General features: G+C 58.4%; 103 protein-coding genes (2 of these 103 running past the window's edge). 44 read left to right on the forward strand and 59 right to left on the reverse strand.

Going from position 1 to position 115,343, the window contains the following annotated elements; all coding sequences use genetic code 11:
- Positions 1-1,385, reverse strand: partial view of an endopeptidase La gene (lon, locus tag ACNKU3_RS17090; RefSeq protein ID WP_418260763.1) — the 5' portion only. Its footprint begins 1,039 nt before the window's first position; 1,385 of the gene's 2,424 nt are visible here — the first part of the coding sequence; its start codon is at positions 1,383-1,385; the stop codon falls past the left edge of the window.
- 155 nt (positions 1,386-1,540) lie between these two features.
- Here lon and ACNKU3_RS17095 point away from each other — a divergent pair, with 155 nt between their 5' ends.
- The 4 genes from ACNKU3_RS17095 (at position 1,541) to ACNKU3_RS17110 (ending at position 6,247) form a co-directional block, all read left to right on the forward strand.
- A complete protein-coding gene (locus ACNKU3_RS17095; protein WP_418260764.1) occupies positions 1,541-2,815 on the forward strand; it encodes an aminotransferase class I/II-fold pyridoxal phosphate-dependent enzyme in 1,275 nt (424 codons plus the stop codon).
- A 111-nt stretch (positions 2,816-2,926) separates the two neighbouring features.
- The gene (locus ACNKU3_RS17100; RefSeq protein ID WP_418260765.1) at positions 2,927-4,372 is read left to right on the forward strand and encodes a HAMP domain-containing sensor histidine kinase; all 1,446 of its coding nucleotides are present in this window, start codon (positions 2,927-2,929) and stop codon (positions 4,370-4,372) included.
- 50 nt (positions 4,373-4,422) lie between these two features.
- Positions 4,423-4,896 (forward strand): hypothetical protein, encoded by a 474-nt coding sequence (locus tag ACNKU3_RS17105; protein WP_418260766.1) that lies wholly within the window; start codon positions 4,423-4,425, stop codon positions 4,894-4,896.
- A gap of 10 nt (positions 4,897-4,906) precedes the next feature.
- A complete protein-coding gene (locus tag ACNKU3_RS17110; RefSeq protein ID WP_418260767.1) occupies positions 4,907-6,247 on the forward strand; it encodes a sigma 54-interacting transcriptional regulator in 1,341 nt (446 codons plus the stop codon).
- 55 nt (positions 6,248-6,302) lie between these two features.
- Here ACNKU3_RS17110 and ACNKU3_RS17115 read toward each other — a convergent pair whose 3' ends face one another.
- Genes ACNKU3_RS17115 through ACNKU3_RS17125 form a run of 3 tightly spaced genes read right to left on the reverse strand, consistent with a single transcriptional unit; the run spans position 6,303 to position 10,820 of the window.
- Positions 6,303-7,511 (reverse strand): glycosyltransferase family 4 protein, encoded by a 1,209-nt coding sequence (locus tag ACNKU3_RS17115; protein WP_418260768.1) that lies wholly within the window; start codon positions 7,509-7,511, stop codon positions 6,303-6,305.
- A complete protein-coding gene (locus tag ACNKU3_RS17120) occupies positions 7,495-8,808 on the reverse strand; it encodes a nucleotide sugar dehydrogenase (protein WP_418260769.1) in 1,314 nt (437 codons plus the stop codon). Before ACNKU3_RS17120 ends, ACNKU3_RS17115 begins: the two co-directional genes overlap by 17 nt.
- Positions 8,809-8,813: 5 nt before the next feature.
- Complete coding sequence (locus ACNKU3_RS17125) at positions 8,814-10,820, reverse strand: alginate lyase family protein (protein WP_418260770.1); 2,007 nt, start codon at positions 10,818-10,820, stop codon at positions 8,814-8,816.
- 274 nt (positions 10,821-11,094) lie between these two features.
- Between ACNKU3_RS17125 and ACNKU3_RS17130 the strand changes: the two genes are divergently transcribed.
- Both ACNKU3_RS17130 and ACNKU3_RS17135 read left to right on the forward strand, forming a co-directional pair.
- Complete coding sequence (locus ACNKU3_RS17130) at positions 11,095-12,000, forward strand: class I SAM-dependent methyltransferase (RefSeq protein WP_418260771.1); 906 nt, start codon at positions 11,095-11,097, stop codon at positions 11,998-12,000.
- A 131-nt stretch (positions 12,001-12,131) separates the two neighbouring features.
- Complete coding sequence (locus ACNKU3_RS17135; protein WP_418260772.1) at positions 12,132-13,298, forward strand: GNAT family N-acetyltransferase; 1,167 nt, start codon at positions 12,132-12,134, stop codon at positions 13,296-13,298.
- Positions 13,299-13,357: 59 nt separating this feature from the next.
- Here ACNKU3_RS17135 and ACNKU3_RS17140 read toward each other — a convergent pair whose 3' ends face one another.
- The gene (locus ACNKU3_RS17140) at positions 13,358-14,140 is read right to left on the reverse strand and encodes a hypothetical protein (protein WP_418260773.1); all 783 of its coding nucleotides are present in this window, start codon (positions 14,138-14,140) and stop codon (positions 13,358-13,360) included.
- Between the two features lie 703 nt (positions 14,141-14,843).
- Between ACNKU3_RS17140 and ACNKU3_RS17145 the strand changes: the two genes are divergently transcribed.
- The 9 genes from ACNKU3_RS17145 to ACNKU3_RS17185 all read left to right on the forward strand — a co-directional run bounded on the left by ACNKU3_RS17145 (position 14,844) and on the right by ACNKU3_RS17185 (position 27,264).
- A complete protein-coding gene (locus tag ACNKU3_RS17145) occupies positions 14,844-16,541 on the forward strand; it encodes a heparin lyase I family protein (protein ID WP_418260774.1) in 1,698 nt (565 codons plus the stop codon).
- 395 nt (positions 16,542-16,936) lie between these two features.
- Positions 16,937-18,505 carry a heparin lyase I family protein gene (locus ACNKU3_RS17150; RefSeq protein ID WP_418260897.1) on the forward strand — a complete coding sequence of 523 codons (1,569 nt, stop codon included), beginning with the start codon at positions 16,937-16,939 and terminating at the stop codon, positions 18,503-18,505.
- A gap of 378 nt (positions 18,506-18,883) precedes the next feature.
- Positions 18,884-19,648 carry a polysaccharide lyase gene (locus tag ACNKU3_RS17155; protein WP_418260775.1) on the forward strand — a complete coding sequence of 255 codons (765 nt, stop codon included), beginning with the start codon at positions 18,884-18,886 and terminating at the stop codon, positions 19,646-19,648.
- Between the two features lie 842 nt (positions 19,649-20,490).
- A complete protein-coding gene (locus ACNKU3_RS17160; protein ID WP_418260776.1) occupies positions 20,491-21,405 on the forward strand; it encodes a sulfotransferase domain-containing protein in 915 nt (304 codons plus the stop codon).
- Between the two features lie 11 nt (positions 21,406-21,416).
- A complete protein-coding gene (locus ACNKU3_RS17165) occupies positions 21,417-22,721 on the forward strand; it encodes an O-antigen ligase family protein (RefSeq protein WP_418260777.1) in 1,305 nt (434 codons plus the stop codon).
- A gap of 71 nt (positions 22,722-22,792) precedes the next feature.
- Positions 22,793-23,854 carry a glycosyltransferase family 4 protein gene (locus ACNKU3_RS17170; RefSeq protein WP_418260778.1) on the forward strand — a complete coding sequence of 354 codons (1,062 nt, stop codon included), beginning with the start codon at positions 22,793-22,795 and terminating at the stop codon, positions 23,852-23,854.
- Between the two features lie 71 nt (positions 23,855-23,925).
- On the forward strand, positions 23,926-24,666 hold the full coding sequence (locus tag ACNKU3_RS17175) for a polysaccharide lyase (protein WP_418260779.1): 741 nt from the start codon (positions 23,926-23,928) through the stop codon (positions 24,664-24,666).
- Positions 24,667-24,775: 109 nt separating this feature from the next.
- Positions 24,776-25,753, forward strand: a complete 978-nt coding sequence (locus tag ACNKU3_RS17180) for a polysaccharide deacetylase family protein (RefSeq protein WP_418260780.1) — start codon at positions 24,776-24,778, stop codon at positions 25,751-25,753.
- On the forward strand, positions 25,750-27,264 hold the full coding sequence (locus ACNKU3_RS17185; RefSeq protein ID WP_418260781.1) for a GNAT family N-acetyltransferase: 1,515 nt from the start codon (positions 25,750-25,752) through the stop codon (positions 27,262-27,264). Before ACNKU3_RS17180 ends, ACNKU3_RS17185 begins: the two co-directional genes overlap by 4 nt.
- On the opposite strand, the gene ACNKU3_RS17190 is transcribed toward ACNKU3_RS17185, so the two are convergent.
- From ACNKU3_RS17190 to ACNKU3_RS17235, 10 genes are all read right to left on the reverse strand, one after another.
- Entirely contained in the window at positions 27,259-28,365 is a 1,107-nt protein-coding gene (locus ACNKU3_RS17190) for a glycosyltransferase family 4 protein (RefSeq protein WP_418260782.1), read from the reverse strand. The two genes, ACNKU3_RS17185 and ACNKU3_RS17190, sit on opposite strands and share 6 nt — an antisense overlap.
- Positions 28,362-29,306, reverse strand: coding sequence for a glycosyltransferase family 2 protein (locus ACNKU3_RS17195; RefSeq protein ID WP_418260783.1), 945 nt, complete (start codon positions 29,304-29,306; stop codon positions 28,362-28,364). The genes ACNKU3_RS17190 and ACNKU3_RS17195 overlap by 4 nt, the downstream gene beginning before the upstream one ends.
- A gap of 39 nt (positions 29,307-29,345) precedes the next feature.
- Complete coding sequence (locus ACNKU3_RS17200) at positions 29,346-30,275, reverse strand: sulfotransferase domain-containing protein (protein WP_418260784.1); 930 nt, start codon at positions 30,273-30,275, stop codon at positions 29,346-29,348.
- A gap of 55 nt (positions 30,276-30,330) precedes the next feature.
- Complete coding sequence (locus tag ACNKU3_RS17205) at positions 30,331-31,809, reverse strand: lipopolysaccharide biosynthesis protein (protein WP_418260785.1); 1,479 nt, start codon at positions 31,807-31,809, stop codon at positions 30,331-30,333.
- A 94-nt stretch (positions 31,810-31,903) separates the two neighbouring features.
- Entirely contained in the window at positions 31,904-32,782 is an 879-nt protein-coding gene (locus tag ACNKU3_RS17210) for a sulfotransferase family protein (protein WP_418260786.1), read from the reverse strand.
- A 102-nt stretch (positions 32,783-32,884) separates the two neighbouring features.
- Positions 32,885-33,793 (reverse strand): CheR family methyltransferase, encoded by a 909-nt coding sequence (locus ACNKU3_RS17215; RefSeq protein WP_418260787.1) that lies wholly within the window; start codon positions 33,791-33,793, stop codon positions 32,885-32,887.
- A 79-nt stretch (positions 33,794-33,872) separates the two neighbouring features.
- Positions 33,873-35,108: an ATP-grasp domain-containing protein gene (locus ACNKU3_RS17220; protein ID WP_418260788.1), complete on the reverse strand. Its 1,236-nt coding sequence runs from the start codon at positions 35,106-35,108 to the stop codon at positions 33,873-33,875.
- Positions 35,109-35,136: 28 nt separating this feature from the next.
- Positions 35,137-36,201 carry a PrpF domain-containing protein gene (locus tag ACNKU3_RS17225; RefSeq protein ID WP_418260789.1) on the reverse strand — a complete coding sequence of 355 codons (1,065 nt, stop codon included), beginning with the start codon at positions 36,199-36,201 and terminating at the stop codon, positions 35,137-35,139.
- A gap of 235 nt (positions 36,202-36,436) precedes the next feature.
- Positions 36,437-38,086 carry a glycosyltransferase family 4 protein gene (locus tag ACNKU3_RS17230; RefSeq protein ID WP_418260790.1) on the reverse strand — a complete coding sequence of 550 codons (1,650 nt, stop codon included), beginning with the start codon at positions 38,084-38,086 and terminating at the stop codon, positions 36,437-36,439.
- 163 nt (positions 38,087-38,249) lie between these two features.
- Entirely contained in the window at positions 38,250-39,038 is a 789-nt protein-coding gene (locus tag ACNKU3_RS17235; RefSeq protein WP_418260791.1) for a 2OG-Fe(II) oxygenase, read from the reverse strand.
- Positions 39,039-39,407: 369 nt separating this feature from the next.
- Here ACNKU3_RS17235 and ACNKU3_RS17240 point away from each other — a divergent pair, with 369 nt between their 5' ends.
- The gene (locus tag ACNKU3_RS17240) at positions 39,408-40,250 is read left to right on the forward strand and encodes a sulfotransferase (RefSeq protein WP_418260792.1); all 843 of its coding nucleotides are present in this window, start codon (positions 39,408-39,410) and stop codon (positions 40,248-40,250) included.
- Positions 40,251-40,266: 16 nt separating this feature from the next.
- Here the strand turns inward: ACNKU3_RS17240 and ACNKU3_RS17245 are convergent, their stop codons facing one another.
- From ACNKU3_RS17245 to ACNKU3_RS17275, 7 genes are all read right to left on the reverse strand, one after another.
- Positions 40,267-41,172 (reverse strand): ExeA family protein, encoded by a 906-nt coding sequence (locus tag ACNKU3_RS17245; protein WP_418260793.1) that lies wholly within the window; start codon positions 41,170-41,172, stop codon positions 40,267-40,269.
- A gap of 15 nt (positions 41,173-41,187) precedes the next feature.
- Positions 41,188-42,057 (reverse strand): CpsD/CapB family tyrosine-protein kinase, encoded by an 870-nt coding sequence (locus ACNKU3_RS17250; RefSeq protein WP_418260794.1) that lies wholly within the window; start codon positions 42,055-42,057, stop codon positions 41,188-41,190.
- Positions 42,058-42,098: 41 nt separating this feature from the next.
- Complete coding sequence (locus tag ACNKU3_RS17255; RefSeq protein WP_418260795.1) at positions 42,099-43,847, reverse strand: Wzz/FepE/Etk N-terminal domain-containing protein; 1,749 nt, start codon at positions 43,845-43,847, stop codon at positions 42,099-42,101.
- 18 nt (positions 43,848-43,865) lie between these two features.
- The gene (locus tag ACNKU3_RS17260) at positions 43,866-45,068 is read right to left on the reverse strand and encodes a hypothetical protein (protein ID WP_418260796.1); all 1,203 of its coding nucleotides are present in this window, start codon (positions 45,066-45,068) and stop codon (positions 43,866-43,868) included.
- Entirely contained in the window at positions 45,065-45,649 is a 585-nt protein-coding gene (locus tag ACNKU3_RS17265; protein WP_418260898.1) for a polysaccharide biosynthesis/export family protein, read from the reverse strand. Before ACNKU3_RS17265 ends, ACNKU3_RS17260 begins: the two co-directional genes overlap by 4 nt.
- A gap of 331 nt (positions 45,650-45,980) precedes the next feature.
- Positions 45,981-46,436, reverse strand: coding sequence for a hypothetical protein (locus ACNKU3_RS17270; RefSeq protein WP_418260797.1), 456 nt, complete (start codon positions 46,434-46,436; stop codon positions 45,981-45,983).
- 370 nt (positions 46,437-46,806) lie between these two features.
- A complete protein-coding gene (locus tag ACNKU3_RS17275) occupies positions 46,807-47,154 on the reverse strand; it encodes a DUF1820 family protein (protein WP_418260798.1) in 348 nt (115 codons plus the stop codon).
- Between the two features lie 192 nt (positions 47,155-47,346).
- On the opposite strand from ACNKU3_RS17275, the gene miaB reads away from it, so the two are divergent.
- The 11 genes from miaB (at position 47,347) to ACNKU3_RS17330 (ending at position 61,852) form a co-directional block, all read left to right on the forward strand.
- Positions 47,347-48,687, forward strand: coding sequence for a tRNA (N6-isopentenyl adenosine(37)-C2)-methylthiotransferase MiaB (gene miaB, locus ACNKU3_RS17280; protein ID WP_418260799.1), 1,341 nt, complete (start codon positions 47,347-47,349; stop codon positions 48,685-48,687).
- Positions 48,688-49,179: 492 nt separating this feature from the next.
- Positions 49,180-50,148: a PhoH family protein gene (locus ACNKU3_RS17285; RefSeq protein ID WP_418260899.1), complete on the forward strand. Its 969-nt coding sequence runs from the start codon at positions 49,180-49,182 to the stop codon at positions 50,146-50,148.
- Positions 50,145-50,624 carry an rRNA maturation RNase YbeY gene (ybeY, locus tag ACNKU3_RS17290; protein ID WP_418260800.1) on the forward strand — a complete coding sequence of 160 codons (480 nt, stop codon included), beginning with the start codon at positions 50,145-50,147 and terminating at the stop codon, positions 50,622-50,624. Before ACNKU3_RS17285 ends, ybeY begins: the two co-directional genes overlap by 4 nt.
- Positions 50,621-51,466, forward strand: a complete 846-nt coding sequence (locus tag ACNKU3_RS17295) for an HlyC/CorC family transporter (RefSeq protein WP_418260801.1) — start codon at positions 50,621-50,623, stop codon at positions 51,464-51,466. Before ybeY ends, ACNKU3_RS17295 begins: the two co-directional genes overlap by 4 nt.
- 9 nt (positions 51,467-51,475) lie before the next feature.
- Positions 51,476-52,993 carry an apolipoprotein N-acyltransferase gene (lnt, locus tag ACNKU3_RS17300; RefSeq protein ID WP_418260802.1) on the forward strand — a complete coding sequence of 506 codons (1,518 nt, stop codon included), beginning with the start codon at positions 51,476-51,478 and terminating at the stop codon, positions 52,991-52,993.
- A gap of 677 nt (positions 52,994-53,670) precedes the next feature.
- Positions 53,671-56,277, forward strand: coding sequence for a leucine--tRNA ligase (leuS, locus tag ACNKU3_RS17305; RefSeq protein WP_418260803.1), 2,607 nt, complete (start codon positions 53,671-53,673; stop codon positions 56,275-56,277).
- Entirely contained in the window at positions 56,264-56,812 is a 549-nt protein-coding gene (gene lptE, locus ACNKU3_RS17310; protein WP_418260804.1) for an LPS assembly lipoprotein LptE, read from the forward strand. Before leuS ends, lptE begins: the two co-directional genes overlap by 14 nt.
- Positions 56,812-57,825: a DNA polymerase III subunit delta gene (holA, locus tag ACNKU3_RS17315; RefSeq protein ID WP_418260805.1), complete on the forward strand. Its 1,014-nt coding sequence runs from the start codon at positions 56,812-56,814 to the stop codon at positions 57,823-57,825. The genes lptE and holA overlap by 1 nt, the downstream gene beginning before the upstream one ends.
- A 300-nt stretch (positions 57,826-58,125) precedes the next feature.
- Positions 58,126-58,842, forward strand: coding sequence for a translesion DNA synthesis-associated protein ImuA (imuA, locus tag ACNKU3_RS17320; protein WP_418260806.1), 717 nt, complete (start codon positions 58,126-58,128; stop codon positions 58,840-58,842).
- A gap of 380 nt (positions 58,843-59,222) precedes the next feature.
- Positions 59,223-60,566, forward strand: coding sequence for an aromatic ring-hydroxylating oxygenase subunit alpha (locus ACNKU3_RS17325; protein WP_418260807.1), 1,344 nt, complete (start codon positions 59,223-59,225; stop codon positions 60,564-60,566).
- 176 nt (positions 60,567-60,742) lie between these two features.
- Positions 60,743-61,852 (forward strand): helix-turn-helix transcriptional regulator, encoded by a 1,110-nt coding sequence (locus ACNKU3_RS17330; protein WP_418260808.1) that lies wholly within the window; start codon positions 60,743-60,745, stop codon positions 61,850-61,852.
- 6 nt (positions 61,853-61,858) lie between these two features.
- Here ACNKU3_RS17330 and ACNKU3_RS17335 read toward each other — a convergent pair whose 3' ends face one another.
- The 6 genes from ACNKU3_RS17335 to ACNKU3_RS17360 form a co-directional block, all read right to left on the reverse strand.
- The gene (locus ACNKU3_RS17335; protein ID WP_418260809.1) at positions 61,859-61,984 is read right to left on the reverse strand and encodes a hypothetical protein; all 126 of its coding nucleotides are present in this window, start codon (positions 61,982-61,984) and stop codon (positions 61,859-61,861) included.
- A 97-nt stretch (positions 61,985-62,081) separates the two neighbouring features.
- Complete coding sequence (locus tag ACNKU3_RS17340; protein ID WP_418260810.1) at positions 62,082-64,037, reverse strand: NAD(P)-binding domain-containing protein; 1,956 nt, start codon at positions 64,035-64,037, stop codon at positions 62,082-62,084.
- A gap of 278 nt (positions 64,038-64,315) precedes the next feature.
- A complete protein-coding gene (locus ACNKU3_RS17345; RefSeq protein ID WP_418260811.1) occupies positions 64,316-64,537 on the reverse strand; it encodes an SDR family NAD(P)-dependent oxidoreductase in 222 nt (73 codons plus the stop codon).
- Between the two features lie 170 nt (positions 64,538-64,707).
- Entirely contained in the window at positions 64,708-66,930 is a 2,223-nt protein-coding gene (locus ACNKU3_RS17350) for a TonB-dependent receptor (protein WP_418260812.1), read from the reverse strand.
- A 98-nt stretch (positions 66,931-67,028) separates the two neighbouring features.
- The gene (locus tag ACNKU3_RS17355) at positions 67,029-68,750 is read right to left on the reverse strand and encodes an N-acyl-D-amino-acid deacylase family protein (RefSeq protein WP_418260813.1); all 1,722 of its coding nucleotides are present in this window, start codon (positions 68,748-68,750) and stop codon (positions 67,029-67,031) included.
- A gap of 47 nt (positions 68,751-68,797) precedes the next feature.
- Complete coding sequence (locus tag ACNKU3_RS17360) at positions 68,798-69,760, reverse strand: TauD/TfdA dioxygenase family protein (protein ID WP_418260814.1); 963 nt, start codon at positions 69,758-69,760, stop codon at positions 68,798-68,800.
- Between the two features lie 327 nt (positions 69,761-70,087).
- On the opposite strand from ACNKU3_RS17360, the gene ACNKU3_RS17365 reads away from it, so the two are divergent.
- The 5 genes from ACNKU3_RS17365 (at position 70,088) to ACNKU3_RS17385 (ending at position 74,860) form a co-directional block, all read left to right on the forward strand.
- Positions 70,088-70,303 carry a DUF2788 domain-containing protein gene (locus tag ACNKU3_RS17365; protein ID WP_418260815.1) on the forward strand — a complete coding sequence of 72 codons (216 nt, stop codon included), beginning with the start codon at positions 70,088-70,090 and terminating at the stop codon, positions 70,301-70,303.
- On the forward strand, positions 70,300-70,815 hold the full coding sequence (locus ACNKU3_RS17370) for an O-acetyl-ADP-ribose deacetylase (RefSeq protein WP_418260816.1): 516 nt from the start codon (positions 70,300-70,302) through the stop codon (positions 70,813-70,815). Before ACNKU3_RS17365 ends, ACNKU3_RS17370 begins: the two co-directional genes overlap by 4 nt.
- A 159-nt stretch (positions 70,816-70,974) precedes the next feature.
- Positions 70,975-72,396, forward strand: coding sequence for a Y-family DNA polymerase (locus tag ACNKU3_RS17375; protein WP_418260817.1), 1,422 nt, complete (start codon positions 70,975-70,977; stop codon positions 72,394-72,396).
- A 209-nt stretch (positions 72,397-72,605) separates the two neighbouring features.
- Positions 72,606-73,415, forward strand: a complete 810-nt coding sequence (locus tag ACNKU3_RS17380; RefSeq protein ID WP_418260819.1) for a universal stress protein — start codon at positions 72,606-72,608, stop codon at positions 73,413-73,415.
- 131 nt (positions 73,416-73,546) lie between these two features.
- A complete protein-coding gene (locus ACNKU3_RS17385; protein ID WP_418260821.1) occupies positions 73,547-74,860 on the forward strand; it encodes a hypothetical protein in 1,314 nt (437 codons plus the stop codon).
- A gap of 31 nt (positions 74,861-74,891) precedes the next feature.
- On the opposite strand, the gene ACNKU3_RS17390 is transcribed toward ACNKU3_RS17385, so the two are convergent.
- Entirely contained in the window at positions 74,892-76,196 is a 1,305-nt protein-coding gene (locus tag ACNKU3_RS17390; protein WP_418260823.1) for a hypothetical protein, read from the reverse strand.
- A gap of 128 nt (positions 76,197-76,324) precedes the next feature.
- Between ACNKU3_RS17390 and ACNKU3_RS17395 the strand changes: the two genes are divergently transcribed.
- The 3 genes from ACNKU3_RS17395 (at position 76,325) to ACNKU3_RS17405 (ending at position 81,540) form a co-directional block, all read left to right on the forward strand.
- Complete coding sequence (locus ACNKU3_RS17395) at positions 76,325-78,460, forward strand: 3-hydroxyacyl-CoA dehydrogenase NAD-binding domain-containing protein (protein ID WP_418260824.1); 2,136 nt, start codon at positions 76,325-76,327, stop codon at positions 78,458-78,460.
- Between the two features lie 20 nt (positions 78,461-78,480).
- Complete coding sequence (locus ACNKU3_RS17400; RefSeq protein ID WP_418260825.1) at positions 78,481-79,668, forward strand: acetyl-CoA C-acyltransferase; 1,188 nt, start codon at positions 78,481-78,483, stop codon at positions 79,666-79,668.
- A gap of 81 nt (positions 79,669-79,749) precedes the next feature.
- A complete protein-coding gene (locus ACNKU3_RS17405) occupies positions 79,750-81,540 on the forward strand; it encodes an acyl-CoA dehydrogenase C-terminal domain-containing protein (protein ID WP_418260826.1) in 1,791 nt (596 codons plus the stop codon).
- Positions 81,541-81,669: 129 nt separating this feature from the next.
- On the opposite strand, the gene ACNKU3_RS17410 is transcribed toward ACNKU3_RS17405, so the two are convergent.
- The 4 genes from ACNKU3_RS17410 to ACNKU3_RS17425 form a co-directional block, all read right to left on the reverse strand.
- A complete protein-coding gene (locus tag ACNKU3_RS17410; protein ID WP_418260827.1) occupies positions 81,670-82,845 on the reverse strand; it encodes a hydroxymethylglutaryl-CoA reductase in 1,176 nt (391 codons plus the stop codon).
- A gap of 44 nt (positions 82,846-82,889) precedes the next feature.
- Complete coding sequence (locus ACNKU3_RS17415) at positions 82,890-83,348, reverse strand: acyl-CoA thioesterase (RefSeq protein WP_418260828.1); 459 nt, start codon at positions 83,346-83,348, stop codon at positions 82,890-82,892.
- A gap of 17 nt (positions 83,349-83,365) precedes the next feature.
- Entirely contained in the window at positions 83,366-84,523 is a 1,158-nt protein-coding gene (locus tag ACNKU3_RS17420; RefSeq protein WP_418260829.1) for an iron-containing alcohol dehydrogenase, read from the reverse strand.
- A gap of 126 nt (positions 84,524-84,649) precedes the next feature.
- Positions 84,650-85,708 (reverse strand): AraC family transcriptional regulator ligand-binding domain-containing protein, encoded by a 1,059-nt coding sequence (locus ACNKU3_RS17425; RefSeq protein WP_418260830.1) that lies wholly within the window; start codon positions 85,706-85,708, stop codon positions 84,650-84,652.
- A 260-nt stretch (positions 85,709-85,968) separates the two neighbouring features.
- On the opposite strand from ACNKU3_RS17425, the gene ACNKU3_RS17430 reads away from it, so the two are divergent.
- From ACNKU3_RS17430 to ACNKU3_RS17440, 3 genes are all read left to right on the forward strand, one after another.
- On the forward strand, positions 85,969-88,284 hold the full coding sequence (locus tag ACNKU3_RS17430; protein WP_418260831.1) for a TonB-dependent receptor: 2,316 nt from the start codon (positions 85,969-85,971) through the stop codon (positions 88,282-88,284).
- Positions 88,285-88,339: 55 nt separating this feature from the next.
- Positions 88,340-89,905 carry an AMP-binding protein gene (locus ACNKU3_RS17435; protein ID WP_418260832.1) on the forward strand — a complete coding sequence of 522 codons (1,566 nt, stop codon included), beginning with the start codon at positions 88,340-88,342 and terminating at the stop codon, positions 89,903-89,905.
- A gap of 97 nt (positions 89,906-90,002) precedes the next feature.
- Positions 90,003-90,761 carry an SDR family NAD(P)-dependent oxidoreductase gene (locus ACNKU3_RS17440; RefSeq protein ID WP_418260833.1) on the forward strand — a complete coding sequence of 253 codons (759 nt, stop codon included), beginning with the start codon at positions 90,003-90,005 and terminating at the stop codon, positions 90,759-90,761.
- Between the two features lie 73 nt (positions 90,762-90,834).
- Here ACNKU3_RS17440 and tmpT read toward each other — a convergent pair whose 3' ends face one another.
- The 3 genes from tmpT to ACNKU3_RS17455 form a co-directional block, all read right to left on the reverse strand.
- Positions 90,835-91,473 (reverse strand): thiopurine S-methyltransferase, encoded by a 639-nt coding sequence (tmpT, locus tag ACNKU3_RS17445; protein ID WP_418260834.1) that lies wholly within the window; start codon positions 91,471-91,473, stop codon positions 90,835-90,837.
- Between the two features lies 1 nt (position 91,474).
- The gene (locus tag ACNKU3_RS17450; protein ID WP_418260835.1) at positions 91,475-91,930 is read right to left on the reverse strand and encodes a YaiI/YqxD family protein; all 456 of its coding nucleotides are present in this window, start codon (positions 91,928-91,930) and stop codon (positions 91,475-91,477) included.
- 112 nt (positions 91,931-92,042) lie between these two features.
- Entirely contained in the window at positions 92,043-92,492 is a 450-nt protein-coding gene (locus ACNKU3_RS17455) for a protein tyrosine phosphatase family protein (RefSeq protein WP_418260836.1), read from the reverse strand.
- Positions 92,493-92,727: 235 nt separating this feature from the next.
- On the opposite strand from ACNKU3_RS17455, the gene ACNKU3_RS17460 reads away from it, so the two are divergent.
- Entirely contained in the window at positions 92,728-94,317 is a 1,590-nt protein-coding gene (locus tag ACNKU3_RS17460) for a phosphoethanolamine transferase (RefSeq protein ID WP_418260837.1), read from the forward strand.
- Between the two features lie 13 nt (positions 94,318-94,330).
- Here the strand turns inward: ACNKU3_RS17460 and ACNKU3_RS17465 are convergent, their stop codons facing one another.
- The 14 genes from ACNKU3_RS17465 to ACNKU3_RS17530 all read right to left on the reverse strand — a co-directional run bounded on the left by ACNKU3_RS17465 (position 94,331) and on the right by ACNKU3_RS17530 (position 101,230).
- Positions 94,331-94,609, reverse strand: coding sequence for a DUF167 domain-containing protein (locus ACNKU3_RS17465; RefSeq protein ID WP_418260838.1), 279 nt, complete (start codon positions 94,607-94,609; stop codon positions 94,331-94,333).
- A 59-nt stretch (positions 94,610-94,668) separates the two neighbouring features.
- Complete coding sequence (locus tag ACNKU3_RS17470) at positions 94,669-95,253, reverse strand: nicotinamide mononucleotide transporter (RefSeq protein WP_418260839.1); 585 nt, start codon at positions 95,251-95,253, stop codon at positions 94,669-94,671.
- Positions 95,254-95,403: 150 nt separating this feature from the next.
- Positions 95,404-95,637: a hypothetical protein gene (locus tag ACNKU3_RS17475; RefSeq protein ID WP_418260840.1), complete on the reverse strand. Its 234-nt coding sequence runs from the start codon at positions 95,635-95,637 to the stop codon at positions 95,404-95,406.
- Positions 95,638-95,734: 97 nt separating this feature from the next.
- Positions 95,735-95,980 carry a ribosomal protein L7/L12 gene (locus ACNKU3_RS17480; protein WP_418260841.1) on the reverse strand — a complete coding sequence of 82 codons (246 nt, stop codon included), beginning with the start codon at positions 95,978-95,980 and terminating at the stop codon, positions 95,735-95,737.
- Positions 95,981-96,098: 118 nt separating this feature from the next.
- Entirely contained in the window at positions 96,099-96,509 is a 411-nt protein-coding gene (locus tag ACNKU3_RS17485) for a GNAT family N-acetyltransferase (protein ID WP_418260842.1), read from the reverse strand.
- Between the two features lie 81 nt (positions 96,510-96,590).
- Entirely contained in the window at positions 96,591-97,202 is a 612-nt protein-coding gene (locus ACNKU3_RS17490) for a hypothetical protein (protein WP_418260843.1), read from the reverse strand.
- A gap of 2 nt (positions 97,203-97,204) precedes the next feature.
- A complete protein-coding gene (locus tag ACNKU3_RS17495; RefSeq protein ID WP_418260844.1) occupies positions 97,205-98,239 on the reverse strand; it encodes an inorganic phosphate transporter in 1,035 nt (344 codons plus the stop codon).
- A 120-nt stretch (positions 98,240-98,359) separates the two neighbouring features.
- A complete protein-coding gene (locus ACNKU3_RS17500; RefSeq protein ID WP_418260845.1) occupies positions 98,360-98,848 on the reverse strand; it encodes a DUF2938 domain-containing protein in 489 nt (162 codons plus the stop codon).
- A 98-nt stretch (positions 98,849-98,946) separates the two neighbouring features.
- The gene (locus ACNKU3_RS17505) at positions 98,947-99,336 is read right to left on the reverse strand and encodes a hypothetical protein (protein ID WP_418260846.1); all 390 of its coding nucleotides are present in this window, start codon (positions 99,334-99,336) and stop codon (positions 98,947-98,949) included.
- Between the two features lie 86 nt (positions 99,337-99,422).
- Complete coding sequence (locus tag ACNKU3_RS17510; protein WP_418260847.1) at positions 99,423-99,920, reverse strand: TspO/MBR family protein; 498 nt, start codon at positions 99,918-99,920, stop codon at positions 99,423-99,425.
- Between the two features lie 100 nt (positions 99,921-100,020).
- On the reverse strand, positions 100,021-100,224 hold the full coding sequence (locus ACNKU3_RS17515) for a cold-shock protein (protein WP_418260848.1): 204 nt from the start codon (positions 100,222-100,224) through the stop codon (positions 100,021-100,023).
- 120 nt (positions 100,225-100,344) lie between these two features.
- Positions 100,345-100,578 (reverse strand): type II toxin-antitoxin system BrnA family antitoxin, encoded by a 234-nt coding sequence (gene brnA / locus ACNKU3_RS17520; RefSeq protein WP_418260849.1) that lies wholly within the window; start codon positions 100,576-100,578, stop codon positions 100,345-100,347.
- Entirely contained in the window at positions 100,568-100,828 is a 261-nt protein-coding gene (locus tag ACNKU3_RS17525; RefSeq protein ID WP_418260850.1) for a BrnT family toxin, read from the reverse strand. The genes brnA and ACNKU3_RS17525 overlap by 11 nt, the downstream gene beginning before the upstream one ends.
- 138 nt (positions 100,829-100,966) lie before the next feature.
- Positions 100,967-101,230: a hypothetical protein gene (locus tag ACNKU3_RS17530; RefSeq protein WP_418260851.1), complete on the reverse strand. Its 264-nt coding sequence runs from the start codon at positions 101,228-101,230 to the stop codon at positions 100,967-100,969.
- Between the two features lie 427 nt (positions 101,231-101,657).
- Here ACNKU3_RS17530 and ACNKU3_RS17535 point away from each other — a divergent pair, with 427 nt between their 5' ends.
- Genes ACNKU3_RS17535 through ACNKU3_RS17545 form a run of 3 tightly spaced genes read left to right on the forward strand, consistent with a single transcriptional unit; the run spans position 101,658 to position 106,403 of the window.
- On the forward strand, positions 101,658-102,641 hold the full coding sequence (locus ACNKU3_RS17535) for an integron integrase (protein WP_418260852.1): 984 nt from the start codon (positions 101,658-101,660) through the stop codon (positions 102,639-102,641).
- Between the two features lie 60 nt (positions 102,642-102,701).
- Positions 102,702-105,824 carry an error-prone DNA polymerase gene (locus tag ACNKU3_RS17540; protein ID WP_418260853.1) on the forward strand — a complete coding sequence of 1,041 codons (3,123 nt, stop codon included), beginning with the start codon at positions 102,702-102,704 and terminating at the stop codon, positions 105,822-105,824.
- Between the two features lie 45 nt (positions 105,825-105,869).
- On the forward strand, positions 105,870-106,403 hold the full coding sequence (locus tag ACNKU3_RS17545) for a hypothetical protein (RefSeq protein ID WP_418260854.1): 534 nt from the start codon (positions 105,870-105,872) through the stop codon (positions 106,401-106,403).
- Between the two features lie 125 nt (positions 106,404-106,528).
- On the opposite strand, the gene ACNKU3_RS17550 is transcribed toward ACNKU3_RS17545, so the two are convergent.
- Together ACNKU3_RS17550 and ACNKU3_RS17555 are read right to left on the reverse strand one after the other, a co-directional pair.
- A complete protein-coding gene (locus ACNKU3_RS17550) occupies positions 106,529-107,014 on the reverse strand; it encodes an N-acetyltransferase family protein (RefSeq protein WP_418260855.1) in 486 nt (161 codons plus the stop codon).
- 4 nt (positions 107,015-107,018) lie between these two features.
- Entirely contained in the window at positions 107,019-107,399 is a 381-nt protein-coding gene (locus ACNKU3_RS17555; protein WP_418260856.1) for a TonB-dependent receptor, read from the reverse strand.
- A gap of 326 nt (positions 107,400-107,725) precedes the next feature.
- Here ACNKU3_RS17555 and ACNKU3_RS17560 point away from each other — a divergent pair, with 326 nt between their 5' ends.
- Positions 107,726-109,222 carry a glycoside hydrolase gene (locus ACNKU3_RS17560; RefSeq protein WP_418260857.1) on the forward strand — a complete coding sequence of 499 codons (1,497 nt, stop codon included), beginning with the start codon at positions 107,726-107,728 and terminating at the stop codon, positions 109,220-109,222.
- Here ACNKU3_RS17560 and ACNKU3_RS17565 read toward each other — a convergent pair.
- Complete coding sequence (locus ACNKU3_RS17565; RefSeq protein WP_418260858.1) at positions 109,180-109,545, reverse strand: VOC family protein; 366 nt, start codon at positions 109,543-109,545, stop codon at positions 109,180-109,182. The two genes, ACNKU3_RS17560 and ACNKU3_RS17565, sit on opposite strands and share 43 nt — an antisense overlap.
- A gap of 105 nt (positions 109,546-109,650) precedes the next feature.
- On the opposite strand from ACNKU3_RS17565, the gene ACNKU3_RS17570 reads away from it, so the two are divergent.
- Positions 109,651-110,226 carry a helix-turn-helix domain-containing protein gene (locus ACNKU3_RS17570; protein WP_418260859.1) on the forward strand — a complete coding sequence of 192 codons (576 nt, stop codon included), beginning with the start codon at positions 109,651-109,653 and terminating at the stop codon, positions 110,224-110,226.
- Positions 110,227-110,279: 53 nt separating this feature from the next.
- Here ACNKU3_RS17570 and ACNKU3_RS17575 read toward each other — a convergent pair whose 3' ends face one another.
- The 6 genes in view from ACNKU3_RS17575 to ACNKU3_RS17600 are tightly spaced (at most 31 nt apart) and all read right to left on the reverse strand, a layout consistent with a single transcriptional unit that may run on beyond the window.
- The gene (locus tag ACNKU3_RS17575; protein ID WP_418260860.1) at positions 110,280-111,254 is read right to left on the reverse strand and encodes an alpha/beta hydrolase family esterase; all 975 of its coding nucleotides are present in this window, start codon (positions 111,252-111,254) and stop codon (positions 110,280-110,282) included.
- 31 nt (positions 111,255-111,285) lie between these two features.
- Positions 111,286-112,182 carry a glycosyltransferase family A protein gene (locus ACNKU3_RS17580; RefSeq protein WP_418260861.1) on the reverse strand — a complete coding sequence of 299 codons (897 nt, stop codon included), beginning with the start codon at positions 112,180-112,182 and terminating at the stop codon, positions 111,286-111,288.
- 3 nt (positions 112,183-112,185) lie between these two features.
- The gene (locus ACNKU3_RS17585) at positions 112,186-113,529 is read right to left on the reverse strand and encodes an O-antigen ligase family protein (RefSeq protein WP_418260862.1); all 1,344 of its coding nucleotides are present in this window, start codon (positions 113,527-113,529) and stop codon (positions 112,186-112,188) included.
- Positions 113,519-114,226, reverse strand: coding sequence for a YrbL family protein (locus ACNKU3_RS17590; RefSeq protein WP_418260863.1), 708 nt, complete (start codon positions 114,224-114,226; stop codon positions 113,519-113,521). The genes ACNKU3_RS17585 and ACNKU3_RS17590 overlap by 11 nt, the downstream gene beginning before the upstream one ends.
- Positions 114,227-114,244: 18 nt before the next feature.
- A complete protein-coding gene (locus ACNKU3_RS17595; protein ID WP_418260864.1) occupies positions 114,245-115,294 on the reverse strand; it encodes a glycosyltransferase in 1,050 nt (349 codons plus the stop codon).
- Positions 115,291-115,343: the final stretch of a glycosyltransferase family protein gene (locus ACNKU3_RS17600; RefSeq protein WP_418260865.1), read on the reverse strand. It continues 967 nt past the right edge of the window; 53 of the gene's 1,020 nt are visible here — the last part of the coding sequence; the start codon falls outside the window, past its right edge — the gene reads right to left on this strand; its stop codon occupies positions 115,291-115,293. Before ACNKU3_RS17600 ends, ACNKU3_RS17595 begins: the two co-directional genes overlap by 4 nt.

The following is a 115,343-nucleotide window of genomic DNA, read 5'->3' on the forward strand; positions in this document are numbered from 1 at the left end:
TCGCCCTGGTAGGAGGCGCCGATCTTGTCGATCTCGTCGAGCATGATCACCGGGTTGGAGACTTCCACTTCCTTCAGGGCCTGCACGAACTTGCCCGGCAGGGCGCCGATATAGGTGCGCCGGTGCCCCTTGATCTCCGCCTCGTCGCGCATGCCGCCGAGGCTGAAGCGGTAGAACTTGCGATCCAGCGCGTGGGCCACGGAGCGGCCGACGCTGGTCTTGCCCACCCCCGGCGGGCCCACCAGCAGCAGGATGGAGCCCGAGATTTCGCCCTTGAAACTGCCCACCGCGAGGAACTCGAGGATGCGCTTCTTGACGTCCTCCAGGCCCTCGTGGTCCTCGTTGAGCACCGCGCGGGCGTGGGCCAGGTCCAGGTTGTCCTCGGAATAGACACCCCAGGGCACCGAGGTGGCCCAGTCCAGGTAATTGCGGGTGACACCGTACTCCGGGGAGCCGGTCTCCAGCACCGACAGCTTGTGCAGTTCGTCGCGAATCCGCTTCGCCACCGGGTCGGGCATGTTCAGGTTGGCGATGCGCGCCTCGAACATCTCCGCATCGGTGGTGCGGTCATCCTTGGAGATGCCCAGTTCCTTTTGAATCACCTTCATCTGCTCGCGCAGGAAGAACTCGCGCTGGTGCTCGCTGACCTTCTCGTTGACCTGGCTGGTGATCCGGCCCTGCAGCTCCGCCACCTCGCGCTCGCGGCGCAGCAGCGCCATCACCTTCTCCATCCGCGAGACCAGCGGCAGGGTCTCCAGCACCTCCTGCAGCTGCTCTCCGTTGGCGGTGGTCAGCGCCGCGGCGAAGTCCGCCAGCATGCTCGGCTGGCCCGGGTTGATACTGGACAGGTACTGTTTGAGTTCCTCGCTGTACAGCGGGTTCAGCGGCAGCAACTCCTTGATTTCCTTGATCAGTGCCATGGCATAGGCGCGCACCTCGTCGGATTCGCGGTCGCCCTGGCTGGACGGGTATTCCACCTGCACCAGGTAGGGCGGCTCCTCGCTAAGCCAGCGCACGATACGGAAGCGGCGGATACCCTGGGCGAGAAACTGCCCCTCGTGCTCCGCCGACACCTGCGGGCGGTACAGGCGCACCACCGTGCCCATGTCCGGGAAGCGGCGGCGGGTGATATCGCGGGAATCCCCCTGCGGCACGTAGCACAGGCCGAGCAGACCGTTGCCGGCCTCGGCCACCCGTTTCAGCGTCTGCGCCCAGACCCGCGGCTCCACCCCCAGCGGCTGCACCTGGCCGGGAAAAAACGGGCGGTTGGGTACCGGTAACAGGTACAGGGTATTGGGCAGTACATCCTCGGCCACCGCCGGGGTGCCGCTGTGCTCGCCGTGGGTGATGACCTCCGGCTCTAACGCGTCGTCCTGTTGGTCCATTGGCTACTCTTTACTGTGGCTGTTATCGCTATATGCGGCTGGGCACGGGCATTTCAAGCGCAATATTGCCACGCCTGCTGTCCACGCCGGCCGCGCGCTGTATACTGGCGCACCGCAAAACTACACCCAACTGTAGACCAACCGAGGACGAAAACGTGCACGTCGAACAGATGTCGGGCGAGCAACTCCAGGCCGAGTTGCAGGCCCTGGAAACCCGATACGCCGAACTGGCTGAACTCAATCTCAAGCTGGACCTGACCCGCGGCAAACCCGGCACCGAGCAGGTGAGCCTGTCCGATGCCCTCGACGGCATCCTCGGCGGCGACTACCGCGCCGCCGACGGCACCGACGCCCGCAACTACGGCGGCCTCGACGGCCTGCCCGAGGCCAAGCAGCTGTTCGCCGGCACCCTCGGCGTCCCCGCCGCGGAACTCCTGATCGGCGGCAACTCCAGCCTCACCCTGATGTACGCCGTGATCGACTTCGCCCTCGGCACCGGCCTGCGCGGCCCGGAATCCGCCTGGGGCAACGAAGACGAGGTCAAATTCCTCTGCCCGGTACCCGGCTACGACCGCCACTTCGCCATCTGCGAACACCTCGGCATCGAGATGATCCCCGTGCCCATGCTCTCCACCGGCCCGGACATGGACATCGTCGAGGAACTGGTCGCCGCCGACCCCGCCATCAAGGGCATCTGGTGCGTCCCCCGCTTCTCCAACCCCACCGGCTGTGTCTACAGCCGCGCCACAGTGGAACGCCTGGCCAGGCTCGGCAGCATCGCCGGGGACAACTTCATCGTGATGTACGACAACGCCTATGCCGTACACACCCTCGACGCGGACGCCGAGGCACTCGCCGACATCCGTGAATTCTGTATCCGCCACAACACCCAGGACTCGGTATTCCAGTTCGGCTCCACCTCCAAGATCACCTTCGCCGGCGCCGGCGTGGCCTACCTCGCCAGCAGCCCGGACAACCTGGCGGCCTTCAAGAAACACCTCGGCTTCCAGACTATCGGCCCGGACAAGGTCAACCAGTTGCGCCACGTGCGCTTCTTCAGGGACGCCGCCGGCATCGCCGCCCACATGGAAAAGCACGCCGCCCTGCTGCGCCCGCGCTTCCAGGCCGTGCTCGATACGCTGGAGAGCGAACTGGCTGGCACCGGCATGGGTGAATGGCTGTCCCCCCGCGGCGGCTACTTCATCTCCTTCAACTCGCGCCCCGGCCTGGCCAGGGAAATCATCCGCCTGGCGGCGGACATCGGCGTGGCCCTGACCCCGGCTGGCGCCACCTTCCCCTACGGCGACGACCCGGCGGACAGCAACATCCGCCTGGCGCCGAGCTACCCCTCGCTGGAGGATGTGCAGGCGACGGCGGAAGCATTCGTGGTGTGTGTGAAGCTGGCGAGCATCAGACAGAAACTCCAGTAACGCCGCTCCCCGGCGGCGTCATTCACAATGTACGCGGGGGTTTTCAGGCGAGGCCAAGCAGGTTAAACTGGAACCCCTATATTTCTCACCACATCACAGGTACGGCGGGTAATGTCTTTCTGGCAGCCCAAATCGGTCCTGCAGCTGGTCCTTTTAGGCTTTTTTGCTGCTGTCGCTCCGCTTTGTATTGCAATCTTTTTTACGGTGCACACGCTCGGCGAACTGGCGAACAATCACCGAGAGGTGACCCGTGTCACGGTTTCTGTTTCACGATTGGGTCAGGAAATTCAACGTGACGTGCTCGAACTTGAGCGTCGCGCCCGCCAGTACATGGCAATCGCGAATACCGAACTCGCAGACTTGTTCGAAAAAGAACGAGAATCATTATCAAGTGAGATCCTGGAATTACAGGCACTACAGGGAAAGCTGCCCTCGGTAAGCCCCGATCTCGAAGGGCTGGGCATACTTCTTGAACGGCTCAAATTTGACTCCGAAGCAGGCGTGAGTTCCGACCTGCTTTCGATAGAATCCGAGTCCTCCATGCAAAGAATTGACCAGACTTTTGTACTGATCAATGAGCGCAGTAACGCAATTCGTACCTGGCTACAGGCATCCGTTGACCGCTTGCTTGAGGCCAATGCCACTGCGTCCGAAGAACTTATCGAGTACCTGTTTCTGCAACTGTCAACATTGGCGGCTGCGACACTGGCGCTCTTGCTGTTTTTCTCCTACTGGATCAGCAGACCCATCAGAAGCTTGATTCAGGAAATACAGCAACTGGGAAGCGAGGGGTTGGGCCACTCGATCGAAATCACCGGGCCGGTGGAGTTGCGCGAACTGGGCAGCAAGCTGGAATGGCTGAGGCAGGAACTGCATGCCACCGAGCAGCAGAAACAAAAGTTCCTGCGCCATGTCTCACATGAGCTGAAAACCCCCCTGGCCAGCTTGCGGGAAGGAACCGATTTACTGTCCGAACAGGTAATTGGCCATCTTTCACAACGGCAGCGAGAAATTGTCGATATCGTGAAGGCCAATGGCAACGAATTGCAGCGACTCATTGAAAACCTGATTGATTTCAATCGGGTCCCCCTGCAACAACTGAGTCTGGAGGAAGTTCAGCTCGAAACCCTGATTGACGAAATTGTTCAGCAATACCGCTTGACTATCGATAACAAAGAGCTCCTACTGAATTCCACCGGATCGGCTTTCACCTGGGTGGCCGATCGCTATCGGCTGCGCACCGCCCTCGATAACCTGCTCTCCAATGCGGTGAATTACACTCCGGAAGGTGGAAGAATCGAGCTTGTGCGGGAAATCAGAAATGCTAATCTGGTTATTGAAGTAGCCAACTCAGGTGAACGTATTCCCACAGCAGACGTAGACAGAGTCTTTGAACCTTTCTTTCAAAGCGCCGCCAAGCGCACGGGCCCAATAAAAGGCTCCGGTATCGGTCTCAGTGTGGCCCGAGAGTGCATGGAAGCGTTGGGAGGCAGCCTCTCAGTGGTTTATCACAGACATTTGCCGGTGTGCTTCAGACTGATATGCCCCGCAATTTAATTGCTCATGCGATATTGCTGGCCTGCATAGCAGGATGTACAACTCCCCAAGTGGAAACCGGCCAGGAGGAAACCCCAAAGAAGGAAACCCGGGCCTGTCGCTGCAGTAAAGTAAGTAATTGGTTGCAGCAGCAACAAACAGTCTCCGCCATGTCTGTCGATGAGGCGGCTGCGGAACTTTCGCGTATCGATAAACCCGAAACCCCCTCGCAGATTTATTACTTCGGATTACTGAATCAGCAGCTCGGCACCTCCGCAGGTGCGATTCGGGCACGGTTCGCCTTTGTCTCCCTGGCGAAGCACGAGGACCTGGACCGACAACAGCGGCAACTCATTGCAATCCTCGAGCACCACAACGCCGAGCGCATTTCCTGGCTCGAATCGCAAACCGAGCTCGAGAGGCAGCGCGACACCGCAGCGGCCCAACTGGGCGAGGCGAACGAGCAAAAGGCCTTGTTGGAGCAAAAGATTGAAGCCCTGACTGAAGTCGAAACCTCGATCAGCACGCGCAAAGAGCTGGAGTGAGGGCGCAGGCATGCAGAGTCAAATTCTTCTGGTGGATGACGACCCCAATCTGCTGAAATTAATGACCATTCGCCTCGAGTCAGAGGGGTATATTGTGCACGGTGCGAGCTCCGCTGAAGAGGCACTGCAACTGCTTCGCAATGAAACCATGGACCTGATGGTCACCGACTTGAGAATGGAAGGTGTCGACGGAATGGAGCTGTTTGAACGGGCGCGCTATTTCTATCCTGGCCTGCCCGTCATCCTGATGTCTGCACATGGCACGATTCCGGAGGCAGTTACCGCGACTCAAAAAGGCGTCTTCGAATTCCTCACCAAACCGGTGGATAAACAAACTCTGCTGTCCACCATTCACGCCGCCCTGGAAAAATCCGGAATATCACAAGGCGATTTCTTTGAGTCCTGGCGGGATCATATTATTACCCGCAGCCCCCTGATAGAGCGCATCCTCAACCAGGTCAAAAAGGTTGCCGATTCCGACGTCAGCATCCTGATTACCGGCGAGAGCGGTACCGGTAAAGAATTGCTGGCAAGAGCCATTCACGACGCCGGCTCGAACCACGCCGGCCCAATGGTGGCGATCAATTGCGGCGCCTTGCCAGAACAACTGCTCGAATCAGAACTCTTCGGCCATGTGAAAGGTGCCTTTACCGGTGCGGTAAGCGAACACACCGGGCTTTTTCGTGCCGCCAACAACGGTACTCTGTTCCTGGATGAGATCGGCGATATGCCGGTAGCACTGCAGGTCAAACTCCTGCGCGCCCTCCAGGAGCGTCGAATTCGCCCGATTGGCAGCACCAGCTCAATACCCATTAACGTTCGGGTTATTTCTGCGACAAACCGCGACCTTGAGCAGGACATGCGCGAAGGGTTGTTCCGGGAAGACCTGTTTTACCGCCTGAATGTGGTAAATTTTCATTTACCTCCACTCGCCGAGCGCGTCGAGGATATCCCGCTACTGGCAAATTATTTCCTGCGCCAAACCAATGCATTTCACATGGGAAGCGTCACCAGCTTTGCCCCGTCGGCCATGGAAATCATGATTCACGCCCGCTGGCCCGGAAACGTGAGACAGCTACACAATGTAGTTCAGCGAACCGCGGCCCTTGCAACGACCCCCGTGATACCCGATAGCCTGGTCCGCGAAGCACTTACCGAAGAGGGCCATTTTCTCCCCTCCCTCAACCAGGCCAGGGAACAGTTTGAGCACGATTACCTGGTCAAGGTCTTGCGCCTCACCAAGGGTTCCGTCGCAGAAGCGGCCGAACTGTCTCGCCGCAACCGCACAGACTTCTACAAACTACTGAAAAGACACAACATCCACCCCAGCCGATTCAAGGAAGAGCATTAGATCAGGCGCAGCGCCAATTGCCAGGCTACCAACATCACGCATGGCGCTGGTATCGCTACTCGCCACTATCCGAGAACAAATCGTCGTAAGCACGCAACAATTTGGGTACCTCGAATTTCCATTCGAGCTCATTGAGGACTCGATTACGGCCGAATTCTCCCATTTGCTTGCACAATTCAGGGTTATCGAGAAGCTGGATTATCTTCTTCGCCAGATCGACTTCATCGTTCTTGGCCGCATATAGTGAGGCCTGCTGGGCCGAAAACCGTCCTTCTGTAAGGTCGAATTGTACAATAGGCTTCGCGAGTGCCATGTATTCCATGATTTTATTCATCGTGGACTTGTCGTTCATTTCATTGGCGACATCCGGATTAACACAGACATCTGCCGTATTCAGCATTTCCAGCAGCTCCTGGTCAGGTACACGCCCGGTAAACGTCACGTACTCAGCTATTCCAAGCTCGATCATGTAATAGCGAAGCTCATCCAGCTCTGTGCCGCTACCGACCAGGCCAAAATGGATGTCACGGCGCCCAAGGTCATGGATAATGTATCTCGCAGCGCGCAGCAGGTAATCGATCCCTTCCTGCTTGCCCATTACCCCCACATAGCCAACCAGGAAGCGTCTTCCCCTCTTCAGCTCCGGCACAGGATCGATGATACGCAAGCGCTGAATCTGCGGCCCGCTGCGCACTACATGCACGTGTTCCGGGTCCATACCACCTCGTTCAACGGCTATTTTTTTGTAGGACTCATTGGTCGCTATCGATACGCTGGCCAGTTTGAAGGTGAGCCGCTCACACCAGATCATCAGCTTCCAAAAGAAATCCCTTCGGCCGAACTTTGCCTCATAGAGCTCGGGATTGATGTCATGGTGGTCGAACAGGAAGCGTTTGCCAAACAGTCGGAAAAACCCACCGACAATAAAGATCAGATCAGGTGGATTACAGGCGTGAATGACGTCAAAGCCACGCGTAAACAGGACCTTGAACGACAGATAAAACTCCCAGAATAAAGCGGTACCGTATTCAAGCAAATAGCCTATTGCACCGTCGGCTTCAAACGGCAGCGAATGCCGAAAGATGTGGATGCCATCGATTACTTCGTGTTTTTTTTCGCAACCGGTGCCGGTTGGGCAAATAATGGAAACCTGGTAGCCATGCTGATGCAAGGTCGTGGCTTCCTGCCAGACTCGTCGGTCAAAGGGCGAAGGCAGGTTTTCGACGATGATCAGGACTTTCCTTTGCTTACCAGCAGATACCATCGTAACCGCTCACTTCAGGACAATTGTCGTTAATTCTCACCAGATCAATAACAACCTGATGTTCCCCTGTCATGTCCAGTACCTGCCTGAAAGCAGAGTCTCCATTCCCTACGACTATTGTCTCTCCGTGCTGCAAGGCCTCCTCCAGGCTATCTACCATGAGTTGTGAAATATGTGGAATTGCATTGAGGATGTAGTCCCGGTTTGCCCCTACCAACTTGGCCAGATTCACATTCCGATCATACAGGCGGAGGTCATAGCCTTTGCCTATCAACCGTTCAATGACTTCTACCAGTGGACTCTCGCGCAGATCATCGGTCCCCGCCTTGAAGCTGAAACCCAGTACCGAAACTTTTTTATTACCTTTCTCCATAATCATGTTCAGGCCGCGCTCGATCTGCTTCTGGTTGCTGGCGAGCACATGACCGATCAGCGGCAACTCGAGATCCAGCGAGCGTGCCTTGTGAACGATGGCACGAATATCCTTGGGAAGGCAGGACCCTCCGAACGCGAAGCCAGGCTTCAAGTAAGCTGAGGACAAATTGAGCTTGCTGTCCCGGGTGAAGATTCCCATTACAGCATGCCCGTCAATACCGGTCGACTTACAGAGGTTGCCAATCTCATTGGCGAAGCAAACCTTGACCGCATGCCAGATATTATCAGTGTATTTTACCATTTCGGCGGTCGCCAGATCGGTCCGGACCAAGGGGCCGTCTATATCCTTGTAGAGTTCGGCCAGTCGGTCACCGCTGGTGAAATCCAATTCACCAATCACCGTCTTGGGTGGATGCCGGTAATCCGCAATAGCAGTTCCTTCTCGCAGAAACTCGGGATTGATACAGACGCCGAAACCCTCACCTGCGATCATTCCGGAAGCTTCCTCGAGAAGTGGTATCACCACACCGCGCATGCTCCCCGGCAACATGGTGCTGCGTACAACGACAATATGGAAGCCCTGTTTTTCCCGAATAGCAGCGCCGATTTGCTCGCAAACGCGACGCACGTAGGTCAGGTCCAGACTCCCATTGGATTGACTGGGAGTGCCCACACAAATGAAGGAAAGATCGGACTCGCGCACTGCAGCCTCTGAATCGCTTGTAGCGGAAAGCCTTCCTGCCTGAACGCTGAGGTGCAACAAATCCGCGAGATCCTTCTCCACGATCGGAGCCTTGCCGGAATTTACCAACTCCACCTTGGACTGGTTTGGATCTACACCGATTACGACGTGCCCATCACTGCTCAGGCAGGCGGCGGACACTACCCCGACATATCCCATTCCAAAAATACTTATTTTCACGATAGTTACGCCCCCTTCCCCAGAATTCTGATGAACGTATCCAGATTCACGCTACCATTGATTTCCTGCTTCCAGCGTATCGTCGGTGCTGGTTTTTTCTCATCGAAAGCTCTTGATATCCACCCTAAAGGAGGGCTTTCGCTCCCGGTAATCAGCTCGGGAGCATCAGTAGCCGATGGCATTTCCATCACCACTGTCACTCCGGAAGGGGCCTCGATGCTGACCCGATTTACACCCGCGTCCGCATCCAGAGAAACCTTGCAGTGTTCACTACAATGCCAGTGCCACTCCAGTTTGTGGTGTCCGCGACACTCGAGAAAATCAACGACATGAATCATCCGTTCACGCTTGCGAAAACTTACTCGACGTCGATGCATCACCGGATCTGGCAACCGCAGGTAACCATCATGCTCTGCCTGCCAGACTTCTTCATTATCACCGAGATGGAATTCAAGGCATTTTGCATTCGCATGCTTCAGCCACATAAAGTTGCCAGCAGAAACGGACTGATCCACGCCGTCCACACGAACTGTATTGTGTGCCGAAGTACCCTTGAAGTAGTTCCTCCACTCTCGCTGCGTGTGGTAGGCGTATGTGCCAGGATCGACCAGAATCTCCTGCCCGGACACGGAAAGAGTGAATGCCAGAGCGTCAGCATGCCCATGTGCCGCGATTGATAAATACCCCAGGGGGCCTGCATCGGCAATCAACCTCACCTCGTCGGCAGTCTCGAACGCATCACCCAGTAGGTAGTACCCGCTCTGTGGAAACGCGCGTTGAACTGGAAGCCCTGCCGCGTCAGCTTGCAACGACCCAAATTCAGTGCTGGCGGCATCGCCCAGCAACCATCTGGTCTTGTCGTCGAAGCCACATCCTTTCGCCTTGAAGTCGCGACGACCGAAAACTACTGCGCCGGTAGCGAGCAGCGATCGGTAAACGTCCCGGGACAACGCAAAATCCACCATTACTGCATCATCCGAATCCCCGATCATGGGAATGGTGCCGGAAACACTCATCATCGAGGCTATGAATTGGAGCATGCTCTCCAATTGCTTCCAGTAGCGATCACTAAACAAAACGGAATTGGCCTTACCGACGACAGCACATAGCAGCAACATGTCTGTGACCTCATGATGGTACCAGATACCCTGCTCCCGATTTCCGCCGTCTTCCGCGTTTTGCAACACGGCTTCCGATTCAAGGCCATCTCTGGCTACCTCCCGCCAATAGGTACTTTCTCGCCAGAGAGGCCAGGTCAGCGCTCCTATGAACAAACCGGCATACTCCCCGAGCAGATGATTGTTCGCGGACGAATACCTGGAAAAGTGTCCCACTATAAAATGTTGATGCTGGTATATCGAGGCCAGCCAGCGGTCGCGAAGATTGGCATGGCTCGACAGCGAAAACATCGCAGATCGGTCACCACCGAGTAGATGCCATGCAAAAGCCCAATTCATCAAACGCAGTCCCAGTTCCAGTGAACTCGACCAATTCACTCCCTTCGGATACGGGTTTTGCGCAATCCAGGAATCGAGCAATGTTGCAGCCCCCTCCAGATACCGCTGCTCGCCAGACAAATGCCAAGCCTGCGCCAAAAAGACCAGCGCGTGATGGCGGTTCGGTTCCCAGAGGTACTTTATATCGCCAACGATCGCCTCATTGCGATAGTCCAGGGTCTTCCCGAACTCCAGCGGAGCACGGGTATCGGTTCTGGGGTCACGATGCCAATCCGGAGGAAAACCGAGAGGCGCCGATTCAAGCGCGAAAACCTTGAAGTAACCTTCCAGAACCCTGTCTGCCCGCGCCAGATACCCGGCCCTACTCTCGCCGAAATTGACCGGGAGTGGATCGACCCAGGGCAATCCGCTCGATCCGACAGGTTCAGCCGGTTCTCCACCTAACCCCAAGCCAATACGACCGAGCCAGCCTCCCGACATCTGTCGAACCCGATAAAGGATCTCGGCAGGATTCATCGCCCTCAGGCGGTTCCATTTCCACTGCAGTGAACTCAAGCTAGAGCACCCTGTAACCCGAAGTTGGAGGCATTACCCGGACAAGTTATACCAGCGGAGTGACAATTGTCATCAGCAAGGAGCGAAAAGGGGCATATACACACTGATTCATCTCGGCGCTATCGCAACGATGGCATGCGGACTGCACACCCCGGATCCACGGGGTTGACCTCACTCTGGATTCGAGAATTCACTTTCCAACGCATTTTCAGTGGAAAGTTTATGATTATTGGTTTAAAAGAAATGGTGTGCCTTTAAAAAATCGGTGCCAGAATTGCCTTCCGACAATACAGAAAACGTTCGCGAGAGATTCTCCCTTTCCGGCGAGGCCGAGATGTGGGACGGAATGTACCGGGAGGCATCCAATACATTTCAATACCATATGCTTCTACGGCGCAATAACGCGCTCAGCTACATTGCGGAACACCATCCGACGTCCGTCAGCTTGCTTGACCTGGGCTGTGGCGCAGGGGTTTTGACAGAAGAACTTCTTAAAAAGGGTTATCGGACACATGCCGTCGATATCTCGATGGACATGCTCCGTCTCGCCGAAATGCGCTGTAGCGCATTTCCCGAAGGTGAGTACCTGCTAGCGCAAGGAGAGTGCTTTCACCTTCCGTTCAGGGACGCTCAATTTGACCTCGTAGTGTGTCTCGGCATGTTCGGCTACTTCAAGGAATCAGATTTGGCATTGCAGGAAATCAATCGTGTTCTACGTCCGGGTGGAACGCTTATCCTCAGTGTAAGAAACAAATACCACGAGGTATTGACAGACCCCTTGCTCAGCGTCAAAAAAGTTATTGCAAAAATCTCGCAGGGTTTTTCCCGCGGCAAACCACGCGGCAAACCAGTAGCGGGAAGCCCCTCGCTGAAAGCTCCGGAAGACCGGCCCACCGGTGCGCACGCAAACGCGAGCGCAATATCTGGTAGCAATTTCATGATACGGATGTTTGAAAAGCCCGGGTATCTTATCGCTGGCGTCACCAGGAACGGTTATGACCTGACCCAGATGGATGGGATCGGTTATGGCTCTCTACGACTGTTTGGCAAGCCAGTGATTCCGGAAAAGGTATCGATATCGCTTAGCAGGTTTTTTGAGCGTATTTTCCGAAAAACCCGCCTTCACTACCTCACTCGCTGGATTGCGGATGTCACAACATATGTATTCATAAAGTCGTGAAACACCCATGAACTCGATTTTAGCTTTTGAATCAGAAACATGCCGACCCACTAGTACAATTTGGGGAAGGCGGAGCTGATACCGAGGGCAGTCCCATGGAATGCCCACACCAGAGGTTTTGAAATCGCTCGATGTCTGAATCGCTCTGCTCAAAATCCGACGTTGAAACCTCGGAGTTCAGGGTAGTCAACCTTTCAGAACTGACTGATCGCACCGCCCTACCAGAACAGTGGTCTGAGTTGCTCACCCGCGCGACTAACCGGAACTTCCTGCAAGATACTCCCTGGGCCGAGGCAGTCTCAAACATCCTGCTGCCCGGCAAACTGAACTATTACGCTGTTTATAATGACATGCGCATAGTGGCAATCGTGCCGCTGCAAAAGGTGAGTTCCGGGATCTGGCCATTCGAATTGCGGTATCTGCTGCTGCCAACGCATACGGACATTTACCTGAATGATATTGTCATTGACCAGGACTATATCGACAAACCGATTCTATGGGAGATCCTGAAACATATCAGGACCAACGAGGGTTTTCGTTGGGATTATTGCAGACTGCGTAAATTTTGCCGTTTTACCGCCCTGCATACCCAGTTAGCGCGTACTGGCGCAAAGCTTCGCCGGGTTGGGGATTATGCTTATGCCCCCTGTAACGACGCACAAGATTATGACTCGTATTCCACAAAAATGTTAAAAAACGTGCGTCGGCTGGCCAACAAGGCTGCCAGGGAAATTGGCCCGATCGAGGTTTCCTGTAGCGAAGATCCGGCATCACGCGAAGCCTTCTACCAGGACTTTCTGGATATCGAGTCGTCTGGCTGGAAGGGTCCCACGGGAAGTGATACCAGTGTCATGTCCTCCGCGGTGGCCTCGGCGTTTTTTCGATCACTTTACACCAGCGACCGTGCGTCGTGGCATGCCCGGGTTTTCCTGCTGAAGTTTGGTGACAAGAAGGCGGCGTCACTGTTGACGATTAAAACCGGGACAGTCTGGTTCGTCCTTAAGACCGGTTATGAAGAACAGTACCGGGATTACGGCCCGGGTAATATCCTGCTACACAAGTTCATCGCGGAAGCTGTGGATGAACCCGAAGTGGAAAAGATCAATCTGACAACCTCACCGCTATGGGCGGACAGGTGGCACTTTCAACGAGAACCGGTCTACGAGACGATCCTTTACAGCAAAAGCCTAGCCGCCTTGGTAAGCCGCATGTATTTCTCCACCAGGAATTTCGTTTCACCGGTGGTCCGTTACTGGCGCGCCCGCAACGGTGCACTGAGGCCCTGGATACAGGGGTAACGATACCCGGGTAATCCGGCGGCTGTACCGCCGAATTCAACCCGTGCGCAAAGCGAGGACTAGCTTGCCCTGCCCCGCCTGAGACCAGCCGCACCCAGAACACCCAGGAGCAGGGTGCACAGGAACCAACCCAGATTACCAAACGTTGGCACAGCTTCGGGTTCCGCCGGCGGCGCACCTGGTGCCGCAGGTGGAGCGGGCGGGGTAACCGGGAGATTGGTAATCTGGAAACCGCCGATGGCATTTGTAGCCACGGCATCCCACGGCAACGCCCCATCCGCATCCTGGAATCGCTGGACGAAGAGTCCACTGGCATCTGCGGCAGTATAGTTGACGAGATTCTGTGTGCAGGTCACGTCAGCCGCGTAAGCGGCCGAGGGGTTGGAAAACCGCACAATCATGCCGCCACCGGGGAAACTGAAATCACTTTCAGCGGTGAACTGCAATTCATAATTTCCCACCACTGCATCGCCAAAAGGATTGGCGGGCGCCTGGGTATTGCTGACTACAGTGGTGTAGGCACCTGCAGCGATATTACCCCCGTTAACCGTGGTGGGAACCATATCGACTTGCAGTGCAATTTCCACGTCGTTAGCCAACCCGGTATCGAAGGCAATGGTATCGCCGGTGGCGATATCGAACGCCGGCAGGTTCTGGTACACGAAACCATAGAAAGGTGGCCAGTTGATACCTATGCCAAAAGGAAAGCAGACGCTTACGGCTGGCGTATTGCCCTCGATGGTCGTGACGGTTTGAGCTTGTGCCGGCAATGCAACGAGTGACACAGCACACAACGCCGCATTTACCACGCTGCGTGGCGAGCGGAAAGACCTTATTTTCATACAATGCCCCTTTGGTAGTCCCTTGTATTTTTCTTCACCTGGCGACAGGTGTGCCCCCGCCTACCAGAATACCCCCGGCTTTTTTCAGCCGATCGTCACTCATTCACGTGGAACCTTCCAGAAGTCCGTTGAGTGGCGTTTTAGCAGCTCACCGGTTTCAGCGTGTATTGGCCAGTTTTTGCGCTTTCGGCCAACCCAGGGGACAAAAACACCACTGGTGAGCCACTTTCCGGCCAGCTCCAAGCCAATACTAGCATACTACCTTTTTCCCGGCGTAAGCCCATTCACTGCCAAAGATTACCGTTCTCAGCAGGCGTTTGGGGAGCCGCGATGCCTGCATCAAACCCGCCTGGAGTAACACGTTCCACGTTGCTGCCAGTCGGCTTTCCTGACCTATCCACCAACATATTCCGGCGCTGGCATGCCATCCGGTAACCAATTGAAGTACCCAAATACTTCTTTTTGCCGATGTTTTTAAAGATGAAAACGCCTTTGCGGGCCCACCATCCGTACGAATTTGTGACCCATGTCACATGGTTAGTGTGTGTTCACTGCATTTCTATACTTTTCTCAAGAAATTCTTTTTAAGAATCATAATAGCCTCATAACATGTCAATAAGGAATTTCTCAGCGGTCGGAAACAAGCGCCACTGGGACGGGGACTGGAATATTTCACGAACTCATTTCCGACGGAGATGAAATAATGAACAGGCATATTATTGAAACACTGAAAACAGGGGCTGCGCTTGCCAGAATCACTGCCGATCTCTGCACCACGAGCGTAATTTCATCAACGAGCAAGCTTCACAGCACTGGGAAATCACCTGCTTCCAGGGTAATCAGGTCGCTGGGAGCGGCGTCGTTCCTGGTCGCATCTGTGCTGCATGCACCACTCTCCAAGGCAAATCTCGATCACGAGTACGATTTCGAGTCGGGCAGTTTCGACGCGGCCTGCATCGGCAACTGCCCTACGGTATCAAACGAGTATTCACGTAGCGGCCGCTACGCGATGCAGTCGACCATTTCCAGTAGCAGTTCCAACAAAAAACTCACCATGGCCGCCATTCCCGGCAACGACAGGTTCATGGAATTCGAGCGCGACTACTGGATCGGCTTCAGTGCCTATCTGCCCCATGGCTGGGAGGTTCCCGGCAAAATGGAGGCGATTGCCACCATTCACCGCAAACCCGACCGCGGCGAAAAGGATTACGCCCTTTTCGCCCTTTACACCGGTAGCGGTGAGTGGGAAGTAGAGAACAGGGCTAACGGCATATCCACCCAGCAATGGACCCTGAACAGCGTTTACGAGGATGTCGGGCGCTGGAGCGACTTTGTCATTCATTACAAGCCCTCCTACCAGTCCTCTGGGATTCTTGAAGTGTGGAAGGATGGCGCCCTGGTAGCGAAACGCACTGGAGCCAACACCGAAAAGGATGATACCGGACCCTATCTGCGGTTGGGCCTCTATAAAGGGCGCTACAACGCACCGGCCAAATCCGTCTACCACGATGACCTTCGCATTGCCTCCGGTCCCTATGCGTCCTATGCGGACGTTGTACCCGGTGGAATATCGACCACTAGCGAAAACACATCCGGCGGCGACAGCACCTCCGGTAGCGATAGCTCCTCCTCCGGTAGTGGCAGCACCTCCATTAGCGATAGCACTTCCGGTAGTGGCAGTACCTCCAGTAGCGATAGCACTTCCGGCGGCGACAACACTTCCGGCGGCACTGGCTCCGCAGAGGAAACGCACACCTTTGAAGAAGGGCTACTCGGCGACCTCGACTGCAGCGGCAACTGCCCACAGGTCAGCACCCGCTATTCACGCAGTGGCAACTATGCGATGGAGTCGACCATCACCAATAACAGCCCCAACATCAAGCGCACCGAAGTGACAATTCGCGGTGCCAAGAAAAAAATGGAATTTGAACGCGACTACTGGATGGGCTTCAGTATTTTCCTGCCCCCGGGCTGGGAAGTGCCGAACAAAATGCAACTCGTGTACCAGATTCACCGCACCAATGACCCCGGTGAAACCGGCGGTCAGCCTCCCTTCGCCATCTATACCGGCACTGGCAACTGGCGCGTTACCAGCCAGGCAGGTAGCGACAAACAGGTCTGGGACCTGAACCCTGTCATGCAGGATGTTGGGCGCTGGGTCGACTGGGTAGTCCATTACAAGCCCAGCAAAGGCAATTCCGGGATCGTCGAGGTGTGGAAAGACGGTACCCTGGTGGCGAGCCGCCGGGGACAGACCACCGAGGACGACCTGGTAGGCCCGTACTCCAAGTGGGGCATCTACAAGGGACAGTATGACTTCGCCCCCATTACTGTCTATCACGACGACATCCGCGTTTCTTCTGGGTCTGGAGCGGGTTACCAGGACGTTGTCCCCCGCTGATAGCGCGGCTCCATAAATATCAATCCACGATCAGCAATGATCGTGGATTTTCCTTTTTAATCTAGCCAGAACGAGTCTGCCCTTGTCGACTCGCATTTTGTTGCCATCTGGAGACAAATTAACCTTCTGATTTTAAAGCTTTTTTTTTGATCGGCCGCCCATCTGTCGCAAATCACTTGATAAATTTGTATCCAAAAACTGACAAACAACCCGTCGATGACCGAAAAATAACATCAAGACATTGTTTTTATTGTTTTTTTTTCACTGTGGCACGTCAAATGCTAGTAGTTCACTAACGTGCAACCAAGCGCACCGTACCCAGGGGCTTCATACGGCCCCAATCAAGTTACACACCCAATTCTACTCAAAGAGGTTCTTCTATGCGGGTCGATTTAATGCCAGTTCATTGGCAGCGAACGCGAAAGGTAATCAAGTCCATTGGATCAGCTGTAGTACTCGCAGCAATTTCGTTTCAGGTTTCCAGTGTCAATGCGGCAGTGGATCACGAGTATGATTTCGAATCGGGAAGTTTCGACGCGAACTGTTCTGGTAACTGTCCAATCGTTGCAAACGATTACTCCCGCAGCGGCCGTTACTCCATGAAGTCGACCATCTCGAATAATAGTTCCAACACCAAGTCCACGATGGCGACTGTCCCGGGGCGCGACAAGTTCATGGAATTCGAGCGCGACTACTGGATCGGCTTCAGCGCCTATCTGCCGCGCGGGTGGGAGGTTCCCGGCAAAATGGAGGCGATTGCCACTATTCATCGCAAGCCCGACAGCGGAGAAAAGGACTACGCCCTGTTCGCCCTATACACCGGCAGCGGTGAGTGGGAAGTCGAAAGCAGGGCTAACGGCATATCCACCAAGCAGTGGACCCTGAACAGCGTCTATGAGGATGTTGGTCGCTGGAGCGACTTTGTCATCCATTACAAGCCCTCCTACCAGTCCTCTGGGATTCTTGAAGTGTGGAAGGATGGCGCCCTGGTAGCGAAACGCACTGGAGCCAACACCGAAAGGGATAATACCGGACCCTATCTGCGACTGGGTCTCTATAAAGGACGCTACGACGCACCGGCTAAAACCGTCTACCACGATGACCTTCGCATTGCCTCCGGCCCCTATGCGTCCTATGCGGACGTCGCGCCCGACGGATCATCTGGCGGTAGTGACAACACCTCCGGCAGTGGCAGTGGCAGTGGCAGCGGCTCCGGTAGCGACAGCACCTCCGGCAGTGGCAGCGGCTCCGGTAGCGACAGCACCTCCGGTAGTGGCAACACTTCGGGCGGCACTGGCTCCGCAGAGGAAACGCACACCTTTGAAGGGGGACAACTCGGCGACCTTGACTGCAGCGGCAACTGCCCACAGGTCAGCACCCGCTATTCACGCAGTGGCAACTACGCGATGGTGTCGACCATTACCAATAACAGTCCCAACACCAAACGCACCGAAGTGACAATTCGCGGTGCCAAGAAAAAAATGGAATTTGAACGCGACTACTGGATGGGCTTCAGCATTTTCCTGCCCCCGGGCTGGGAAGTGCCGAACAAAATGCAACTCGTATACCAGATTCACCGCACCAATGACCCCGGTGAAACCGGCGGTCAGCCCCCCTTCGCCATCTATACCGGCACTGGCAACTGGCGCATTACCAGCCAGGCAGGTAGCGTCAAACAGGTCTGGGATCTGAACTCTGTCATGCAGGATGTTGGGCGCTGGGTCGACTGGGTAGTCCATTACAGGCCCAGCAAAGGCAATTCCGGGATCGTCGAGGTGTGGAAAGACGGTAAGCTGGTGGCGAGCCGCCGGGGACAGACCACCGAGAACGACCAGATAGGCCCCTACTCCAAGTGGGGTATCTACAAGGGAGCGTATGACTTCGCGCCCATTACTGTCTACCACGACGATATCCGCGTTTCCTCCGGGTCTGGAGCCGGTTACCAGGACGTCGCCCCCCGCTGATAATGCAGCTCAATAAATATCAATCCACGATCATTGCTGATCGTGGATTGATATTCCGCCCAAAATGAACCAATACAACTTTCTCGTCGATCCATCCAGTTGCCATCTGGCGACACTCTAACTGCATGAATTTAAATTGATTTTTGCGGAACACTATCATTCCTGTCTGCCAGCACCGACTAGAGCAAGCAATAAGCATCCGATTTAGGCCAAAATTTCTCAGATTAAACTTATAACGATTTGTTTTATATGAATATTTTTTTATCTGGCACGAGTTTGGCTTAGGAGAGTCAGACGCCACATTCGGGCCCGGTAGTTTGATCTCGCGTGGCAACCCCGTAATCACATCATGTATTTGTCTTATACGAGGAACTACGCATGATTTTGGCATTACCATCGGCTATTTACCGTAAACTGAGCGTTCTAACCGCATCTCTCGTAATGGCAACTCTAACCCTGCAGTCAAACTCTGCCGCAGCCGCGGTGGATTATGAACACAACTTCAACTCAGGAAAGTTCTCCATGACCTGCAGCGGCAACTGTCCCAAGGTCAGCAGCCGCTATTCTCGTCGAGGAGGCTACGCCATGGAGTCCACCATCAGTAATTCGAGCAGCAATAAAAAGCGTACCGAAGCCATCCTCCCCGGTAAAATTGGCAAAATGCAGTTCGGCCGCGATTACTGGATCGGCTTCAGCATCTACCTGCCTGCCGGCTGGACAGTTCCAAACAAAATGGAAATTCTTGCACAAATCCACCGCACCCCAGACAAGGGCGAGGCCGGTGGCCAACCACCAGTCGCGATTTACTCCGGCTCGGGAGAATGGAAAGTTACCAGCCAGGAATGGGGTGGCAAGCAGGATTGGCTGTTGAATAGTGTCTACGAAGATGTCGGCCGCTGGACCGACTTTGTGATTCACTATCGCCCCTCCTACACTTCAAACGGCATTCTGGAAGTCTGGAAAGACGGCGCCCTGGTTGCAAAGCGCAGCGGAGCGAACACTGCGAAAGACGCTATCGGTCCGTACTTTAAGATGGGTATCTACAAGGGAACCTACAGCGCCCCTACCAAGACCGTTTACCACGACGAACTGCGTATTGCGTCCGGGCCCTACGCCAGTTATGCAGACGTAGCTCCTCGGTAGTAGGCACTAACTTTCACAAATGCCTGCTTTTTCTATCAGAAAGCAGGCATTCACCTCCTCAGTAATTTTTGCTGCAGTTCGCAAGCGCACGGGGCTTAGCCTACCCCGTCGACCCCTGCCCCCTGGAATTCTTCAGAATCGAATCCTCCTTTCATCGTGACATCTCTGGTCACGTAAATGATCATGATATCTTAGTCAGCACCAAGACTTTCTCTGAACGCTTTGCAGTATCCGCTTGAATGTCCGCGGCCCTCAGACAACTGGGTAGAGAACTGACGACTATTCCATTATTCCAAGCCTCTATCAGCAATTCCGAACTTCCAACTCCTACCACAGATGGATAGTGACCATTGGTTCTGCATCAAATACGCCCCAGGAGTGAAACTGATGGCTTATCCAATCCCTCCACCCTACGAGTGGGGCTCGCTTACAGTAAGTACCAGTTCTATTGTTCATAGATTTAATCCTTCAGAAATCAAGAACCTATCCTGTAAACTTCCTTAATAGAACTCCCATCAAACTTAAACTTGATGATCAATATGGTGTAACCATTCAGTATCTATATGGAATCAAACAGCAGTTCATTGCATTTGTGCCGAGAACTAACGCACATACTGAATAGGAATTTAGGGAAGCACTATACGTTCAAATCCAATCTGGGCTGCTACAGTATCAAGTTCACAAAACAATACTCTCGGTTGACAGCGGTGTGAACCGTGGTTGAGCACTGGATTCTTTCTTCTACTGAGTCATATTTTTTAACTCTCTAGAACGACAAATTCCAGGGGTTCATCGGCAGGGAAAAACTGCACTATCTTTCAAGGGCACCAAGTAAGATGAAAATGGCTTTTCACATCGGGTATCACAAGACAGCCACCAGTTGGCTCCAAAAGGCTTACTTTCCAAGCCATCCCGAAGTTGACTTGCTTTGCAACTCGAGTGCTCCATGGAATGACCCGTTTCTTCACTATCTGATTTCAACTCCAGAGCTCAAATTCGACGCTCACGAAGCCCAACGCCGACTCTATTCACAGCAAAGCTCTGATTCCAGTGACAGGAAGCGGAAGATAGGACTGGTTTCAGCTGAACGACTTTCAGGTTTCCCACTTTCTGGAGGCTTTGACAGCGTCCATATAGCACACAGAATTCACAAAGTTGCCGCAGACGCGAAGATTATTATCGTGGTCCGGGAACAGTCCGACATGATCAGTTCCGTATACAAACAAATGGTTGGTGAGGGCTTCTCGGGTACTCTTGAACAAATGCTAAATCGTCCCAGTTGGAAAACAGCGGGTTTTAATCTCGCCTTTTACGAATTCGATCTGCTGGTTCGATTGTATTTGGATCTATTTGGAAATGATCAAGTACTGGTACTATCCTATGAATCCTTTCGAGAGGCACCAGACAAGTTTGTTAGCCAATTATGTGACTTCCTGGAAATCAGTAAGCTCAGTCCGCCAGCTGAAAATAAAATCGTCAATCAGGGCATGTCGACGGCCAGCATGAGGATGATTCGGCGCCTTAACCCTATCCGTGAAACTGAGTTTAACCCCTATCCAGCGATAAAGTTGCCGCCAGGGATTTTCGAATTTATCTACAAATCTCATCGAGCCATTGATCGTCGCCAACTTCAGCTAATGAGCGATGACCTACGGTCTGAATTGCAGGATTACTATCGCAGTTCCAATATTCAATTACACCAATTGACAGGCATAAAGTTGACGGATAGAGCAACCTCTGACCCAGAAAATATCTAGGGCGAATAACAGTGAAATACTTATATCTACTGTTGATTTACGCATTTTCGAATGACCTATTTTCTTTTCTACCAGAGGATATTCTTCCCGGGGGATTCGACCTTTCCGACATTGGTATTCTTTTACTTTTAATCGGAATACTAGTTATATTTCTTAAAGAGAAGGATTTCAGCATCCTGTTCAATCCCTATACAACTCTTGTTGTTATCCTGTTCTTCCTAATCGCTATTGAAGCCGGCATCGCTTCAATCAACTATAACCAATCCATCATAAGCGGTGTGATCAGCACTCGTCGGTACTGGTACTATTTGACGTTAATCCCTTTTATTTTTTGGCTAAAGGATGTCAAAAGCGTCGAAATTTTTCTGGAACTTCTAAGCACTGTCGCCCTGGTAATTTTTATCCTGTCAATCGTTAATTATATAACGCCTGTTGTGTTTCAACATGAGTGGGCTGCGGGGCACCATAAGCGTGCTGGCGTAGTGCGCGCGTTTATTCCTGCGATGGATCTACTAACTTTTACAACTTTTTGGCAATTTGTACTTTGGCTCGAAGTTGAGGAAAAAAAGTCAAAATCCCTAATAAAAACAGGGATTTTTTATGGCGCACATGTATTCAGACAATCACGCGGTCGGCTCATAACCCTCACGGCGGTAATGCTAGGTCTCTTGATCTACAAACGTAAATTCAAGGCATTTTTTCTTGCGGCATTTCTCGCGTCCATTGGGTTTTTTGTACTTCAATACACCATGGAACAAAACATCATGGAGTACGCTTTCGCTTCAACAGTCGAAGATATATCGGAGAATACTGGCACGTGGGAAGGCCGACTGGAAAATATACAAAGTGATGTCGATCATTTTCTGAATCACATATGGATAGGCAGCGGGGCAGTTGCCCTTCGACTTTCGGAGGGGGGCGGATTTTCCTCACAGGAAATGGACAGGCTAGAGGAAATTGCAAATACAGCAGACCTGGGTTACACGAGATGGCTAAAAAGTTTTGGACTGGCAGGAGTCTTGTGGCTAGGAGCATTATTCTATTTTGCAATTAGGGACTGTATTCGTGCATCCAGTCTGGCCACAAAGCAAGCGAGAATCATCCCCCTGTTTGTATCCACTTATTTTGTCTTTGTGGCGATTTCCTCAGTTACCCTCAATCACTTTCAATTCCCGCCAAGAATTATGGTCCTGTGTCTTTGCTTCGCTGCGTTAACCCGAATCCAATGGGAAGCTATTCGAAAAGCTTCATCAAATAATAACGCGCCGCTTCACGACAATGGCGACATTGATACAAACGCAGTTAAGCCTTATTAAAGGAAAACAATTCATTCAGATATTTTTTACAATTTTTATTCCACTCATAACTACCTGCTTAGAAAAGGTCCATGATGCAAGCAATTACCATCGTAACTCTCAGCACCAATGAAACTGCGGGCATCAGGAGTGTCATTGAGAATTACCTCGTATCTGGCCTCTATGATTCATACGAGCATCACTGGATAAAAACGCACGATAATGTTTCAGCAATTGAAAAAATTCGAATATTCATAGTCTCTATATTTCAGCTGTTGGGGGTTATCAGGAAAAAACCGATTCTTCATATCCACACTTCCAGCCGTGGAAGTTTTCTCAGAAAGGCAATTCTCGCAAGGATCGGAAGCTTGTTTGGCAGCAAAACGATCCTGCATTTACACGGCTCCGAATTCAAGGAGTTTTATGAAGGATCCAACAAGCTGGCAAAGAAGGCGATTCGATATACTTTTGATCATGCCGATTGTGTCATCGTGCTCTCGGAAAGCTGGAAGGTTTTCGTTTCGTCGATATCCATTAATCCCAACATTGAAGTCGTTAACAATTTTGTCAAAGAGGTCCAATGCAGTCGCCGGGTTGGGGCGGAGGATGGAGTGAATCTACTATTTATGGGGAGACTAGGTAAACGCAAAGGTGTATACGATCTCATCGACGCGATGGAATTGGTTTCGCGTGAGGTCGACAATTGCAAAGTCTATCTTTGTGGCGACGGAGAATTGGAGGAGGTCAAAGCCAGAATTGGAGAAAAAGGGCTTCAGGAGGTTTGCCTGGTCGAGGGATGGGTAGGACCGGAAGCGAAGCCAGGATATTTCTCTTTGGCCGATGTTTTTGTCCTGCTTTCCTATAATGAGGGGCTTCCCATGTCGATTCTGGAGGCAATGTCCTCCGGTGTGGCGATACTGACGACCCCCGTGGGCGGAATCCCGGAAGTAATTCGCCCAAACCAGAACGGAATGTTGGTCGAAGCTGGCAATGTAGCGGAAATTTCCAGAAGTATCATAGAGTTAAGTCGTGACCGCGAGAATCGCACCCGGCTCGGCAGGGCGGCGCGAAGCGATTATCTTCAATCGTACTGCCCAGATGCAATTCTTCCCAAACTGCACAATATATATACTAGACTAAACAAAGGTGGATAGAGGTGTGACAGGTGGTGGTTTCTACCCGGCATTGGACTGTACTCAGACTCAGGTGCCTGATAACCGCCTCAATGTTATCGCTGTTCACATTTCACGGCAGTGATGTACGCGCGCAGCTTTACGTAAGGAACTGGGAAAGCGGATCACTCAACGACACCTGCAGTGGCAACTGCCCAAGAGTCACCTCCGAGATAGCGCGTCACGGCCAGTATTCATTAAAATCGTCGATCAATCGCTTGATCAGCCCCAATAGTTTTCGCACCGAATTAACAAAGCCAGGATTCCCCGGTAATTTTCAGTATCGCACCAATTATTGGATAGGGTTTAGTACATATCTACCCGAGGACTGGGAGGTTCCCCATAGATTTGAACTGATAGCGCAGATCCACGCCGCACCAGATCCCGGTGAACGACAACGAAGTCCGGTCCTGGGAATTTATACCGGCTCTGGTCGCTGGAAAATACAATCGCGCTGGGAAAAGGGAAGGGCCGACTGGATTTTGGATCAAAGAATAATCGACGATGTAGGTCGTTGGGTAGACTGGGTCATCCGATACCGGCCTTCATGGCAGGATGATGGAATTATGGAGGTATGGAAGGATGGAATAAAAGTCGCCAGCTATTTGGGGCCAAATACCTATGAAGACAATGTCGGCCCCTATCTGAAGATCGGTCTTTACCTGAACTGGAGGGACAGAAGCTGCTGTCAGGGCACGTCACCCTTAAAGTATATTTATCATGACGAATTGAGGATTGGAATTGGCCCCGAGTTCACGTATCAAGACGTGGCTCCTGACCGTGTAGGGCGCTAATTGGCAACCACTAACAGAAGGGCTGACGTATTTTCACTGAATCGAATGGCTATCCGGTGTGTGCGGAAATCTCCCCATATAATTATTCAACCTGGGCCGTGAAAAGTAAATGAAGAGTGCATTTCTCCAATTGACCTATACGCTGGCCTATTGCCTCGGAATTATCGGCTTGTTCTATAAATTTAATCGTCGGCCGATAGTCGTTTCTTATCACAACATCATTCCAGACGCATCGTTCGACGAACACTCGCACTTCCTGGGCGGAGACCACCGGGTTTCTGAATTTGAAAGGCACATGGAGATCATTACCGGAAAATTAGAGGTCGTTAACGAGCTAGTCCCCGGCAAAGTACTCATTACCTTCGACGACGGGTACAAAAACAACCTCACGATTGCAGAGCCAATTCTTCGTCGACATGGAATCAACGCGACATTTTTTGTTCCCGCCTGTTATTTCGAGTCTTCAGACATACTCTGGATAGACAAAATATTGATGTGGATATCTTTCGTGCCCACGGGAAGTTACCTTTTGGCGGGTAAGTTGTACAACCTGGATTCAACTAGTAGTCGACGTAATACCTGGAATGAATTGTGGAGACTACTACTGGACGATTATTCTGTGAAATCCGGGCTAATTGAAGAAATGCAAAAGCAGTGTACTTTTGAAGAAATTCCAATTGATAAAGACTATTTCGACGCGCGCTTCCAGGCACTTAGCGATGACGATATGGAAAGCCTTAAAAAGGCTGGCAACAAAATAGCCTGTCATTCGTACAACCACGACATTCTGGCCAAGTTGTCTCCCGAGGAGCTATTTGGCAATTTTGAAAAATGTCAGGCTTTTCGTTCAAACTTTAACGTCAGTTGGTATAGCTATCCTTTCGGTAGAGACAGTGAAGTCACCGATGTTGTAGTGGAAACATGCAAGAATTTCGGATATTCATACGCCTTCATGAATATTGATGGCAAAGGATCCGAGCGTTACAGAATGACTCGAGTAAATATGCCGAATTCCGGAAACAAGGCATTAATTCACGCCAAACTGAGTGGCTTCGAGGCTTTTTTAAAGGAACTCCTGCCGACGTGATTGTCCAACTCCTGGATCAGTTCAATCATAAGATAAAAGAGTACGCACAGGAATTTGGTCCGGACACTACGCCCGACTGTGACGAACTGGCTGAATTCGCCGCTGCAACCTCCGCTCGTCCGAGAATCACAGTTTTAATTGAGCAAGAAGCCTGCAAAGGTATGTTCAGTGGCGTCCTGGAACGAAACAGAATTGCCGGACTTTCCCTCTTCGTCTATGGCGCTTTAGGCCAGGGCTTCTACGATTACTCCAGGATCCATCACGCTCCAGATTATCGTAATAGATTATTAACCGAACTGAAAAAGGATGCGAAGCGTGCCGGAGCGGATTGTATCTATATGCAAGCGGCGCTATTAGATGATTCTTCAGATTTGCTATCGGGCCACTTATCGCATGTACCGACTCGTATTTTCAGGGCGGAAAAATCCGAAAACGGATTCTCGGAATTGCTCAAGAAAAAGAGTGTAAGGCGGCATGTTAACAAGGCCAGGCGAGAACTGGGATACACATGCGAACATTTCACCGCCACGAGCATTCAGGCGTCTGATATCGATAGCATGGGACGCATGCATATAGAGACTCGCAGATTTCACAACAACGACAGCGACTTCAAAAGACCCGAAACCCTCAGTCGTTACATGAGTAGTCTCGAGAACAGGGTACTTACCAGGATTTCTGTTGGTGACGAAGTGCTGGGTTATCACTACGGACTTGTGTTCGGCACAACCATGATTTGGCATACTCCTGTCATAAACATCAAATACCTCGATTACTCCCCGTTAGAAATACTCCTATTTGAGGTTCTTTCCTATTGTGATGCGGAGTCATTCGAGGTGTTCGATCTGGGCGTTGGAGATGAGCCATACAAAGCCCGCTTTTCTAACGACCTGCGCTCTGCTTACGATGTGCTGATACCAATCTCATTGAAAGGAAAACTGGCGAGTACACTCAAGTTGGCGCAACAGCGCTTTGCGCTAAGAAAACACGCAGAAGCAGGAACGCGCTGGCTGAGCAAAAGCATTCCATCCCGGCAGTATGTATCTTCTGGCACGCAAATATTTATGGTTCCAGACACTATAAGTAACAATAGTGACTCGGGAGATTTAATGCTTATTGAAGCTTTTTCCAGTCTTGTGGAATTTTACAGGTCTGTTGGGATGCCAATAGACCGTGAAGATTATTCAAGAATTCGGGAAGGCGGTCGTCTATGCGTCTTTGAAAGCTCTTCAGGCCCCAATAATCTCATATCCTATTGTTGGGCGTTCGAAGCTAATTCAATATCGGCATTGGCGCACAATGCGCAGTCAGAATTCCAGGAACAGGTTCTGCTTAGTGACTTCAACTCGATCGACGGCGTTGAGTCTTGCGAAATCGTTTCGCTCTGTGCCAAAACGACAGAACATTTTTCCACCCAGGGGAAGGCCTGTCGAATTAAGGTGACATGCACCAAACTGTCAAATCTGCTGACTGGCGCTGGGTTTTCGCGCGAAACCAAAAAAGCCACACTATGACAAGCGTGGCTCCAGCAGCTCTGTGTATATTTTTTCAAGTTTTTCTGCGTTTTTTTCAATAGAGTATTCGGAATTTAGCCGTTCATTTCCTAATCGCCCCATACTTTCAGCCTTTTCCGAATCGTCCAAAAGGCTTGCTACGCGCTTCGCCAGCAACTCTAACCCAGAGTTTTCCACTACATATCCATCAATTCCATCTCGAATGATCTCGCTGGACGCCGAATGCTCGCCCAGGGCTACGACGGGGATTGATGCTGCAAACGCTTCCAAAATAACCAGACCGAAGGCCTCCAGTCGAGACGTCATGGCCAGCAATTTCATTCGAGGCAAAATTCTCCTCGCTTCTGGCTGATAACCGAGAAATATGACAACTTGCTCAAGTCCCCGGTTTCTAACTTCGGCTTGTAAATCCTCAAGCATGGGCCCATCGCCAATCACCACAAACCTGACTTCAGGGTGAGTCTGATGAAGCAGTTCCGCCATATCGACAAAAATGTCTACGCCCTTCTCGGGGACCAACCTGCCTAAAAAGCCGACCAACGGAGCGTCAGGAAGATTTTCCCCGGGATCGTGTATTTCACCATTTAACTCACAGTCGAGAACAGCGGTTAAGGGTATACCGTTATGCACGACGTCAATCCGATCGCAAATTCGTTGACTTCGCTGCCGCATTAGGCGCCCCATGTAATCTGAAATCGCGATAAATCGGTCAATATTGCCAGCGAAAAAAGTATACAGAAGAAAGGAGGCAAACTCGCCTTTAAGAAATCGCCCACCATGTTCGGTATACGCCACTGGACACCGTTGAAAAGCTAGCGTCGCGTTAAAGATGATGTTATTTGCATGCGAATGGATAATCTGGTGGTTTCCTTGCCGAAGAAATTTCAATATCGGCGCAAAAAACTTGAAATCGGATCCGCTCTTCATGCCCATATAGCTCACCTGAACCGGCAGTGCTGACAACTGATCTGACAAGGGGCCCGGGGAACTCAAAACAAGCAATCTACAATCGTGATTCCGGCATTGCACTGCTAGCAAATCGATCAGGTAACGTTGTATTCCCCCTTGCCCGAGATCCCAGCAAACATGGAGTATCTTCATGTCGTTGTTGGCACAGATATCAGGGATTTGAAGATTGCCTGCTTTTCTAACGCGGTCTCATGGAAGCCCAAAACTTTAGGTATGAACAGTGCCGGTATCAACAAGTACCAGACAATGCGAATAATTCTTTCATACCACCAGAGAGCACGCCGACCGAACATCTCCTCCACATAAATCCGGCTACTTTTGTAGCCATACATGGCCTTTACATTGGTTACCTTCTTCGCGCTCGCGCCGCCTTCGTGGTAAATTTTAGCAGCGTCCAGTATTATGACTCGCAAGCCCCTGTCCCAGGCATTCTTGCAAAGAAGCGTATCTTCAAAGTACATGAATATTCGCCTGTCCAGAGGTTCGTCTCCATCGAACACGTTGCGCCGCACCAGCAGATAAGCCCCGCTGATCCAGTCGACTTCACAGCCCGTCTGCCCGTCCTTCAACAGCACCGACCTGCGTTGTTTCCCACGAACGCCCTTACCGGATTTTCGAATAAGATCGATCGAGTAATCCTTTATCAAGCTCAATATAGAAGGAAAACCGAAACAGGCCATGACTTCACGATTGCCAGTGGAAATCATTCTTCCCGACAGAACCCCGATACTTGGATCTGATTCCATGACATTAAACAAGGTAAGAAGCGAAGAATCGATAAACATTGCATCGCTATTGAGCAGTAACAAATATCTTCCAGAACTCACTGCAGCCGCCTGGTTCACCGCCTGAGCAAAACCCATATTTTCCTGATTCTCAATTAACTGAACCTCAGGAAAGTTTGTGGACACGAAGTCACAAGTGCCATCGGATGACGCGTTATCAACTATTATCGTTTCGAACTCGACCTGCTTGGGCAAAAATTCGTATATCGAAGAAATACACTTTCCTATCAACTCTCTGGTGTTCCAACTCACCACCAGAATGCTGATTAAACATGACGATTTATTCACGTTCTTATCCAAGCCAATCGACCGCCCATATCATTTCAATCAAATCGCAGACCTTGAATTCCAACTACTGAGATCCAGGCCGAACTCAGTTTCCAGCCGTGAATTCACATTTTCAAAGCATTGCGCCAGGTGTTTCATCACCAATTTTTCGTCGTCGTCGATAGTAGGAAGCACTCCAACATTAGCGGACCGGTATAAAGTTCCAAGAAATTTTCTGGCCTTTTCGCTTTTGATATAGGGACTCATCAATCGCTTTACTCGGTGTACTGCCTGATGTTTTACACGATACGAACGATTTTCCACGGTGAAATTGTAGTCTATGTAAAACGAAGGATCTAACCCGAGATCTGATGCCAGGGAGCACATAAATTTTTGCGGATTGATCCTAAAGTCCTCGAGCAAATATATTCCAATGTCCCGATGGTCGAAGTGTTCCCGCCATAACAAAAGGTAATTCACATATGAACTATGTGCTATTGCATTATTTAATATAAAGCGATTCGAAAACGGCACTCGTTCCTGGAGCAGCCGTTCCACAAAACTCGTGAAAGTGAGTTCTTTATCAATTATACCCAGGTTATTTTGGGCAAATCTGTAAAGCGAATAGACCCGCTCTTCAGGTCGCCTAAGTACAAAGATTATCTTTGGCTTAAGGGGCCATTGAGGGATTGATTCAAGTGGTGTTCTCTGATAGAGGTAATCCGGCGTCGCTTCCAAGCGGTACTTCCCGCTATGTTCCTCGTAACCGGAAAAAAATCGTGCGTAACCTGATACCCCCTGCTCCCCTATATTCCAATCTTTCCGAAAAAGCGGATACCCCCTATCCATAAGGAAATACGTTTCCTTGACGGAGGAAGCGTATATTTGCGGGTGATCTTTAAGATGGTTGAATATTGAAGTCGTTCCACATTTAGGCGCACCAGCCAAAATAATGTGGGGTAAAAATCCTGAACTTTTAACGACTCCCATTTATGCGATACCTTTGTCTAAATTACTGAACAGCGAAATTCAATATTCAGTCATTTCAAAAATCTGCCCCTGGAACCTTCTTCCCTTTAACCAATAATGAATCTAATTCGACCCAAACACTTTTAATTGCACGAAAACCAAATAACAAAACGAAAATAAGGTACAGAGTCGTAAAAACAGCGCCGTGAATTCCCACACTATACGGCAATTGTAGCCATGATTCCGGATAGAGCCCTTCAAGAGCTTTCACTGAAACCCAACTGCACAACATTGCCCCCAGTGGTGCAACGTAAAATACAAACAACCTTTTTACAGGGAAGTTTATAAGTCGTTTTGTGAAATACAGTAACATCACGAAAAATGCCAACTGCCCAGAAGCCCAACCTAATGTAAATGCCTGCAATCCAAAACTCACTAGCGCCAATGCCATTACCACACTAGCTGCGACCTGCACGGCACTTGAGAATAATAGGCTGCCAGGGTGGCCTTTGGCCTTAAGTAACGCGGGCAACGTAAGTACTGCTAAACGAACCAAACCACTCAGCGCTACTATTTGGCAAATCATGCCAGCCTCTTTCCATTTTTCACCAAATATCAAAATGGTGATTTCTCCGCCAAAAAACATGAACAGCCCCATCGCCGGGAAGCCAATTAGCGCTGCAATACGTGTTATGAAAAAACTACTTTCAACGAGACGATTTATATCACTCTGCATACGCGAAAATGCAGCGAATGCGACTCTACTTATAGTGACCCTTGAAATATCAATTATAACCTCAATAATACGACGTCCAATTTCATAAACGCCAAGTGATGAAATTCCGAAAAGCTGTCCTATCAAAAAGCGATCTGTGTTAGAAGCTACGAAATTGAGAAAATTTACTCCCAGAATACGTGATGAATAATGCCAGAGGTCTTGAAAAGATGATTTAGAAAATTTTAGTGCTGGAAACCAGCGTGTGACCCAGTAGAGGACAAGGAATTCAACAAATTTCGACGTTAATTGCTGACCAACAAGGCTCCAGACTCCAAAACCATTCAGTGCCATTGTTACACCCACCGCAGCACCACTAAACGTTGATAAAACGTTACGAATGGCTAGACTACGAAACTTGAGATTGCGAATCAGCAACCCTTGCTGTACACGTGAAAGCGACAAGGGAATAATACCAATAGCCAACCACCAAATAATTTGTACAATCTCCGGTTCGTTACTCCATTCGGCTGCAATTGGGGCAATTAAAACGGAGACAGCGAAGGCTATAACGCCTAGAGCTGCAGCGGTCCAGTATGCGGTGTCCTTTTCTATATCCAAAAGGTGTTTACGCTGAACAACCACATCTGTCACACCCACTTTAACGAAGAGTTCAAGAAAGGAAATATAGACTCCAGCCAGCGCAACCAGACCAAATTCTTCTTTGGAAAGCACTCTCGCCAATACGAGAAAACTGGCGAGATTAACTACCCGAGTTCCAAATGTTTCCGCTGTCGACCAAATAACACCGGAAAGAGCTTTCCGCCCCAAGGTTCCCATACATGTCACATGTGAAGTTTGATTTAACTAACTTTAGGTGGATTGACTGGCAGTAACTGAATGCCTGATCTTAATTTTTCAGGTGTTACGCCTGCTAGACCAACCACCCCTCCAGATCTTGACCAATCATGTTTTGTAGTAGAGCTATGTCCTCTGCGTAATCAGCAAGCAGCCTCTTTCGTAACTCAAGTGGCACCACAAGATCAGCGCCAGATCTCTCGTTCCAGTGGAGTATTTTCTCGCGCAACCCTAATCTTATCTTGTCATTTGGCAGCAAAATCCTGATGACTTTTTTGTACCAACCCTCGTTAAGAATCAAATGCAGGAAATGAACGTTTCTGGGAACAGCGGCTCTATGGAATTTTTCTTCCGGAACTATTATCTTTTCAGTGGGATTCAGGCCCAGAAACTTCAGGCAATGAGCCAGTTCCTCAGTCGGTCTGCTCGCAAGTTTATCTGACAGGATAAAGTGCATCTGTGACGGTTTGACAATCCGAAAGAATCGTTCTAGCTGCCTCGCGTACAGACCGCGGTCAAAATAACTGTACTGCATGCGATGCCAATCATCTCGAATAATCCTTTCGGGTTCCGCCTCCAGGGCCTCTTCAAATGAAAGGTCCTCAAAGCCACGCCTGTAAGTCATGAGATAATGTGAAAACGCTCTGTCTACCGGGTTCCGAAATAGAAAAATGAACTTGAGAGCCGAGATATCGAAATGCTTCTCAATGCGTTCGAGACCTCGTTCAAAGTACATGTACTCGGGGTCAATCTCTCCGACCAAAGGTTCACCTTGCCATCGATCAAAAAATTCCCGCTCGTAATAATCGATCCCCTTCGAGTAAATTTCATTGTTTACAAAATACTTCGTTTCTTTCTGTTCCGGTAGGTAAATCTCCGGGTGAACCCGGAGATACTCGTGCAATGACGTGGTGCCACATTTCTGAGCTCCGACTACAAAAAAATTGGGTAACAACTCGTCATCCTCAACTCTCGAAAAACCAACTTAGTGTACGACGGCTTCCATTTTCGTGAGCGTTAATTACGGCTTTTCACGTCGCCGACCAAAAGGCGAATCTCACCCTCTGAGAAAAATCGTGCTGTATCTTCGCAGCTTGTCGCTCTTAAAGAACAGATAGGGTTCTCTTCCATAGTAGTATCTCCACCAGGCTGGTGAGAGATGTAACCGCGCATGCTGATAGATTTCCTTGTGTTTGAACTCGAGTGGCTGAAGGCCAACCTCTGTCGTCAATCTTGCACGCAGGTCCGGGTTCATACCATCGATAAAAACCGCTGACCGCTCCTTTGCTGTGCTTATTACGTTATAAAACGCTGTCGTTGTCATTTCGTTGCTCATATGACAAAACACATTTTGTGCACACACAATATCGGCGAGTTCGTATTCTTCTGACAGCTTCCCGGAAATAATATCGCTGCAGGAAAAACTGACATGCTTGCTCAGACCCGGTTTAACCGTATAGCAATCACCAGTCCTATCAAATGTCTTTTCCAGAAACAGTAAGGGAATCGGCAATCCCTGCGTGATCTGCTGCAGAGAAAATCTCGCCAGCTTTGCTTCTTCAACTTTATCACTATGTAGATCTGAGCAGTTGATATGGAAGTCCAATCCAGGGAACGCGTGCACAAGAACCGAAGCCATGGTATAGGCTTCTGCCCCACTTGAACCGGCAAAAATATTGATAATCAACTTTCCAGGATTACGTCCTTGCAACAGGTATTGGACTACAGGTCCGACGAGTGCCTCAAGCTGTCCCGGCGAGCGATAAAATGAAGTATGGGTGTGATGGTTGTTTCTTTCGGCTTCAGCGGTAAGTTGCCTGTGCCTTTTTTGCCCATAAGGATAAAGCAGCAAATCATAAAGAATGTTTCGTTTAATGTACCTGGCGCTACGCCACAGCATTCCCGTAGAATCCGGGTTAATAATTGGTCCGGGATATGTGCCTCTTCCCTCATTTATCGCAGTCACGGCAGACTCACCAACTCGATATAGCCGTTCAAACACACTGTTAGCAAGTATGCTGAATCACCAATATTAAACTCCAGACTCAAGTTGGAAGGCCTCTGAACTTATTAATGGCGTACTGACTATAGTGCTGCAGAAACGGCCTCAGATCATCCATCGCAAATGTCGCATGTACCCGTTTTCCCCGGATTGAACGAAGCCATTCTATATAACCAATTTTACCCAGCTTTTTCAGCTCTCTAGCCGCAACGAAATCCTGCTTCAGACGGAGCCACACGACCCCGTCTTCCCAGTCGTTGAATTTGGGGCCGGGAATATCCAGAACGTCACAATACGCAATGTAAGGCAAATCTACCCCACAACCTGAACTGATTCCTGTTGTATTTACCGGACGGGTATTTATTTCGATGAGCTTATGTTGATCACTTTTTTTATCGTATTTAAACTCAATACCAACAATTCCGTTATAATTCGCGCGCTGCATCAGTTGGCGGGCCTGGCGTTCAACTATATCGTGGTGACATGACACAGTAGATGTGCAATACCCAAAGTCAATTGGGTGCTGGCGCAGCTTGCTTCTCACACAATATGCCATCAAATCACTATCGGCCCCACAATATCCGATAACCGTTAGTAGATTTGTATCGTCTCCGCCTATGATTTCCTGAATCATCAACTGACCATCGGCCTCGGCAATGCGGGTGTATTCCCTAACAAGCTCTTCTGGTGAATTGACGGTGAATGCCTTCTTGTTTTTCGAAACGCTACCGTACTCCTGCAATCTCCACTTTTGCGCGACAAGCGGTTTGATCGCATAGGGAAAGTTTTTCAGTTTCCCGGCAAGCGACTCTACTTCCTCCAGGGATTCCGGGCAGTACGTTTCCGGGATAGGAACACCGGCCGACTCGGCGAGTCGATATTGCTTGAGTTTGTCACGCATTCGCTTCATTGATTGACTGTCGGGATTAACCAGCCTGAAGTGCGCCGAAAGGGCCTCATAATGATCGGCAATAAACATTGAACAGTCATCAGAAGCGGGGATGAGGACTTTCTCTCCCTCGTATTTCTGAACCAGTTCAGTGAGAAAATTCAGCAGATCTTCCTCTGATGAATACTGATTCGGGCAGATTTCGACCGCTGAAACGTACTTCGAACAAAGACTGGTATCCAGCGCATTCGGGTGTAGACGGACAACCCTCACCCCCCGCCGCCCCAGTGAACGAGTGATAGCGAGTGCGATAAGGCTATGAGCTTTATCATTAGCGGTTCGCGTTGCATTGGACTCATGCGTCATCACAAAGGCTGTTGCGGTCGACATAGGGTATGCTTTCCAGTAAATCTGTTTATTATGCAGCGTATACCATGCCCTTCATGATCAAACGTGCAGTCCGCTCGATACTCGCTTTACAAACGCTAAGCCCCTGGTTGGTATCTTCCAGTTCAACAGACACCTCCAGAAGGCCTTCTGGATGTCCAATGCAGATTCGTGGGTTCATAGAATTTGCCGGGGCCAGTTGTTGAATTATCGTACCTTCGATAGCCGATGCCGTACAACAGCATATCGCCCCGGATACCGCGTAGGCGTGATGAACTCCCTGTGGATTGACAATCCTCGCCTCGATGTCGCAATTGGAAAAGCCGGAATCGCCTGGCAAATCTTTAACCAGAGCGACCTTCACCTGTCCGGTGTGGATTTCCAATCCTGGATTCAGGCGATTGATCTGATCGCAGACATGCCTCCTGACCAATTCCACATTCGATCTCAAATCCCTGTTGCCGTTCAGGCTCTCAACCGACTCACTGCCAGACAAGCCAAACTGGCTGGCCTTCAGAAACGCATAAATCGCTCCTGCATCCACAACAGAATACTCTAATTCAAGACCATTGATACTGAGCCATTCTATCGGCCTATGTGTCGGCAATATTTTTGAAGTAGCCCTGCCTCCTGATGACAAAAACGTCAATTTGACACTTGTGTTTTTTCCACCAACTCCTGCGTCAAAATCATCGTGTATGGCATGGATAATACCGCCGGAGTTCACATTGTAGATTCTAATTGCGTTTCCGATTGCTTCCGGTTTGAGCAAGTCCAGGTGGAATGCTGCCAAACCGACTCCGGAAGCGAGATTACCGCACATGATTCCATAATTGATTTCACTACAGCCCAATCTGACCTCGCCCGACAAATAGGAGACATCGCTCCCCTCCACGAGATTTCGAGCCGACAGTATTGCCACCTTGCTGGTTAAAGGGTCCCCTCCACCAAGACCATCGATCTGGCGTGAGTCCGGACTGCCGAAAATGCTGCATATCACCGAATCGCGGTCGCTCGGGTTCGAGGGCAGATCTTCGCCGCGCAGGTAAATTCCTTTAGAAGTGCCTCCACGAACAATTACACACGGAATTTTCATGATTGCGCCCTCTTGTAACACGAATAGTTGGATTACTCGTAAACGACTTCATGACGCCAAGTGTGCTCGCCCCCAAGGTCCCAGTATACCTGTACTGAAAATGTGATTCTAAAATCCTGACACTTAACGTGAACTGGTTCATCGCTAATTCCAGATTTCTGCAGTTTTGGCTCTGGTACCGATATTTTCCTGGCCCTTGGACCTACACACGCACAGGTCTAGCGCCGGGGAATATCTATCCTGACGTACTTATCTCGTGCATAAACAGGTGTAATCCATTGAGCAAAAGTGCCACTGCTGCCACAACCGTTATTCGCTCGACAGTTTTTTCACCCCGTGCCAACAGATATTCGCAAGCATAGAACAAAACAAATATTCTGAATACATACCTTATGACCGGGGTAATCTGACTCATGTCAGCTAACAGAAATGGGGCCAGGAATACACAGGACAACACAACCAGCAGGTCTTCCGTATTTGCGCCAAAATAGGTCCGGCGTGTAATTCGAATCGACAATGCCAACAGTAGTATCAGAACAACAAGGCCACCATCGATTAGCAGGTTGATATTTTTGCCTGCCACCGATTCGATCAGGCTGTAAGACAGGATTATCGTGGCCAGGTAACTGGCGAGTCGCCCCCAGCCGACAGGCCACCTCACACGTATGGGAAGCGGGAGCAAAAGAAATACACCTAACGCCAGGCTCAGGTACGCCAGGCTCCCTCCACTGAATATCGAGGTACCGGCGGCAAGAAAAAAGTATCCGGCGATAAACAGGCCGACAATTTTACCCGTGTAAGGATGGAGAAAACTCAATCGGCGAAAGAAAATGTTTCGGCGATATCCTCGATCATTGATTTCCTGCGAATCGTGTGCTCTCCATCCAGTTTTATGCCCCACGTAAAGAATTCCCAGGATGAGACTAACAAACAAGATGTAGAATCCCATGGCGATCACATCACTACTGAATCGCAGCAGGTAGGCGCTACACAATAATATCGCCTGCAAAAAGTAAATGAGTGCTACGACTTCGTAGTGATAAAAGCCCAATTTTGCAATCTGGTGATGGAAATGCTCTCTATCAGGACCTGGAAGTGGTAGCTTTTTCCTGATTCGCACCGGGACAACCTGCAAAATATCCATAACAGGGATACCCAGTATGATAAGCGGTAGCAAAGGGGTATAAGACGCCATCGCGTTCTGACTGACCGTAATTGAAAGCCAGGCAAGCGTGAAGCCGAGAAACTGGCTTCCCGCATCCCCCATAAAAATTGAAGCGGGATGTGTATTGAAACGAAGGAAACCCACCAGCGCAGCCATAACTGATATTGACACGGCTGCAACCTGTGAATTTGAAGACTGAATGGCGAGGATAAAAAGTAAAATTAGTGCCGCGAACGTAGTCCCGGCTGCCAATCCATCCATTCCATCGGAGAAATTTACGCCGTTAATCACCCCGAGCACGAAGACAAAAGTCACTACATTGCAGAACCAGGCGGGGCTATCAGGCAATAGCGGAAGATCGCCAATCACCATACCGCCACTCATTGCAACGATAACCCCGATAGCCTGGCCAAACAGTTTTTGCGCCGGACGGAGTTCGGAAAAATCATCCCACAAACCGAACCCTATTATAAGCATGCAGGAAATCAGGTAACTGCTAAGTGAAAGATCCAGCGGCAGCAAAATCAGCAAGGACAGAGACGCCCCCGCAATTATTCCCAACCCACCACTCCGAGGCACAATTACATCGTGTAGCTTACGCTCACTGCCTGCGGGGTCATCAACCAGCTTAAAGCGACCAGAATAGCGAATCAGCAAAGGCATCAGCGCTAGCGTAATCAGCAGAGAAAACAGGAAACTGTAGAGATAAAGTACTTTCATACGCTCAAACAATAGTGCAGTTTGAAGCGGGGTTACAATAGAAATAGGGACTTAGTATAAATAATACAAAATTCTAGCTTTAACTAGTATAAAAGGGTGATTGGCATAGCATTCCAGATTAATTCTTAGTGATTCAGTCCATGCTAAATCAATAGCCCTTTAACTATTTTCTTAGCAATGCCTTTAGTTTTCGCTTTACGATGCCAATCGATCCTAAATTTAGCTCTTCCCGTCCACCGGACGCGGTCAGAAATTGGGTACCATGCTTTTCTTTTCGCTGATCCCCGCGCGCGACCGTGTAGTAATACAATGCCAGGGAAAGTCTGGACCTATCTTCTGGACAGGTCAGTGGCTCTGGATGCCCATGAAAACTGGTGGGGGTTGTTGTAAAGATGGCCATGCGATTGAAAGTCGGCAAAATTTTGGTAACACAAGAATGCTTTTTCTCATCCCATAGCTCAAAGTGCCCCCCGTATTCCTCCTTCCAGTCTTTATTCAGGTAAATCAATAAGTTAATACGCCTATTGACCTGCATTAACCTGTGATGATTAAAGTCAACGTGAACACCCAACTTCCCCCCCCTTGGGATTTTATGCAGGCCTCCGCCAAATAGATAGGGGTCTGGAATCAGTCCTTGAATACCTGTTAACCGCTCCAAGAACCTGATGAATGGCTCTGAATTAAGATTATGAATAAACGCCCTTGACACTGGCTGGAGAGCAATGTCATGGCTCATTTGATATTTTTTTTCATATTTGGTTTTGAATTCGGTCCATGTTTTCTCTCCCGCCTCAAATTCTTTGATAATTTCATCCAACAACGCTGGATCGAATACATCATCAAATACGCCATGGGCAAAAGGAATCGCACTCTTATAGCCGTCAGCGAACCTCTCAGAAATTTCATTCAGTTTGTCATATGGAAGGAACTCGTTATGACTAAGGTTGAACATACTCACGCCCCTACTTCGAAGAATTTCCGAGAATTGATAAGGCCTTGTACCCGACCGTTAAAAGCGGAGAGGGCCGCTTTATACTACCACTGCTAACGCGGTAGCTCTTGACAGACAGGCGAACATAGTTTGTAGGCTACTGACTTTTCTCAAACGAGACAAGCGGAAAACGCTATCCTATTCCGGTTCAGGCCCCCATGAATTTTGTCTCCACGCCACCAGTTCTTATAACATGGGAATGATCAATTTCCGGAAGAAAAAGCGAATTCGTCAATAATCTCTCTTCAATGCAATACACTCTTGATTAGTCGTGATTGTGCCAACCATAATGATAAAGAATTCCTTTTTGACTCTTCTAATGCAAGGAAAATGAAAAAATTCATTATTCTCACAATGCCACGATCTGGTTCTACTTATATACGGTTATGGCTCAACAATCACCCTGAAGTACGCTGCCATGGGGAGGTTTTTTTGAGAACTTATCCTGCATTGGATGGATACAGGCACTTTACCGAAAGTCACAAAAAGAGGTATTTCCTAACAAAGTGCTTTGGCAATCCAGCAATGTCTCGAGTTTCTTATAATCTGCCCCTGGCCAGACTAACCCAGGAATATTTGACATCCTTATTCTCAAATCCAGAGCACAGCGCTCCCTTCACTGAATTTGGCAAAGGGCGTATTTATAATCCTCAAGTCAGCCACGATAGTGAAAAGGCAGTGGGATTTAAGTTAATGTACCAGCAACTGCTAGATTTTCGCTGCCTTTTTAAGTGGATTAATTCAGATGACATCAAAATTATATTGTTAACCCGAGATAATCTCCTGGAAATGTATATTTCCAATCTGATGATGGTGAAACGAGGAATAGCACACACATCTAGCAAGCAGTTAGTCGATAAAATCCATATATCTCCGAAAAAAGCATGTCGCGCAATGGCAAAAATGGAACACAACGCTAGCAAAATGCGGGATCAATTTGAGTCAGAAAAGGTTCTTGAGATTACCTATGAGGAGTTTTTCAAGCAACACGAGTCCTGTGCTTCACGAATATGGTCTTTTTTGGGGGTAGATGCCCAAAACGTCACCTCTCCTTCACTGAAAAAGATCAGTTCTCACAGGGTAGACGAAAAGGTCAAAAACTATAAGGAACTCGCTGATGCCCTGTCGGGCACCCCATATGAGCGATTTCTGGATGAGCCAGTCGCACAGTAAGCCAGATCAAGGGAGGCTAATTTACTACTTTCAGAAGATCTATTTTATTTTGTGTAATCACCTCTTCGCGCACCTGTTCCCGAGCAGGATCTGATTCAATCCCGGGTCTATGGATACCCCCAATCTGTTTCCACTGAACAACCTTGAGAACTATGCTCAGGTCTATGACTTTCAACCCGAGGCCAAAGGCAGCAACAAGACATCCGTCGCACAGCGTATTGATAATTCTCGGTATGCCTCCGCTGTAATAATAAATTGCCAGCGTTGCACTGACTTCAAAAATTTCCGGAGAACCACCGACGGCTTCGAGCCGATAGTAAATGTAGCTCATAGTCTCCAGTTTGTTCAGGGGACCGAGCCTGTACTCAGCAGATACCCTTTGGGCAAGTTGTGACATTGAAGGGTCGTAGAACATTTCCAGCAGCTCCGGCTGCCCGACAAGAATGACTTGCAGTAATTGCATTTTGTCAGCATTGATATTGGTGAGTAGGCGCAGGGACTCCAGGTCCAGTTTGGTCATGTTTTGCGCTTCGTCAACAATCACCAGAGTCCGCTTGCCCTTTGCGTACTCGTCTACCAGAAAGTCCTGCAATGTCCGCAGCAACATGCCCTCTTCATTACTGCTGAAAGGTATTCTGAATGCGTTAATGATCCAACTGAGCAGAGTTCCATAGGATTCGTGCGGAGTACTGATCAGTCCGACCGTCAGGGAGTCGTAGTTTGTGCGAGAAAGCAGATGCCGCAGAAGCGTTGTCTTGCCGGCACCTACCTCTCCGGTGATGACAGTGATACCGACCTGCTCAAGAAGCCCGAACTCGAGCATATTGTAGGCTTCAAGGTGCTGGCTCGAAAAATATATCGACTCCGACTCCGGTATTAGGGAGAACGGCTTTTCACTGAGCCCGAAGAAACTCGTATACATACAGCTGCCTATTCGCTAGCGAACCTTGTTGAGGATGACGCCCATCAATGGTTCGTCTTTCAGTAACTTCAGGCAGCGTTTTATTTCATCAGGTCGATTTTCGCCGTCCTCCACTACCAGAAGACAACTATCAACGCTCGGCGCAAAAACCATTGCGTCGTCATTGCGCAGTAGTGGCGGCAAATCGAATATTATGATCCGATCCGGATATCGGCCGATGATTTCCGACATGAAATTGTTCATCGCAGGAGAAGATAACAATTCGGAGGCATTTAGCTCCTGTGGTAGTCCCGGCAGTATCACCAGCCGGGGATATCCGGGATTGAACAGAATATTTTCGAGGGGCTCCCCGTTGGTGAGGTGATCGACAATACCCTTATCAATCTCCACACCCAAAGTTCGATGAATACTGGGATTGCGCAAATCTACGTCCACCAGCATCACCGTCTGGTTGACTTCCTGCGAAATACTCACTGCGAGATTGATTGCGGTAAGCGTCTTTCCCGCGCCCTCATGCGGACTGGTGATTGCGAGAGTTCTCCATCCACCGCGTTTCATCTTACTCAGTACATGGCTGCGCAGCTGCCGGTAGGACTCGACCCTGGCGTCTTCGCTCTCTGCCGCAATCACCCTGTTACGCGCCAGACGACTCTTATCCAATTTGATGGTTCTCGTCCGGGTATAGTCCACCCGCACCGACTCCCGCCGCCTGGAAGCCCTGCTATCCATAACGCCCATGCCGGGAGCCAGCGCCTTTTCTCGCTGCGGGGCAGTGCTTTCATTACCGTTCGGCGAAGAAACGCCCTGCCCCGGTGCCGGTGTATTTCCAATCGAGCCCTCACGCTGTTCTCGCGCTTTCTCGATCGCCCTCTGCAGGTAGTCCATGCGCTAGACCTCAAACGAATGTTTTGTAACGATTCTATTCGCTAATGACTGAATACAATGTCCACATATACCACAAGGGCTATGACTCCGGCCATCGCCAACATGGAGTACAGGTAGAATCGCTGGCGCCTGGAGATATCGATATCGTTATCTATATAGGGGATGGACACCAGAGGCTCCTGTCCCAGAATGGCAGTGAGCTCACTGACTCCATGTACCGCAGCGTCAGTAAATTCACGTAATGCCGCCGCTCCCACCCCTGCCCCGAGCGCAACGACAAACCCGATGAAGATAATAGCAGGCCGATTGGGCTTTATGGGCCGCATGGGATAGGCTGGTGGCTCTATCAAAGCGAACCGCTCACCTTTTTGCTCCTGCTCCAGATTCTTGGCCACCATGGCATCGCGTTGTTTGGCCTTGATTTCCCGATACTCCACCGTCGCGTTATCGTAATCCCGCAATAGAGCCTGGTATTCCATTTCAACCTGGGGCGCCTGTTTAATTAAACCCTGATAATGGTCAATCTGCGCCTTGAGGTCACTCAGCCGGGCGCTAAGCGTATTGATTTCTGAATTGGTGGTATCCAGTTGAGTCTGTAGCAAAACATAAGCCGGGTTGTCTGCTGCGACTTCCTGGCCTCCCGAATTTGACAATCTCGCCGCCCTGACGCTCTCCTCGAGTTGCGCAATCAGGCGCTTTGTGCTCTGCACTTCCTGGTGATTTTCATTGTAGCGAGTCAGCAATTCAGCGAGGTATTGCTTCTGCTCTTCAAGTTGGCGCTGCAGGTCTTGCGTATCGGTACCCACCCCCAACTGGTCCTGTAACACCTTGATTTCCCGCTCCAGCCGGATGATGTCGGGGTGGTTGTCCTGGTAGATGGAAGCCTTGTGACGGTATTCGGATTGAAGCGCCTTGAGTCGATCAGCATCGCTCATCACTACATCGCCAGTAGCGAGCACGACCGGAGCGGAACGACTGACCTGTGACATCTGTGAAGAAATTTCAATCCTCCGCTTCACCAGTTCCTGAATACGCGTTTCCAGGTCGGAACCCTCTCTCTCCATACGTTCGAGTGCCGAAAGATTGTATTGATACAATTGAGGCAGGCTGCCTTCATTTGCCGACTTGAACGCTGCCAGGCGATTTTCAAGTTCCAGGAGTTCAGCGTTGAGGCGCTCGGCTTCGGTGGCGAGGAATTCTGCGGTACTCGCTACCTGCTCGGTTCGCTCGCGACGATTCTCGCTCAAAAACAGGGTCACCAGTTCATCGGCGATCTTCTGTGCGGTTTCGGGCTGGGGATTTTCGAAAGAGAGCGTAAAGGCGATGGTGGCGTTGGTAGAACGACCACTCCGCGGATCGATCACTTCTGCACTCACAAGGTCCAACCCGACGTTGTCTCTGAATTTTTGTGCCAGCACCCTCTTGGGGAGTTTCGTAGCTGTGTCGCTCTGCGCTTCTGGGCTGTTCTTCGCGCCTGATTCATCCTGTTGATACAAATTGAACTTTTTGATGATGCGAGTAATGTTTTCGGTCGTAAGTACCCTGCGGCTTATCACCTGCACCCGCTGGTCCGCATAACTGGTAATGGTAGATTGAACGAAATCCTTGGGCACCGCCTGCTCTTCGATCAGGATAATCGCTTCCGAACGGTAAACTGGCGGTATTACCAGCGCGATTATTACTGCCAGGGAGAAAATCGATACAAGGGGGAGAAGCAGCCATATTTTTCGCCGCTTCAGCATGTTCAGGTAATCCTGCGGAGTCTTTACCAGATACGGCTTCTCGTCCATCAACCTGCAACCCTCCGGTTACCTTGACCACACTGACTTCTGGGGCCGGAAGACCAGACTGAGATAGACTGCATTGGAATCGGCGCTATCTGGATCCAGATCTCTATCCTGGTAGGAGAACTGATACCGCCCCGATACATACCACGCCTCTGTAATCCGATAATCCAGACCGAGACTCAACCTCGCAAAGTCACGGTCGTTTTTAATACGGTCATCCAGCGCGCCCCGCTGCCCTACGGTCAGCTCCGATTCAAAATTACTGCGCTCGGTTACCCGGTAGCGATAGACCAAACCCAGCAGGTTCTCCTCCACCATCGTACCATTGGAACTGGGGCTGGGTTCACTCTTGATTTGCCCGCGGAAAAAGTGACGCTCGCCACGGTAATTTACCGTAGCGCGCAAATACAAACTATCATCATCTGAATCATCGGGGGGGGCAATTGGCAGGTTGGTTGAGTAGTCAGTACTCGACGACACCCAGCCAATCAGCAAGGTTGTTGTTGTTCGCTCGGAGAGATCGGAGTCGAATCCGGCTTGTAGCCCAGCGCCATCGGTCGAAACGGTTATATCCCCATCATTTTCGTATCGGCTGGCAAACCCCTGCAAACGTAAGCGGGTTCGCTCCGTCCACTGGTTGATCCATCCCGCGTAACCCGAGACAAAGTCGAAATCCTGAAAGAAATCTGAATCGTACTGCACATCCCGATAGTCTATCCCTGCAGTAAGCCCGTTTTTCTCAGTGAAAAAATGTGACCCGGAGGCCCCAACCGTGGCCATCTCGCGTCGAACGGCTTCCAGCCCGACCACACCGGTATCGAGGAATTCACTACTGCGGGTGGAATCGCGGGTATAGCCTGCATAGCCATTGAACTCGCTACGCTCGAACTTGTACTCCATATCTCCGCGCAGAAACTGGTCGTCACTGTCATACTCTTCGACATCGTACTTGGAAAACTTTAGTTCACCCTGGAGGGACGTTTTCAGTCGCTCATCCTCCGTGGCAAACGTCGCGGGGATTGTCAGTTGTCCACCCGAGATACTGACCTCGTTGTCCGGTGTCAACCGGACGTTGTCATTGTATTCGTAACCGGCTTCTACGCCGTATTCGAGCGAGTACTGATCCGCATAAGAAATTGTACTCAGTAGCGCAGCCACCCCTGAGAGAACTACCGGAATGTGGCGACGGATGAATTTGCTAACTGCCAGGCTAAAATTTTTCATGGCACAACCACCACGTCTCTGCTGTTTAATATAATATTTGAGGCGAGGTCCTCCCCGCTTTCGACTTTACTGTACCGAAAGGGGATCGCTACCTGGTTACCGTCACGACTACGGCGCAGTATACGAATGTCGTTCTGGGCCGCAAAGGGATTCAGGCCACCCGCCAACGCCAGTGCCTGTATGACGTCGGTATCGCTGGTAATGACGTATTCGCCTGGCCTGATCACCTTTCCAATAACGTAGATCTTGTTTCCGCTGACACTGGCCAGTGAGACTACAACCCTGGGAGGGTCTTTCATGTACTTTTGCAACGCTGCGGCTATTTTATCGGCCACTTGTTCGGGTGTTGCGGCACTGGTATCGATCTCACCTGCCATGGGCAAGCTGATTTTCCCATCGGGCCGCACCAGGACCTCCTGGCTCAGGCTGTCCTCGTTCCACACATCGATGCGTAACATATCCCCAGGATTGACGGTGTACGGTGATGCGATGACACTGAGACAACAGGTCAAGAACGCAAAAAGTAGACTTGCTCGAAAGCCTATTCTATTTAACATGGCCACCCCCCCATCCAAGTACATCAAATCTTAGTACACTTACCAAGGGATTGGGCAAGATTGATTACTGCAGATAAATCACAATCAGACCACGCCTCACGTGAACCCAGATCACACAAGGTAGCGAGTTATACCACCTAGTCAGCGCCAACGCCGATACAGAAGACGGCGTAATTGCAGAAGCCAAGGACTGACATCAGCAGGCCTGGTCAGGTCGATATCTTCAGCCACCATGCCGACACGCCGCATCCACCTGTCAGTGTCGCCAACACAATCCACCTGTTTCGAGGCATCAGCAGAAAAAACTGCGGTGCCCGCACTGCCCGACCGAATCGCAAGCGCGCTCGGCACCTGACTATTCGTTACCGGATCCCGCAGACATGGAAGGCCGCCGACGCGCGACAACTCCGAAACCAAGAAGCACGGATAACGCCAGCCATATTACGTTCAGTGTAGTATCATCTTTCCTTGCCTGCACAGCACTGTCGCTGCCCCCTCCTCCAACGACACCGGAAACCGGATCTGCAACGTCCAGGTCATTAGTCTGGAGCTCGACATTGGCGATCAGCAACTGTCCGCTGGTCGGGTTTGAATCGGAATAGATACGCTGACCATCTGAGCCAATGGTACCGGAATCGAAACCGGATGCGACACTGACTGAAGAGCCAACCGAACGATCCGACTCCGCGGGATGTCCGAAAGTCGACGAATCAGGATTTTCAGCTTGTACGGGCATCAAGCCCAAAAATGAAGTCAACGTGCCAACGGCCAAGACCGCGCGTGCACCTCTGTTCCCTATGAAAAAGCTCATGGAACTCACCTTGTACCTTGCCCTTGATTACTGCACTGCCGATAAATTTTTTACTTGCAGTCAGGACGTAAACTAATCCCTCAGCTATTGGATAGGTTTAGCACAAGATGGATATCCTGCTCGGAATTGATCGCCATCTTTCCAAATTTTCACGGAACTGTGAGGCGGGTCACAGTTTTGCTCTGGCATACTCTCCTGGACAGAGAGATGATTAGCGGCTAGCCTCAAAATGGCTCATACAATTGCTGGCGTGGGCATATGGGTTCAGACTGATGACGGTGAACAGGAAGGGTCAGAGCCTATCCATGCCAATTAGACGTAGACGAGAGCGATCGGTGATAGCGGGCTGGATGACTGGATGCGGTGAGCTTTAATCCTCTCCGCCAGACTGCGGCGGACCCGCCGAAAACGGGAAGCTGGCAATATTGCTGCCGGGGGCGGCAGGCTTGAAATCCGACACTTTGACCGATCCCTCTTTCTCCACCTCGTCGATCCGGATAATCGACTGCAGCGGAATATAGGACCGCGCCACGCCACTGAACTCGTGCTTCAGCTTTTCCTCGCTCGGGTCTACCAGAATCTGCGAGCGCTCCCCGAAGACGAACTCCTCGACCTCGATAAAGCCCCACATGTCACTCTGGTAAATCTGGCGCGCGAAGACCTCGAACACCTGGCCTCCATTCTGGAAAATCACCTTGTAGACGGGTTGAGCTGGCATGGACTCCTCGTAGCGTGGTATCGCTCGCCTGCGGCGCAGGCACCACCGGATTTGGGGGGGCGGCAATAGTACCACCATCAGGGCGAAATACCAGCCTGAATGCCGCGCCGGCACTGGGCTTTAACGGCCCCAGCCGGTATAATCGCGCCCCTTTTCCCAGAGTACGCCCACAGGCGGCGAACAGCAAACCCGGTGAGCAGGAAACTTTACATCCAGACCCACGGCTGCCAGATGAACGAATACGACTCCGCTCGTATGCGCGACCTGCTGGGCGAGTCCCACGACCTGGAGACCACGGAAAACCCCGAGGAAGCCGACGTCCTGCTGCTAAACACCTGTTCCATAAGGGAAAAAGCCCAGGAGAAAGTCTTCCACCAGCTCGGCCGCTGGAAGCACCTGAAGCAGAAGAACCCCGACCTCATCATCGGCGTCGGCGGCTGCGTGGCCAGCCAGGAAGGCGAGGCCATCGGCAAGCGCGCGCCCTACGTGGACATCGTCTTCGGCCCGCAGACCCTGCACCGCCTGCCGGAAATGATCGACCAGCGCAACGCCCAAAGCGGGCCCGGCGGCACCATCGTGGTGGACATCAGCTTCCCCGAGATCGAGAAATTCGACCGCCTGCCCGAACCCAAGGTCGAGGGTCCTACAGCCTTCGTCTCCATCATGGAAGGCTGTTCCAAGTACTGCACCTTCTGCGTGGTGCCCTACACACGCGGCGAGGAAGTCTCCCGGCCGCTGGACGACGTGATCGCCGAGATCGCGCATCTGGCCGCGGGCGGGGTGCGCGAGGTCAACCTGTTGGGCCAGAACGTCAACGCCTTCCGCGGCGCGACCCACGACGGCCAGGTCGCCGATTTCGCCGAACTGCTGCACTACGTGGCGAAGATTCCCGGCATCGAGCGCATCCGCTACACCACCTCCCACCCGGTGGAGTTCTCCGACGCCCTGATCGACGCCTACGCGGACATCCCCCAGCTGGTGGACCACCTGCACCTGCCGGTGCAGAGCGGCTCGGACCGGGTACTGGCGGCGATGAAACGCAGCCACACCGCGCTGGAATACAAGTCCAAGATTCGCCGTTTGCGCAAGATCCGCCCCGATATCAGCATTTCCTCGGATTTTATCGTCGGTTTCCCCGGAGAAACCGAGGCGGACTTCGCCGCGACGATGAAGCTGATCGAGGATATCGGCTTCGACACCTCCTTCAGCTTCGTCTACAGCGCCCGCCCGGGTACCCCGGCCTCGGACCTCCCGGACGATACCCCGGAAGAGGTGAAAAAGCAGCGCCTGCAAATCCTGCAGACCCGCATTATCCAGCACGCCCAGTCCATCAGCCGGCGCATGGTGGGTACGCGGCAGCGCATCCTGGTGACCGGGGTCTCGAAAAAGGACCCGGGGCAGCTGCAGGGGCGCACCGAGAACAACCGCGTGGTCAACTTCCACTGCGACGACCTCTCACTGATCGGCGGCTTCGCCGATGTCGATATACTCGAAGCCCTGCCCAACTCCCTGCGCGGTGTGCTCGCCGCCTGACTTGATGCCGACCTGGTTTGAACAGTGCATCGGCATTGCCGGTGCTTCCGGCTTGGCTGGCGGGTTTTGTCTGCACAGTTCCTCAGGCGCGCCTGGGTGTATTCGGACCGTAGGGAGCATCCGGCTCGTGAGAGGTGTTGATGCAGGTGATTGCCACTGGAACCGTGTGGCGACATGGATGTCGCCACCCGAGCCTGCACACGGACGTGCGCTTTTTGGCGTGTTCCAGTGGCAATCACCTGCATCAGCGCCGGGTAATGTGCTCCAATATTTCCGAATCCCTACGGGAGAGCATCCCCAAAACCAGCCCCGAATCGACCAAACCAAGCGGTTGACGCAGCCAGATTCCGAGTTATCCTTTAAGCCTATACACACTGCCCGCATGGGCCCCAGACCAGATTGACTAGCGAACCTCCTTCACAGAGCCCGGCTCCCGAGCCGGTCGACACACAGCTCCTGACCCTCGAACCCAATGACCCGCGTCATCTGGCCATGCTCTGCGGCCAGCTGGACCGTCATTTGCGGCAGATCGAGGAGCGCCTGGGCGTGCGCATCCACAACCGCGGCAACGAGTTCCGGGTCAATGGGCCGGAACCCCAGGCGACGGCGGCGAAGCACCTGCTGCGCCAGCTGTACGCCGAGATCTGCCAGGGCATCGGTCTGTCGCCGGAATCCCTGCACCTGCACCTGAACCAGGCGGGCCTGGAATCCCTGGCGGAAGCCGCGGAGTCCGAGGCGGCCACCGACGCGATCCAGGTGATCCGCACCCGCCGCGCGGCGATCAAGCCGCGGGGCAAGAACCAGCTCGGTTACGTGCGCGCGATCAAGCACTGCGACATCAACTTCGGCATCGGCCCGGCGGGCACCGGCAAGACTTACCTGGCGGTGGCCTGCGCGGTGGAAGCGCTGCTGGAGGAGAAGGTGCGCCGCATCCTGCTGGTGCGCCCGGCGGTGGAAGCGGGCGAGAAGCTCGGCTTCCTGCCCGGCGACCTGGCGCAGAAGATCGACCCCTACCTGCGCCCGCTCTACGACGCCCTCTACGAGATGCTCGGTTTCGAGACGGTCAACAAGTACATCGAGCGCAGCATCATCGAGGTGGCGCCCCTCGCGTTCATGCGCGGGCGCACGCTGAACAATGCGTTCATCATCCTCGACGAGGCGCAGAACACCACCCGTGAGCAGATGAAGATGTTCCTCACCCGGATCGGCTTCGGCTCCACCGCGGTGATCACCGGCGACGCCACCCAGATCGACCTGCCGCGGGGCGCCCAGTCAGGGCTGACCCACGCCGGCAATATCCTGCGCGACGTGGACGGCATCAGTTTCACCTGGTTCGCCAACAAGGACGTGGTTCGCCACCCGCTGGTACAGCGCATCGTGGAAGCCTACGAAGTCCACGAGGACAAGGCCACGCCGCTGGACGCCCCCCGGGACGCCCCGCGCGAAAAGCGCAAGCCGTGAACCTGCAACTCGACATCCAGAAAGCCAGCACCGAGCCGACTCCCGACGAGGAGGACATACGGCGCTGGATCACCTGTGCCCTGGCCGGACGCCGCAGTGCCGACAGTGAAATCAGCCTGCGCCTCGTGGACAGCGAGGAAATGGCCGAGCTGAACGGCACCTACCGCGGCAAGCACGGGCCCACCAACGTACTCTCCTTCCCGGCGGACCTGCCCGCGGAACTCGAATTGCCGCTGCTGGGCGATATCGTGATCTGTGTGCCGGTGGTGGCCGCGGAGGCCGCCGAACAGGGCAAGCCCCTGCAGGCCCACTGGGCGCACATGGCGGTGCACGGCACGCTGCACCTGCTCGGCTACGACCACATCGACGACGACGAAGCGTGCGAGATGGAAGGCCTGGAGACGGCCATTCTCGCGGAACTCAACTTTCCCTGTCCCTACCGGGACGAGCACTGCACGGAGCAAACGGGCGCATGAGCGACGACCACTCAGGCAACGACAATGGCGAGAAGTCCTGGCTGGACAAGATCAGCCAGATTTTTTCCAGCGAGCCGCGTACCCGGAGCGACCTCGAGGGCGTGCTGGCGGTCGCCGCGGAGAACGAGGTCATCGACCCCGACGCCCGCAGCATCATGGAGGGCGCCATGCAGGTCAGCGACATGCAGGTGCGCGACATCATGATTCCCCGCGCGCAGATGGAGCTGATCAAGGCCGATTCCAGCCTCGAGGACCTGCTGCCGCAGATCATCCGCTCCGCCCACTCCCGCTACCCGGTGATCGGCGAGAGCCCCGACGACATCCTCGGCATCCTGCTGGCCAAGGACCTGCTGCCGCAGATCCTCAACAAGGACCACAGCGAGTTTCGCATCGAGGACCTGCTGCGCCCCGCGGTGGTGGTACCGGAGAGCAAGCGCCTCAACGTACTGCTGCGCGAGTTCCGCGAGAACCGCAACCACATGGCGATCGTCATCGACGAGTACGGCGGCGTCGCCGGCCTGGTCACCATCGAGGACGTGCTGGAGGAGATCGTCGGCGAAATCGAGGACGAGACCGACGTGGAGGAAGACCGCTTCATCCGCAAGATCTCGGACGACGACTTCTTCGTCAAGGCGCTGACTCCGATCGAGGATTTCAACGACTACTTCGACGCCCGCTTCAGCGACGATGAATTCGACACCATCGGCGGGCTGGTGATCCAGGCCCTCGGCCACATGCCCGCGCGCAACGAGATCGCCGTGATCGAGGACTACGAATTCAAGGTCATCAACGCCGACCAGCGCAAGATCCACAGCCTGCGCATGCGTCCGCTGCGCCAGTAAGCGCGACCTGTGTCTGTATTGCGAGACCGGCTGCTGACCTTCCTGGTCGCGCCGCTGGCCGGTGCGCTCGTCACCCTGTCGCTGGCGCCCTTCAACCTGTGGCCCGCCGGCATCGTCAGCTGCGGCCTGCTGGCCTGGCTGCTCAGCACCTGCAGCCCGCGGGTCGCGCTGCTGCGCGGCTGGTGCTATGGCTTCGGCCTGTTCGGCAGCGGGGCCTCCTGGGTCTACGTCAGCATCCACGTCTACGGCTATGCCTCGGTGCCGCTGGCGACCCTGCTCACCGCCCTGTTCTGCGCCGGCCTGGCGCTGGTTCACGCCCTGTTCGGCTGGACCTACGCCCGCTACGTGCGCCCACTGCCCGGCGGCATGCTGCTCGGGTTCCCCCTGCTCTGGGTGATTTTCGAGTGGCTGCGGGGCTGGATTTTCACCGGCTTCCCCTGGCTCTACCTGGGCTACGCCCACACCGATACCTGGATTGCCGGCTGGGCGCCGATCGGCGGCGTCTTCTTCCTCTCCTTCATCTGCGCGATCACCGGCACCATCGTCTTCCTCGCCTGGCGCAGCCGGCAACCGATGACCATCGCGACCTATGCGGTGATCGGGGTCACCCTGTGGGCGGGCGGGGCGGTACTGCGCCCCATCGAATGGGTGGTGCCGGCCAGTCCGGATCCCATGGCCGTGGCGATCGTCCAGCCCAATGTCCCCCAGGAGCACAAGTGGGACCGGCGCTATTACCGCGACATCCTGGGCCAGCTGAAACGTGCAACCATGCCCCTGCTGGGCAGCGACATCGTGGTCTGGCCGGAGGCTGCAGTACCCAACTTCTACCAGGACGCGCGCGAGTTCATCGACCCGATCGCCGGGCAGGCGGCGCTGCTGGATACCACCCTGATCACGGGCATTCCCTACCGCGACAGCGATGGCAGCTACTACAACAGCATCATTGCCCTGGGCGGCGGCGAGGGGGTCTACTTCAAGCACCACCTGGTGCCCTTCGGCGAATATGTCCCGCTGGAAGACCTGTTGCGCGGCCTGATCGCCTTCTTCGATCTGCCGATGTCCAGTTTCAGCGGCGGCCCACGCAAGCAGGAGGCGCTGCGCGCGGGCGCTTTCCGGGTGGCGCCGTCAATCTGCTACGAGATTGTCTACCCGGAGCAGGTCTCCTGGGGCGCTCGCCGTGCGGACCTGCTGGTCACAGTGAGCAACGACAGCTGGTTCGGCCACAGTATCGGCCCGCTGCAACACTTGCAGATGGCGCAGATGCGGGCGCTGGAGAACGGCCGCTACCTGATTCGCGGCACCAACAACGGGGTCTCGGCGATCATCGACCATCGCGGGCGGATTGTGGCGCAGTCGGAGCAGTTCGTTTCGACTGTGCTGACGGGCCAGGTAGAGCCGATGCTGGGCAAGACGCCCTTCGGCAGTTTCGGCACGCATCCGATTGTGCTGACCTGTTTTGTGGGCTTGCTGCTGATGTACCTGCTGTATGTGGGGCTTTGGCGGGATAACGATTCGGACTCTGACTGAGTCCGGAGTTGTGGTTTTGCGGTCCTGATCCCTCACTCTCGAAAGTATTTAATCCGGATACTGTGACTCTTATCTGGGCGAGCTCCGAACCCGGGCCGCAGAGCTGGTATTGCCCCGCCGTACCGCCAAAAAGCGCACATCCATGTGCAGGCTCGGCCTCCCGGAGCGCCGGCCGGTCCATCCATGTCCTCGGACGCCCCGGCGAGGCAATACCAGCTCTACGTCCCTCCCTTTCGCGGGAACCCGATTTAAGGCGCCCTGTACGCCCCGCCCAACCTGTTGATCCCCGGTGTACATGCCGCAGGAACCCCGGATTTACCCAATCCCTGTTCGGAACCGGGCATTCCAGCCCGCATTGGCCCAGTTTGAACCTTGTGCCGCAGGTAGAGTGTGAAGCGGAACCTGCCTGATGGAACCGTGTGGCGACAGGACGTCGCCACCCGAGCCTGCACAGGGACGTGCGCTTTTTGGCGTGTTCCAGCAGGCAGGTTCCGTTTCACGCTCGGCGGCAGAACCCACAGGCCAGAAAATCGAGCTGAGCCAAATTTCGCCGCACTGGTCAATTACTGGTAGAATCCGGCGCTTGATTTCGCCCCCTGCACCACCCTCACCGGGTCGGTGCCGGCACCCGATGGAACGTCTGACGACCCCTATCTCACGAGACGCACAACCCAAACATGGACCAGCAATACGACCCCAAGGCCCTGGAAGCCCAGGCCCAGCAACACTGGAATGACAGCGACAGCTTTGCTGTGGACGCCGATGCGTCCCGGGAAAAGTTCTACTGCCTGGCCATGTTCCCCTACCCCAGCGGCAAGCTGCACATGGGCCATGTGCGCAACTACACCATCACCGATGTGATCGCCCGCTACCAGCGCATGCTGGGCAAGAACGTGCTGCACCCGATGGGCTGGGACGCCTTCGGCCTGCCGGCGGAGAACGCCGCGATCCAGAACAGGACGGCGCCGGCGAAGTGGACCTACAGCAATATCGACTACATGAAGTCCCAGCTGAAAAGCCTGGGCTTCGGCTTTGACTGGAACCGCGAACTGGCCACCTGCCAGCCCAACTACTACAAGTGGGAGCAGTGGTTCTTCACCCGCCTCTACGAGAAGGGGTTGGTGTACAAGAAGATGGCCACGGTGAACTGGGACCCGGTGGACCAGACAGTGCTGGCCAACGAGCAGGTGGTCGATGGTCGCGGCTGGCGCTCGGGTGCGCTGGTGGAGCGCAAGGAGATTCCCCAGTGGTTCATCAAGATCACTGACTACGCCAACGAACTGCTCACCAGCCTCGACCAGTTGCCCGACTGGCCGGAGCAGGTGCGCACGATGCAGAAGAACTGGATCGGCAAGTCCCGCGGCGTGGAGATGACCTTCGACCTGGCCACGCCGGTGGACGGCCACGGCGCCTTCGACGTCTACACCACCCGGCCGGATACGCTGATGGGGGTCACCTATGTGAGCCTCGCGGCGGAGCACCCGATCAGCCTGGCGCTGGCGGCGGACAACGCCGCGCTGGCGTCATTTATCGAGGAGTGCAAGACCAACTCGGTGGCCGAGGCCGACATGGCGACCATGGAGAAAAAGGGCATGGACACCGGCCTGCGCGCGGTGCACCCGCTCACCGGCGAGGAAGTGCCGGTGTGGGTCGCCAACTACGTGCTGATGGACTACGGTTCCGGCGCGGTGATGGCGGTGCCGGCCCACGACGAGCGCGACTTCGCCTTCGCCAACAAGTACGGCCTGCGGATCCAGCAGGTGATCGCCAGCACGGACAACAAGGACGCTGCCTTCGATTCCGCCAACTGGCAGGAATGGTACGCCCGCAAGACCGACATCCAGCTGGTCAATTCCGGCGAGTTCGACAATCTCAACTTCAAGAAGGCCTTTGACGCCATCGCCAAAGCCCTGGCCGACAAGGGCAAGGGGGCGGTCAAGACCAACTTCCGCCTGCGCGACTGGGGGGTCTCCCGACAGCGTTACTGGGGCGCGCCGATACCCATGCTCAACCTGCCCGAAGGCGGCGAGATCCCGGTGCCCCTGGACAGGCTGCCGGTGCTGCTGCCGGAGGACGTGGTGATGGACGGCACCAGCAGCCCGATCAAGGCGGACCCGGAATGGCGCAAGGCGGACTGGTACGCCGCCGGCGCCGAGCACGAGACCGACACCTTCGACACCTTTATGGAGTCGAGCTGGTACTACGCCCGCTACACCTGCCCGGATTTCGCCGAGGGCATGCTGGATTCCGAGCGCGCCAACTACTGGCTGCCGGTGGACCAGTATGTGGGCGGTATCGAACACGCCATCCTGCACCTGCTCTACGCCCGCTTTTTCCACAAGCTGATGCGCGACGAGGGCCTGGTGAGCAGCGACGAGCCCTTCAAGCGCCTGCTCTGCCAGGGCATGGTGCTGGCCGACTCCTTCTACAAGCAGAACGCCGACGGCAGCAAGAGCTGGTTCAACCCGGCGGACGTACTGCTGGAGCGCGACGACAAGGGCAAGGTGGTCAGCGCCTCGCACCCCGAGGCGGGCGCGCTGGAAATGGGCGGCATGACCAAGATGTCCAAGTCCAAGAACAATGGCATCGACCCGCAGACCGCGGTCGACCAGTACGGCGCCGACACCGTGCGCCTGTTCACCATGTTCGCCGCGCCGCCGGAACAGACCCTGGAGTGGTCCGACTCCGGCGTCGAGGGCGCCAGCCGCTTCCTGCGCCGGCTGTGGAAACTGGCCGCGGGGCTGGTAGCCGCCGGGCCGGTAGCCGCGCTGGATACCGCGGCACTGGACGGCCCGCAGAAGGACGCCCGGCGCAAGATCCACGAGACCATCGCCAAGGTCAGCGACGACTACGGCCGCCGCCAGACCTTCAACACCGCCATCGCCGCGGTGATGGAGCTGAGCAACGAACTCGGCCGCCTCGACGCCAGCGAACAGGGCCGCGCGGTGCTGGCGGAAGGCCTGCGTGCGGTGGTGCTGATGCTCAACCCGATCGTGCCGCACATCTGCCACGCCCTTTGGGCGCAGCTCGGCGGCGCGGGCGATGTCCTCGACGCGCCCTGGCCCGCAGTGGATGAAAGCGCCCTGGTGCGCGACAGCCTGGAAGTGGTGGTGCAGGTTAACGGCAAGGTGCGGGCGAAGATGGACGTGCCCGCGGATGCCGACAAGGCCGCCCTGGAAGCTGCCGCCCTGGCCCAGGACAACGTCCAGCGCTTCATCGACGGCGCCACGGTCCGCAAGGTGATTGTGGTGCCGGGCAAATTGGTTAATATTGTCGCCAACTGACCTGACCGGGATTCCCATGCTGCGCCACACCGCTACCGCCACCCTGCTGTTCCTCACCCTGTTCCTGGGGGCCTGCGGCTTCCACCTGCGCGGCACCGGCGAGGGCATCACGGTCGCCGACGAGTGGCGTTCCATGTACCTCGACACCGGCAACCCCAACAGCGAGTTCAGCCGCGAGATCAGGGCGCGCTTCGCCGCCAACGGCATCGTCTGGGCGGACAAGCGCGAGGACGCCAACTACACGTTAATCCTCGGCCCCGAGCGTTTCAGCCAGAAGAACCTGTCGCTCAACGCCGAGGCCCGGGCCGCGGAGTTCGAACTGACCCTGGCCTCCACATTCTCGGTGCGCGACGACAAGGGTAAGCAGGTGATGCCCAACGCCAACGCCAGCGTGCTCAAGCAGATGGAAAACGACCCGCGCAACGTGGTGGGCAAGGCGGAGGAAATCCGTATCCTGCGCGCGGAAATGCGCACCGAGCTGGCCCAGCAGATCATGCGCCGGATCGCCTTCTTCGCGGCCAGCCAGGACGCCTGATGCGCCTCTACCCGGAAAAGCTTTCCGGACACCTGCAACAACAACTGCTGCCCGTCTACCTGATCAGCGGGGAAGAACCCCTGCTGGTCCAGGAGTGCTGCGACGCCGTGCGCGCGGCCGCCCGCGCCGCCGGCTGCACCGAACGCGAAATCATCGACACCGACACCAATGGCTTCGACTGGAACCAGTTGCCCGCGAGCGCCGCGGGCATGTCGCTGTTCGGCGACCGCAAGCTGGTGGAACTGCGCCTGCCCAGCGGCAAGCCGGGCGCCGAGGGCAGCAAGGCGCTGCTCGAATACCTCGAAGTAAGCAGCGGCAGCGAGGACATCCTGCTGGTCGTCGCCGGCAAGATCGACCGCCAGTCCACCAACAGCAAGTGGTACAAGGCGCTGGACGGCGCCGGCGCGACCATCCAGGTATGGCCGGTGAAGGCCCAGGAACTGCCCCGCTGGCTGCAACAGCGCCTGCACGCCGCCGGCCTCGAGATCGACCGGGACGCGCTGCAACTGCTCAGCGACCGGGTGGAGGGCAACCTGCTGGCCGCGGTGCAGGAGGTGGAGAAGCTGAAACTGCTGGCCGAGGACGGCCGGGTTAGCGCCAGCACTGTCACCGGGGCGGTCTCCGACAACGCCCGCTACAACATTTTCGACATGGCCGACCGCGCCCTCGCCGGCGATGCCGCCAGCAGCGTTAAGATGCTGCGCGGCCTGCGCGCCGAGGGCACCGAGGCCACCGTCGCCCTGTGGTCCCTGCTCAAGGACATCCGCACCCTGCAGCAGGCCCGCAGCGCGGTCGACAAGGGCCAGCGTCCGCAGCAGGCACTGTCCGACCTGCGGGTGTTCCAGAACCGCCTGGGCCTGATGCAGTCGGCGCTGGAGCGCCACAACCGCGGCTCCCTGATCCGCCTGCTGAGCCAGGCCGCCGCGGCGGATGGCGCCATCAAGGGCGCCGGCGGCGGCAAGCCCTGGGACCAGCTGGAAAACCTGGCGCTGGCGCTCGCCCGCCGCGGCTGAGCGATATCTGCCACCCCAGGGGCTTTTCTCCTGGGTCACGCCCCAAGCCACATCCATACAACCCCTTCAACGGCCGGGGCTGAACACTGGCTCATGTGGCTCCCGCACCGTTTCACACCCTACCTGTGGCGCAAGATTCCAACTGAACCGGCATCTTTTCCACCTGTCGCCTTATCAGGCAGGCCCCCCGGCTTTCTGCACTTTTTCGCTTGCCTTATCCATACAGCCCAACTACTGTACATACATACACTGTTCAAGCATACAGCTAACGCGGTTTTACAAAACAGACGAGGTAAGGCCATGAACGAAGCACTGCAAGAAATCATCGGTCGCCGGGACACCTGGCGCGGCATCCTGCCCGGCCATTCCGCCAACAGCGCACGCCACTGGCACGAGGACACCCTGCCCACCGGCTACAGCACCCTGAACGCCCAGCTGCAGCACGGCGGCTGGCCCCTGGACAGCACCATCGAGATGCTCAGCGACGGCTGCGGCCTCGGCGCCATGGGCCTGTTCCTGCCGGCCATGCAGAGCCTCAGCGCCGAGGGGCGCTGGCAGGTCTTTATCGCCCCGCCCTTCATCCCCTATGCCCCCCTGCTCAAGGCCCGCGGTATCGACACCGGGCAGATTCTCCTGGTCCACCCGAAGAACCGCGAGGACCTGCTCTGGGCCACCGAACAGGCCCTGCGCAGCAGCACGTCCAGCGCCGTGTTCAGCTGGCTGGGGGCGGGTGATTACAGCTACGGGGAACTGCGCAAGCTGCAACTGGCCGCCGCCGGCGGCGACAGCCTCGCCGTCCTGTTCCGCGCCAACCAGGCCGCCAGCAACAGCGCCCCCGCTGGCCTGCGCCTGCAGATGCGCGCCTACCGCCAGGTCCATATCCTGAAACAGCGCGGCGGCAACCAGCAGGTGGATGTCGACCTGCCCCCGGCGGAGGACATCCCCGAGCAGCCGCAGCTGTGGGAACTGCCCGCCGTTCCGGTCGAGAGCCCCCGGGTACAACTCTCCTTCGCCTGATTGCCCCCAGCGAACCCGGGGCTGTCACGGTACTGGCGGAATTTGCAGCCGCCGGCCCGGCACCCCCGCCAACCCCGCCCCGGCTCCCGACGCTCAACCGCGGGGCCGGCTCGCGGGCATCACGCCTGGATGGCGAAATCGCCCCGACTAACCCGCCCCCCTCCTAGTCCACGGCAATTTGCTGAAGTTTTCCGCTTAGATCATTTGATGGATGCCACCCGCAGCCATTTTTCCGAAAATGCACCGCACATCCCAATGGAACGCAGGCCGCGACCGCTGGTGTGAACACACCCACCGCGACAGCCCGGCAGCCCGGCAGCCATCAGCTGGCATGCGTCAATCTGCACATTAGTAATAACGATAGAGCGGAGCAGAGCCCGATGAATTCCAAGCAGCCATTACTGACAGACGATATCGACAAACTGGTCAAGTTGCCGGTTGACGCCTACATCTCCGAGGCCTACGCCAGGGATGAGAAGGACAGCCTGTGGAAAAAGACCTGGCAGGTCGCCTGCAGGGAGGAGGAAATCCCGCGCGTCGGCAACTACTACACCTACGAAATCCTCGACCAGTCGGTCATCGTGGTCCGCTCGGGGGAAGACGAAATCTCCGCCTACTACAACGCCTGCCAGCACCGCGGCCGGCAGCTGACCGAGGGCTGCGGGCACGCCGGGCGCTTCCATTGCAAATATCACGGCTGGCAATGGCACCTGAACGGCGAGATCGCCAGCATCTATGAGCGGGAGGACTGGGGTGACGCCCTCAGGGATGAGGATGTGCGCCTGCCACGGCTCAAGGTCGGCCGCTGGGGCGGCTTCGTCTTCATCAACTTCGACCCCGATTGCGAATCGCTGGAATCCTTCCTGGAAACAGTGCCTTTTTATCTCGACCAGTTCGAAATCGGCAAAATGCGCTACAAGTGGCGCAAGTGGACCCGCGTGGCCTGCAACTGGAAAGTGGGCATCGAGGCATTCAACGAGGGCTACCACGCCCGCACTACCCACCCCATGCTCTCGCGCTGGGGCGGCGCGGTCGTATGGAGCGGCGCCCAGGGCCGCCACAGCAACCTCGGGCACCTCGGCGGCAGCGGCGGCATCGGCACCAACATCGGCGACAGGGACAAGGTCGATCCCCGGGAGATCGCGCTGGGCGTGGCGCAGCAGATGAAGGAAGTCTGCAACGCGAACACCACCGACACGATTATCGAGGCTGCCCGACAGGCCCGCGACACCCTGCCGCCAACCGCAACGGCCCTGGAAGTCAGCGCGACAGTGATGCAGATCGCCCGCAAGATCGACCGCGAACGCGGCGTGGAATGGCCCGTCATCGACCCCGAGAAATACCTGCTGGCGGGGATCAACTGGAACATCTTCCCCAATACCATCATCCTGCCCAACGCCACGTTCTGCATGGGCTTCCGTATTCGCCCCGATGGCTACAACCCGGACAGTTGCATATTCGAGGTGTTCAACCTCGAACGCTTCCCCGCGGGCCAGGAACCGGAGGTAGACAACGTCTACCTCGAGGAACTGACCAGTGAGCACTGGGGCCTGTTGCTGTCCCAGGACTTCGGCAATATGCCTTTTGTGCAGAAGGGCCTGAAGTCCGACGGGCTGTCCTCCATCAAGCCCAACCCCTTCTGGGAGCTTTCGGTGATCAACTTCCGCAGGGCACTCGCCGAATACATGGGCTACGGCGGTCCCGAACCCCTGCATGAAGAATAGCCATGGCCGGCGCCGGCCGTCCGATCCGGCCCTCCCGGGCCGGCTGCCGGTAACTGTTTCCCTTGCACAGGCTCCGCGAAAGAGTAAAGTTTCCCCAGGAATTCACGGGGCCGTACCCGGGTGATCGCATCACTATCACCCGGAGTCGACAGGCCGGGGAGCGGGGAGACTTGCGGATGTCAGCCAGCCTTGAGCGGGTCATACTGGAGCTGTACGGGAGCCTGATCGAAACCCCGCCCTGGGAGTCCTTCCTGAAAATCCTCGAGGACTACTTCGAGTGCCGCAGCTGCGCCCTGCTGCTGCGTACGCCAAACCGCGGCGATGCGGGGCTCCTCGTCTCCGAGACCCGCGGCCTGACCGGATCATCCCTGATGATCGAGGCATTCCACGATTCCCCTTTTCTCCACCTGCCCGACCAGCAGACCTATATATTGAGCCGGATGATGCCGGCGGAGGAATTCAGGAAAAAGCACAAGCGGCACTACGAGTACAACCAGCGTCTCGGCACGATCGACATCCTGGCGCTCAACCTCACCCACCAACAATCCGGGATGTCGTTCCGCTTCCGCATCCTGCGCTCCGAAGGATCCGAGCCCTTTGGCGACCGGGAACTGGAGGCGATGGAGAAGCTGCTGCCCCACCTGAACATCGCAACGGGCATCTATGCGCGGCTGGTGCAGCAGCAACAGCAGATCTGCATCTCCGATGAAACCTCGACCCGGCTCGGGCTGGGCATGGTCGTGCTGCGCCGCGATGGCCAGGTAGTCACCCTCAACCCGGCGGCGGAATCGATCCTGAAATCCGCCAGGGACCTGTACGTGCAGGGCGGCCAGCTGCACTGCGCGCACCGGAAGGATTCGGAGAAACTGGCCGAGGGCCTGCGACTGCTGGCGGGCGATTGCGCGGCGGACGCGGAATACAGTTTCCGGATCACCGCCAGCGATGGCAACTCCAGCTGGCTGCTGACGCTGCAGCGCAACGAGATACCGCAGGAGTTCCGCGACGACCAGTCGGACACCATTTCCGTGCTGATCCGCAATTCACGCCAGAGAACCACTATCACCCCGGAACAACTGGAGCAGTTACTCGACCTGACGCCCGCCGAGGCGCTGCTCGCCGCGCGGCTTGTCCAGGGGGACAGCCTGGTCGAGGCCGCCGAGACCCTGGGGCGTTCGCGCTCGACCGTGCGCGCGCAACTGGCCGCCATTTTCGCCAAGACCGGTGTTCATAAGCAGCACCAGCTGATCAGCCATATCATGCAGGTCGGCAGCGAGCTGTGGCTCTAGGCTGCGCTAGAAGCCGATATCCAGGGTCGGCGAATTGAACCCACTGTTGACCACCTGTGAAGCGCTGGCCAGGGTGTTCGCATCCAGCCCCGCCAGGTAGCCGTCGATCAGGCGCTGGTAGTTGCTGATCATACCCTCGCCAGGCAGGCCGTCTCCGCCGCATGCGCGGTTTGTCTCATGGCTCGTCTCCCTCGCGGTAAAGTGACCGCAGCGGATACTGCCGTTGCGCTCAACCGGCCTCGCTCAGCGGAATCCGGCGGCAGTGGTATTCGGCGAGATTGATGTCCGCTGTGTACTGCCGGTAGACGGCCAGGCGCCAGGGTGAGTTCAGGATCACCCGGCCCGCCTTGTTCTTGTACCAGCTGGTCACGCCGGGATGGGACCAGACCAGGTGCCGGTGCTCCTCATCGACCTTCGCGTTGTAGGCCTCATAGGGTTCGCGCCTGACTTCCAGTTCATCCCAGTCGTTTTCCAGCATTTCGCGCAGCGCCTCACAGACGTAGCGGACCTGGCATTCACTGTGGAAGAAGGCGCTGCCGCCGTGGGCCAGGTTGGTGTTGGGACCGTACAGGACAAAAAAGTTGGGAAAGTCCGGTACGGTGATGCCCAGGTGCGCCCGCGGGTTGTCATCGCCCCAGCGCTCGCGCAGGGTAACACCGCTGCGCCCCCTGATCTCCATTGGGCCGAGCATGCGATGGGCTTCGAAGCCGGTGGCCAGCACGATCACATCCGCCTCGATCTTGCGCCCGTCGACCACGACCCCGTCCGGCTCGATGCGCTCGACCCCCGCATTGATCAACTCGACTTCCGGGCGGCAGAGCATCCGGTACCAGTTGTTGTCGCGCAGCATGCGCTTGCCGAAGGGCGGGTAGTCCGGAATGGTCTTTCCCAGCAGGTCGGTGCGCTCGCCGACCTCCGACTTCGCATAGGCGATGAGTTCCTCGCGCATGCTGGCGTTTTCGGCGTTCAGGGAATGTTGCGGATCGCTCCACGCGGGGTCGATCTTGAGGGTGTCGTAGAAGCCGTCCGAGGCGGCCCAGAAAAGCCCGAAGCGGAACCAGTCGAGGTAATAGGGAATGTTCCTGGTCGCCCAGGTCACGGCCTCGGGCACCTGTTCGTGGTACATCGGGTGCTTGATGATCCAGTGCTTCGAGCGCTGCACAATGGTCAGTGACCCCACCTCGTCGACAATCGCCGGGCCGACCTGGATGCCGGTGGCGCCCGTGCCGATCATCACCACCTTTTTGCCCTTCAGGTCGACGCTGTGATCCCAGCGCGCAGTGTGGAACATCGGGCCCTCGAAGCTTTCCAGGCCGGGGAAGCGGGGAATCGCCGGGCGGTTGAGCGCACCCACCGCACTGACGAAGGCCCTGGCCTCCAGCAGTTCCTCCGCCCCGTCCGCCTTGCGGCAGTGGACCGCCCAGCTACAGGAGTCCTCCCGGTACTCGGCACTGACAATCTCCTCGTTGAAGCGGATATGCTCGCGGAGACCGAACTCGTCTGCAATACGCTCGAGATAGGCCTGTATTTCCGCGCCCTTGCTGAAAAACTCGGGCCAGTCCGGGTTCGGCATCAGCGAGAACGAATAGAAATGGCAGGGGGTATCCACACCGATGCCCGGGTAGGAGTTTTCGTACCAGGTGCCGCCGAGATTGGCGTTTTTCTCGATGATCGTGAACGGAATCCCGGCCTGCTTCAGCCGTACACCCATGACCAGGCCGGAGAAACCGGCCCCCGCGATGACCACCTCGAACTCCTGTTTGCGCCTGGCCGGGACTTCCTTGCGCCAGCTGACGGCCCGGTAGTCCCGCCCGCCGAAACAGGTTTCCTCGAAGAAGATCGGCACGTACATGTCCGGAACCTCGGCGCCGCAGGCGGCGTTCATCATTGCCTTGAGTTCGGCGGTCGGGGGGTCCTGGTGCACCACGCCACCGCGCTCGGCGAGGCCCTCGATCGCCTCCACCAGGCCGCTTCGAATCTGCGCCTGCAACTCCTGGGGAATGTCCTGCTGGTAATCCCAGCCGCCGTGGACGTAGGGACGCACCTTGTCCAGGTAGCTTTTGTCGCCGGTCAGGTGAACGTAACTCATCAACAGGGGCACGATATGCGCCCCTGCCACGTTTTTCCTCAGAGCGACGGGGTCCGCCGCGGCCCTGCCCAGCTGTTCGTTGATGTCGTTGTTCATGGAATTGCTACTCCCTGTCGACCACTGCCTGTAAGCGCCTTATTCGAAGATCCCGCTATCATTGCGGGGATTGGCAAGTACTATGGATCACATTATAACTGACGAATAGTCATTTTTTAAATAATCGACAATAAATTGATCTAGCGCAATAAATCAAATTAATAGCCTATTATTCACCAATTAACAGAGATACCCAGGCCATACCTGAACTCATTTACTGAATAGGCGTCAGCTATATAAATACCAATCCAGCCCTACCCCTCCGCAAAAGCCACCATTCAGGCGACGCTGCTGGCCCCGCCACCACTGCCCGCGATACAGGCGGCGGTCTCCCTGGCAGATTGCCCGTCGTAGCCCACAGCCACCACACGGGCTCCCGCGGTGGCCAGGACCAGGGCGATGCTGCGCCCGATACCGGCTCCCGCCCCGGTTACCAGCGCGGTCTTTCCGCCAAGTTCCAGTGGCGAGCCTGCGGGCGGTGAAGGGACGGGCAGGGTCATGACAACTCCTGAGTGTCGGGTTGGGCTGGGGTGGCGGCGCGCTGGTGACGCCGGGCCGATGGGTGTCAGCGGCCGGACCTGCGCGTAAAACCGCGAAGAAAAAACCGGGTTTGCCGGGAAAACCGGGCAAACCCGGAAGCCTGCCAGGGCGGCAGGTCCTGGATGAAGCGTTACAGCTCGAGGTCCGCACGCAGGCCCCAGGTCACCGGGGGCCCATAGGAGACACCGCTCGCCAGGGGCGTCTCCAGCAGACTCTGCAGCACGTCCTCATCCGTCAGGTTGTTGCCCCAGAGCGCCATGCGCAGCCGGGGGAATGCCGCCGGGGTAAACGACAATTCGGCATCGACGGTGGTGTAGGAATCCTGCGCGATCGACCCGGTGAGCTCCAGGTTATAGCCGTCGTTGTAATAGGCCGCGGCGAAAAAGCCGAACTCTCCCAGCCCGGTATTCACCGAGTAGCTGGCGTTGATGAATCCGGTGTATTCCGGAGCCCTGATCAGGTCGCTGTCGCTGGCGTCAAAATCCACGGTGACGTTACCGCCGAGGGGCGACCACCGGTAGGCGGTAGCACCCGGGAACGAGTCGTAGGAGGCATCCAGGTAGGACAGGCCGGCCATGAACGTCAGGCCGGGAATTGCCTGCCACGTGGCGTTGAATTCACCCCCGGTCATGCTCGCCTCGGCGGCGTTGTCGTAGATATAGTTGGGCGCCTCGTACCGGGCCACCTGGAGGTCCTGGTACTCGTAGTAGAACAGCGCTGCCGACAGGCTGAGCGTGTCGCCCACTTCGCCCTTGTAGCCCACCTCATAGGCGGTAATCTCTTCGGGCTCCACCGGCGGCTCCTCGGCAGCGGCCACGCTGAGGTAACCGCTCTTGAACCCCTCACTGTAACTCGCGTACAGGTTGGCGTCGTCCGAAATGGCGTAGGTCAGCGTCGCCCTGGGCGTGAACTGGCTGAACGAGGCGGTGTTGTAGGGTGAGTCGACAACCACGGATGATCGGGTGTCCGGCCAGTTCGACGCCACATCCTGCTTCTCCTCGCTGTAGCGGCCGCCCACGGTAAGCTGCCAGCGCTCTGCCAGGTCATAGGTGACTTCGGCGTAGGCGGCATAGATTTCCTTCTCGATATAGCCCCAGGTGTACTGGATCGGGGTCAGCAGCGCCTCGCTCTCGCTGACCGCCGGGGCCGGCCCCGGGTTGAAGGCATAGGTGAAGGTGTTGGGGACGTATTCTTCCTTGCCCTGCATGTAAAACAGGCCGCCGCTGAATTGCCAGTTGCCGAACTGCTCGGAGACGAAGTTCAGTTCCTGCACGAAGAACTCCTGCTCCAGCTCCACCGTGACATTGGCCATGTGGAAAAAGGAGTAGTCGACGTCCACCGCCATCGCCACATCGGACTCGGTGTAGGAGGTGGTACTGCTCAGGGTGCCGAAATCCAGGTCGAATTCGGCGAGCAGGCTGCTTCCCCAGGTGCTGTTGTCGGTATCCACCTTCCGGCTGGTCGAGGTTTCATCCCAGTCCGGCTCGGGCACGTCGTATCCCGGGGGCAGCGCGGCGGCGGCCAGGTAGCCCACCGAGCGGTTGTCGTAAGCCAGCCCGCTGTAGGGACTGCTGTCCTTGCGCTCCGCGCTGTAGCCCGACAGCGTAAGCTCGATCCTGTCCGTGGGCTGGAACAGCAACTTGCCGCGAACCAGCGACGAGCGCAGCCCCTTGTCCTCACCGCCGTAGACCAGGTCGTCGCGGAAGCCATCGCGGTCATGACTGGAGACGGCGACGCTGACCGCCAGGGCGTCGGCAAGCGGCGTGGTGTAGTAGCCGTTGATATTGACGTCGTTGTAATTGCCATAGCCGGCGCTGAGCCGCCCGCCGGATTCCTCCAGGCTGGGAGAGACCGTCGTGATGATAATCGCGCCGCCGGTCGCGTTCTGGCCGTACAGGGTGCCCTGCGGGCCCTTCAGTACCTGCACCTGCTCCGCGTCCGGCAAGTCCATCATTTGCCCGGGCTGCGAGGGCATATAGACGCCGTCCAGGTACAGGGCCACGTTGGAGCTGTCGCCGGCGCTGGAACCCTGGGAGGACACCCCGCGCAGCGAGGGCTGCATGAAGCCGCCGTTATAGACCATTTCCAGTCCGGGTGTGACCCGCACCAGGTCCTGTGTCGAGGTGATACCCGAGCGCAGCAGTTCCTCGGAGGACAGCGCGGTAATCGAGATCGGCACGTCGACAAGACGCTCCTCGCGGCGCTGCGCCGTCACCAGGACGGTTTCCAGTACGCCCTGGCTGGCGGCGGGTTCCGACACCGGGGATGTGTCCTGGCCCGCCACCATGCCGCTGTAGGTGCCGGCGGCGATGCCCGTGACCAGTATCGTGTTCAGGGTAGGTTTGATGCGCATGTTATTCTCCAACTCCAGGTGATTATTATCTGTTTACAGCCTGTCCTTGCCCCGGCGCCAGCCACCGATGTGGGGTGCTGACACCGGGGCGCGGACGATTACCCACCGCCCCTCACGAGGCGCCCGGGATACCTGCCGGTATGCTTGCCATTGCGATAGGTCACTTCGCCAGACACGATGGTCGCGTCGTAGCCATCCGCCTGCTGCGCCAGTCGGCGCCCCCCGGCGGGGAGATCAAAGGCGGTACGCGGTGCGTACAGGCGCAGGCTGTTCATGTCGATGACGTTCAGGTCGGCTTTCCGGCCGATCTCGATACGCCCGCGGTCATCCAGGCCGACGGCGGCGGCCGGGTCGGCGGCCAGTTTTTTTATCGCCAGGGGCAGCGGCACGTTCTTGGCGGCATCGGCATGGTTGACCCAGTGGGTGAGGAAATAGGTCGGGTAGGCGGCGTCGCAGACCATGGAGTAATGCGCCCCCCCGTCGCCGAGCCCCAGCACCGTGTGCTCGGCGTGCAGCAGCAATTCGCCAACGCCCTCGAAACGGTCTCCGTCGCGGTTGGCTGAAGGGCGGTACAACAGCGCATGACCGTCGTCCTTCAACAGTTCGTCGTAGATCACTTCCATCGGGTCCAGGCCTGCCTGCCTGGCCCGGCTGGCGATACTGTCTTCCATCGCCGGGTGATAGTTGGGCGGATCGCCCAGCGGGAACAGCCAGTTGGTGTCCTCGACGACCGTCCTGAAATAATCGTGGGGATCGTCGGCCTGTTCGGAGAGCAGGCGCTGGCGCATCCGCGGATCGCGCATGGCGGCGACTTTTTCCGCCAAAGGAAGCTGCTCCAGTTCGCGGAAGCTGGGGTGGAAGGCGAAGGGATGCAGCGACACATCGAGCCCGACAAGAATCCCCACCGGCCGCGGGATAACCTGGCCCTGCACCGCGTTGCCATTCGCGTTCAGGGTCTTCAATCCCGCCAGCACCTCGCGCCAGGCCTCCGGCTGGTCCGCGCTCTTCAACAGGGAGAAGGTCAGCGGGCGCGCGCAGGTCTCGGCGATCCGGGTGAGGAAGGCAATCTGCTCCGGGGCGGTCTGCCGGGCGTCGCACAACAGCTCGAAAACGCCGCTACCGGCCTCCCGCAAACCTTCGGCCAGCGCCAGCACTTCGCGCTCATCCACAGTGACGGACGGCGCCAGGCGGCCGTCGCGAAAGCGGTGGGCCATGTTGCGGGTAGTCGACACGCCGATGGCGCCGGCCCGGATCGCCTCGGTGGTGAGTTCCCGCATCCGCGCCAGTTCCTGGTCGGTGGCCGGCTCACCGCGCGCGCCCGATTCGCCCATTACATAGACCCGCAGCGGGTTGTGCGGCAGTTGCGCGGCAAAGTCGATATCGGCGCGGCGCTGGTCGAGCGCATCCATGTACTCGGGAAAGGTTTCCCAGTTCCAGGGAATCCCCTCGAGCATGGTCTCCATCGGCACATCCTCGACGCCCTCCATCAGCTGCATGACCAGTTCGTGCTGGTCGGGCGCCACCGGTGCAAAGCCCACCCCGCAGTTACCCATGACGACAGTGGTGACGCCGTGACCGGAGGAGGGTTTCAGGGTGTTTTCCCAGGTAATCTGGCCGTCGTAATGGGTGTGGATGTCGACGAAGCCGGGGGTGACGATACGGTCCCGCGCGTCCAGTTCTTCCCGGCCGCGGCCAGCGACCTGCCCTATCGCCACGATCCTGCCGTCGCGCACGGCGACGTCCGCGGTAAACGGCTCGCCGCCGGAGCCGTCACAGACCAGCCCGCCGCGGACCACCAGGTCAAAATTATTATCAGTCATGTTCATTGCACACTCTGTCCCCTGCCGCTGCCCGGCAGGTAAAAGTTTTATATTTCGATTTTTTCCAGTTCCCCGGTTTCCCAGCGCAAACGCCGCCCCAACTTGTAGTCGCCGCTGATCGTGGTGCGGTACATCACGCGCTCCTCGTCGACGGGTATCCCGGTGGCGCAATGCAACACGCGCCAGTTGTCCCAGAGCACCATGTCGCCCGGTTGCCAGGCGTGGTAATAGGCATAGTCCTCGCTGGCGCAGTAACTGGCGACCTCGGTGAGCAGTGCCTCACCCTCCGGCCCCCCGAGTTCATAGATGCCCTGTGCGAAGCCGGGCGAGAAATTCAACACCTTGCGACCGCTTTCCTTCTGCACATAGACCAGCGGGTGCAGCACCAGGGGGCGCTGGTACACCCGCTTGATAATCTCGTTGAAGGATCTCGCGCCGCGGATGAACCGCACCTGCCTGAAACCGGCAAAGCGGGAGTTCGCCAGGTTGATATCCGGGGAATAGACCACGTGCAAGTCCGCGATCCGGTGGCGGAGTTCTTCCGGCAGGCGCTCGTAGGCCAGGATCTGGTCGAGGAATCCGGTTTTACCGCCGTGCTGCGAAAGCTGCTTCGGGCGCAGTACGCCGCCGCGATTGATCGCATCGGTGTAGATCAGGTCGGTGTGCCAGGGCACCCAGCCGCCGAGACACTCGCCGTCGACCTCGTAGCAGGTGCCGTTGTCGGGAAAGTACTTGATCTCCACCAGTTCCGGATGGTTTTCCACCCAGGTCTCCGGGTAGGGAAAATGCTCCAGTTCGCCGATGCACTTGCTGATTTCCAGCTGCATCTCGTGCGTGTCCTCACCGCGGAAATAGATCACCCCCGCCTGCACCAGCAGCGCGTTGACCGCCGACCGGACGGCCTGGTCTTCGAGGTGTTCGCGGTTCAGGCCGCGGACCTCGGCGCCAAAGGGCAGGTCCGGCTTGAGGGGTACCAGCTCGACACCGTCCAGTTGAGCGAGGATATTCATTGTCAGGTCTTTTCTCCGTGAGACTTCACCTGCCGTCCAGGCGGATAGCCACACCCGATGTTGTTAATTATTCCCCGGTGCTTACGGCCTTGCCGACGGACCGGGCTGTCGGAATGTGGGCGCAGTGTTGCAAATGGCCCCGCGGGTCACATCGGCCAAATGATCTACGCCGGAAAAATCCCTCGCCGCGAGTCCATGGGGGGGGCCGTGCTGCGCACATCCGCCGCCAGCAGGGGAGCGCTCCCCCCTCTCACCGCCGGGCCAGCGGCCTCTCACGAATGCTATGCTTTGCGGCACTTATGGCGGTGGCAGGTGTCGGAGGTCCATGTGAACGGCGACGAATGGCTGACTGAATACGGTGTTACCATCGGCGTGGGCGCCCTGATCCTGCTGATGGTTTACATTGTCTGGGATCTCGCCCGGCGCAGCCGCGCCGGCAAGTTCGGTACCCTGATCCTGTACATTGCCCTGGCCATGGGCGTGCTCGGGTTCGTCGTGAAGGTCGTAATTACCCTGGTCATGGAAGCGGAGGGCGTAGGATGAACAACATAAAACTGCAGATCGGCGATATCACTGGCGCGCAAGTCGACGCCATCATCAATGCCGCCAACGAGGTCATGCTCGGCGGCGGGGGCGTGGACGGCGCCATCCACCGGGCCGCGGGCCCCGAGCTGAAGGCGGCCTGCCAGGAGGTTCCCGCCATCGACGGCATCCGCTGCCCCACCGGCGAAGCGCGCATCACTCCCGCCGGGAAACTGCCGGCGAATTACGTCATCCACACGGTCGGCCCGGTCTTCAGGCAGTCCAGCCAGCCGGCCATCCTGCTCGCCGCCGCCTACCGCAACAGCCTGCGCCTGGCCCTGGAGCATGACTGCAGAACCGTAGCCGCCCCGGCGGTATCCTGCGGGGTATACGGCTATCCCGTCGACCAGGCCGCGCGCATCGCCCTCGATACCTGCGCCGCCTCCGAGTTCGCCCCGCTGGAGATCACCTTCTACCTTTTCGACCAGGGCGTGTTCGATATCTGGGACACCGCCTACCGCCAGCGCCCCTGAGCCACGGCGCCGGGCCTGGCCCGGCGCTTGATACCCCCCACCGCCCTCGCGCGCTTTCGCGGCGCTGGACAAGCCGCGCCCAATCACAAATACTGTATATATGAACAGTATAATGGCCGCAATATCCCCCGCAAACCGGGCCTCCCGGGCAGGCCCGCCGTGAGCCTGTGGCTGTGCCTGCGCTTCGAGCGACTGCCCCTGGAATGCCTGAGCCACGCGGAAGACCGCGCGGTCATCGTGCTGGAACGGCAGCGGGTGCTGCGCGCCAACGACTACGCCGCGGCCCTGGGGATTCGCGCGGGCATGGGCGTGGCCACGCTGCGCGCAATGGCGGGCGATGAGCCCTGCCAGCTGCTGGAGCGGGATCGCGAGGCCGAGGCCCGCAGCCTGCAGCGCCTGTGCTGCTGGGCCTACAGCATCACCCCCAGCCTGTTCAGCTACCGGGAGGACTGCCTGCAACTGGAGATCAGCGGCTGCCTGGCCCTGTTCCGGGGACTGTCCCCCCTGCTCGCGGAGGCGGCCAGCGGCATCGCCAGCCGCGGTTTCCAGGCCCACCGCGCCCTCGCACCCACGCCCACCGCCGCCTGGCTGCTCTCCCACGCGGACGAAAGCGTCGCCATGGACAGCGGCGCGGCGCTGCCACAACGGCTGGCGGGGCTGCCGCTGGCGCTGCTGGAGGATTTCAGCACTACCGTGGACGCCCTGCGCCGCGCGGGACTGCACAGCTTCGGCGATATCCTCGCCCTGCCGCCCGCCGCGCTGGGGCGTCGCTGCGGCGCCGAATTCCGCGACTTCCTGCAGCGGGCACTGGGCCAGAGGGAGGACCGGCGGGCCGACTACCAGCCGCCCCCGGCCTTCAGCGACGAATACTGGTTCGGCTACGAGGTGCGCGCCAACGGCGAGCTGAACCCGGCACTGCAACTACTGCTGCAGTCCCTGTGCCGCTTCCTGCGCAACACCCAGCTGCAGACCGGGGAAATCCAGTGGCAGCTGCTGGGCGTCGACCGCTCCCTGCGCGAGATCCGGGTGCGCAGCAGCTGCCGCCACAGCGACTGGGAAAACTGGTACCAGCTCACCCGCGTCCGCATCGAGCGCCTGGCCCTCAGCACCGGGGTGGAGGGCATCACCCTGAACTGCAGCGAACTGCACAGCGGCGAACTGGAGCACAGCGACCTGTTCGCCCCGCGCAAGCAACGCGAGCCGCTGGCGGGCCTGCTGGACCGCCTGCGCAACCGCCTCGGCCTGCAGGCGGTGGAAACCATCGGCTGCCGCGACGAGCACCTGCCGGAATGCGCCCTGCACGTCGGCAACGCCCGGCCCGCCGACGCCCCGGTGGACGACTGCGCCCAGCGCCCTTTCTGGCTGCTGCCCAGCCCCCAGCCCCTGGGCGAGCACCGCGAGCGCCTGCGCTGGCAGGGCAGGCTGCAACTGCTGTACGGACCGGAGCGCATCGAGGACAACTGGTGGCTGGAACCGGTCAGCCGGGATTACTACATCGCCCGGGGGGAGCAGGGCCAGTATTACTGGGTATTTCGCGATCGGCTGGCCCGCGGGTGGTTTATACATGGTATCTTTGCCTGAAGCCGGGATCGTTCAGGTGGCCACACCTGGAACAGCGTTGCGCAGCCTGAATTCAGGCAGGAATCCGAGGAGTGGATGGCTCCCAAGCCGGGATAGCCGCAACCGGCACAAACAACCCGGCAACCAACAAGAACCTCAGGTTAGAATGCGCTTTCTAACCCGATACACGAAAATAGGCCTGTGCCCGCAACCCAGGTAGCAAGACCGCAATGGAAATGAGAAAACTGCTGGTGGTCCACGACCCCAACCGGGAAGAACAACCGGCGCTGGAGATAGCCGCCAGGATCGCCGGGGATATCGGCGCCCGCATACTGCTGTTCGGCTGCATCCACAGCGAAGTCTCCGGGGCCGAATACGAGAACGAGGAAGTCAAGCGCCTGCTGCGGGAGCACAAGGCCCGCCTGGACGCCCTGCTGGAGCCGGTCGCGGCAATGGGCGTCGAGGTCAGCTCGGAAGTGGACTGGGACAAGGACTGGCACCACGCCATCGTGCGCGCCGCGGCCCGGGATTTTGCCGACATCGTGTTCAAGACCTCGCTGCGCAACCCGCGCCGGCGCGTGTTGAAGTTCACCGGGGATTCCATCCTGATCCGCGAGTGCCTGTGCCCGGTACTGCTGATCAAGCGGGCGGAGCAGCGGGAGACCTCTACCATCCTCGCCGCCATCGACATCAAGGCGAAGAACCCTAACTACCAGAAACTGAACCAGCACGTGATCGAGTTCAGCCGCCGGGTGGTCGCCACCCTGCAGGCGGACGTACACATCGTCAACGCCTTCCCGGATTTCCGCCTGGTGCCGGACCGCGCCGAGATCGTGGAGCAGACCGGGGTGCCCAGCGACCATGTGCACATCAAGCTGGGCGCGCCGGACAAGGTGATTGTCGACGTGGCGAAGAACATCGATGCCAGCCTGGTGGTGGTGGGCAACTCCCACCGCTCGGGCCTGGCGGCCCTGCTGCACGGCAACACCGCGGAGAAAATCCTCGGCAAACTGCAGTGCAATGTCCTCGCCATGCCCTAGCCAGGAGCTACAGGTAACAGCGGGACAAGAGCCACCATCCACCAAGCAGCCGTCGCGCCCCCTGCACACTGGCGGGGACTTCAATCCCCGCCGGCTGCAACGGCACAACACAACCATAAGAGCCAGACAACATGACTGAACCACAATGGGTCCCCGGGGACGAATCGGGCCTGCAGATTCCGGCCAGCGTCAGTGCATTGAGGGAAGGGGGCGCTGAGTTCCTCACCACTGCGTTTCACGCCTCCGGCGCACTGGCGGCGAGCAACCGGGTGGTCCGGGTCACCCAGGCCGAGGAGTGCTTCGGCGGCGGCACCGGCAGCAAGATGCTGCTGGCCGTAGCATACGAACACCCGCAGGAAGACCTGCCGGAACAGCTGTTCGTTAAGTTCTCGCGCAATTTCGACGACCCCAGCCGGGACCGCAGCCGCCACCTGATGGTCTCGGAAATCCAGTTCGCCGCGCTGTCGCGCACCCCGGGTTTTCCCATCCGCGTGGCGCAGTGCATGTTCGCCGATTTCTACGCGGAGACCGGCACCGGCCTGATCATTACCGAACGGGTGCCCTTCGACACCCAGGGCAACGAGCCGGCCTACGCCAAGTGCCTGGACTACACCGTGCCCGAGCCACTGGAACACTACCGGGCGATCGTCCGCGCGCTGGCCCGGCTTTCCGGCAGCTACAAGGCGGGCAGCCTGCACCCGGGCTTCTACCAGCGCTTCCCCTACGACGCGGAAACCAGCATTGCCCGGGAAAAATTCATCTACGACGCCGCGCAGACCGAGCGCCGCGCCCTGCGGGTCTGCGAGTTCATCACCCGCTACCCGCAACTGTTCCCGGACAACCTGCGCGATCCCGCCTTCCTCGCCCGCTTCCCCGCCGAGGCGCTGGCCTTCCACGCCCGCGGCGACGCCGTGCGCCGGCTGATCTTCAGCGAGATGGACCTGATCTCCCTGTGCCACTGGAATGCCAATATCGACAACGCCTGGTTCTGGCGCAACGGGGAGGGTGAGCTCGAGTGCGGTCTTCTCGACTGGGGCCACGTGGGCCAGATGAGCGTGGCGCAGACCATCTACGGCGGCTTCAGCGGCGCGGAAAATGACCTCTGGGACGACCACCTGGAGGATATCGTGGCGACCTTCGCCGACGAATACGCGCGCTGTGGCGGCCCGCAACTCGACCCGGTCCAGTTACAGGAGCACGTACTGCTGATGACCGGCTGGATGGGCATCGCCTACCTGATGGACTACCCATCGGTACTGGAAAAGCGGGTGGAGAATCTGGCCGGCGTCAGCGACTACCGGGATGCGCCGATTCGCGACAACGAGGACGCGCGAGTGCCGCTGCACATGCTCAGCATGTTCCTCAACCAGTGGCAGACCCGGGATATCGGCGGCCTCGCCGAGCGCCTGCTGGACGCCCATAGCCCCACTGCCCGCAGCGCCTGACGCGGGCATCGCCAGCGCGGGGAAAGCCCGCTCAGGTTTCCATGGACCTGGCGAACAGGACCACCAGCAGCATCAACAACGCCAGCGCCGCATAGGCGCCGGCCCGCCAGGGCTGGCGCCTGTCACCGGCCGGTTCCCAGGCCAGGCGCGCCGCCATCGCCGCCTGCAGCATGTAGTAGAACGCGAACACCCGCGAGGCCAGCGCGACCACCTCGAAGATATTGCTGACCCACATCAGCAGCACCGCGAGAACGGCGATCACCAGGTAACTGAGATGGGCCGGGACACGCTGGTGCGACTCCCGTTCCACCACCCCGCCCGCGCCGATGGTGTCGGCAATCGCCGCGCTGAACTGGCTCATCGCCGCCGCGACCACCAGCATCAGCGGCAGGACCGGGGTTATGCGCGCGGACAGGCCGATGATCGCGGTTTCCTGCGGCGGCTCCCCGGCCAGCGGTCCCATCAGCGGCATCGCCAGGGCGACAAAGGCGACATAGATCACCCCTGCCAGCACCTGCGCCAGCAGCATGGAACGCACCCGCAGGTCTGCCGCATAGCTGTTGCCGAGGTAGCGCGAGGTCTCGAAGCCCTGCACGATCAGCAACATCCCGCCCAGTTCCCGCAGGCTCAGCCACCAGTCGGTCCCCGGTTCAGGTAAAGCAGACAGGTCGTAGCCGTTGCGCACGTCGAAATGCACCATGCCGACCAGCAGCGCCGCGATGATCGACAGCTTGATGGTGACGGAATATTCCTCCAGCCGCTCCAGCCCCGAAAGGCCCCGGCGCAGGCCGTACAGGCCGATAAAAGCCAGCACCAGGGTGGCCAGCAGGTCCGCATTGAAGGGCGTGTACAGGTGGATTCCGCTGAGGACAAAACCGCTCATCAGGCGGATGTAGAAGGTGATGGACACGATGAAGGCGGCGGCCAGGGACAGGTCCGAGGTGTGCGCGAGCACCCGCATGACAGTGTCGGCGGGCGGCCTGTCGTGGCGAATGATGAAGCGCAGCGCGTCACCCAGGCACAGGGACAACAGGACGATCGCGGTGATGGCGAGCACGGAAAAAGGTCCGGCAATGCCCGCCAGCAGCGGCACCACCACCAGGAAGCCACTGCCGATGATCGACGCCAGCGGCGTCACCGTGGCGCGCCAGAAGGGCGCATCGCGCACCCCGCGCTGCAACATCAGCAGCACGATCACTGTGGCGAGCGCCACCAGTGCGCCATCGAACAGGGAAAAATCGGCTGTCGCCATCACCTCCACCAGGGTCGGGCCGCGGCGCTGAACCCAGGCCACCACCCTGTCATCATACCCGCAAACCACGGTACTCGTGCGCATTCGCGATGGTGCTTTTGGTTAATGAGGTTGGCGGGAATCGTGATTGTCCGTCCGGGCCAATCCTCTAGCATCCCACACAGCAAATCCTTTATTCGCCAACAACGATAATTAGCGCGGGAGAACACGGTATGCGGGATGTGATGCACTACTCTGTAGCGGGGGACATCGCCGTCTTCGGCATCGACAACCCTCCGGTCAATGGGCTGTCCCAGGCGGTGCGCGCGGGCCTGCAGGCCGCTTTCCAGCGGGCCCTCGAAGACACCACGGTCGACGCCATCGTCATACACTCCTGCACCGGCAGTTTTTCCGCCGGCGCCGATATCGCCGAGTTTGCCAGCGGCAACTTCAATACGCAGCCCGAACTGCCCGCCCTGCTGGAGGCGATCGAGGCAAGCCCCAAGCTGGTGATCGCCGCCATCGACGGCATGGCCCTGGGCGGCGGACTCGAACTGGCCCTGGCCTGTGATTACCGCATTGCCGCCAGCGCAGCAAAACTCGGACTGCCCGAGGTCAGCCTCGGCATCCTGCCCGGCGCCGGGGGCACCCAGCGCCTGCCGCGCCTGGCGGATCCTGCAACAGCGCTGGAAATGATTGTCTCCGGCAGGCCGGTCACCGCGCAGGCAGCCAGCGAGGCGGGCTTTGTCGACCGCCTGCATACCGCGGACACGCCACTGCTGGACGCGGCCGTCAGCTACGCCCGGGAGTTGCTGGCAGCCAACGCGCCGCGGCTCAGCTGTTCCGAGATGCTCATCGACACCGCCGCTCTCCCGGCGGATTTCTTCACCGACCGGCGCCTGGAAGCCGCCCGCAGACAGCGTGGCTTCCAGGCGCCCCAGCGCTGTATCGATGCCGTGGAGGCGGCCTGCACCCTGCCCTTCGCCGACGGCCTGGCGCGCGAGCGCGCACTGTTTGCCCAGTGCGTGACCAGCCCCCAGGCGCGGGCGCAGCAGCATGTCTTCTTCGCCGAGCGCGCCGCCGCCCGCATTCCCGGGGTCGGCGCCGATACCCCGCCGCGCGACATCGCCAGGGTCGCGGTGATCGGCGCGGGGACCATGGGCGGCGGCATCGCCATGAACTTCATCAATGCGGGAATTCCCACGGTCCTGCTGGACCTCAGCGAGGAATCCCTGCAGCGCGGCCTCGACGCCATCCGCAACAACTACGCGATCAGCGTCAGCAAGGGACGCCTGGACGCGTCCAGGGTCGAGCAGTGCCTGGGCCTGTTGCAGGCGACCACGCAATACGCGGATATCGCCGACGCCGACTTGGTGATCGAAGCGGTGTTTGAACGCTTGGACATCAAGCAGAACGTGTTCCGCACCCTGGACGAGGTGTGCAAGCCCGGCGCCATCCTCGCCAGCAATACCTCGACCCTGGACCTCGACGCCATCGCCGCCGTCACCTCGCGGCCGCAGGATGTCATCGGCCTGCACTTCTTCAGTCCGGCCAACGTCATGCGCCTGCTGGAGGTGGTGCGCGGCGCGAGGACCGCCCCGGATGTCATCGCCAGCGCCCAAAAAGTTGCCCGGCGCATCGGCAAGCTGCCAGTGGTGGTCGGTGTCTGCTTCGGTTTCGTCGGCAACCGCATGCTCGAACCCTATGGCCGGGAAGCCATGCGCATGCTGCTGGAGGGCGCCAGTCCGGCACAGATCGACCGGGTGCTGACGGACTTCGGCCTGGCCATGGGCCTGTGCAGCATGAGCGACCTCGCCGGCATCGACGTCAGCTACCTGACCCGCCAGGGCAACCGGGCCGCCATTGCCCACGACCCCGGCTACGGCTTCATCGGCGACCGCCTGTATGAAAAAGGCCACTACGGGCAGAAGACCGGCCAGGGTTTCTATCTCTACGCGGGGCGCCAGCGCAGCGAGAACCCCGAAGTAGAGGAAATTGCCGCAACCGCTGCCGCTGAACTGGGTATCGCCCGGCGCGAGATCAGCGAGGAGGAAATTCTCGAGCGCTGCCTGTTCCCCCTGGTCAACGAGGGCGCGCGCATCCTCGAGGAAGGTATCGCCTGCCGCGCCAGTGACTGCGACCTCATCTACGTCAATGGCTACGGATTTCCCGCCTGGCGTGGCGGCCCCATGCACTATGCTGATGAGACCGGCCTGGATGTGATCCTGGCGGGCATGCAGCACTACCGTGACCAGTTGGGCGAGTACGGCGCCATGTGGTTCGAACCCGCGCCGCTGCTCGAACGCCTGGTCGCCGAGGGCGGGACCTTCCGCGATTTCGACCGCGGCGCTGAAATCGACAAGCGCTAACCCAGACAAAGGATACTACCGTGAGAGAAGCAGCCATCGTTTCCACCGCGCGCACCCCCATCGGGCGCGCCTTCAGGGGATCACTCAACAACATCAAGTCGCCGACCCTGACCGCCCACGCGATCCGCCACGCGGTGCAGCGCGCCGGCGTGGAAGGCGCCGAAATAGAGGATGTGATCATCGGTGCCGTACTCACCATGGGCACGGCGGGCATGAACGTCGCCCGGCTCTCGGCGCTGGCCGCGGGCCTGCCCGACACGGTCTCCGGCCAGACCATGGACCGCCAGTGCTCCTCCGGCCTGATGGCCATCGCCACCGCCGCCAAGCAGATCATCGTCGACGGCATGGACGTGGTGGTGGCCGGGGGCCAGGACAATATCTCGGCGGTACAGCTGCCCTATTTCGACGCGGTGGCCAAAGCCGCGGACGCCAATGTCATCGCCCGGGCGGAACACGCCTACATGCCGATGCTGCAAACGGCGGAGTTCGTCGCCCGGAAATACGGCATCAGCCGCGAGGCCCAGGATGCTTATGCCCTGTCCTCCCAGCAGCGCACCGCGGCCGGCCAGCAGGCCGGCGCCTTCGACGAGGAGATCGTCCCGATCACCGCCACCCAGGCCGTTGCGGACAAGGAAAGCGGCGAGGTCAGCTTCCGTGAAGTGACCCTGTCGAAGGACGAAGGCAACCGCCCGGAGACCACCCTCGACAACCTGCAGGGCCTGAACCCGGTGATCGAGGGCGGCTGCGTTACCGCCGGCAACGCCAGCCAGCTTTCCGACGGCGCCTCAGCCTGTGTCCTGATGGAGGCGAAGCTGGCGGAGCAGCGCGGCCTGCAGCCGCTGGGTTTTTACCGCGGCATGACCGTGGTGGGCAATGCGCCGGAGGAAATGGGTATCGGGCCCATCTATGCGATCCCGAAACTGCTCAAACAACACGGGCTCGGCATCAACGACATCGGCCTGTGGGAGCTCAACGAGGCCTTCGCCTGCCAGGTGCTGTACTGCCGCGACCACCTCGGCATCGACCCGGATATCTACAACGTCAACGGCGGCAGTATCGCCATCGGCCATCCCTACGGCATGACCGGCGCCCGGCTCGCCGGCCACGCCCTGATCGAAGGCAGGCGCCGCGGCGCGCGCTACGTAGTCGTCAGCATGTGCGTTGGCGGCGGCATGGGCGCCGCCGGACTCTTCGAGGTGGCGCTCTAACAAGCCTTTCCCAGTTCCATCCGGATCACCCGCCGCCGAATGCCGGCGGCAGGTGATTAAACGGCATCACAGGAGACTTCCATGCCTGACTACAAAGCCCCCCTGCGCGACATGCGCTTCGCCATGTACGAAGTGCTCGACTTCGAGAACCACTACCAGGCACTGCCCGGGGCGGCGGATACCTCCCGCGAGTTGCTGGACGCGGTGCTCGAGGAAGCCGCCAAATTCGCCGAGCAGGTGGTCAGCCCGATCGATGCCACAGGCGACCGCGAGGGCTGCCAGTGGAACGAAGGCGCAGTCACCGCCCCCGCCGCCTTCAGGGCGGCATTCGACCAGTTCGTGGAAAGCGGCTGGCCGGCGCTCGCCCAGGACCCCGCCTGGGGCGGCCAGGGCCTGCCTGCCTCGCAGGGCGCGGCATTCTATGAAATGCTCGCCAGCGCCAGCCATGCCTGGTCGATGTACCCCAGCCTCACCTGGGGCGCGATCAAGACCATTACCGCCCACGCGCCGGAGGACCTGCAGCAACGCTACCTGCCCAAGCTCGTCAGCGGCCGCTGGTCCGGCACCATGTGCCTCACCGAGGCCCACTGCGGTTCCGACCTGGGCCTGCTGCGCACCCGGGCCAGCGACAATGGCGACGGCAGCTATAACATTAGCGGCAGCAAGATTTTCATCTCCTCCGGCGACCATGACATGGTCGACAACATCGTCCACGTGGTACTGGCCCGCCTGCCGGACGCCCCGGAAGGGGTCAAGGGCATCTCCCTGTTCCTGGTACCCAAACTGTGGGTGGACGAGGACGGCAACTGCGGTGAGCCGAACGGGGTGAGCTGTGGTTCCATCGAACACAAGATGGGCATTCACGGCAATTCCACCTGCGTGATGAATTTCGATGCCGCCCGCGGCTACCTGATCAGTGCGCCGCACAAGGGCATGAGCGCGATGTTCACGTTCATCAACGAATCCCGGCTCGGCGTGGCCCAGCAGGCCCACGGTCACATCGAGGCGTCCTTCCAGGGCGCGCTCGCCTATGCTCGCGAACGCCTGCAGATGCGCGCGCCAGTACGGGTCCTGCCGGACCAGCCCGCGGACCCGATCATCGTGCACCCGGACGTCCGGCGCATGCTGCTGACCCAGAAAGCCTTCGCCGAGGGCGGGCGACTGCTGAACTACTACTGCGCCAAACTGGTGGATATCGCCCACGGCAGCGACGATGCCGAATCGGTCCAGCGCGCGGAAACCGAACTGGCCCTGCTCACCCCCATCGCCAAGGGCTTCATTACCGAGGCGGCGATGGAAGCGACCACCCTGGGGGTGCAGGTCCTTGGCGGCCACGGCTATATCAGCGAGTGGGGCATGGAACAGCGCTACCGGGATGCGCGGATTACCGCGATCTACGAAGGGACCAACGGCATCCAGGCCCTGGACCTGCTGGGCCGCAAGATCGTCGCCAGCGGCGGCGCCATCATGCAGCCCTTCTTCGCCCATATCGATACCTTCTGCCGCGACGACCACGGCGCGGCAGTGGCGCCGCTGGTAACACGACTCGAAGCGGCACTGGCTCTGTGGCGTACCCTCACCAGCGAGGTGCAGGCGGGGGCGATGCAGGACCCCGACACCATCGGCGCCGCGTCCTTCGACTACCTGATGCTGGCGGGCTATACCACCCTGGCCTACTTCCTCGCCCGCGGCGCCGCGGTGGCCAGTGCGGCACTGGCCAGCGGCAGCAGCGAAACGGACTACTACGCAAGCCGGCTGGCTATCGCCAATTTTTACTTCCAGCGCATTCTGCCGCGCACAACGGGACTTGCCGAATCCATGCGTTCCGGCGCCGCCAACGTGATGGAGGTGCCGGCGGAATTGCTCGGCTAAAGGGACGTAATGATCCGGTAAAGCGCCCGTCACCCGGGCGCTTTTTACATTCACTCTTCTTACATTCAACCGCCGGGAAAAATGCCCGCCTCACCCCACCTCACGGCAAAGGGCGGCGGGACCGGGCGCTCACGGACGGTTGCGCCCCAGTTCGTCGTGGCTGCTGACCCATTCCTCGGATACCACCGCGGCGCCCAGTGAAATCTCGCCGCACAGCACGGTCGCCGCGATGATTTCCGCGAGTTTTTTCGCCTTGCCCTTGCCGTAGCAATCCATCACCTGCAGGCATTCCTTCTGGGTGGCCAGGCCCGTGCCGCCGCCGTAGGTGGCGACGATCAGTGAAGGCAGGGTCACCGAGTAATAGTAGTCGCCTGCGGGCGTCACTTCTGCGAAGACCAGGCTGGCGTGGGATTCCGCGACGTTGGCCTCGTCCTGGCCGGTGGCGATGAACACGGCGGCGATGCCGTTGGCCGGATGCACGCCGTTGTGCACCGCGCCGGCCATCAGGCCACCGAGTTGCGAGGTCTTGCGCGCGGCATACATCGCTTCCGGTGTAGTGCGCAGGCGCTGCTCCACCAGTTGCCGCGGCAGGGTGACCTCGGCGATCACCCGCTTGCCGCGACTGCGCAGGGTGTTGAGCTGGGAGTGCTTCTTGTCCGTATCCATGTTGCCGGACAGGAACCAGTGACTGATGGTTCCGGGGTAATGCTGGCGAATCCACTGGCAGGCCGCGTAGGTAGCCTTGCCGGTCATGTTCTGTCCCGCCGCGTCGCCGGTCGTGAAGTTGAAACGCAGGTAGCGCATGCGGCTGGCAGCGTACTGCTCGATATCGCGCAGGCGGCCGCTGCGGGTGGTCGCTTCTGCCGCGGCGCGAATCGCCTCGAAATTGGCGGTCACCCAGTCGCCAAAGTCCCGCGCGCCACGGGCGTCCTCGAACACGAATACCGGCGAACGTTGCATGGCGTCGTCGACGACCGTAGTGGTGATGCCCCCGGCTTCGCGGGTAATACCCATGCCGCGACTGTAACTGGCGATCAGGGTGCCCTCGGTCGTCGTCATCGGCACGTAAAAATCGCCCTGGGCGTGTTCGCCGTTGACCCGCAACGGTCCCGCGAACCCGAGTGGCAATTGCACCACGCCGGTAAAGTTCTCGATATTCCCGGGCAGGATAGCCGGGTCAAAGGAGTACTGCGCGGTGTGTTCCAGGCTGACGCCACAGCGCTGTTCGATGAACTCGCGGCGCCGTTGCGCCGCTGCGCGCGTGTAATCGTTGTCCGCGTCGCGCGGAATTCTGTCTGGGGACATGGTTTTTATTCTCCGGAAATATCAGCGTAAAAAAATCGCCTGGATCAGGCGGAGGAATCCGTCGTTACCAGCAGGCGCTCCAGGCCTTCGCGCAGGACTCCGTCGATCGGCACCGGGCGATTGCTCTCACGGTCGACAAATACGTGGGTAAAGGTGCCGTGGGCACTGGCCTCCTGGCTGCCGGCACGGAATATGGCAATACCGTACTGCACCGAGGAATTGCCGATACGATTGACCCGCAGCCCGCCCTCGAGATGCTGGGGAAACGCCAGCGCGCTGACGTAGTTGCACTCGGAATGCACCACGAAACCAATGCGCTCACCCGCATGGATGTCGAGGCCGCACTCGCGGATCAGGAAACTGTTGGCGACCGTATCGAAGTAGGAATAGTAGGTCACGTTGTTCACGTGGCCGTAGATATCGTTGTCCATCCAGCGTGTGGCCAGCGCCAGGTACCAGCGGTAATTCCCGCGCTGCCGGGGATCGGGAAGTTGGTGACTCATCGTAGTGTCTCTTGCTATCAGTAGGCGGCCCGGTAAATTGCCAGCGCATCGGCGACTTCCAGCAGCCGCGGGTTATTCACCAGCAGGCGTTGCTGCTGCAGCGCCTCGAGCGCCAGCCGGGGCAGGTCTGCCTCGGGCACCTTTGCCGCCGCGAGGTTCGCCGGCAGCGATAGGTCGTCGATCAATTCGACAAAATAATCCGCCAGTTGTGCGGCGCGCGCCAGCGTGTCTTGCGCCAGCATTTTCCGCGGCACCAGCAACTGCGCCAGTTCAGCGTACTCGTTCGCCGCCGCCTGCGCATTGAACCGCAGCACATGGGGCAACACCAGCGAATTACTCAGCCCGTGGGGGATGTGATAGTTGCCGCCGAGCGGATACGCCAGCGCGTGTACCGCGGCGACCGGCGCGTTGGCAAAGGCCTGGCCCGCCAGGCAGGCGCCCAGCAGCATGGCCTGGCGCGCAGGAAGATCTTCGCCCTCATGAGTCGCCCTGCGGATATTCCCACCCAGCAGGCGCAGTGCCTCGCGGGCCAGCAGGTCGCTATAGGGGTTTTTGCGCAGCGCGCTGGTGTAGGCTTCCACCGCGTGCACCATCGCGTCTACCCCGGTCATGGCGGTAATCGCCGGCGGCAGTCCGAGCGTGAGCTGCGCATCCAGCAGCGCGACATCCGGGTAGAGCGTATCGGAAACCACCCCGGTTTTGGTCGTCTCGCCAGTGGTAACTATGGCCACCGCAGTCACCTCGGAGCCGGTACCCGCAGTGGTGGGCACCAACACCAGGGGAAGCCGCGGCCCGTGTGCCTGGTCGACGCCATAGACCGCCTGCAAGGCCTCGCCGGAACCCGCCAGCAGCGCCACCAGTTTCGCGGTATCCAGCGAACTGCCGCCGCCCAGGCCGATCACGCCATCCACCCGCGCGGCCAGCGCCAGGTCACGCGCCGCGGTAATCACCTGCTCCGGCGGGTCGACGGCGACATCGGCAAAGGTGACGCAGGCGAGCCCCGCCGCGCCCAGCAGCGATTCCAGCCGGTCGGCCATACCGAGTTGCTGTATGCCAGGATCGGTTACCAACAGCGGCCGGCGCACGCCGAGTCGCTGGCAGATCGCGCCTATGCGTTGCAGTCCACCGACTTCGCTGATAATCGAACGGCTGGTATTAAAGGTAAAGTTGTCCATCCGCAGGGCTCCCGGGACAGCACCAGTCAATCGGTTTGCTGTCGGTCCTGCGAAATTCTAGGGAAAGGGCCACCCGGTAAAAATGGCGATAACGGCCATTTCAGTTAACCAAAAGCGCCGTCCGGCTCAATGGCCGGATGCCGACACCGGTTCCGCGGCGCGATACTGGCCGGGGGTCACCCCGGTCCACTTCTTGAATGCGCGGAAGAAGACGCTGACTTCATCGAAGCCGAGCCGCTCGGCGATTTCCCGGTTGCTGATGTCCGAGCAGGCCAGGAAATGCAATGCGGCCTCCATGCGGCACTCGTCCTTGAGCCGCTGGAACGAGGTGCCTTCACCCTGCAGGTGTCGGCGCAACGTCGTCACCGACATGTTGAGGCGCTCGGCCACCTTGTCCGCGCACAGCGCGCTGTCGCCGAGGTACTGGTTGAGCAGCACCTTCACCCGCGCCTGGGTCGACTGGCCGCTCTCGATATTGATGATCAGGCCGTAGGGGGCCAGGCGCAGGAAATCCTCCAGGCTCTCCTCGGTCTGCACTACCGGAAAATCGAGGTAACTGGCGGGAAATTCGAAACCGTTGAAACCGGCGTCGAAGACCAGTTCGCCGGTGGTGAACTGGGCCATCTCCCAGTGCTGCCCGGGCCGCGGAAAGGTAAAGAACGTACGGTCGGTTTTCAGCTCACTGCCGATCAACCAGCTCCAGTGCCGCTGCCAGACCGCCAGCGTCGTACGCAACATGACCGGCTGCGCCGCGAGGATCATCGCCTCGATTTCCTCGCGGTTGTTGCGGTGCAGGGGAGCGAGCCGCACCCGGGCCCTGTCGCCCTCTTCCTCCAGTTTGACGCTGACCTGGAAACCGCGGCAGACCAGACCGAAATCCCAGGCCCGCAGCAGGGCCTGGCGCAGCGTCCTGGCGTGCACCATCAACAGTGACAGCAGGCGGAAAGAGCCGTGTGGAATACTGCCGCCACTCAACATACCGAACCACTCGTCGTGCATGACGGCGATGGCCCGGCGATAGAGATTGCCGTAACGCAGGGCGGAAAAATAGCGCCGGTCCTCGAGTTCCTCCGGGGTGATACCCGCCTCCTCGAGCAGGCGCGCAGTGTCATAGCCGCGGGCCGCCACGACTTCCAGCAGGGTGGTGATATAGCTTGTCGGTATTGTTATCTCTTGCTGCGACATCGCGCCTCCTGTCGCGACCCGTACCGGGCCAACGGGTCGGTCACCGAGAGCATAATGCCCCGACTCGGGCTGGATGTAAAAGCGGTGCGAGCGCGGCCATTTTGGTAACTGATGATGGCGGGAATTGTTATTTTCGGTTCAAAACGCCTGGGATACGCTGCCTGTCATTCCGGGTTAACCGCCTGCCCGGTGCGCCAGAGCCACCAGTGGAAAAAGCGCGCGGGCAGGTCCGGACTCAATAATAAATAAGGGAGATTGCCATGCACCGCCAGCACTCGCGTTCCACTTCACTGCCGCCCACCCGGCAAACCAGCCTGTACCGGCTCACCACACTGGCGCTCGCCGGCAGCCTGGCCGCCATCCAGGTCGCGCCCGCCCAGGCGCAGCAAGTTCGCCGCAACGCCACCCAGGTCATGCTCGAGGAAGTCGTGGTAACCGCGCGCAAGCGGGAGGAGGGGTCACAGTCCGTCCCCCTGTCGATCTCCGCGTTTGGCAACGAACAGATCGAGGCACTGAAGGTGCGCGACCTGCAAAGCCTGTCGGTGCGGATGCCGAATGTCGCGCTGGATGACACCGCCTCCGCGCGCGGCTACGCCAACTTTTCCATTCGCGGGCTCGGTATCAACAGCTCGATTGTATCCATCGATCCCACGGTCGGGGTGTTTGTCGACGGCGTCTACATGGGCATGTCCGCGGGCATGGTGTTCGACGTCTTCGACCTGGAGCGCATCGAGGTGTTGCGCGGGCCCCAGGGCACGCTGTTCGGCCGCAACGTCACCGGCGGCGCCGTACTGATATCCACGGCCAAGCCCGGTGAGAGTTTCGCGGGCGAGGTACGCGCCGCCGTAGACGGCGGCGACCAGGGCGGCCTTAACAGCTACCTGATGGGCACGGCTGGCGGCCCGGTCACCGACACCATCGCAGGCAAGTTCACCGCCTACTACAACAAGGACGAAGGCTGGTTCGAGAACGAGTACACCGGGGACCATTTCGGCGAGGTCGAACAGGTCATGTACCGCGGTGTGGGCGTCTGGACGCCCACCGACCGCACCGAAGTCGTCCTGCGTTACCAGCACTCGGAAAATGACAGCGATGGCCCCGCCGGCCAGAACCACACCAACGGCTCCGGGGTCCCCGGCTACTTCGCCAACTTCGACCGCGACAGCCACGACCTGTCCATCGACGAGGAAGGCTTCTACAACACCGAGACCGATTTCCTGACCCTGGAACTGAACCAGGGCGTGGACTTCGGCAACGGCACCATTACCAATATCTTCGGCTGGCGCACCTACGACGCCAAGAGCCTGGGCGATATCGACTCGCAGCCGGTCTGGCTGTTCCACTCCCGCTCCTGGACCGAAGCCGAGCAGTACAGCAACGAATTGCGCTATACAGGCACCTTTGGCGAGCGCGCCAGCGTCACCACCGGTATCTACTATTTCACCAACGACGTCGACTACCACGAGCGCCGCCAGTTGCTTGGCATCGCCACCGGCGGCGCCATCCCGGCGGTCCAGTTCGACGGCGGCGGCTACTACAGCGTCGATACCTGGGCGGGTTTCGCCGCCGTCGATTACGACCTGACTGAAAGCTGGATTCTCAACCTCGGCCTGCGCTACACCTACGAAGAGAAAGAGGCCAGGGTCGCATCGCTGGTCTACAACATCGCCTACCCCGGTGAGGCGACCTGCAACCTGGTCGACCCCGCCCCGGGTGAAGCCCGCTGCAATACCGATTTCGAGGACAGCGACAGCTGGAACAGCTGGTCGCCCAAGGTCGGCCTGACCTGGGAACTGAGCGACACGGCGCGCCTCTACGGTCACTGGACCCGCGGCTACCGCTCCGGCGGCTACAACCTGCGCAACACCTCACCCTACCCGCAGGATGTACCCGGCCCCTTCGATGAGGAAACCGTGGACAGCTACGAAATCGGCTACAAATCCGAGTTCAGCCGCGGTCGCCTGAATGCCGCCGTGTTCTATAACGAGGTGTCGGACATGCAGCGGGAACTCAACTTCCCCGGCCCGATCGGCGTCATCCAGGTGGTCCGCAATACTGCCGATGCCGATATCCTTGGCCTGGAATTCGAAGGCGGCTTCGCCCTCACCGACAGCCTGCTGGCGAGCGCATCACTCGGCTGGATCGACGCCGAGTACAGCAAGGTCACCGCCGACCTCAACCGCGACGGCGTCATCGACGGTGCGGACAAGGCCCTCGACCTGCCCCGCGCCGCGGAATGGACCTACACCGTGGGCCTGAACCACGAGCTGGAGCTGGGCAGCTGGGGCTACCTGAGTTCCCGCCTGAGCTACGCCTACCGTGATGACTCGGCCTACACCGACGACAACCTCGGCTACCTGCTCGACCAGGAAATTCTCGATGCCGGCGTCGACTTCCATTCAGCCAACGGTCACTGGACTGTCGGCATCTACGGCAACAACCTGCTGGACGACGTGAAACACGGCGGCGACACGCAGCTGCCGGACACCATCTCCGGCGTTCCCACCGGCGGCACCTTCGCACCGCTGGCCAAGGGCCGGGTGTACGGACTGCAGGTCGATTACAAGTTCTTCTGACCCCGCCACGCGCCGGGCGTGCCTGCCATGCCCGGCGCCTTCAACGGAAAGCACCGTGATACCACAACCGACACTACTGGAACTTCTCCACAGTGCGTGGGACCGCTACGGCGACAAGCCCGCCTTCCACTGCCTCGGCAGGAGCCTGGCTTACCGGGAACTGGACGAACTGAGCGCGGCGCTGTGTGCCTACCTGCAGCACCGCACCGGCCTGCAACCGGGTGACCGGGTTGCGATTCAGTTGCCCAACCTGCTGCAGTACCCGGTGGCGGTCTACGCCGCACTGCGCGCCGGCCTGGTGATCGTCAACACCAACCCGCTGTATACGCCGCGCGAACTACAGCACCAGTACCACGACGCCGGCGTGAAGGCAGTCATCACCCTGGAGGGTCTCGAGGAGCAGGCGCGCACCGCGCTGCCCGGGCACAGCACGGAACTGGTGATCACCACCGCGCCCACGGACCTGCACACGCCGCTGGAGTGCATGGATGCCAACAACCACATCCCGGGTCCCGTCCGCCCCCTGCGGCAAGTGCTCGCCGCAGGGCGGCAGCTCGAGCCCATCCCCTTTGCGCCCGCACCCGATGACCTCGCGCTGCTGCAGTACACCGGCGGCACCACCGGCGTGGCCAAGGGCGCCATGCTCAGCCACCGCAACCTGGCGGCCAATGTCGCGCAAATCACCGAGCATGCCGCGGAGTCGTTCCTGGAGGGGCAGGAAATCTACGTGGCGCCGCTACCGCTCTACCATATCTACGCGTTCAACCTGAACTGCCTGGCGCTGCCCTCCCGCGGCGGGGCCAGTATCCTGGTGCCCAATCCTCGCGATATCGACGCCTTTATCGAGGCCATCCGGCTACACCCCTTTACCGGCTTCGTCGGCATCAACACCCTGTTCACCGCCCTGTGCCGCCACCCGGGTTTTCGCCAGCTGGATTTCAGCCACCTGCGCAGCACAGCCGCCGGCGGTATGGCCCTGGGCGAGTGCGTGGCGCGGCAGTGGCAGTCGCTTACCGGTGTCGAGGTCGGCGAGGGCTATGGCATGACGGAAACCGCTCCGGTGATCGCCAGCAATCCGCGGCCCGGCATCCAGCCGGGCACCGTCGGCAAGCCGGTCCCGCAGACCGAGGTGAAGGTGATCGACAGCGACGGACTGGCGCTGGCACACGGTGAGTCCGGCGAGCTCTGCGTGCGCGGCCCCCAGGTCATGCAGGGCTACTGGCAACGGCCGGAAGCGACCGCGGAGGTGCTGGACAGCGAGGGCTGGCTGCGTACCGGTGACGTCGCGATCATCCAGCCCGACGGCTATATCCGTATCGTCGACCGCCTCAAGGACGTGATCGTGGTCTCTGGCTTCAATGTCTACCCCCACGAGGTGGAGGAAGTGGCATCGGCCTATCCCGGGGTTTTGGAGTGCGCGGCGATCAGCGTTGCCAGCGACACCAGCGGCGAAGCGGTGAAACTCTACCTCGTCGCCCAGGACGCACAACTGGATACCGAAGACCTGCGCCGTTACCTGCGCCAGCACCTCGCGGCCTACAAGGTTCCGACCCAGTACGAACTGCGGCTGGAGCTGCCCAAGAGCAACGTCGGCAAGATCCTGCGCCGGGAATTGCGATGACACACGGAGCGTCCTGCAGCTCCACTTCGTGCGAACCGGTCGGGGCCGGTTCGCACGCTTTTTTTATTCCCCGCCATACACACGGAATACAGGCACGATGACTCTGAACAGCTTTGCCAACCGCACAGTCCTGATCACCGGCGCGGCGGGCGGCTTCGGCAGCCTGCTGGCGGAGGAACTCGCCAGCGCCGGCGCGCGCCTCTGCCTCAGCGACTACGACAGCAGCGGACTGGAAGCCGTGGTCGACGCCCTGCGCAGCCGCGGTGCGCAGGTGTTTGGGGTGGTGAGCGACGTCAGCAAGGAACTGCAGGTCCGGCAGATGGTGGAGCGCTGCGTGACGGAGTTCGGCCGGCTCGATATCGCCGTCAACAACGCCGGCCTGTCGGCCCCCATGAAGGCGCTGGTGGACACCACCGAGGCGGACCTGGACCGGAACTTCGCGGTCAACGCCAAGGGCGTGTTCTTCGGCATGAAATACCAGATAGTGCAGATGCTTGCCCAGGGCGGGGGCATCATCCTCAACGTGGCCTCCAAGGCAGGACTCGGCGGAGCGCCCAAACTCGCCGCCTATTGCGCGGCCAAACACGCGGTAGTCGGCCTGTCCCGCACCGCGGCCATCGAATATGCCGCAAAGGGAATCCGCGTCAACGCCATCTGCCCCTACTACAGCCCCACCCCCCTGGTCACTGAGGGCATAGACCCGGCGACCCGGGAAATGCTGGCCCGCGGCACCCCCATGAAGCGGCTGGGTGAACCCGGGGAAATCGTCCAGGCGATGCTGGCGCTGATCGCACCGGAAAACAGCTACCTCAACGGCCAGGCGCTGGCGGTGGACGGCGGCGCCTCGGCGTTCTAGGATCGCACCCCACCCGGCCCGACATGCCTGCGCCCCTTAGCGTGGCTGCGCTATCCCGACCACCGGCGCGAATTCAAACATGGACCACGTGCCAGACCTGTTCACGCGCCGGGCATTTGCCCTTCAGGCCGCCCTCCACCACCTGGTCATCGAGCAGCGCCAGACTATAGCGCTCGCCATAGTGCTGCCGCAGGACTTGCTCATCGATGGAGAACGGCGGGCCGGGCATGGCCGCCTGGTCGTAGACCAGCGTCACCAGCAGTTGCGGTGCGCCGGCGGACAGGGCCGGCAGGTGCCCGGTGTAGCGGCTGCGCAGGGGCTCCGGCAGGGCGACCAGCGCGGCGCGGTCATAGACGAAATCCACCGCGCCGGTTGCGGCCGGTGTCAGTTCGAAAATATCGCCGACAAAAATGTCCAGCCCCTGCGCCCGGTAACAGCGCAGCGCAGCGCTGTCGTCGATCTCCGGATCGATGGCGAGTGCGGCGAACAACTGCTGGACCGCGCTCTCCACCAGTTCCACAGCGACAACCCGGTAGCCGGCACCGAGCAGCCAGGCAATATCCAGCGACTTGCCGCACAGCGGCACGAGGACCCTGGCGCCCGGCGGGGGCGCTACTTGGGGGAACAAGCGCAGCAACAGGGGATTCGGTGCATCGAGGTGAAAACCCAGTTCACCGCTGCTCCATTTCGCGTTCCAGTAGCCGGGTTCCATGTCAGGTCTCCTTCGATCGTTTTGCCAGCAGCGCATCCAGGCGGTTGGCGAACTGCTGCCGGTCGCGCTGGCTGTAGGCCTGGGGCCCCGCGGAATCGATACCGCTGGAGCGCATGGTTTCCATGAAGTCGCGCATGTTCAGCCGCGACTTGATGTTGTCGGCGGTGTAACGCTCGCCGCGGGGGGTCAGTACGTAGGCCTGCTTGTCGATGACCTCCGCGGCCAGCGGAATGTCCGAGGTGATGACGAGGTCCCCCGCCTGCGCCCGCCTGACGATCTCGTCGTCGGCGACATCGAAACCGGAGGGCACCTGCAGCATCCTGATATGCGCTGTGGCCGGCACCTGGATCGCCTGGTTGGCCACCAGCGTCAGGCTGACTCCGGTGCGCTCTGCGGCGCGAAACAGGATTTCACGCACGACGACCGGGCAGGCATCGGCGTCGACCCATATATGCATTGGCTGATCTCGTTCAGGTACTGGCGGAAATGCCGGCCATTATCCCACATTTGCGAACCATCGGCCGGGATTGCCGCACCCGGCAGAACGCCATGCAGGATAACGGAGCGGATCAGCCGGCCAGGTAGCCGGCGATAAAGTCACCCCAGGGAGGATGCTCGGCGGGATTCCAGACCGACGCGATATGCGCCTGCGCCCGTTCCAGCGGCCAGCCCAGGTGCTGGAAGGCGTAAATTGCGTAGAATGCCGACGCCCGGTAGTTGGCGGCGCAGTGCACCAGGACCTTGCGGCCCTGCAGGGCCTGCATGGCCTGGACGAAATCCGCATAGTCGCGCGCTGTCGGGCGGGCGAAATCCACCGGGATACTGTGGTATTCCAGGCCCTGGCCCCGGACCAGGTCCTGCTCGCTGGGCAGCGCAAACTCACTGTCGTGGGGCAACAGGTTGACCACGGCCTCATACCCGGCGTCACCCAGGGTCTGCAACTGCTCCGCGGTCAACAGACCCGCGGTGGCCGTGGCGGGGTCGATCCCGACAAAATTGTATGCCTGCTCTACGCTCATAAGCTGCCGATATCTCTCCGACGTCCGTACTCGCCCCGCCCCGGGTTTGCTCAGGGGGCGCAGCGCACGGGTATAATCCGGTGCTTCAGCTGCCGGCCAGATCCCGGCGCCCGGTATCGCACCATCGAACCCGGGATTTTCCCGCCGGCGCCGGCCAACTGCCACCCGACTATAATCGCGTTAACCGGCAAATGAAATGGCCCGGCAGGCCCGTATAGTCCCCCAGCGGAGGTCCATGAAAGAACGCTCCCCATCCGCCGCGATTCTGCTGACCGCGCTGTTCCTTACGCTCACGGCCAACGCCACCTTTTTCGTGGAGAGCAGCAGGGTTTACCCGCCGGGGGAACACTACGCTTTCCTGGCCTCCCTTGCCCTCGTCCTGCTCAGCGCCACCGTATTCGCCATGGCGATGCTAGCGCTGGTACTGCCACTGCGACTGGTACTCAGTGCCTTCCTGTTGATGGCCGCGGCCGCCAGCTACTTTACCGACCACTTCGGCGTGATCATCAGCAGCGAGATGCTGCAAAACGCCCTGCAAACCGACGCCGCGGAAGTCCGCGACCTGGTGACCCTTCCCTTCATCCTGAGAATGGTGTTCCTCGGTATCCTGCCCGCGGCCCTGGTGTGGAAACTGGCCCTCCTGCAAAGCACATGGCAGCAGCGGCTTGTCCGCAGCGGCGGACTGGGGCTGGCGTCCCTGTGTCTTTCCGCTATCGTGATTTTCGGCTTCAGTGAAAGCTACGCGGGCTTCTTTCGCCAGCACAAGGCCCTGCGCACCTACACCAACCCGCTCACGCCGCTGTATTCAGCAATCCGCTACGCTGTGGAGCGGGCGGAGGATACCTCGCCACAACAACTGGCGAAGACCGCGGCCGACGCGCATGTGGCGGAAGAGGCAACAGAAGACCGCGAGCTGGTCATACTGGTTGTAGGGGAAACCGCCAGGCGCGATCGCTTCGCCCTGAACGGCTACGCGCGGGATACCAACCCGGAGCTGTCGCGGGAAACCCGGCTGGTCAGCTACGACAACATCGTATCCTGCGGCACATCCACCGCCATCTCCGTACCCTGTATATTTTCAGAGGCCGGCCACGATGACTTTACGGTGGAAGGAGCCCGGCAGCAGGAGAACATCCTGGATATCCTGCAACGCGCGGGCGTGAGCATACTGTGGCGCGACAACAACTCCAGCTCGAAAGGCGTCGCCGACCGGGTGAACTACCAGGACTTCCGCCATCCGGACAACAACCCGGTCTGCGACAGCGAATGCCGCGATGTCGGCATGCTCTCCGGCCTCCAGGAATACATCGACAGCCAGCCGGGGGACATCCTCATCGTCCTACACCAGATGGGCAATCACGGCCCGGCCTATTTTCGGCGCTACCCGCCTGAATTCGAATACTTTACCCCGGCCTGCCAGGCCAAAGACCTCTCCGAATGTTCCAGGGAAGAGATCGACAATGCCTACGACAACGCCATCCGCTACACCGACTATTTCCTGTCCCGGGTGATTCAATTACTGAAACACAACACCCCGGCCTACGAAACGGCCATGCTGTATGTGAGCGACCACGGTGAGTCCCTCGGGGAACACGGGCTCTACCTGCACGGCGCGCCCTGGTTCATCGCCCCGCAGGAGCAGGTGGCGGTACCGGTGATCCTGTGGCTGGGAGAGTCAGCGGATATCGACCTGCAGGACGCCCTGGCGCTAAAAGACCAGCGCAACTCCCACGATGCGATTTTCTATTCGCTCCTGGCCGCCTTCGAGATTGAAACCCGCGAACTGGAGCCCGGCGGCACCCTGTTCGCCGGCCCGCGCCCCTGATCCGCCGGGGCTGTCAGGGCGCGCTGCCGCCGAGCGCCTGGCGCACCTCCGCCGGGCTCAGCCCCTCGATTGCAACCACCTTGTTCGGCGAACTGCCGCCAGAAACAATCGCCAGCGCGCTTTCCTGCAGCCCCAGTTCGCGGGACAGCAGCCTGAGCAAAGCGGCATTGGCCTTGCCCTTCTCCGGCGGCGCGGACAGGCGCACCTTCAGCCGGTCGTCCAGCCAGCCGGCAATGCCCGAGCTCGACGCCCCGGGTACAACCTTTACTTTCAGCTTTGCGCTAGCGCCCATGCCCGACTCCGGAAGCGGGATGCTTTTACGCCGGGGATTACCGACACCTTGAGAACCGCCTATTGCAGCGCGACCCGCTGCCCCGTGGTCTTGTAGTACCCGTAGACGACAAAGCACAGCGACAGCAGCTGCTGCCCCATGAGTATATGCTTTTCCTGCAGCAGCATCAGGGACGCCATGCTGACATTCATGAGCATGAAAAACAGCCAGCCACCGGGGTTGTTCCTGGCCAGGAGGTAGCTGCCCAGGAGAAAGCCGAACATGACCCCTATCTCCAGCAACTGGGAGAGCGAGGTAAGGCCGCCGTGGTGATACAGGCTGACCAGCACGCCGAACGCCAGCGAGCCGTAGGTACAGACGGAAACCACCCGGTTGAACAGCCGGTTGACCCGCTGGTGGTCGTGAATGGTGTTGTAGAGACCCAGCAGCATGGCGGGAATACCGCCCGCCTCGATCGACGCGGCTATCCAGTCATGCTTCCCGACCAGGATAATGACCCAGGCCGGAACGCCGACGATATAGATGGCCCAGCCGGCGATTTTCAGCTGCCGCCGGAGCGACGCCTCCTGGCCGACCGACACGGCAAATAAAATCTTGTTCGACAGGTAGCAAAGGCCACCCCACAGCTGTAATGCCAAATCCATAAAACAGAACTGTTCCAAGCGGGAAAAAGAGCCCCAAAGGGGTGCAGGTAACCAGGGTATCGCGACCAAAGGAGTGATTTCAGCAACATCTATGCCATAGCGTTCCGGCAGGAAGACCGCTGGAGAAAACCCGCCGATTGGCAGGTCGCTTCAGTCGAAGGTGATATCAATGGAGATATTCTTTCCGATCAGAAACAGGTAAACCAGGCTGGCCACCATCAGGAACAGGGGAATTCTCAGGTTTTTCTGTCGCACCGCAAAATACAGTTGCGCCAACGGCGGCAGTAGCAGGTTCAGCAACCCGCGGAGCACGGACACCCTCACGCCGAGGACCACTGACCACAGCCAGGAGGCGACAAACACCGCCATTACCACCACACCCACGACTGCAACACCTCTGGCGACACGGCGCCGATCGTTAGCGGGAAATCAACCTCGCGAATCTACACCGCGGTACCCGCCAATGCCAGTGCAAGTCCGCCTAGATCAGGAACTTGTACAGGGCGTAGATCGCGCTTACACCGATGATCAGGATAATGATACGGCCTATTCCGGTATCCGCCTCGGGCACCTGGTGGCCGCCGTCCCCCGTCTCGGACTCACAATAGCCATCGACTAGCTCCTTGGCTTCCTTGAGCCCGATCCCATGGGCTTTGCGCAGCAATTTCACTGCGGAAACCTTTCTGTTGGCTTCAATTTCCGCGATAACTTCAGGGGGCAGGTCCATCGACGGGGCCTCACTTCAACTGGTTATTGGCACAATATGCCCTGGCGTCGGGCAGTTTATGCCCTTTATTTTCTCACCGCCTGCAGGTTGCTCGTTTCTGAACTGGCACCTGCCCACGCTAGCCGTGGACCCACTTCTCCATTCCGGGGCGGTTGGCAGGCCTGCTCCTGAAACCAAATTTTTCATACAGGGGAGCCACTCCCTCGGCGGCCATCAGGCCAATAAATGCACCCGGTGTCGCCCTCGCCAATATTAACTGATTCAGCTTATCCATGATGTCACGGCCGACGCCGCGGCCCCGGTACTCCGGCAACACGACAATGTCCTGGACATAAAAATAGATATGGCCATCGCCCACTACACGGCCCATGCCGATCACTTCGCCATCCACCAGGGCGCAGACAAAAAAGATCGTCGCCTGCAACCCGGCTTCGGCGCTGTCCCGGTCGTGGTTATGCCAGCCCACCGCGGATCGCAGGCCCTGGTACTCATCAACGGATGCGAACCTCTCAACGATTTTGCAGTTCATCGTAACCTCCCTGTTTCCCATTACTTCAAGGATGAAAATCGCCAGTGATTTTCGATAGCCACACACCTCATGAAGCGGATTTCACATGATCTTGATCGCCATGTCCTCCAGGGTGTTGGCGGTAACGTGCATGCGTTTTGCGATTTCCTTCAACTGCGCCAGGATATCCTTGTGAATGATGATGTGCTTGAAGTCGTCCTGTTGCAGCAACTGCGCAACGTGCCGGGCGCGGAATTCCACCAGCAGGTCATACTTATCATGAATCAATCCGATATCGGGCAATTGCTTCCTGGAGAGTTGCCTGAAGCCGTCTTCCAGCAGGCTCGCCATATCCCTGAGCAGTTCGAAAATATCGCGATAAGCATCCAGCTCCTGTTTATTGTGATACGCGTCCACTTCAACTGCGAAGTGCTTGACGCTTAGCGCAATCCAGTCGAGTTGGGTGATAAATCGGAAAATGGATTCCTTGTCATAGGGCGCAATAAAGACGTCCAGCAGCTCCTTCATGTTTTTTTCCTTGATCGCCCTGGTTTCGTCGGTCTTGGCGCCGATGGCACTGAAAGCCTGCTCGTCATGGAGAATGTAGGCGGCGTGGAGATCCTGCACGATCTTCCTCGTGGCCGAGGTCTGTGCCAGCAGCGCCGCTGCGAGGTCCACATCTTTTGGCAGAACGAATTTCTGGATAAATCCCATGATCACCCCCACAGTTTGAGGAACACGAAACAATACAGCCAGCCCAGGGATATGGACACCGGCACATTCAAAAACCACCCCGCGACGATGCCCCGCGCGGTTTGCCACCTCACATGCTGCGGTTTTTCCGCCGCGCCATTACCCAGCAGGGTCGCCGTCACAACCTGGGTAGTAGAAGTGGGAGCGCCGATCATCGTGGCAATGCTGTTTACCAGCGCAGAGCCCAGTTGATTGGCCACCGAGTGAATGACCTTCACGTGAAACAGGCCGAAGCCCAGTGTCTTGATAATACGCCAGCCGCCAAACATGGTCCCCAGGGTAATGGCTGACGCACACAGGGCGATCGCCCACACCGGAATTGAAAACTCGGTAGTGACGCCACTGGCGAGCAGAATCATACCGATAACCGCCATGCCCTTCTGCGCATCATTGGCCCCATGGGAAAAACCGAGCCACGCCACACTCACATACTGGGAGACCACAAAGAATCTGGCGACCTTCACCGTGGCCCGGCGCAACAGGAAAAAAATCAGTTTCATCACCAGGAAGCCGATAACAAAGCCAAAGAAGGGCGACACAAACAGGCCCGCCACGACCTTCATGATTCCCTCCAGCCGACCGTGCTGCAAGGCCTCAATACCCCAGGTGATATGCGCGCTGCCTACGCAGTACAAACCCGCACCCACCAGCCCGCCGGCAAGGGAATTGGAGGATGAGGAGGGAAAACCCAGGCGCCAGGTGACCAGATTGTAGGACACGGCGGCCAGCAGGGCGGCAATAACCAGGCTTTCCCCTTCGATGGTCGATGCCGCGCTCAAATCCACAAAGGTACCAACCGTATCCGCTACCGCCAGACCCACGGTAAACGGCGCAACAAAGGTAAAGAAGGTCACGATACCGATGGCCACGCCCGGTTTCATGGCGCGCGAAGCGATCGCCGTGGCCACCATATCGGCGGCGTCGTGGAAGCCGTTGGTAAAATCGAACACAGCCACCAGCACCACCACCAGGACCAGTAATACGGTTACCAGATCCATCACTTGTTCTCGGTGGAATTGAGTTCAGTAATAATGTAGACGAAAGGAGACGGTGACTAACAGGAAATGTGCCACGAGAGATTCAATGGCAGCCTGCGGAGTCGCTTGTGGCTGGCCTGCTCAGGCAATCAACCCGTTAGTGGCCAGCCAGGCAAAGTAGAGCGCCAGGCCGAAAACGGAGTGAATAACCAGATTTTGCAGCCTGACGACATTGGGCCTTGGCGCTTTGGATGCGCAAACCCCCAACCCCAGCCCGGGCTGCAAGATGAACCACGGTGATACGACAGTCACCAGACCAAAAACCCAGCCTGAGAGCAAAGTGGGCTCGTTTCCGAGCGCAAGGATTACAATTGCCGTGTACAACAAGGCATAGGCTATACCTATCAGGTAATGGAATACCCAGCCCAGCGCCAGTTCATGCTTTACCGGGGCAGCGGCGCTTATTGGATCATGAACAAATACCCCGCGCGGAACATGCCCCAGCCAACGCCCAACCATTGACCAGTTGGTGGTCGGTGTCCCCAGAAGTTTGTGCGACAGAGCGGCCCACAGATCAATCGCTACTGTGGCGACGACGCCAAGCACCAGAATGTGAATTATCAGCTCCATGACAGTGATATAAACCCTGAAAATGGACTATGCCTACCGCTCCAGGCAGGGTAGCGCGTCAGCGTGTACCGGCGCCGCAGCGCCCTTGCTGGCATGTTTTACCAGGAGCACTTGACGGCATGCAGTTCACTGCCTGCCACCTCCTGCATACTTTTAAATACCCAGTTATTAGCCGATGAAAAATTGGCCACCAGCGGCCCCAGATTGAGCAAAATTTCGGCGGCCTTTTCCCAGCTAACCGGGGTTTTTCTCACAACAGTTTCCAGGGAGGAAACACACGTAACAGGGTTTAGCCGTTCAGCAGTGATGATTGATTCGATAAGTGCCGACCTGTAAATGCTCATCCCGTCGCTGGTTTGGCTTGCATCATTATCAATCCTGAAGACCATCTTATGCCTTGTGTTCTCTGGATCGAGAAAGGTGACACTTAGGGAAGCTCCATCCTTGCACACACCCAGAGAAACGATGTCTTTAACCTCGGTATGCACTTTTACTCCTGACGCCTACAACAGTGATTGGCACACGCGCAGCGTGTGACAATCCCATTGCTTGTAATTGTTAGGCAAATGCCGCATTAACCCAATACCTCTGGGTTTAGTTGCCAAACAGAATAGTTGAGTGCCGACGCGAAGATCACCCATAGCAAATATGGAACCAGTAGTGCGCCTGCTAATGGCTTGATGCGCCAAAACGAAATGAGCGTTGCGATGAGAAGCGTAAAAAGTAGAAGAATATCTGCAAAGGCCAGCGCTCCGCGGTGCCAACCAAAGAAAAGCCAGCTCCACAGCGCGTTGAATGCGAGTTGCGCTAAAAAAATAATGAGCGCGGATTGGGCTGCACGAAAGCCGCCGATACGCCAAATTAGCCAAGCAGCAATACCCATTAATGCATATAGGGCCGTCCAGACTGGCCCAAAGAGCCAAGAAGGAGGAGCCCAATCGGGACGTATGAGTTGTGCATAGAACGAGCCGGCGTGAATTGATGCGGCAGCACCAATGGCTGCAGCAAAAAAGACAACCACCAGCCAGCAAACAAAACCGGTAACTTGGTACTGTTTTGTAAGCTGCTGCATCTGGACTCCGATTTTTCCTAACGCCTCAGGCTGGGGCCCGCGTTAGCGGGTCCCGCGCCTAAGGCGCCTTGCAGCCCTGACTTGCTATGCGTGTTTTTACTTACAGTGGTTTCACATTGTTTGCGCAAGGGCCTTTTTGACCTTGGCCCACTTCATAACTTACCTTTTGACCATCGTTCAAGGATTTATAACCACTAACCTGGATTTCAGAGTGATGGACAAACAAATCTTTTCCACCATCATCAGGGGTAATAAATCCAAAACCCTTGTCTGCATTAAACCATTTAACTGTACCTGTACTCATATCTTGTAATCTTCATTTATGGTGAGTTGAAAAAAATCCAGTCCACTATCACCATCGTGGAACTAGCATCGGGTAATTCGCATAACGACAAAAGCTGCGCGGCGAAGCCGCCTGCAGCCTTTACTTGTCAGGGGCGTGTTCAAGGCGCTCGGCCAGCCATACTTTGATGATGGACTGACGAGTAACTCCCAACCTGGCCGCCTCTCTATCGAGAGATACGATCATCCATTCGGGGAAATCTACGTTTACTCTACGCGGAGTCTGGTTCGGCCGTTTCAGGCTAGAAAGGTCCAAATCATCAATTATGTCTTCCTTGCCCTGGTCGAACTTTTTGTCGAAACCTTTAGCTTTCATAGAGTTCTACCTCAGCCTTTCGAGACCGCCTGACCGAAATTAATCGAATCGCCTCATCTCGATATGCAAAAACGGCGGACCAGTACTGCCCGTTGAAACGAGCAATTACGATGGATCTTGGTTCATCATCAGACCTTGCGGCCAACTCCACCAAGTTCGGGTCATCCCACAGGAGTTGACCCTGTTCAAAATCGATCCCATGCTTCTTGAGAGCAAATGCGCTCTTTCTTCGGTCGTACTGGAACTTCATCGTGGTATAGAAAATATACCATAATGGAGGCTGTGACAAGAGGTGGAATGTGCGGGAGGAGCCCCTAATGCTTCAAGCAGGGGCCGGCGTTAGCCGGTCCCGGCGCGAAGCGCCCTTGCTGCCTTGACTTGTTAAGTGCTACCACAAATTTACGTCCTTGTGTTCATTTGAAACCCACCTTTCCATGGCAGCAGTTGCAACGATACTAGCCACCGCAACTCCTATTCCATAAATTGCGATGATAGTGCCACCAATAATTCCCGTTATTCCTGCAAAATGGCCAGACATACCCGTGTCCTGTGAAGACAAGATGTCTGCAGAATCAAAAAAGATAAAACAACCGCTTGCACTCAAACATGCACCTATAATCACACCGGAAATTCTAGAAATATTTTTATTCATAGGTGGCTTACTAGAATTGCGCAGTCTATTCCGCCATACGAGCGCAATTAAACATACAACCCCCAGTAGCACCCATGCGATGATCATCGCGCCTGCACTTAACAGTTAAGTACATTGACGGGGCTAATTGTCACACATTCCTTGTTTGTCACCATTCCTGCTCCCCGAATTAGAAGTACTTCCCAAAAAATCAGTTACTTAGCATAGATCACTATTCAATTAGCCAAAACAATAGACGCCGCCATTCTGTAATTTCCATCAAATCCGGCCACGAAAATCGCATTCTCACTTTTTATTTTTTCTTGTGAATCATGTAGATAATGCTCTTCCTGGCAATATCCTGCTTCCAATTCCCCTGAAAAAGCCGATTGACCCACCATCACCTAGATGTACTGTATATAAAAACAGCACATCTAGGAGTGCCAAAATGGACGACATACGACAACCCATCCCCCTGGGATCGACAAAATTCACACATCTGCTGCGGCAGGACATGCGTGACAAAGGATATTCCTACCAGACCGAAAAAACCTATATGCACTGGATCAAACGATTCATCTACTTCCATCACAAAGCACATCCCCGCACTATGGGTGCGGAGCACATCAACCAGTTCCTGAGCCACCTGGGTTGCCAGCGTGACTGTTCGCCTGGGACACAACGCATTGCGCTGAATGCGCTCATCTACCTTTACCGCAAATCCCTGGGTGTTGACCTTGAGCCCCTGGACTTCGAGAAGGCACGACACAAACGCCGGCTTCCGGTAGTACTCAGCCACAGTGAAGTACAGCATATCCTGGCTGAACTCAGCGGCAGCTATCACTTGATGGTTTCATTGCTTTACGGGGCGGGCCTTAGACAGAACGAACTGCTCAGCCTCAGGGTCAAGGACGTCGATTTTGAGCTCAATACTCTGACAGTTCGCTCGGGAAAGGGGGATAAGGATCGCACGACGCTGCTTCCGCAAAGCTTGCACGATGCGCTTCATCGACAAATCGCCTCAGTTGCCACGCTGCACCGGCGTGATATCGAGGATGGCTATGGCGAGGTCTATCTTCCCCATGCCCTGGCGCGCAAATACCCGGGTGCGGACCGCGAAATCGGCTGGCAGTTTCTCTTTCCTTCTACCTGTATCGGTACTTGCCCCCGCTCCGGGGTGATGCGGCGCCATCATCTTCACCATACTTCGTTGCGCAAACATGTAACCCGGGCTCGCCGGGCCGCCGGTATTACCAAGCACGTGAAGTGCCATACGTTCCGCCACAGTTTCGCCACCCGGCTGCTACAGAAAGGCTATGACATTCGCACCATCCAGAAGCTTCTCGGCCACAGCGATGTAAAAACCACGGAAATCTACACCCACGTCCTCGGCCGTGGTGCGATGGGTGTCATCAGCCCGGTGGATGAGTAAAGGCAGCACGGTTGATGGCTATATTTGACGGAACACAAATACTGTATAAGTATACAGTTTATGTCAAGCTATGCCGAACTTCACTGCCTGAGCTGCTACAGCTTCCTGCGCGGCGCTTCCCATCCCCACGAACTGGTGGAACGGGCAGCCGCGCTCGGCTACGCGGCGCTGGCAATAACAGACGAGTGTTCCCTGGCGGGTATCGTCAAGGCACACGTGGCAGCGCGGGAGGTCGGCCTGAAATTGATTGTCGGCAGCGAATTTAAACTGGAGGAAGGCCTGCGCCTGCTTGCCCTGGTGCCCTCGCGGGCGGCGTATTCGGAACTGTCCGGCCTTATCACGCTGGCGCGCCGTCGCAGCCCCAAAGGTGAATACCGGTTGGCCCTGCGCGATGTGATATTTCACCTGAAGCGCTGCCTGCTGGTTCTCCTGCCCCATGGCAGCGAAGGCGAAGAAGACTACTGCAGGCAGTTGGCCCGCCTTTGCAAGGATCGGCTGTGGCTCGGCTTCAGCCACCAGTTGGGCAACAATGCGGCCTCGCGTTTCCTGCAGGTCCAGCAACTGTCCTCCGCACTGCAGGTTCCCCTGGTCGCCTGTGGCGACGTGCGCATGCACGTGGCGGCGCGCAAGCCGCTGCACGATGTCTTCACCGCGCTGCACCACAACACCAGCATCGGTCAGCTCGGCCGGCGGCGGCTGGCCAACAGCCAGGGCCACCTGCGCCCGGTGGAGCGCATCGCCTCGCTCTACCCTCCCGCCCTGCTGGCCGAATCCCTGCGCATTGCCGCCCTGTGCCAGTTCAGCCTGGAGGAACTGCGCTACGAATACCCCGAGGAAGTGGTACCCGAAGGCTGCGATGCCAGCAGCTACCTGCGCCAGTTGGTGGACGCAGGCGCCGCCTCCCGCTGGCCGGATGGCGTGCCGGAAGCCATACAGCAGCGCATCGATACGGAACTGGCACTGGTCGGGGAGCTCCGCTACGAGTACTACTTCCTCACCGTCCACGACATCGTCCGCTTCGCCCGCGAACGCGACATCCTCTGCCAGGGCCGCGGTTCGGCGGCCAATTCGGTGGTCTGCTACTGCCTCGGCATTACCGAGGTCTCCCCGCAGCAGATCTCCCTGCTGTTCGAACGCTTCATATCAAGGGAGCGGGACGAACCGCCGGACATCGATGTCGACTTCGAGCACCAGCGCCGGGAAGAGGTCATCCAGTACATCTACGGCAAGTACACCCGCCGCCGCGCCGCGCTGGCGGCCACGGTCATTACCTACCGCGCGCGCAGCGCGGTGCGCGATGTGGGCAAGGCCCTGGGGCTGGACCCGGTCTTCGTCGACGACCTCGCCAGGTCCATGGCCTGGTGGGACCGCACCGGCGACCTCGCCAAACGCTTCCAGGAACAGGGCGTCGCCGAGCACAGCAAACAGGCCGGACTGTTCTATGCGCTGGTCCAGCAAATTCTCGGCTTTCCCCGCCACCTCTCCCAGCACGTGGGCGGCTTCGTCATCACCCGCAGCCCCATCTCCACGCTGGTGCCGGTGGAAAACGCCAGCATGGACGAGCGCACGGTCATCCAGTGGGACAAGGAAGACATCGAATCCCTGGGCCTGCTGAAGGTAGATATCCTCGCCCTCGGCATGCTCTCCGCAATCCGCAAAAGCCTGCGCATGGTGCACCGCTACTGCCCGCAAATCCGCAGTATTGCCGACGTACCGAAAGATGACCAGTCGACCTACCGCATGCTGCAGCAGGCGGACACCATCGGCGTGTTCCAGATCGAATCGCGGGCGCAGATGTCCATGCTGCCGCGGCTAAAGCCGGCCTGTTTCTACGACCTGGTGATCCAGGTCGCCATCGTGCGCCCCGGCCCCATCCAGGGCGACATGGTGCACCCCTACCTGCGCCGCCGCCAGGGCCAGGAAGCGGTCAGCTATCCCTCGGATGACATCCGCTGCGTACTCGAAAGCACCCTCGGCGTACCCATCTTCCAGGAGCAGGTGATCAAGCTGGCGATGGTCGCGGCGGGTTTCTCCGGCGGCGAGGCGGACCAGCTGCGCCGCGCCATCGCCAACTGGGGACGCAACAGCAAGCTGCTCACCTTCGAACAGAAACTGACCCAGGGCATGATCGAGCGCGGCTACGACGCCGATTTCGCCCGCCGCCTGTTCGACCAGATCAAGGGCTTCGCCGGTTACGGTTTCCCGGAATCCCACTCGGCCAGTTTCGCCCTGCTCGCCTATGTCTCGGCCTGGCTCAAGCGCCATCACCCCGCCGCTTTCTATACCGGCCTGCTGAACAGCCAGCCGATGGGTTTCTACTCCCCCTCCCAACTGGTGCAGGATGCCCGGCGCCACGGAGTGGTGGTCCTGCCGGTGGATGCCAACCTCAGTGAATGGGAACACCAGCTGCTCGAACACACAACGCCCACCGCACCTGCAGCCGGGGATTTTCCCCCGGGCAATCACGCTATCCGGCTCGGCCTGTGCCTGGTGCGGGGGCTGAGCCGCGAGGGCGCCCTGCGGCTGGTAGAGGCCCGGGCCCAGGCCCCCTTTCGCCAGGTCAGCGACCTGCGCCGCCGGGCGCACCTGGACAAGCGCGACATGGAAGCGCTGGCGGACGCCAATGCCCTGGCCGCCCTCTCCGGCCACCGCCACCAGGCCCAGTGGCAAATCATGGCGCTGGAAGCCCCGCGCCCGCTATTGCGGGAAGAGGAGTTCCAGGGCGGCCGCTACTTCGACGACGGCATACAGCTCCCCGCCCCGGCGGTGGCGGAGGATGTGTTCTCGGATTACCGCGCCACCGGCCTGAACCTGGGCGCCCACCCCCTCAGCCTGCTGCGCGGCCAGCCGCCCTTCGACCGCTGCAAGCGCCACGCGGACCTCGCCCACATCGGCAACCACCGCTTCGTGCGCATCGCCGGGCTGGTCACCTGCCGGCAGCGCCCGGGCAGCGCCGCGGGGGTGGTGTTCCTCACCCTGGAGGACGAGACCGGCAACAGCAATGTGGTGGTCTGGAAACAGACCCAGGAACGTTTTCGCCAGGCCCTGCTGGGCGGCCAGCTGCTGCTGGTCACCGGCACCGTGGAATGCAAGGACGGCGTCATCCACGTGATTGCCGGCCGGCTGGAGGACCACACCCATGCCCTCAACGCCCTCAATATCAAATCCCGGGATTTCCACTAGACTGAGGGCAGCGGTACCCCTACGACTTTCCGAAGGAGAGACAGGATGCACCCGACTATAACCGGAACACTATCCGCAATTACCCTCGCGCTACTGGCTGCCGCGCAGGCCAGCGGTGAAACCCTGGACGACAAGATCGCACGGGCCCGTTCAGCGGCGCCCGCCGCCGTCAGCGCCGACGCCACCATCATGGTGGACGGCAAGGTGGCGGTTGAAGGCAGCAACGGCTGGACCTGCATGCCGGACACCATGCCGAACGACGGCGCCGCCATGTGCAACGATGCCGTATGGATGAAAATGATGCAGGCGATGGGCAGCAAGAGTGACTTCACCACCGACGAGGTGGGCATTTCCTACATGCTGCAGGGCGACCCGGAGGGCCACGGTGTAAGTAACTCGGACCCCTTCCACCCGGACCCGAACAACGCCCCGGACTACGTGGAAACCGGGCCGCACCTGATGATCGTGGTGCCCAAGGCACTGCTCAAGGGCATCACCAACGACCCATCAGGCGGTGGTCCCTACGTGATGTGGGGCGACACACCCTATGCCCATATCATGGTGCCGGTAGCGGAGTAGTTGTTGGCGATAGCGTTGGTGTTGGTGTTGGCGCTGGAAAAGGCCAGGATTCCTGGCCTCGCTGACATTGTGCCCAGCGCACTGGCACGGGCGTGGAATTCACCGCAAGTACGCGGCGGCCTGAATTACAGCTCCTTAAAATAGATGAGCTCGTAGTCCCGGTAGCCCGCCTCGCGGTAAAAGTCGCCGGCGCCCGCATTGGCGGCGAGGGAGGTCACCTGCACGCTGGCAATCCCCAGAGATTGCAGGTAGGCCTCGGCCTGCGCCATCAGCGCAGCCGCCGCACCGTGCCGGCGGCTGCGCTCTTCGACGAAGAGGTCGGTGACGATTCCGTAGGTCTTGTAGCGCTCGTACAGGTGGCGGGCGCCGGGGTACTCCGAGCCCACCATTACCACCACGAAGCCGACGGGACTGCCGTCCATCTCGGCAACATACACCCGGCCACGCTGCTGCTCACAGCAATCCAGCAGGTGGTCGAAATGTTCGGCGGCAATCTCGTCGCCGGGTGGGCGGGAGTGGTGCAGCGCCCGCTCGCAATCCTGCAGGCGCGCCATCATTGCCACCACTGCCTGCCGGTGCCTTTCCCCACGGTAATCGACGACCTCCAGCACCGGCCTACACCGCCTGCTGCTGGCCGCGGAAAAACATCACGGTCATCAGGATCATCCCCAGCAACACGGCAATCGAGGACAGGGCCAGCACCGGGTCGATACTCTCCGGCGCCACGAACATGCCGTACAGCAAAAACAGCCCGAGGGAGAGAACCAACACGCCCGCCTGGTGCAACACAAACTGCAGCGAGGACAATTTCGAGCGCACATCCCCCAGCCACAACTTGTAGCAAAGGCCGTAAACAAAAGACACCACAAAACCCGCGAGCATGATATGCGCGTGGGTGACCAACTGCCCGTGGTTCTTGGTAGCCGCCATGTAGATGCCCAGCAGCAGGCCGGCGATGGCGTAGAACAATGCTGAAATCACATACATCCTGCTCATACAGAACAAACCTCGAAGGTAGACGAAAAACGCCCCTGCGGATGCGGGGGCGCCAGTTAGGGGGAAGATAACCAGCCTCTCCCCCTTCCTGAATATAGCAGTTCTCCGGGCACCCTATATAAGCACAGATACATGCCGCCAGGCGCCCTCGCGGCCTGGCAAACGGCAGGGATTGCTGCGGCGCGAGCCGGGAGGAGCAGGAGCAGGAGCAGGAGCAGGAGCAGGAGCAGGAGCAGGAGCAGGTCAGCATGCACATCGCTCTGTGACCATTCTGTAACAATATTATTGCAAGATGCCCACAACCGCAGAGGCCTGAAAGGAGCCCCATGCAAGCGCAGAGGCCTGGAACCCCCAGTGCGGCGATCACCGCCACCATCACCCGCAACGGCGACCGGCCGCTGCATCACGTCGATGCACGCTACCTCTCATGGTCTATCGATATTTCCGTGTTCGCCGGGGGCTTCTGGTGGGAGGGCACCACCCGGGCACGCCGGGGCATCGGCACCAGCCGGCTTGCCCCGCTCTCGCTCAAGGGCAAGAAATTCAACCGGCTGGTTGCCGCGCTCGGCCCCGCCTACCTGCGCATCGGCGGCAGCGAGGCCGACAAGATTCACTATTTCGATTCCCCCCCCGGTGAGAGCAACAGCCTGGTGCTCAGCCGTGAGCAGTGGGATGCGCTGCACACGTTTTTGCAGCGCCACGACCTGAAACTGTTTTTTACCTTCAAGTACGGCCTGTTCCGCCGCCAGCAGCACGGCCGCTGGGGCGGCGGCGAAGTCGAGCAACTGCTGCAGTACTCGCGGGAGCGGGGCTACCGCATCGACGTGTTCGAACTGGGTAACGAACTGAACGCCTACTGGGCCTTCCACGGCCTGCGCGCGCAACCCGGCGCCAAAAACCTCGCCCGGGACTACCGCACCTTCAAGGTCCTGGTGCGCCGCTACTATCCCGAAGCGCGCGTTTGCGGGCCGGGCAGCGCCTTCTGGCCGCGGCTCGGGGAGACCATCCGGCCGATCAGCAACATCACCCCGAAATTCCTGCGCGAACTGGCGGGGGAGCTGGATATCGTCGACTGGCACTTCTACCCCTTCCAGAGCGAGCGCAGCCCGCTGCGCACCCTGCGCGCACGCCGCCGGCGCATGGTCGACCCGGCCAGTTTCGAGTACTTCGACCGCTACAGCCGGCAGCTGGCGGACCTGCGCAACCGGCTGCAGCCGCAGGCCGATATCTGGACCGGGGAGACCGGGTCCGCACAGTGCGGCGGCCAGCCCTATCGCTCCGATCGCTGGGTCTCCGGTTTCTGGTGGGCGGACCAGCTCGGCCAGGGCGCCCGGCTGGGCCAGAAAGTGATGGTGCGGCAGGCGCTGGTGGGCGGCGATTACGGCCTCATCGACCGCCTCAGCCTGAAGCCCCGGCCCGACTACTGGGTGAGCTGGATGTGGCGGCAGATGATGGGCACGGCGGTCTACCCGGTCAGCAGTTCGCTGCCCCATATCCGCGCCTACCTGCACGGCGCCGCCAGCGGCGACGGCCTGTGCCTGTTGCTGATCAACCTCGCGGCGCAACCGGCGGAACTGGCCCTGCAGGGCTTCGGCCCGGTCGGCCGCCGCTACACGCTGACGGCGAAATACCTGACCAGTCGCAAGCTGCGCATCAACGGGATCAAGCCGAAGTTGCGCAGCGGCGAGCTTGCGCTGGCCGACTTCCCGCCGGCCAGCGGCGCGGCGACACTGCCCGCCTACAGTATCAGCTTCTGGGAAATCCCCGGCGCGGCGCCGGGTCAGTACTCCACCAGTTCGATCTCGATTCCGTCGGGGTCGTAGAAATACAGCCGGCGACCCGGGTCGTAGGATTCCTCGCCCTTGATCTCCACCCCCATGTCCCACAGCTGGGCGCGGTAGCTGTCGAGGTCGTCCACCTCGAAACCGAGGTGGTTGAAACCGACCAGCGCATAGTCTTGCGGTGCCCGGCCCGGCTCGCCGGACTCGAACAGCGACAGGTAGGTGATGTCGTCGCCGATGTGGGCGGCGCGCCGGCCGGCGCCGGTGAGCCCTTCCCAGCGCACCTTGCCGCCGAGCAGGCGCAGGTAGAAAGCGACGCTGGCGTCGAGGTTGCTGACGGTGATGTTGGCATGTTCGATACGCATGGCATGTCCTCCTCTGTTTGCGTACACCGCCAGAGTACTGTGAGGCCAACGATATATCGCCTAAACTGCCAATATATTGACGGAATGCTAATCCGGGAAACCACCATGTCCGAACACGACCACGTCGCCGGCTACCTCGCCGAGAATATCGCCACCCTGCGCAGGCGCCGCGAATTGAGCCAGGAAAAACTCGCGGAGCTGGCGCAGATTCCGCGCTCCACCATCACCCACATGGAATCCGGCAGCGGCAATCCCTCGCTGACCAACCTGTGCAAGCTGGCGGCGGCGCTCGGGGTCAGCATCGAAACCCTGCTATCGAGGCCGCGCAAGGCCAGCAGCCTGCTGAAGAAAGATGCCGTGCCGGTGGAAAAACGCGGCAACGGCAAGGTGCAGGTGCACAAGCTGATGCCGGACAAGGTGCGCGGTATCGAGATCGACCGCATGGTTTTTACCGCGGGCGGTTCCATGGCGGGCAAGCCCCACCTGCAGGGCACCAAGGAATACCTGGTCACCCTGGAGGGTTGCGTGTCGGTGTCGGTAGACGGGGTGACCTGGCAGGTGGAAGCCGGCGATGTGCTCGCCTTTCCCGGCGACCAGAAACACGGCTATCGCAATTCCGGCAAGGGACCCGCGCAGGCCCTGAGCATCGTCCTGCCACTGCCCTACCCGACGGGCGGCTAGGGCTGGAGCTCGCACAGCGAAGCCGGACCCGGCATCGCTGTGTGCCTGGTTACCTACGGCGCCTGGCTGAAGAAATCCCAGATCACTTCCGCGGCGTCGAACTCGTGGCTGGTCGGCCCCAGCAGCAGCGGCAGGCTGAACGTCGGGTTGGGAACCGTGTGGCCGCCACCGATCACGCTGACCAGTTCCACCGTAGCCCGCCCCGGCGCCAGCCAGCGTTCGACTTCCACGGTGGTGCCATCTTCCGGCACGCGATCCGGCCAACGCGCGGTTTCCGGCGCACCGCCGTAACCGGCCAGTTCCGCCCAGTAGCGGCCGGTCTCCTGCATAGAGCGCACCGGGCCGCGGCTGTCGTCGCCGAGGATTTCCACCATGCCGCCGTTGTAGGGGTTCACCGGGTCCTCCGTGCCGTTGATCACCATGACCGATACCGCCTCGCCGGATTCCGCGCAACCGAGGTTCTCTGCCCTGGGCAGGTTGGCGGCCATGGGCGCGATACCGCGCACCAGGTCCGGCGCCTCCAGGGCCAGGCGGAAGGCCATGTGGCCGCCATTGGACAGGCCGGTGGCATACACCCGTTGCGGGTCTGCGCCGAAACGCTGCTCCAGTTCCGCCGCCAGTTGGCGCAGGAAGCCCACGTCGTCGATGTTTTCCCGGTTGGCGGCATAGCTGGCGCTGGCCCGGCAGTCGTTCCAGTGCCCCTGGTAACCGTCCGGATACACCGCGATGTAGCCGGCGCGCTCGGCTTCCACGTCAAAGCTGTAGAAACTCATGACGCGCATATCGTTCCCGCTGCCCTGGGAACCGTGCAGCACGAAGACCACGGGCGGATGGGTGCCCAGCGATGACGGCACATAGGCCCGCCAGGTGCGCTGCTTGCCCGCGTGCTCGATAGCCCCGACCTCCATCTGCCCGGCCAGTGCGGGCGGATCGATCACGTCGTAACGCAGGAACCACCAGCCGAGCAGGGAGATGCTGATCAGCGCCAGCACGAAGACCAGCGCAAGGAGTTTCAGGATTCGGGACATAGTTGTTGTTCTCCCGGGCAGGCCGCCCGTTTCACTTCAGTTTTCCGTACAGGTCGTACTCGGTAAATACCGCCTGGAGTTTACTGTCGTTACCGGAATCGCGCTGCCAGTTGCCGTGCTTGAGCGACCCGGCCTGCGAGCCTTCGATGGTGAGAAAGCGCTCCTTCCAGTCGCGCGGATCGTCCAGCCGGGCGCACAGCACACCGTTTTTCAGGCTCATCGCTTTCAGCCAGATGTCATCGGCACCGGGGCTCAGGCGCATGAACTGGTCGCGGTTCAAAACCTCGGCAGCCAGGGCGCCGGGAAAATACAGCACGCCGCAGACGCCGGTGGGAAACACCAGCGCGGATGGCGCGCCCCCGGCAGGGTTGGTCTGCCAGGACTGGTAGGGGGTCGGCCGCCCCTGCCGGTCGAGCGCCATGGTGTGGGCGCGGTGGGCATGGATGCAGTCGGGCCGCGCCAGCCACGCTTGGTACAGTTCTTCCACCATGTCCGGCGGATAGAGCATGTCGTCGTCCACGGTGACAATCAGGCTCCGCGGGCAACTCTCCAGGGCGTGGATGATCTTCTGGTAGGCGCCGATGTTTTCATCGCGAATCTCGATTTCCAGGCCCCTGGCCTGCTGCCGCTGCAGCAGCGCCGGGATGCCCCCGGCGGGAATATCCCCGGGGGACAGCCAGAGCACGATCCGGTCCGGAGGCAGGGACTGCTGCAGCAGGCTTTCGATCACCAGGTAGAGGTCGCGCATGCGCGGGGCATAGGAGGTCAGCGACACCACGATCTCGTGCCTGGCGTCGTTGCCGACACCGACCCGTGTGCTGGACAGCGCCTGCTGCTGCAACAGCGCGCTGTGCACCATCGACTTCAACTTGCGATTGTTGTTGCGGTCGTGCTGCTTCAGGCGGCGCTTGGCGAAGTAACTGATCATTCCCTATTCCTGCGTCCGGTTCGCGGGTCCTGCAGTATACGCGCCAGGCGACCCGCGCAGGGTGAGCGCGAGCTGGCCGCCGGCGACCAGGCTGAAAACGTAAATACCCGTCTGGTAGTACATGTAAGATTCAAACATATTTACCACCAGCCAGTAGCACCCGAAGGCCAGCCAGAACCAGAAAAAATCCCCGTCGAGGGCGCCGCTGCGACGGGCCTCGCGCACGCAGCGGGTGACATATGCGAGCAAGGCGACGAATATCGCCAGGCCAGCCAGGCCAAAGTTGACCAGGGTCCCGAGGTAGCTGTTGTGCAGGTGGCGGAAGCGCTCGTGCTCCGCCTTGCTCAAGCCGGGCGTCGCCCGCACCACCTCGCCGCGGCCATTGCCGCCCCAGCCAAACAGCGGCCGCTGGACGATCCAGTCGACGGCCTCGCGCCAGGTGTACAACCGCACCCGGATACTTTCGGTCTCCGTCGAGTCCGCATTCTGCAGCTGTACGTCGGGCTGCAGGGCCGACAGGTCACCGACCCGCTGGGCGACGATACCGCTGCCTAGCACCAGCAACACCAGGAGGGCGGCCGCCAGCCCCAGCCGGGTGCGCCAGCCCAGCGCCAGCAGACGCGCCAGGTAGCTGCGCCGGCGCTGGGTGCCGATGACACAGGCGAACAGGAGGCTGGTGAGGAGCAGCGCCAGCAGCAGCGCCACCCAGATGGCCCGGGTCTGGGCGATGATCACGAACAGCGCCGTCACCAGCAGCGCCAGCAGGTACAGCGGGCGCGTCCAGCGCCTGCCGGCGCTGGCGGAAAAGCGCCAGTAGCGCGGCAGGAAGGCGGCCAATCCCAGCACCGCCACCCCGAACAGCATGCCGGTGTGCTGGGAATTGACCAGGCCGAATTCGATGCGGCTGCCACGCAGGCCGTTGCGGATTTCCTGCCAACCCTCACCGCAGAGCCACGGCGCCAGCAGCAGCACGGCGAGGCCGCAGCCCCAGAGGCCAAACACCCCGCGCGGGCTGGCGGGCGCGAACATCGCCACCGGAATGAGAAAGAACCAGGCGGCGAGGCGCTCGACCTTGGGGGAGCTTTCGGCAATCTCCGGCGACAGCCACAGGCACATCACCCAGCTCACCAGCTGGGTCAGAACCGCCAGGAAAAACAGCCGGGTGACAAAGGTGTAGCGCAGGGGATGGCGGAACCAGGCGATAGCCACGGCCGCCATCAGTACCATCAGCTGGCCGGCGTAGTCCGCCGGTTTGTCGGTGAACAGCCGGGTCAGGGTGTAGGCGAGCAGTAACAGCTGTCCAGAGCGGAAAAACCACGTGGGCAGGCGGGTGGCCTCATCGCGCACGCTGTTCCTCCTCCAGCCAGCCGTGATAGCCGAAGTCCTCGGGCGTGTCGCGCTTGTCCAGTTGCTCGCGAATGGTGTCCTCGAGCGCCGTGATGCGGCGGCGCGCCTTGCGCCGGGCCAGGCCGCGGCAGTAGCTGGCCAGCGGCAGCAGGTCCGGCCAGCCGAGGCCGTCGATGACCCACAGGCGCAGCGGATTGCCGCCGGCACACTGCACCACGAGGTTGTGGGACAGCAGCTTGCGCGAGGGCATGCCCGCGGCGCTCCAGGCGGCGCCGAATTCCGCCAGCACGCGCTCGAGGGCGGCGTCCCTGCCGCGCTGCCACAGGTATTGCTTCAGGGTGACCGCGATGAGCCCGTCGTCGTCGCGCACCAGGTCCTGGCAGAGCCCCGCGCCGAACTCGGTTTCCACCCAGCCGTGCAGCCGGGGAATCATGCTGAAGGCGGCTTCGCCCACCGAGCGCTGGATCGCCGCGTAGACCCCGGCTTCCTCGCGGTTGTCGTCAAAACTGGACAGCGGCTTGAGGTTTTTCGGAAAACCGCTCTCGCCGCGCTTGATCGCGGGGCTGCGGTCGGGGCGCAGCACCTTGATGCAACGCCCGCTGTCGCGCGGATCGACAAAGCACAGGCGGTTGCCGCCGCGGCTGAAGGCCGCCGCTTCGCCGCCCAGCATCACCTTCGCACTCACCTGCTCAATCACCTTTTATTCACCCGTTTTTCAACCCCGGCGCTCTGCCGCCAGCTTGCGGAACAGCTCGGCGTAGCGCGCCAGGATCACCGATTCCGCAAACTGCTCGCGGTAACAGCGCGCGCCGGACCCGGCCATGGTCCGGGCCGCTGCCGGGTCGGCCAGCGACTGCCGGATCGCGGCGGCCAGCGCGGGCGCGTCGTCGATGGGCGTCAGCAGGCCGCTCTGGCCGTCGTCAATCAATTCCTCCGGCCCCTGGGAGCGGGTCGCCACCACCGGGCACTGCCGGAACCAGGCCTCGAGGATGATATTGCCCAGGCCCTCATGGCGGGAGGAACAGACAAACAGGTCCGCGCTGTGCATCAGCGCGCCGACATCGTCGCGCCAGCCGAGAAAGCGCACCCGCTCGCCGATGCCGAGCGCCCCGGCCTGCTCGCGCAGCGCGGCGTCCTCGGGGCCGACGCCGGCGAGGCAGAGCACCGCGTCCGGTACCTGCGCCAGCGCGTCGAGCAGCACGTCGAAGCCCTTGTTGCGGTGCAGGCGGCCGGCGGCCAGCAGCAGCGGCACGCCCTCGGCCACACCGAGTTCGCTGCGCGGCACCGGCGCGCGCAGCGTTTCGTCGACAAAATTGGGGATGCACTGCACCCGCGCCGCGGGCATGCCGCCGCGCACCAGGTGATCGCAGATGCCCTGGGTGTTGCCGATCCAGAAATCCGCGTGGCGGTAGTACTTGAGGTCGTAGTAATGCCCGAGGCGGCAGGCAAGCCGGTAATCCCCGCGCGGGGTGAGGATCGAGGCGCGGTTCATCCAGGTGAGCACCACATCCGGGGCGGAGGCTTGCAAGGCGCGGCGGTAGCGCCAGTGGTCGAGCACATCGAGGCGGCCGCCGAAGCGGAAGCTGCGCAGGTCCACCCCCGCCGCGCGCAGCTGGGCACTGCGCGCCGGGTAATCGCGGGTGAAGGCCACCTGGTCGATACCGGCCACCTGCTCGAAACCGGCCACCAGCCGGGTGTAGAAACTCTCGGCGCCGCCGTGCTCGGCGCCGGCCATCACCTGCGCTACCCGGATATCACTGCTCATGCGTCGCGGCACCAGGCGTAGTCGTGGCTGAAGGGCAATTGCAGGCTGG

This window comes from Haliea sp. E17 (genome assembly GCF_048323675.1).
Lineage (GTDB): Bacteria > Pseudomonadota > Gammaproteobacteria > Pseudomonadales > Halieaceae > Mangrovimicrobium.

What these genes read in the sequence shown, in the direction of transcription:
- ACNKU3_RS17175 (WP_418260779.1), top strand. Translation starts at nt 23,926, where the DNA reads ATGTTATCGCTGTTCACATTTCACGGCAGTGATGTACGCGCGCAGCTT.
- brnA (WP_418260849.1), bottom strand. Translation starts at nt 100,578, where the DNA reads ATGAAAGCTAAAGGTTTCGACAAAAAGTTCGACCAGGGCAAGGAAGAC.
- ACNKU3_RS17575 (WP_418260860.1), bottom strand. Translation starts at nt 111,254, where the DNA reads ATGTCCCGAATCCTGAAACTCCTTGCGCTGGTCTTCGTGCTGGCGCTG.
- ACNKU3_RS17500 (WP_418260845.1), bottom strand. Translation starts at nt 98,848, where the DNA reads ATGGAGCTGATAATTCACATTCTGGTGCTTGGCGTCGTCGCCACAGTA.
- ACNKU3_RS17140 (WP_418260773.1), bottom strand. Translation starts at nt 14,140, where the DNA reads ATGAAAATAAGGTCTTTCCGCTCGCCACGCAGCGTGGTAAATGCGGCG.
- ACNKU3_RS17330 (WP_418260808.1), top strand. Translation starts at nt 60,743, where the DNA reads ATGTCAGCCAGCCTTGAGCGGGTCATACTGGAGCTGTACGGGAGCCTG.
- ACNKU3_RS17415 (WP_418260828.1), bottom strand. Translation starts at nt 83,348, where the DNA reads ATGAGTCACCAACTTCCCGATCCCCGGCAGCGCGGGAATTACCGCTGG.
- ACNKU3_RS17220 (WP_418260788.1), bottom strand. Translation starts at nt 35,108, where the DNA reads ATGTCGACCGCAACAGCCTTTGTGATGACGCATGAGTCCAATGCAACG.
- ACNKU3_RS17255 (WP_418260795.1), bottom strand. Translation starts at nt 43,847, where the DNA reads ATGGACGAGAAGCCGTATCTGGTAAAGACTCCGCAGGATTACCTGAAC.
- ACNKU3_RS17425 (WP_418260830.1), bottom strand. Translation starts at nt 85,708, where the DNA reads ATGTCGCAGCAAGAGATAACAATACCGACAAGCTATATCACCACCCTG.
- ACNKU3_RS17565 (WP_418260858.1), bottom strand. Translation starts at nt 109,545, where the DNA reads ATGCGTATCGAACATGCCAACATCACCGTCAGCAACCTCGACGCCAGC.
- ACNKU3_RS17450 (WP_418260835.1), bottom strand. Translation starts at nt 91,930, where the DNA reads ATGCATATATGGGTCGACGCCGATGCCTGCCCGGTCGTCGTGCGTGAA.
- ACNKU3_RS17205 (WP_418260785.1), bottom strand. Translation starts at nt 31,809, where the DNA reads ATGGGAACCTTGGGGCGGAAAGCTCTTTCCGGTGTTATTTGGTCGACA.
- ACNKU3_RS17145 (WP_418260774.1), top strand. Translation starts at nt 14,844, where the DNA reads ATGAACAGGCATATTATTGAAACACTGAAAACAGGGGCTGCGCTTGCC.
- ACNKU3_RS17115 (WP_418260768.1), bottom strand. Translation starts at nt 7,511, where the DNA reads ATGGTATCTGCTGGTAAGCAAAGGAAAGTCCTGATCATCGTCGAAAAC.
- ACNKU3_RS17510 (WP_418260847.1), bottom strand. Translation starts at nt 99,920, where the DNA reads ATGCAGCAGCTTACAAAACAGTACCAAGTTACCGGTTTTGTTTGCTGG.
- ACNKU3_RS17180 (WP_418260780.1), top strand. Translation starts at nt 24,776, where the DNA reads ATGAAGAGTGCATTTCTCCAATTGACCTATACGCTGGCCTATTGCCTC.
- ACNKU3_RS17260 (WP_418260796.1), bottom strand. Translation starts at nt 45,068, where the DNA reads ATGAAAAATTTTAGCCTGGCAGTTAGCAAATTCATCCGTCGCCACATT.
- tmpT (WP_418260834.1), bottom strand. Translation starts at nt 91,473, where the DNA reads ATGGAACCCGGCTACTGGAACGCGAAATGGAGCAGCGGTGAACTGGGT.
- ACNKU3_RS17370 (WP_418260816.1), top strand. Translation starts at nt 70,300, where the DNA reads ATGAACAACATAAAACTGCAGATCGGCGATATCACTGGCGCGCAAGTC.
- ACNKU3_RS17235 (WP_418260791.1), bottom strand. Translation starts at nt 39,038, where the DNA reads ATGTTCAACCTTAGTCATAACGAGTTCCTTCCATATGACAAACTGAAT.
- leuS (WP_418260803.1), top strand. Translation starts at nt 53,671, where the DNA reads ATGGACCAGCAATACGACCCCAAGGCCCTGGAAGCCCAGGCCCAGCAA.
- ACNKU3_RS17155 (WP_418260775.1), top strand. Translation starts at nt 18,884, where the DNA reads ATGATTTTGGCATTACCATCGGCTATTTACCGTAAACTGAGCGTTCTA.
- ACNKU3_RS17345 (WP_418260811.1), bottom strand. Translation starts at nt 64,537, where the DNA reads ATGACCCTGCCCGTCCCTTCACCGCCCGCAGGCTCGCCACTGGAACTT.
- ACNKU3_RS17350 (WP_418260812.1), bottom strand. Translation starts at nt 66,930, where the DNA reads ATGCGCATCAAACCTACCCTGAACACGATACTGGTCACGGGCATCGCC.
- ACNKU3_RS17490 (WP_418260843.1), bottom strand. Translation starts at nt 97,202, where the DNA reads ATGGGATTTATCCAGAAATTCGTTCTGCCAAAAGATGTGGACCTCGCA.
- ACNKU3_RS17555 (WP_418260856.1), bottom strand. Translation starts at nt 107,399, where the DNA reads ATGAGCAGGATGTATGTGATTTCAGCATTGTTCTACGCCATCGCCGGC.
- ACNKU3_RS17485 (WP_418260842.1), bottom strand. Translation starts at nt 96,509, where the DNA reads ATGAACTGCAAAATCGTTGAGAGGTTCGCATCCGTTGATGAGTACCAG.
- ACNKU3_RS17190 (WP_418260782.1), bottom strand. Translation starts at nt 28,365, where the DNA reads ATGAAGATACTCCATGTTTGCTGGGATCTCGGGCAAGGGGGAATACAA.
- ACNKU3_RS17385 (WP_418260821.1), top strand. Translation starts at nt 73,547, where the DNA reads ATGACTGAACCACAATGGGTCCCCGGGGACGAATCGGGCCTGCAGATT.
- ACNKU3_RS17395 (WP_418260824.1), top strand. Translation starts at nt 76,325, where the DNA reads ATGCGGGATGTGATGCACTACTCTGTAGCGGGGGACATCGCCGTCTTC.
- ACNKU3_RS17225 (WP_418260789.1), bottom strand. Translation starts at nt 36,201, where the DNA reads ATGAAAATTCCGTGTGTAATTGTTCGTGGAGGCACTTCTAAAGGAATT.
- ACNKU3_RS17275 (WP_418260798.1), bottom strand. Translation starts at nt 47,154, where the DNA reads ATGCCAGCTCAACCCGTCTACAAGGTGATTTTCCAGAATGGAGGCCAG.
- ACNKU3_RS17480 (WP_418260841.1), bottom strand. Translation starts at nt 95,980, where the DNA reads ATGGACCTGCCCCCTGAAGTTATCGCGGAAATTGAAGCCAACAGAAAG.
- ACNKU3_RS17200 (WP_418260784.1), bottom strand. Translation starts at nt 30,275, where the DNA reads ATGGGAGTCGTTAAAAGTTCAGGATTTTTACCCCACATTATTTTGGCT.
- ACNKU3_RS17110 (WP_418260767.1), top strand. Translation starts at nt 4,907, where the DNA reads ATGCAGAGTCAAATTCTTCTGGTGGATGACGACCCCAATCTGCTGAAA.
- holA (WP_418260805.1), top strand. Translation starts at nt 56,812, where the DNA reads ATGCGCCTCTACCCGGAAAAGCTTTCCGGACACCTGCAACAACAACTG.
- ACNKU3_RS17580 (WP_418260861.1), bottom strand. Translation starts at nt 112,182, where the DNA reads ATGATCAGTTACTTCGCCAAGCGCCGCCTGAAGCAGCACGACCGCAAC.
- ACNKU3_RS17240 (WP_418260792.1), top strand. Translation starts at nt 39,408, where the DNA reads ATGAAAAAATTCATTATTCTCACAATGCCACGATCTGGTTCTACTTAT.
- ACNKU3_RS17515 (WP_418260848.1), bottom strand. Translation starts at nt 100,224, where the DNA reads ATGAGTACAGGTACAGTTAAATGGTTTAATGCAGACAAGGGTTTTGGA.
- ACNKU3_RS17135 (WP_418260772.1), top strand. Translation starts at nt 12,132, where the DNA reads ATGTCTGAATCGCTCTGCTCAAAATCCGACGTTGAAACCTCGGAGTTC.
- ACNKU3_RS17440 (WP_418260833.1), top strand. Translation starts at nt 90,003, where the DNA reads ATGACTCTGAACAGCTTTGCCAACCGCACAGTCCTGATCACCGGCGCG.
- ACNKU3_RS17230 (WP_418260790.1), bottom strand. Translation starts at nt 38,086, where the DNA reads ATGAAAGTACTTTATCTCTACAGTTTCCTGTTTTCTCTGCTGATTACG.
- ACNKU3_RS17340 (WP_418260810.1), bottom strand. Translation starts at nt 64,037, where the DNA reads ATGAACAACGACATCAACGAACAGCTGGGCAGGGCCGCGGCGGACCCC.
- ACNKU3_RS17295 (WP_418260801.1), top strand. Translation starts at nt 50,621, where the DNA reads ATGAGCGACGACCACTCAGGCAACGACAATGGCGAGAAGTCCTGGCTG.
- ACNKU3_RS17270 (WP_418260797.1), bottom strand. Translation starts at nt 46,436, where the DNA reads ATGAGCTTTTTCATAGGGAACAGAGGTGCACGCGCGGTCTTGGCCGTT.
- ACNKU3_RS17470 (WP_418260839.1), bottom strand. Translation starts at nt 95,253, where the DNA reads ATGGATTTGGCATTACAGCTGTGGGGTGGCCTTTGCTACCTGTCGAAC.
- ACNKU3_RS17560 (WP_418260857.1), top strand. Translation starts at nt 107,726, where the DNA reads ATGCAAGCGCAGAGGCCTGGAACCCCCAGTGCGGCGATCACCGCCACC.
- ACNKU3_RS17455 (WP_418260836.1), bottom strand. Translation starts at nt 92,492, where the DNA reads ATGAGCGTAGAGCAGGCATACAATTTTGTCGGGATCGACCCCGCCACG.
- ACNKU3_RS17540 (WP_418260853.1), top strand. Translation starts at nt 102,702, where the DNA reads ATGTCAAGCTATGCCGAACTTCACTGCCTGAGCTGCTACAGCTTCCTG.
- ACNKU3_RS17410 (WP_418260827.1), bottom strand. Translation starts at nt 82,845, where the DNA reads ATGTCCCCAGACAGAATTCCGCGCGACGCGGACAACGATTACACGCGC.
- ACNKU3_RS17460 (WP_418260837.1), top strand. Translation starts at nt 92,728, where the DNA reads ATGAAAGAACGCTCCCCATCCGCCGCGATTCTGCTGACCGCGCTGTTC.
- ACNKU3_RS17380 (WP_418260819.1), top strand. Translation starts at nt 72,606, where the DNA reads ATGGAAATGAGAAAACTGCTGGTGGTCCACGACCCCAACCGGGAAGAA.
- ACNKU3_RS17495 (WP_418260844.1), bottom strand. Translation starts at nt 98,239, where the DNA reads ATGGATCTGGTAACCGTATTACTGGTCCTGGTGGTGGTGCTGGTGGCT.
- ACNKU3_RS17355 (WP_418260813.1), bottom strand. Translation starts at nt 68,750, where the DNA reads ATGACTGATAATAATTTTGACCTGGTGGTCCGCGGCGGGCTGGTCTGT.
- ACNKU3_RS17420 (WP_418260829.1), bottom strand. Translation starts at nt 84,523, where the DNA reads ATGGACAACTTTACCTTTAATACCAGCCGTTCGATTATCAGCGAAGTC.
- ACNKU3_RS17100 (WP_418260765.1), top strand. Translation starts at nt 2,927, where the DNA reads ATGTCTTTCTGGCAGCCCAAATCGGTCCTGCAGCTGGTCCTTTTAGGC.
- ACNKU3_RS17160 (WP_418260776.1), top strand. Translation starts at nt 20,491, where the DNA reads ATGGCTTTTCACATCGGGTATCACAAGACAGCCACCAGTTGGCTCCAA.
- ACNKU3_RS17405 (WP_418260826.1), top strand. Translation starts at nt 79,750, where the DNA reads ATGCCTGACTACAAAGCCCCCCTGCGCGACATGCGCTTCGCCATGTAC.
- ACNKU3_RS17335 (WP_418260809.1), bottom strand. Translation starts at nt 61,984, where the DNA reads ATGATCAGCAACTACCAGCGCCTGATCGACGGCTACCTGGCGGGGCTG.
- ACNKU3_RS17245 (WP_418260793.1), bottom strand. Translation starts at nt 41,172, where the DNA reads ATGTATACGAGTTTCTTCGGGCTCAGTGAAAAGCCGTTCTCCCTAATA.
- imuA (WP_418260806.1), top strand. Translation starts at nt 58,126, where the DNA reads ATGAACGAAGCACTGCAAGAAATCATCGGTCGCCGGGACACCTGGCGC.
- ACNKU3_RS17360 (WP_418260814.1), bottom strand. Translation starts at nt 69,760, where the DNA reads ATGAATATCCTCGCTCAACTGGACGGTGTCGAGCTGGTACCCCTCAAG.
- ACNKU3_RS17545 (WP_418260854.1), top strand. Translation starts at nt 105,870, where the DNA reads ATGCACCCGACTATAACCGGAACACTATCCGCAATTACCCTCGCGCTA.
- ACNKU3_RS17595 (WP_418260864.1), bottom strand. Translation starts at nt 115,294, where the DNA reads ATGAGCAGTGATATCCGGGTAGCGCAGGTGATGGCCGGCGCCGAGCAC.
- ACNKU3_RS17525 (WP_418260850.1), bottom strand. Translation starts at nt 100,828, where the DNA reads ATGAAGTTCCAGTACGACCGAAGAAAGAGCGCATTTGCTCTCAAGAAG.
- ACNKU3_RS17250 (WP_418260794.1), bottom strand. Translation starts at nt 42,057, where the DNA reads ATGGACTACCTGCAGAGGGCGATCGAGAAAGCGCGAGAACAGCGTGAG.
- ACNKU3_RS17465 (WP_418260838.1), bottom strand. Translation starts at nt 94,609, where the DNA reads ATGGGCGCTAGCGCAAAGCTGAAAGTAAAGGTTGTACCCGGGGCGTCG.
- ACNKU3_RS17430 (WP_418260831.1), top strand. Translation starts at nt 85,969, where the DNA reads ATGCACCGCCAGCACTCGCGTTCCACTTCACTGCCGCCCACCCGGCAA.
- ACNKU3_RS17170 (WP_418260778.1), top strand. Translation starts at nt 22,793, where the DNA reads ATGATGCAAGCAATTACCATCGTAACTCTCAGCACCAATGAAACTGCG.
- ACNKU3_RS17535 (WP_418260852.1), top strand. Translation starts at nt 101,658, where the DNA reads ATGGACGACATACGACAACCCATCCCCCTGGGATCGACAAAATTCACA.
- ACNKU3_RS17150 (WP_418260897.1), top strand. Translation starts at nt 16,937, where the DNA reads ATGCCAGTTCATTGGCAGCGAACGCGAAAGGTAATCAAGTCCATTGGA.
- ACNKU3_RS17265 (WP_418260898.1), bottom strand. Translation starts at nt 45,649, where the DNA reads ATGTACTTGGATGGGGGGGTGGCCATGTTAAATAGAATAGGCTTTCGA.
- ACNKU3_RS17285 (WP_418260899.1), top strand. Translation starts at nt 49,180, where the DNA reads ATGCTCTGCGGCCAGCTGGACCGTCATTTGCGGCAGATCGAGGAGCGC.
- ACNKU3_RS17390 (WP_418260823.1), bottom strand. Translation starts at nt 76,196, where the DNA reads ATGCGCACGAGTACCGTGGTTTGCGGGTATGATGACAGGGTGGTGGCC.
- ACNKU3_RS17570 (WP_418260859.1), top strand. Translation starts at nt 109,651, where the DNA reads ATGTCCGAACACGACCACGTCGCCGGCTACCTCGCCGAGAATATCGCC.
- ACNKU3_RS17530 (WP_418260851.1), bottom strand. Translation starts at nt 101,230, where the DNA reads ATGAATAAAAATATTTCTAGAATTTCCGGTGTGATTATAGGTGCATGT.
- ACNKU3_RS17325 (WP_418260807.1), top strand. Translation starts at nt 59,223, where the DNA reads ATGAATTCCAAGCAGCCATTACTGACAGACGATATCGACAAACTGGTC.